This window comes from Paenarthrobacter sp. A20, from assembly GCF_024168825.1.
In the GTDB taxonomy this organism is placed as follows: domain Bacteria; phylum Actinomycetota; class Actinomycetes; order Actinomycetales; family Micrococcaceae; genus Arthrobacter.
The window spans coordinates 3,838,533-3,948,585 of sequence record NZ_JALJWH010000001.1; the positions used below are offsets into that span (position 1 = coordinate 3,838,533).

The 110,053-nt window shown below is 62.0% G+C and carries 128 protein-coding genes, 4 tRNA genes, 1 pseudogene and 1 riboswitch (2 of these 134 only partly in view); of the genes and pseudogenes, 75 read left to right on the plus strand and 58 right to left on the minus strand.

Translation table 11 applies throughout. The features are described from left to right. Nucleotides 1–922 carry the 3' portion of a hypothetical protein gene (locus J3D46_RS17645; RefSeq protein ID WP_253468312.1) on the plus strand. Its footprint begins 56 nt before the window's first position, so 922 of the gene's 978 nt are visible here — the last part of the coding sequence; its start codon lies off the left edge, out of view; the stop codon is at nt 920–922. Here J3D46_RS17645 and J3D46_RS17650 read toward each other — a convergent pair. Both J3D46_RS17650 and J3D46_RS17655 read right to left on the minus strand, forming a co-directional pair. Beyond that, nucleotides 919–2,436 (minus strand): FAD-dependent oxidoreductase, encoded by a 1,518-nt coding sequence (locus J3D46_RS17650; RefSeq protein WP_253468313.1) that lies wholly within the window; start codon nt 2,434–2,436, stop codon nt 919–921. The two genes, J3D46_RS17645 and J3D46_RS17650, sit on opposite strands and share 4 nt — an antisense overlap. A gap of 67 nt (nt 2,437–2,503) precedes the next feature. Continuing rightward, on the minus strand, nt 2,504–2,995 hold the full coding sequence (locus J3D46_RS17655) for a DNA alkylation repair protein (protein WP_253468314.1): 492 nt from the start codon (nt 2,993–2,995) through the stop codon (nt 2,504–2,506). 60 nt (nt 2,996–3,055) lie between these two features. On the opposite strand from J3D46_RS17655, the gene J3D46_RS17660 reads away from it, so the two are divergent. Next, nucleotides 3,056–4,144 (plus strand): YhcG family protein, encoded by a 1,089-nt coding sequence (locus tag J3D46_RS17660; protein WP_231338598.1) that lies wholly within the window; start codon nt 3,056–3,058, stop codon nt 4,142–4,144. A 12-nt stretch (nt 4,145–4,156) separates the two neighbouring features. Here J3D46_RS17660 and J3D46_RS17665 read toward each other — a convergent pair whose 3' ends face one another. Beyond that, complete coding sequence (locus J3D46_RS17665; RefSeq protein WP_253468315.1) at nt 4,157–5,131, minus strand: dienelactone hydrolase family protein; 975 nt, start codon at nt 5,129–5,131, stop codon at nt 4,157–4,159. A gap of 145 nt (nt 5,132–5,276) precedes the next feature. Between J3D46_RS17665 and J3D46_RS17670 the strand changes: the two genes are divergently transcribed. Further along, nucleotides 5,277–6,644 (plus strand): HNH endonuclease signature motif containing protein, encoded by a 1,368-nt coding sequence (locus J3D46_RS17670; RefSeq protein ID WP_253468316.1) that lies wholly within the window; start codon nt 5,277–5,279, stop codon nt 6,642–6,644. Nucleotides 6,645–6,809: 165 nt separating this feature from the next. Here the strand turns inward: J3D46_RS17670 and nrdF are convergent, their stop codons facing one another. The 4 genes from nrdF to nrdH form a co-directional block, all read right to left on the minus strand. After that, on the minus strand, nt 6,810–7,784 hold the full coding sequence (gene nrdF, locus J3D46_RS17675; RefSeq protein ID WP_011775019.1) for a class 1b ribonucleoside-diphosphate reductase subunit beta: 975 nt from the start codon (nt 7,782–7,784) through the stop codon (nt 6,810–6,812). Nucleotides 7,785–7,905: 121 nt separating this feature from the next. Beyond that, nucleotides 7,906–10,047, minus strand: a complete 2,142-nt coding sequence (gene nrdE / locus J3D46_RS17680; protein WP_308102689.1) for a class 1b ribonucleoside-diphosphate reductase subunit alpha — start codon at nt 10,045–10,047, stop codon at nt 7,906–7,908. Between the two features lie 11 nt (nt 10,048–10,058). Next, the gene (gene nrdI, locus J3D46_RS17685; RefSeq protein ID WP_231338647.1) at nt 10,059–10,529 is read right to left on the minus strand and encodes a class Ib ribonucleoside-diphosphate reductase assembly flavoprotein NrdI; all 471 of its coding nucleotides are present in this window, start codon (nt 10,527–10,529) and stop codon (nt 10,059–10,061) included. Between the two features lie 62 nt (nt 10,530–10,591). Further along, nucleotides 10,592–10,834 (minus strand): glutaredoxin-like protein NrdH, encoded by a 243-nt coding sequence (gene nrdH / locus J3D46_RS17690; protein WP_011775022.1) that lies wholly within the window; start codon nt 10,832–10,834, stop codon nt 10,592–10,594. A 396-nt stretch (nt 10,835–11,230) separates the two neighbouring features. On the opposite strand from nrdH, the gene J3D46_RS17695 reads away from it, so the two are divergent. Both J3D46_RS17695 and J3D46_RS17700 read left to right on the plus strand, forming a co-directional pair. After that, on the plus strand, nt 11,231–12,196 hold the full coding sequence (locus J3D46_RS17695; protein WP_253468317.1) for a LysR family transcriptional regulator: 966 nt from the start codon (nt 11,231–11,233) through the stop codon (nt 12,194–12,196). Between the two features lie 50 nt (nt 12,197–12,246). Beyond that, on the plus strand, nt 12,247–12,753 hold the full coding sequence (locus tag J3D46_RS17700) for a DUF2004 domain-containing protein (RefSeq protein ID WP_159702905.1): 507 nt from the start codon (nt 12,247–12,249) through the stop codon (nt 12,751–12,753). Nucleotides 12,754–12,785: 32 nt separating this feature from the next. Here the strand turns inward: J3D46_RS17700 and J3D46_RS17705 are convergent, their stop codons facing one another. The 6 genes from J3D46_RS17705 to J3D46_RS17730 are packed head-to-tail and all read right to left on the minus strand — an operon-like array spanning nt 12,786 to nt 17,868. After that, on the minus strand, nt 12,786–13,493 hold the full coding sequence (locus tag J3D46_RS17705; protein WP_253468318.1) for a tetratricopeptide repeat protein: 708 nt from the start codon (nt 13,491–13,493) through the stop codon (nt 12,786–12,788). Beyond that, complete coding sequence (locus J3D46_RS17710) at nt 13,490–14,506, minus strand: VWA domain-containing protein (protein ID WP_253468319.1); 1,017 nt, start codon at nt 14,504–14,506, stop codon at nt 13,490–13,492. Before J3D46_RS17710 ends, J3D46_RS17705 begins: the two co-directional genes overlap by 4 nt. Beyond that, nucleotides 14,503–15,477 (minus strand): VWA domain-containing protein, encoded by a 975-nt coding sequence (locus J3D46_RS17715; protein WP_253468320.1) that lies wholly within the window; start codon nt 15,475–15,477, stop codon nt 14,503–14,505. Before J3D46_RS17715 ends, J3D46_RS17710 begins: the two co-directional genes overlap by 4 nt. Continuing rightward, nucleotides 15,468–15,929, minus strand: a complete 462-nt coding sequence (locus tag J3D46_RS17720) for a hypothetical protein (protein WP_253468321.1) — start codon at nt 15,927–15,929, stop codon at nt 15,468–15,470. The genes J3D46_RS17715 and J3D46_RS17720 overlap by 10 nt, the downstream gene beginning before the upstream one ends. Next, a complete protein-coding gene (locus tag J3D46_RS17725) occupies nt 15,919–16,848 on the minus strand; it encodes a DUF58 domain-containing protein (protein WP_231338653.1) in 930 nt (309 codons plus the stop codon). The genes J3D46_RS17720 and J3D46_RS17725 overlap by 11 nt, the downstream gene beginning before the upstream one ends. 12 nt (nt 16,849–16,860) lie before the next feature. Then, nucleotides 16,861–17,868, minus strand: a complete 1,008-nt coding sequence (locus J3D46_RS17730; protein ID WP_253468322.1) for a MoxR family ATPase — start codon at nt 17,866–17,868, stop codon at nt 16,861–16,863. A gap of 134 nt (nt 17,869–18,002) precedes the next feature. On the opposite strand from J3D46_RS17730, the gene J3D46_RS17735 reads away from it, so the two are divergent. Next, on the plus strand, nt 18,003–18,236 hold the full coding sequence (locus J3D46_RS17735) for a hypothetical protein (protein WP_231338655.1): 234 nt from the start codon (nt 18,003–18,005) through the stop codon (nt 18,234–18,236). A 26-nt stretch (nt 18,237–18,262) separates the two neighbouring features. Here the strand turns inward: J3D46_RS17735 and J3D46_RS17740 are convergent, their stop codons facing one another. The 6 genes from J3D46_RS17740 to J3D46_RS17765 form a co-directional block, all read right to left on the minus strand. Then, nucleotides 18,263–19,108: a carbohydrate ABC transporter permease gene (locus tag J3D46_RS17740; RefSeq protein ID WP_253469248.1), complete on the minus strand. Its 846-nt coding sequence runs from the start codon at nt 19,106–19,108 to the stop codon at nt 18,263–18,265. A gap of 29 nt (nt 19,109–19,137) precedes the next feature. Next, a complete protein-coding gene (locus J3D46_RS17745) occupies nt 19,138–20,007 on the minus strand; it encodes a carbohydrate ABC transporter permease (RefSeq protein WP_253468323.1) in 870 nt (289 codons plus the stop codon). After that, nucleotides 20,004–21,404: an extracellular solute-binding protein gene (locus J3D46_RS17750; protein WP_374110804.1), complete on the minus strand. Its 1,401-nt coding sequence runs from the start codon at nt 21,402–21,404 to the stop codon at nt 20,004–20,006. Before J3D46_RS17750 ends, J3D46_RS17745 begins: the two co-directional genes overlap by 4 nt. Nucleotides 21,405–21,451: 47 nt before the next feature. After that, a complete protein-coding gene (locus tag J3D46_RS17755) occupies nt 21,452–22,651 on the minus strand; it encodes an ROK family protein (protein WP_231338657.1) in 1,200 nt (399 codons plus the stop codon). Between the two features lie 223 nt (nt 22,652–22,874). Further along, the gene (locus tag J3D46_RS17760) at nt 22,875–24,026 is read right to left on the minus strand and encodes a class I SAM-dependent methyltransferase (protein ID WP_253468324.1); all 1,152 of its coding nucleotides are present in this window, start codon (nt 24,024–24,026) and stop codon (nt 22,875–22,877) included. 429 nt (nt 24,027–24,455) lie between these two features. Continuing rightward, nucleotides 24,456–24,528, minus strand: a tRNA-Ala gene (locus J3D46_RS17765). A 339-nt stretch (nt 24,529–24,867) separates the two neighbouring features. On the opposite strand from J3D46_RS17765, the gene J3D46_RS17770 reads away from it, so the two are divergent. Continuing rightward, complete coding sequence (locus J3D46_RS17770) at nt 24,868–25,458, plus strand: ScbR family autoregulator-binding transcription factor (protein ID WP_253468325.1); 591 nt, start codon at nt 24,868–24,870, stop codon at nt 25,456–25,458. Nucleotides 25,459–25,529: 71 nt separating this feature from the next. On the opposite strand, the gene J3D46_RS17775 is transcribed toward J3D46_RS17770, so the two are convergent. The 12 genes from J3D46_RS17775 to J3D46_RS17830 all read right to left on the minus strand — a co-directional run bounded on the left by J3D46_RS17775 (nt 25,530) and on the right by J3D46_RS17830 (nt 38,601). Next, a tRNA-Ala gene (locus J3D46_RS17775) sits at nt 25,530–25,605 on the minus strand. Nucleotides 25,606–25,721: 116 nt separating this feature from the next. After that, nucleotides 25,722–26,126, minus strand: a complete 405-nt coding sequence (rsfS, locus tag J3D46_RS17780) for a ribosome silencing factor (RefSeq protein ID WP_091553904.1) — start codon at nt 26,124–26,126, stop codon at nt 25,722–25,724. Between the two features lie 59 nt (nt 26,127–26,185). Further along, the gene (locus J3D46_RS17785; RefSeq protein WP_253468326.1) at nt 26,186–27,412 is read right to left on the minus strand and encodes a hypothetical protein; all 1,227 of its coding nucleotides are present in this window, start codon (nt 27,410–27,412) and stop codon (nt 26,186–26,188) included. A gap of 7 nt (nt 27,413–27,419) precedes the next feature. Next, complete coding sequence (gene nadD / locus J3D46_RS17790) at nt 27,420–28,094, minus strand: nicotinate-nucleotide adenylyltransferase (RefSeq protein ID WP_268825368.1); 675 nt, start codon at nt 28,092–28,094, stop codon at nt 27,420–27,422. Nucleotides 28,095–28,098: 4 nt separating this feature from the next. Continuing rightward, nucleotides 28,099–28,338, minus strand: coding sequence for a hypothetical protein (locus J3D46_RS17795; RefSeq protein ID WP_144651516.1), 240 nt, complete (start codon nt 28,336–28,338; stop codon nt 28,099–28,101). A gap of 82 nt (nt 28,339–28,420) precedes the next feature. Continuing rightward, entirely contained in the window at nt 28,421–29,785 is a 1,365-nt protein-coding gene (locus J3D46_RS17800; RefSeq protein WP_231338662.1) for a glutamate-5-semialdehyde dehydrogenase, read from the minus strand. Next, nucleotides 29,782–30,963, minus strand: a complete 1,182-nt coding sequence (gene proB / locus J3D46_RS17805; RefSeq protein ID WP_231338663.1) for a glutamate 5-kinase — start codon at nt 30,961–30,963, stop codon at nt 29,782–29,784. Before proB ends, J3D46_RS17800 begins: the two co-directional genes overlap by 4 nt. Continuing rightward, nucleotides 30,953–32,539: a GTPase ObgE gene (gene obgE / locus J3D46_RS17810; RefSeq protein ID WP_159702855.1), complete on the minus strand. Its 1,587-nt coding sequence runs from the start codon at nt 32,537–32,539 to the stop codon at nt 30,953–30,955. Before obgE ends, proB begins: the two co-directional genes overlap by 11 nt. A 155-nt stretch (nt 32,540–32,694) precedes the next feature. Beyond that, nucleotides 32,695–32,958 carry a 50S ribosomal protein L27 gene (rpmA, locus tag J3D46_RS17815; RefSeq protein ID WP_003803426.1) on the minus strand — a complete coding sequence of 88 codons (264 nt, stop codon included), beginning with the start codon at nt 32,956–32,958 and terminating at the stop codon, nt 32,695–32,697. Between the two features lie 62 nt (nt 32,959–33,020). Beyond that, a complete protein-coding gene (rplU, locus tag J3D46_RS17820; RefSeq protein ID WP_018777818.1) occupies nt 33,021–33,329 on the minus strand; it encodes a 50S ribosomal protein L21 in 309 nt (102 codons plus the stop codon). A 376-nt stretch (nt 33,330–33,705) separates the two neighbouring features. After that, nucleotides 33,706–35,223 carry a bifunctional hydroxymethylpyrimidine kinase/phosphomethylpyrimidine kinase gene (gene thiD, locus J3D46_RS17825; protein ID WP_253468327.1) on the minus strand — a complete coding sequence of 506 codons (1,518 nt, stop codon included), beginning with the start codon at nt 35,221–35,223 and terminating at the stop codon, nt 33,706–33,708. Then, nucleotides 35,214–35,312, minus strand: a riboswitch (TPP riboswitch). It overlaps the preceding gene by 10 nt. 190 nt (nt 35,313–35,502) lie before the next feature. Next, nucleotides 35,503–38,601, minus strand: a complete 3,099-nt coding sequence (locus J3D46_RS17830) for an Rne/Rng family ribonuclease (protein ID WP_253468328.1) — start codon at nt 38,599–38,601, stop codon at nt 35,503–35,505. Nucleotides 38,602–39,089: 488 nt separating this feature from the next. Here J3D46_RS17830 and J3D46_RS17835 point away from each other — a divergent pair, with 488 nt between their 5' ends. Continuing rightward, nucleotides 39,090–39,770: a vitamin K epoxide reductase family protein gene (locus J3D46_RS17835; protein ID WP_253468329.1), complete on the plus strand. Its 681-nt coding sequence runs from the start codon at nt 39,090–39,092 to the stop codon at nt 39,768–39,770. Nucleotides 39,771–39,851: 81 nt separating this feature from the next. On the opposite strand, the gene ndk is transcribed toward J3D46_RS17835, so the two are convergent. From ndk to ileS, 4 genes are read right to left on the minus strand one after another with little or no spacing between them, the layout of a single operon-like run. Beyond that, nucleotides 39,852–40,271: a nucleoside-diphosphate kinase gene (gene ndk / locus J3D46_RS17840; protein ID WP_231343106.1), complete on the minus strand. Its 420-nt coding sequence runs from the start codon at nt 40,269–40,271 to the stop codon at nt 39,852–39,854. A gap of 41 nt (nt 40,272–40,312) precedes the next feature. Further along, nucleotides 40,313–40,765: a DUF4233 domain-containing protein gene (locus tag J3D46_RS17845; protein WP_231343108.1), complete on the minus strand. Its 453-nt coding sequence runs from the start codon at nt 40,763–40,765 to the stop codon at nt 40,313–40,315. A 1-nt stretch (nt 40,766) separates the two neighbouring features. After that, on the minus strand, nt 40,767–42,128 hold the full coding sequence (locus J3D46_RS17850; RefSeq protein ID WP_231343110.1) for a folylpolyglutamate synthase/dihydrofolate synthase family protein: 1,362 nt from the start codon (nt 42,126–42,128) through the stop codon (nt 40,767–40,769). A gap of 3 nt (nt 42,129–42,131) precedes the next feature. Continuing rightward, a complete protein-coding gene (gene ileS, locus J3D46_RS17855; RefSeq protein ID WP_253468330.1) occupies nt 42,132–45,431 on the minus strand; it encodes an isoleucine--tRNA ligase in 3,300 nt (1,099 codons plus the stop codon). Between the two features lie 328 nt (nt 45,432–45,759). Here ileS and J3D46_RS17860 point away from each other — a divergent pair, with 328 nt between their 5' ends. After that, nucleotides 45,760–46,809, plus strand: coding sequence for an endonuclease/exonuclease/phosphatase family protein (locus J3D46_RS17860; RefSeq protein ID WP_253468331.1), 1,050 nt, complete (start codon nt 45,760–45,762; stop codon nt 46,807–46,809). A gap of 9 nt (nt 46,810–46,818) precedes the next feature. Here J3D46_RS17860 and J3D46_RS17865 read toward each other — a convergent pair whose 3' ends face one another. Then, nucleotides 46,819–47,598 carry an SDR family oxidoreductase gene (locus tag J3D46_RS17865; protein WP_253468332.1) on the minus strand — a complete coding sequence of 260 codons (780 nt, stop codon included), beginning with the start codon at nt 47,596–47,598 and terminating at the stop codon, nt 46,819–46,821. Nucleotides 47,599–47,670: 72 nt separating this feature from the next. Here J3D46_RS17865 and valS point away from each other — a divergent pair, with 72 nt between their 5' ends. Further along, on the plus strand, nt 47,671–50,292 hold the full coding sequence (gene valS / locus J3D46_RS17870; RefSeq protein WP_253468333.1) for a valine--tRNA ligase: 2,622 nt from the start codon (nt 47,671–47,673) through the stop codon (nt 50,290–50,292). Nucleotides 50,293–50,647: 355 nt separating this feature from the next. Then, nucleotides 50,648–51,523: an Fpg/Nei family DNA glycosylase gene (locus J3D46_RS17875; RefSeq protein WP_231343318.1), complete on the plus strand. Its 876-nt coding sequence runs from the start codon at nt 50,648–50,650 to the stop codon at nt 51,521–51,523. Between the two features lie 8 nt (nt 51,524–51,531). Here the strand turns inward: J3D46_RS17875 and J3D46_RS17880 are convergent, their stop codons facing one another. The 6 genes from J3D46_RS17880 to J3D46_RS17905 all read right to left on the minus strand — a co-directional run bounded on the left by J3D46_RS17880 (nt 51,532) and on the right by J3D46_RS17905 (nt 56,784). Next, nucleotides 51,532–52,161: a DsbA family protein gene (locus J3D46_RS17880; protein ID WP_308102754.1), complete on the minus strand. Its 630-nt coding sequence runs from the start codon at nt 52,159–52,161 to the stop codon at nt 51,532–51,534. An 80-nt stretch (nt 52,162–52,241) separates the two neighbouring features. Then, on the minus strand, nt 52,242–53,531 hold the full coding sequence (clpX, locus tag J3D46_RS17885; protein ID WP_144651484.1) for an ATP-dependent Clp protease ATP-binding subunit ClpX: 1,290 nt from the start codon (nt 53,529–53,531) through the stop codon (nt 52,242–52,244). A gap of 182 nt (nt 53,532–53,713) precedes the next feature. Beyond that, complete coding sequence (locus tag J3D46_RS17890; protein WP_253468334.1) at nt 53,714–54,373, minus strand: ATP-dependent Clp protease proteolytic subunit; 660 nt, start codon at nt 54,371–54,373, stop codon at nt 53,714–53,716. A 39-nt stretch (nt 54,374–54,412) separates the two neighbouring features. Next, nucleotides 54,413–55,036: an ATP-dependent Clp protease proteolytic subunit gene (locus tag J3D46_RS17895; RefSeq protein ID WP_305884648.1), complete on the minus strand. Its 624-nt coding sequence runs from the start codon at nt 55,034–55,036 to the stop codon at nt 54,413–54,415. A 221-nt stretch (nt 55,037–55,257) separates the two neighbouring features. Next, nucleotides 55,258–56,640 (minus strand): trigger factor, encoded by a 1,383-nt coding sequence (tig, locus tag J3D46_RS17900; protein ID WP_231343276.1) that lies wholly within the window; start codon nt 56,638–56,640, stop codon nt 55,258–55,260. A gap of 69 nt (nt 56,641–56,709) precedes the next feature. Then, nucleotides 56,710–56,784, minus strand: a tRNA-Pro gene (locus J3D46_RS17905). A 128-nt stretch (nt 56,785–56,912) separates the two neighbouring features. On the opposite strand from J3D46_RS17905, the gene J3D46_RS17910 reads away from it, so the two are divergent. Beyond that, nucleotides 56,913–56,986, plus strand: a tRNA-Gly gene (locus tag J3D46_RS17910). A 66-nt stretch (nt 56,987–57,052) separates the two neighbouring features. On the opposite strand, the gene J3D46_RS17915 is transcribed toward J3D46_RS17910, so the two are convergent. The 3 genes from J3D46_RS17915 to J3D46_RS17925 all read right to left on the minus strand — a co-directional run bounded on the left by J3D46_RS17915 (nt 57,053) and on the right by J3D46_RS17925 (nt 59,506). Next, nucleotides 57,053–57,940 (minus strand): Fpg/Nei family DNA glycosylase, encoded by an 888-nt coding sequence (locus J3D46_RS17915; RefSeq protein ID WP_253468336.1) that lies wholly within the window; start codon nt 57,938–57,940, stop codon nt 57,053–57,055. Further along, entirely contained in the window at nt 57,940–58,422 is a 483-nt protein-coding gene (locus J3D46_RS17920; RefSeq protein WP_308102752.1) for a ribose-5-phosphate isomerase, read from the minus strand. Before J3D46_RS17920 ends, J3D46_RS17915 begins: the two co-directional genes overlap by 1 nt. An 88-nt stretch (nt 58,423–58,510) precedes the next feature. Further along, entirely contained in the window at nt 58,511–59,506 is a 996-nt protein-coding gene (locus J3D46_RS17925; protein WP_253468337.1) for a hypothetical protein, read from the minus strand. Between the two features lie 133 nt (nt 59,507–59,639). On the opposite strand from J3D46_RS17925, the gene pepN reads away from it, so the two are divergent. Both pepN and J3D46_RS17935 read left to right on the plus strand, forming a co-directional pair. Then, complete coding sequence (pepN, locus tag J3D46_RS17930; RefSeq protein ID WP_253468338.1) at nt 59,640–62,201, plus strand: aminopeptidase N; 2,562 nt, start codon at nt 59,640–59,642, stop codon at nt 62,199–62,201. Between the two features lie 58 nt (nt 62,202–62,259). After that, nucleotides 62,260–62,736, plus strand: a complete 477-nt coding sequence (locus J3D46_RS17935; protein ID WP_253468339.1) for an OsmC family protein — start codon at nt 62,260–62,262, stop codon at nt 62,734–62,736. Here J3D46_RS17935 and J3D46_RS17940 read toward each other — a convergent pair. After that, nucleotides 62,733–63,732, minus strand: a pseudogene (locus J3D46_RS17940) (NAD-dependent epimerase/dehydratase family protein). The gene J3D46_RS17935 and the pseudogene J3D46_RS17940 sit on opposite strands and share 4 nt — an antisense overlap. An 87-nt stretch (nt 63,733–63,819) precedes the next feature. Here J3D46_RS17940 and J3D46_RS17945 point away from each other — a divergent pair. Beyond that, entirely contained in the window at nt 63,820–64,515 is a 696-nt protein-coding gene (locus J3D46_RS17945) for a mechanosensitive ion channel family protein (protein WP_231343282.1), read from the plus strand. Beyond that, nucleotides 64,508–64,984: a globin gene (locus J3D46_RS17950; protein WP_305884639.1), complete on the plus strand. Its 477-nt coding sequence runs from the start codon at nt 64,508–64,510 to the stop codon at nt 64,982–64,984. Before J3D46_RS17945 ends, J3D46_RS17950 begins: the two co-directional genes overlap by 8 nt. Nucleotides 64,985–64,988: 4 nt before the next feature. On the opposite strand, the gene J3D46_RS17955 is transcribed toward J3D46_RS17950, so the two are convergent. After that, the gene (locus tag J3D46_RS17955) at nt 64,989–65,660 is read right to left on the minus strand and encodes a hypothetical protein (RefSeq protein ID WP_253468340.1); all 672 of its coding nucleotides are present in this window, start codon (nt 65,658–65,660) and stop codon (nt 64,989–64,991) included. 63 nt (nt 65,661–65,723) lie between these two features. Here J3D46_RS17955 and J3D46_RS17960 point away from each other — a divergent pair, with 63 nt between their 5' ends. Then, nucleotides 65,724–66,629, plus strand: coding sequence for an acyl-CoA thioesterase II (locus tag J3D46_RS17960; RefSeq protein WP_253468341.1), 906 nt, complete (start codon nt 65,724–65,726; stop codon nt 66,627–66,629). A gap of 78 nt (nt 66,630–66,707) precedes the next feature. Here J3D46_RS17960 and ettA read toward each other — a convergent pair whose 3' ends face one another. Together ettA and J3D46_RS17970 are read right to left on the minus strand one after the other, a co-directional pair. After that, the gene (ettA, locus tag J3D46_RS17965) at nt 66,708–68,390 is read right to left on the minus strand and encodes an energy-dependent translational throttle protein EttA (RefSeq protein ID WP_231343366.1); all 1,683 of its coding nucleotides are present in this window, start codon (nt 68,388–68,390) and stop codon (nt 66,708–66,710) included. Nucleotides 68,391–68,446: 56 nt separating this feature from the next. Further along, nucleotides 68,447–68,935 carry a hypothetical protein gene (locus J3D46_RS17970; RefSeq protein WP_231343367.1) on the minus strand — a complete coding sequence of 163 codons (489 nt, stop codon included), beginning with the start codon at nt 68,933–68,935 and terminating at the stop codon, nt 68,447–68,449. Nucleotides 68,936–69,031: 96 nt separating this feature from the next. Between J3D46_RS17970 and J3D46_RS17975 the strand changes: the two genes are divergently transcribed. Beyond that, nucleotides 69,032–69,469 (plus strand): SRPBCC domain-containing protein, encoded by a 438-nt coding sequence (locus J3D46_RS17975; protein WP_231343368.1) that lies wholly within the window; start codon nt 69,032–69,034, stop codon nt 69,467–69,469. A 198-nt stretch (nt 69,470–69,667) separates the two neighbouring features. Here the strand turns inward: J3D46_RS17975 and J3D46_RS25100 are convergent, their stop codons facing one another. Genes J3D46_RS25100 through J3D46_RS17995 form a run of 4 tightly spaced genes read right to left on the minus strand, consistent with a single transcriptional unit; the run spans nt 69,668 to nt 71,977 of the window. Beyond that, nucleotides 69,668–70,834 (minus strand): tyrosine-type recombinase/integrase, encoded by a 1,167-nt coding sequence (locus J3D46_RS25100; RefSeq protein ID WP_253468342.1) that lies wholly within the window; start codon nt 70,832–70,834, stop codon nt 69,668–69,670. Continuing rightward, nucleotides 70,827–71,036, minus strand: coding sequence for a DUF3263 domain-containing protein (locus J3D46_RS17985; protein WP_253468343.1), 210 nt, complete (start codon nt 71,034–71,036; stop codon nt 70,827–70,829). Before J3D46_RS17985 ends, J3D46_RS25100 begins: the two co-directional genes overlap by 8 nt. Then, nucleotides 71,030–71,422 (minus strand): ImmA/IrrE family metallo-endopeptidase, encoded by a 393-nt coding sequence (locus tag J3D46_RS17990; protein WP_253468344.1) that lies wholly within the window; start codon nt 71,420–71,422, stop codon nt 71,030–71,032. Before J3D46_RS17990 ends, J3D46_RS17985 begins: the two co-directional genes overlap by 7 nt. 42 nt (nt 71,423–71,464) lie before the next feature. Then, entirely contained in the window at nt 71,465–71,977 is a 513-nt protein-coding gene (locus J3D46_RS17995; RefSeq protein WP_253468345.1) for a hypothetical protein, read from the minus strand. A 283-nt stretch (nt 71,978–72,260) separates the two neighbouring features. On the opposite strand from J3D46_RS17995, the gene J3D46_RS18000 reads away from it, so the two are divergent. From J3D46_RS18000 to J3D46_RS18070, 15 genes are all read left to right on the plus strand, one after another. Next, complete coding sequence (locus tag J3D46_RS18000; RefSeq protein WP_253468346.1) at nt 72,261–72,578, plus strand: helix-turn-helix domain-containing protein; 318 nt, start codon at nt 72,261–72,263, stop codon at nt 72,576–72,578. A gap of 4 nt (nt 72,579–72,582) precedes the next feature. Then, the gene (locus J3D46_RS18005) at nt 72,583–72,789 is read left to right on the plus strand and encodes a helix-turn-helix domain-containing protein (protein WP_253468347.1); all 207 of its coding nucleotides are present in this window, start codon (nt 72,583–72,585) and stop codon (nt 72,787–72,789) included. Between the two features lie 20 nt (nt 72,790–72,809). Further along, nucleotides 72,810–73,178: a hypothetical protein gene (locus tag J3D46_RS18010; RefSeq protein WP_253468348.1), complete on the plus strand. Its 369-nt coding sequence runs from the start codon at nt 72,810–72,812 to the stop codon at nt 73,176–73,178. Next, nucleotides 73,175–73,318, plus strand: a complete 144-nt coding sequence (locus J3D46_RS18015; RefSeq protein ID WP_253468349.1) for a hypothetical protein — start codon at nt 73,175–73,177, stop codon at nt 73,316–73,318. The genes J3D46_RS18010 and J3D46_RS18015 overlap by 4 nt, the downstream gene beginning before the upstream one ends. After that, nucleotides 73,315–73,581, plus strand: a complete 267-nt coding sequence (locus J3D46_RS18020) for a hypothetical protein (protein WP_253468350.1) — start codon at nt 73,315–73,317, stop codon at nt 73,579–73,581. Before J3D46_RS18015 ends, J3D46_RS18020 begins: the two co-directional genes overlap by 4 nt. Beyond that, nucleotides 73,578–74,630, plus strand: coding sequence for a hypothetical protein (locus J3D46_RS18025; RefSeq protein ID WP_253468351.1), 1,053 nt, complete (start codon nt 73,578–73,580; stop codon nt 74,628–74,630). Before J3D46_RS18020 ends, J3D46_RS18025 begins: the two co-directional genes overlap by 4 nt. Before the next feature lie 10 nt (nt 74,631–74,640). Beyond that, nucleotides 74,641–75,204, plus strand: a complete 564-nt coding sequence (locus J3D46_RS18030; RefSeq protein ID WP_253468352.1) for a hypothetical protein — start codon at nt 74,641–74,643, stop codon at nt 75,202–75,204. Beyond that, nucleotides 75,201–75,704 carry a hypothetical protein gene (locus J3D46_RS18035; RefSeq protein ID WP_253468353.1) on the plus strand — a complete coding sequence of 168 codons (504 nt, stop codon included), beginning with the start codon at nt 75,201–75,203 and terminating at the stop codon, nt 75,702–75,704. Before J3D46_RS18030 ends, J3D46_RS18035 begins: the two co-directional genes overlap by 4 nt. Further along, a complete protein-coding gene (locus J3D46_RS18040; RefSeq protein ID WP_253468354.1) occupies nt 75,701–76,063 on the plus strand; it encodes a hypothetical protein in 363 nt (120 codons plus the stop codon). The genes J3D46_RS18035 and J3D46_RS18040 overlap by 4 nt, the downstream gene beginning before the upstream one ends. Then, on the plus strand, nt 76,060–76,404 hold the full coding sequence (locus J3D46_RS18045) for a hypothetical protein (RefSeq protein WP_253468355.1): 345 nt from the start codon (nt 76,060–76,062) through the stop codon (nt 76,402–76,404). The genes J3D46_RS18040 and J3D46_RS18045 overlap by 4 nt, the downstream gene beginning before the upstream one ends. After that, complete coding sequence (locus tag J3D46_RS18050; protein ID WP_253468356.1) at nt 76,401–76,622, plus strand: hypothetical protein; 222 nt, start codon at nt 76,401–76,403, stop codon at nt 76,620–76,622. Before J3D46_RS18045 ends, J3D46_RS18050 begins: the two co-directional genes overlap by 4 nt. 11 nt (nt 76,623–76,633) lie before the next feature. Further along, nucleotides 76,634–77,110: a single-stranded DNA-binding protein gene (locus J3D46_RS18055; protein WP_253468357.1), complete on the plus strand. Its 477-nt coding sequence runs from the start codon at nt 76,634–76,636 to the stop codon at nt 77,108–77,110. Nucleotides 77,111–77,126: 16 nt separating this feature from the next. Next, nucleotides 77,127–77,471 carry a glutaredoxin family protein gene (locus J3D46_RS18060; protein WP_308292030.1) on the plus strand — a complete coding sequence of 115 codons (345 nt, stop codon included), beginning with the start codon at nt 77,127–77,129 and terminating at the stop codon, nt 77,469–77,471. Between the two features lie 124 nt (nt 77,472–77,595). Then, entirely contained in the window at nt 77,596–77,844 is a 249-nt protein-coding gene (locus J3D46_RS18065) for a hypothetical protein (RefSeq protein WP_253468358.1), read from the plus strand. Between the two features lie 66 nt (nt 77,845–77,910). Continuing rightward, nucleotides 77,911–78,897 (plus strand): hypothetical protein, encoded by a 987-nt coding sequence (locus tag J3D46_RS18070; protein ID WP_253468359.1) that lies wholly within the window; start codon nt 77,911–77,913, stop codon nt 78,895–78,897. Between the two features lie 43 nt (nt 78,898–78,940). Here the strand turns inward: J3D46_RS18070 and J3D46_RS18075 are convergent, their stop codons facing one another. Then, nucleotides 78,941–79,723: a hypothetical protein gene (locus J3D46_RS18075; RefSeq protein WP_253468360.1), complete on the minus strand. Its 783-nt coding sequence runs from the start codon at nt 79,721–79,723 to the stop codon at nt 78,941–78,943. A 57-nt stretch (nt 79,724–79,780) separates the two neighbouring features. Between J3D46_RS18075 and J3D46_RS18080 the strand changes: the two genes are divergently transcribed. The 13 genes from J3D46_RS18080 (at nt 79,781) to J3D46_RS18140 (ending at nt 85,965) form a co-directional block, all read left to right on the plus strand. Continuing rightward, on the plus strand, nt 79,781–79,981 hold the full coding sequence (locus tag J3D46_RS18080) for a hypothetical protein (RefSeq protein ID WP_253468361.1): 201 nt from the start codon (nt 79,781–79,783) through the stop codon (nt 79,979–79,981). Nucleotides 79,982–80,099: 118 nt separating this feature from the next. Continuing rightward, nucleotides 80,100–80,333, plus strand: coding sequence for a sigma-70 region 4 domain-containing protein (locus tag J3D46_RS18085; protein WP_253468362.1), 234 nt, complete (start codon nt 80,100–80,102; stop codon nt 80,331–80,333). Further along, entirely contained in the window at nt 80,320–81,168 is an 849-nt protein-coding gene (locus tag J3D46_RS18090; RefSeq protein ID WP_253468363.1) for a hypothetical protein, read from the plus strand. The genes J3D46_RS18085 and J3D46_RS18090 overlap by 14 nt, the downstream gene beginning before the upstream one ends. Beyond that, entirely contained in the window at nt 81,165–82,475 is a 1,311-nt protein-coding gene (locus J3D46_RS18095; RefSeq protein WP_253468364.1) for a replicative DNA helicase, read from the plus strand. The genes J3D46_RS18090 and J3D46_RS18095 overlap by 4 nt, the downstream gene beginning before the upstream one ends. After that, nucleotides 82,472–82,942 (plus strand): hypothetical protein, encoded by a 471-nt coding sequence (locus tag J3D46_RS18100; protein WP_253468365.1) that lies wholly within the window; start codon nt 82,472–82,474, stop codon nt 82,940–82,942. Before J3D46_RS18095 ends, J3D46_RS18100 begins: the two co-directional genes overlap by 4 nt. A gap of 65 nt (nt 82,943–83,007) precedes the next feature. Then, nucleotides 83,008–83,307, plus strand: a complete 300-nt coding sequence (locus J3D46_RS18105) for a hypothetical protein (RefSeq protein WP_253468366.1) — start codon at nt 83,008–83,010, stop codon at nt 83,305–83,307. Further along, nucleotides 83,304–83,567 (plus strand): hypothetical protein, encoded by a 264-nt coding sequence (locus tag J3D46_RS18110; RefSeq protein ID WP_253468367.1) that lies wholly within the window; start codon nt 83,304–83,306, stop codon nt 83,565–83,567. The genes J3D46_RS18105 and J3D46_RS18110 overlap by 4 nt, the downstream gene beginning before the upstream one ends. Next, nucleotides 83,564–83,893 carry a hypothetical protein gene (locus J3D46_RS18115; protein WP_253468368.1) on the plus strand — a complete coding sequence of 110 codons (330 nt, stop codon included), beginning with the start codon at nt 83,564–83,566 and terminating at the stop codon, nt 83,891–83,893. The genes J3D46_RS18110 and J3D46_RS18115 overlap by 4 nt, the downstream gene beginning before the upstream one ends. A 288-nt stretch (nt 83,894–84,181) precedes the next feature. Further along, complete coding sequence (locus tag J3D46_RS18120) at nt 84,182–84,559, plus strand: hypothetical protein (protein ID WP_253468369.1); 378 nt, start codon at nt 84,182–84,184, stop codon at nt 84,557–84,559. Beyond that, nucleotides 84,559–85,098, plus strand: a complete 540-nt coding sequence (locus J3D46_RS18125) for a hypothetical protein (protein ID WP_253468370.1) — start codon at nt 84,559–84,561, stop codon at nt 85,096–85,098. The genes J3D46_RS18120 and J3D46_RS18125 overlap by 1 nt, the downstream gene beginning before the upstream one ends. After that, nucleotides 85,095–85,436, plus strand: a complete 342-nt coding sequence (locus J3D46_RS18130; protein ID WP_253468371.1) for a hypothetical protein — start codon at nt 85,095–85,097, stop codon at nt 85,434–85,436. The genes J3D46_RS18125 and J3D46_RS18130 overlap by 4 nt, the downstream gene beginning before the upstream one ends. Then, entirely contained in the window at nt 85,433–85,669 is a 237-nt protein-coding gene (locus J3D46_RS18135; protein ID WP_253468372.1) for a hypothetical protein, read from the plus strand. The genes J3D46_RS18130 and J3D46_RS18135 overlap by 4 nt, the downstream gene beginning before the upstream one ends. Then, a complete protein-coding gene (locus J3D46_RS18140) occupies nt 85,666–85,965 on the plus strand; it encodes a hypothetical protein (protein WP_253468373.1) in 300 nt (99 codons plus the stop codon). Before J3D46_RS18135 ends, J3D46_RS18140 begins: the two co-directional genes overlap by 4 nt. 100 nt (nt 85,966–86,065) lie before the next feature. Here J3D46_RS18140 and J3D46_RS18145 read toward each other — a convergent pair whose 3' ends face one another. Beyond that, complete coding sequence (locus J3D46_RS18145; protein WP_253468374.1) at nt 86,066–86,503, minus strand: hypothetical protein; 438 nt, start codon at nt 86,501–86,503, stop codon at nt 86,066–86,068. Further along, complete coding sequence (locus J3D46_RS18150; RefSeq protein WP_253468375.1) at nt 86,478–86,915, minus strand: hypothetical protein; 438 nt, start codon at nt 86,913–86,915, stop codon at nt 86,478–86,480. Before J3D46_RS18150 ends, J3D46_RS18145 begins: the two co-directional genes overlap by 26 nt. 201 nt (nt 86,916–87,116) lie before the next feature. Here J3D46_RS18150 and J3D46_RS18155 point away from each other — a divergent pair, with 201 nt between their 5' ends. From J3D46_RS18155 to J3D46_RS18255, 21 genes are all read left to right on the plus strand, one after another. After that, nucleotides 87,117–87,842, plus strand: a complete 726-nt coding sequence (locus J3D46_RS18155; protein ID WP_253468376.1) for a hypothetical protein — start codon at nt 87,117–87,119, stop codon at nt 87,840–87,842. A 476-nt stretch (nt 87,843–88,318) separates the two neighbouring features. Further along, complete coding sequence (locus tag J3D46_RS18160; RefSeq protein ID WP_253468377.1) at nt 88,319–88,819, plus strand: hypothetical protein; 501 nt, start codon at nt 88,319–88,321, stop codon at nt 88,817–88,819. Further along, the gene (locus J3D46_RS18165; RefSeq protein WP_253468378.1) at nt 88,794–90,074 is read left to right on the plus strand and encodes a PBSX family phage terminase large subunit; all 1,281 of its coding nucleotides are present in this window, start codon (nt 88,794–88,796) and stop codon (nt 90,072–90,074) included. The genes J3D46_RS18160 and J3D46_RS18165 overlap by 26 nt, the downstream gene beginning before the upstream one ends. Before the next feature lie 9 nt (nt 90,075–90,083). After that, a complete protein-coding gene (locus J3D46_RS18170) occupies nt 90,084–90,323 on the plus strand; it encodes a hypothetical protein (RefSeq protein WP_253468379.1) in 240 nt (79 codons plus the stop codon). Between the two features lie 114 nt (nt 90,324–90,437). Continuing rightward, nucleotides 90,438–90,863, plus strand: coding sequence for a hypothetical protein (locus J3D46_RS18175; RefSeq protein ID WP_253468380.1), 426 nt, complete (start codon nt 90,438–90,440; stop codon nt 90,861–90,863). Nucleotides 90,864–90,888: 25 nt separating this feature from the next. Next, complete coding sequence (locus J3D46_RS18180; protein WP_253468381.1) at nt 90,889–91,371, plus strand: 3'-5' exoribonuclease domain-containing protein; 483 nt, start codon at nt 90,889–90,891, stop codon at nt 91,369–91,371. A gap of 20 nt (nt 91,372–91,391) precedes the next feature. Then, nucleotides 91,392–92,981 (plus strand): phage portal protein, encoded by a 1,590-nt coding sequence (locus J3D46_RS18185; RefSeq protein WP_253468382.1) that lies wholly within the window; start codon nt 91,392–91,394, stop codon nt 92,979–92,981. Next, nucleotides 92,935–94,089: a phage minor capsid protein gene (locus tag J3D46_RS18190; protein ID WP_253468383.1), complete on the plus strand. Its 1,155-nt coding sequence runs from the start codon at nt 92,935–92,937 to the stop codon at nt 94,087–94,089. Before J3D46_RS18185 ends, J3D46_RS18190 begins: the two co-directional genes overlap by 47 nt. 27 nt (nt 94,090–94,116) lie before the next feature. After that, nucleotides 94,117–94,833 (plus strand): hypothetical protein, encoded by a 717-nt coding sequence (locus tag J3D46_RS18195; RefSeq protein ID WP_253468384.1) that lies wholly within the window; start codon nt 94,117–94,119, stop codon nt 94,831–94,833. Nucleotides 94,834–94,853: 20 nt separating this feature from the next. Next, complete coding sequence (locus tag J3D46_RS18200; protein ID WP_253468385.1) at nt 94,854–95,855, plus strand: major capsid protein; 1,002 nt, start codon at nt 94,854–94,856, stop codon at nt 95,853–95,855. A 60-nt stretch (nt 95,856–95,915) separates the two neighbouring features. After that, nucleotides 95,916–96,263, plus strand: a complete 348-nt coding sequence (locus J3D46_RS18205; protein ID WP_253468386.1) for a hypothetical protein — start codon at nt 95,916–95,918, stop codon at nt 96,261–96,263. Between the two features lie 15 nt (nt 96,264–96,278). Then, nucleotides 96,279–96,710 carry a hypothetical protein gene (locus J3D46_RS18210; protein ID WP_253468387.1) on the plus strand — a complete coding sequence of 144 codons (432 nt, stop codon included), beginning with the start codon at nt 96,279–96,281 and terminating at the stop codon, nt 96,708–96,710. Next, nucleotides 96,703–97,020, plus strand: coding sequence for a hypothetical protein (locus tag J3D46_RS18215; RefSeq protein WP_253468388.1), 318 nt, complete (start codon nt 96,703–96,705; stop codon nt 97,018–97,020). The genes J3D46_RS18210 and J3D46_RS18215 overlap by 8 nt, the downstream gene beginning before the upstream one ends. 8 nt (nt 97,021–97,028) lie before the next feature. Next, entirely contained in the window at nt 97,029–97,361 is a 333-nt protein-coding gene (locus tag J3D46_RS18220; protein ID WP_253468389.1) for a minor capsid protein, read from the plus strand. A 7-nt stretch (nt 97,362–97,368) separates the two neighbouring features. After that, nucleotides 97,369–97,809: a hypothetical protein gene (locus tag J3D46_RS18225; RefSeq protein ID WP_253468390.1), complete on the plus strand. Its 441-nt coding sequence runs from the start codon at nt 97,369–97,371 to the stop codon at nt 97,807–97,809. Nucleotides 97,810–97,884: 75 nt separating this feature from the next. After that, nucleotides 97,885–98,586: a phage tail tube protein gene (locus J3D46_RS18230; RefSeq protein WP_253468391.1), complete on the plus strand. Its 702-nt coding sequence runs from the start codon at nt 97,885–97,887 to the stop codon at nt 98,584–98,586. A gap of 88 nt (nt 98,587–98,674) precedes the next feature. Next, entirely contained in the window at nt 98,675–99,121 is a 447-nt protein-coding gene (locus tag J3D46_RS18235; protein WP_253468392.1) for a hypothetical protein, read from the plus strand. Nucleotides 99,122–99,294: 173 nt separating this feature from the next. Beyond that, a complete protein-coding gene (locus J3D46_RS18240; RefSeq protein WP_253468393.1) occupies nt 99,295–101,964 on the plus strand; it encodes a hypothetical protein in 2,670 nt (889 codons plus the stop codon). Nucleotides 101,965–102,022: 58 nt separating this feature from the next. Next, nucleotides 102,023–102,712 (plus strand): hypothetical protein, encoded by a 690-nt coding sequence (locus J3D46_RS18245; RefSeq protein WP_253468394.1) that lies wholly within the window; start codon nt 102,023–102,025, stop codon nt 102,710–102,712. 172 nt (nt 102,713–102,884) lie between these two features. After that, complete coding sequence (locus tag J3D46_RS18250) at nt 102,885–103,802, plus strand: hypothetical protein (protein ID WP_253468395.1); 918 nt, start codon at nt 102,885–102,887, stop codon at nt 103,800–103,802. Nucleotides 103,803–103,805: 3 nt separating this feature from the next. Further along, entirely contained in the window at nt 103,806–104,681 is an 876-nt protein-coding gene (locus J3D46_RS18255; RefSeq protein WP_253468396.1) for a hypothetical protein, read from the plus strand. Here J3D46_RS18255 and J3D46_RS18260 read toward each other — a convergent pair. Beyond that, nucleotides 104,678–104,974, minus strand: a complete 297-nt coding sequence (locus tag J3D46_RS18260; RefSeq protein WP_253468397.1) for a hypothetical protein — start codon at nt 104,972–104,974, stop codon at nt 104,678–104,680. The genes J3D46_RS18255 and J3D46_RS18260 overlap by 4 nt on opposite strands. 65 nt (nt 104,975–105,039) lie before the next feature. On the opposite strand from J3D46_RS18260, the gene J3D46_RS18265 reads away from it, so the two are divergent. The 7 genes from J3D46_RS18265 to J3D46_RS18295 all read left to right on the plus strand — a co-directional run bounded on the left by J3D46_RS18265 (nt 105,040) and on the right by J3D46_RS18295 (nt 109,136). After that, nucleotides 105,040–105,219 (plus strand): hypothetical protein, encoded by a 180-nt coding sequence (locus J3D46_RS18265; protein WP_253468398.1) that lies wholly within the window; start codon nt 105,040–105,042, stop codon nt 105,217–105,219. 63 nt (nt 105,220–105,282) lie between these two features. After that, complete coding sequence (locus J3D46_RS18270; protein WP_253468399.1) at nt 105,283–105,759, plus strand: hypothetical protein; 477 nt, start codon at nt 105,283–105,285, stop codon at nt 105,757–105,759. Further along, nucleotides 105,752–107,197, plus strand: coding sequence for a polysaccharide deacetylase family protein (locus tag J3D46_RS18275; RefSeq protein ID WP_253468400.1), 1,446 nt, complete (start codon nt 105,752–105,754; stop codon nt 107,195–107,197). Before J3D46_RS18270 ends, J3D46_RS18275 begins: the two co-directional genes overlap by 8 nt. A gap of 35 nt (nt 107,198–107,232) precedes the next feature. Further along, on the plus strand, nt 107,233–107,622 hold the full coding sequence (locus J3D46_RS18280) for a hypothetical protein (RefSeq protein WP_253468401.1): 390 nt from the start codon (nt 107,233–107,235) through the stop codon (nt 107,620–107,622). Between the two features lie 6 nt (nt 107,623–107,628). Then, the gene (locus tag J3D46_RS18285) at nt 107,629–107,982 is read left to right on the plus strand and encodes a hypothetical protein (RefSeq protein ID WP_253468402.1); all 354 of its coding nucleotides are present in this window, start codon (nt 107,629–107,631) and stop codon (nt 107,980–107,982) included. Further along, nucleotides 107,979–108,776 carry a hypothetical protein gene (locus tag J3D46_RS18290; protein WP_253468403.1) on the plus strand — a complete coding sequence of 266 codons (798 nt, stop codon included), beginning with the start codon at nt 107,979–107,981 and terminating at the stop codon, nt 108,774–108,776. The genes J3D46_RS18285 and J3D46_RS18290 overlap by 4 nt, the downstream gene beginning before the upstream one ends. A 3-nt stretch (nt 108,777–108,779) precedes the next feature. Further along, nucleotides 108,780–109,136, plus strand: a complete 357-nt coding sequence (locus tag J3D46_RS18295) for a hypothetical protein (protein WP_253468404.1) — start codon at nt 108,780–108,782, stop codon at nt 109,134–109,136. A gap of 47 nt (nt 109,137–109,183) precedes the next feature. Here J3D46_RS18295 and J3D46_RS18300 read toward each other — a convergent pair whose 3' ends face one another. After that, nucleotides 109,184–109,465 (minus strand): hypothetical protein, encoded by a 282-nt coding sequence (locus tag J3D46_RS18300; protein WP_253468405.1) that lies wholly within the window; start codon nt 109,463–109,465, stop codon nt 109,184–109,186. A 133-nt stretch (nt 109,466–109,598) separates the two neighbouring features. On the opposite strand from J3D46_RS18300, the gene J3D46_RS18305 reads away from it, so the two are divergent. Beyond that, nucleotides 109,599–110,053, plus strand: partial view of a DUF6270 domain-containing protein gene (locus tag J3D46_RS18305; RefSeq protein WP_253468406.1) — the 5' portion only. The gene runs 268 nt beyond the window's last position; 455 of the gene's 723 nt are visible here — the first part of the coding sequence; the start codon lies at nt 109,599–109,601; its stop codon lies off the right edge, out of view.

Consider the following 110,053-nt stretch of genomic DNA (forward strand, 5'->3'; position numbering starts at 1 on the left):
AGCTGAGCGAACTGCCTTGGTCCGCAAAGCCAAGGACGACGGCGCTAAGGAGCTTGCGAAAGAGATCGGCAGCCTCCCCAAGCCTGCCGCCGGCGCCTGGGCCATCAACATGCTGGCCGTTCACAAACCTGAGGTGATTGACGGCGTCGTACGTTTTGGCGTTTCCCTCCGAAACGCCCAAGAGGAGGGCGACGCGGAGTCCTTTCGCGAGCTGGGTCAGCAGCGGCAAGGACAGCTGGCCGCGGCAGTACATGCAGCAAAAGACCTCGCCGGCGAACTGGGTGCACCGTTGAGTGCCGCCGCAGTTACCGATATGGAGCAGACCCTGAGGGCGGCGATGGCTGATGCCGGCGCCGCCGCCGCCGTTGCGACGGGCCGGCTGGTACGCGGCCTGAGCGGCAGCGGCTTCGAGTCCGTGGACCTCACCGGTGCGGTTGCTGCGGTTGGCCCCGGGGACCAGGCTGCGCCCGGACAAGAGAACACGGCGAAGCCGGTGGCCAGGAGCGACGCCAGGGGTGCTGGTACTAAGGCCTCACAATCGCCGTCCAAAGAAACGCCTGGGGCAGAGAAGGCACCGCAAGAGCAGGCGACATCCCTGGCGGATCGCCGCGCAGCCAAACAACAGGCAGCGCTGAAGGAAGCACGGAGCGAATTCGAAGACGCCAACAAAGAGGCTCGGATTGCCGAAGAAGCTGCGTCCGAAGCCTGGGACCTTGTCAATGCGCTGTCAGCCCGCAGAACAAGCCTCAAATCCGACATCGAAGAGGCCAGGAAACGCCTGGCCTCCTTGGAAGCGGAACTGATTGGACTCACCAGGGACGCCGATGCCGCGGAATCGCAGAAGAAACTCACAGTCCGGGAAGCCACGCAAAAACGCCGGACCGCGGACCAGGCCCAGCGTCGCGTCGCTCGACTCAGCTAGTCCTTTTTCCTGCCGTCTGAATTTTTTCCGACGGAGGTCTGCAGGTGATGCGTTGCTGGCCCTTCGAGGTACTTGCCCTCGGGCGTGAAACGAGAGCCATGCAAGGGACAATCCCAGGACTTCTCCGCGTCGTTCCAGCTCAGCAGGCCACCCAAGTGTGCGCAACTGGCGGATACCAGGCAGACCTTGCCCTCCACAGTGGACACGGCCGCTGGTTCACCGTTGTAGAGGCCGACGACGCCAGTCCCCTCCGGCGGGCGGGTCTCGTCGGTGATTTCGGGGTTCTTCCGGGCACTGGCCCTGTCCTCGATCATCCGGCGGGCAATGTCTGCGTTGTGGCGGATGGCCTCCGCCGCGCCCTTGGGCGAGGTGACGCGATGATGAATGACGGTGGCCCAATCGGACTGGCCACCCAGGATGTCCGAGGTGATGGAAAGGGCGGCCGCCACCCCGTTGCTCATCCCCCACTTGTTGAAGCCGGTACCAAAGAAGATCCGGCCGTGTCCCCGCGGCAGCTTCCCGAAGAACGGCACAAGGTTGGTCGCTTGGTAGTCCTGCGCCGACCACGTGTGGGTGACCTCCGCGCCCGGGTAGTGCTTGTTGGCCCATCCCAGCAACTCGTCAAGATGTGACTGCGGCGACGCAGCCCGGCCGCCCGGATGTCCGTAACCGCCCACCAAGAGCAATTCGCCGTCAGCGGTGGGCTGTGTCCGCTGGGACCGGGTGGGCGCGTCGATGGACAGGTACATACTTTGTGGAATGTCGCCCGGCACTCGCAGGGCCGCTGCATAGGAACGGTGCGGTTCTAGCTTGGCGAAGTACAGGCCACGGTCCAGGATCGGCGTCCCGGTGGCGAGCACTACGGTGTCGGCACTGAAGCTGCCCTTGCGGGTGGTCACGTCCAAGGGCAGCCCTGAACCCACATCCTGGACCTGGACACCCTCAACAATGAGCCCGCCATGCGCCCGGATATCCTTCGCGAGGGTCGCCAGCACGTCCATGGGGTGAATTTGTGCCTGGCCTTCCAATTCCAACGCTTCCACTACGGGAAACGGCAACCCCGCGTCACGGCTGAAATGGACGTCAAGACCGGCGTCCCGCGAAACCGCAGCTTCCTTGCGAAGCCGCTGCCCGCCGTCGTCGGTGGTTGCAAAGGTGACCGCGGTCCGGCGCTGGAATGGGACGCCTTGCTGTTCCATGTACTGCGTAAGCCAGGCTTGTCCGGACTTGTTGGCCTCTACGTAGGCCCGGACCACTTTAAGGGAGTACTGGCTGCGTAGGGCGGAGAGCACACCACCTTGCAGGAGGCTTAGCTTGCCGGTGGTGTTTCCCGTTGTGACGGCGCCGAGTGTCCTGGCCTCGAAGACCATCACGCGCTGGCCGGACCGGGATAAGAGCAGCGCTGTGACCATTCCCGTGAGGCCTGCGCCCACCACGATCGTGTCGAAATGCTTTTCGTCAGGAATTTCGTCGGAGGTGAAAGGCGATTCGCGATCCAACCACAGCGATTTCATCAAACAACCTGCCTCTCAAGTCACTGGCATGTGTTGAGGGAAACGCTAGGCCGGTCATTGGTGCTTATCAAGGGGTGGGGCCGCCTGTGGCGAGGGCCGCGGCATGGCGCAATTCAGGGTCCGTGCCGGTCGCCCAACGATCCAGAACGCGCTCAGCGCGGTCCTTCGCCAGCCCTTCGAGTCGGGCCAGCAATGGCCTGACAACGTCTTTGGCCAGCGGATCCACCAGTTCCCGCGTCCCGGCGTCCCTGATGAAACCTTCGATGCGGGTGAGGTCCGTGTTGACGAGGAGCGACACTTTGCTTTGCAACAGAACCACCGCTGCGAGACGCCTTTCGAAGACCGGCTCCTCCCAAAGTTCCGAGCTCAAGGCGGTGATGTCGTCATGGTTGAGGTTCTTGTACCGCTTCAGCGCATCCCGGATTGTTCCGCGAACTGCGCCCACGGACGCGCCATATACCTTCAAGGCTTCGCCTAGGCGTTCACTGGCCTCATCGGCCTTTTCCCATGACGACTCACGCTGCAGCGTGTAGTCCACAAATTCGGCGGCTTCACTCACCCACCTATTTTGTCAGTGCCTCCCCATAGCGTGATGCCAACAGCAAACGACAGGAGCACCATGCCGTCCCAAGAGCTCGCTACCGAGGCATCCTTCCCGGGTGTCCCTGCTGCTTCGTCCATGCCCGATTGGTACCCCACCTTGCTCCATACCGTGGCCCAGGAAGTACGCGTTGGCAGGACCCGGGCGCTGGCAGCCGCCAATAGCGAGTTGTTGAACTCCTACTGGAGCATCGGCCGGAAATTGGCGGAGCGGGAATCCGAGCAGGGTTGGGGCGCCAAGGTTGTGACACGGTTGTCTGCCGACATCCGGACACGGTTCCCGGAGGCAAAGGGCTTCTCCCCCAGGAACCTGCGGTACATGAAGAGCTTCGCGCAGGCCTGGCCGGACTTCCCAATGTTGCAAGCGCCGCTTGCAACATTGCCCTGGTACCACCAGATCGCCCTTCTGGAGAAACTCGACGACGCCGCCACGCGGCTTTGGTACGCGGCGGCGGCGGCTCAGCACGGCTGGTCCCGCAACGTCCTGACACATCAGATCTCAACCCGGTTGCACGAGCGTTCCGGCCAAGCGATCACCAACTTCAAGTCCACCATGGTGCCCGCTGACTCCGACCTGGCGCAGCAGGCCACCAAGGATCCCTACGTTTTTGATTTCCTGGCCATGAGTGACCGGCACAATGAGCGGGACCTGGAGCTGCAGTTGGTGAAGCACGTGGAGAAATTCCTGTTGGAGCTGGGACAGGGCTTCGCCTTTGTTGGAGAACAAGTGCGGCTCGAAATAGCCGGCGACGAGTTCTTTGCGGATCTACTCTTCTACCATTTGAAGCTGCGCTGCTACATGGTGATCGAACTCAAGGCCGTGAAGTTCGAACCCGGATTCCTCGGACAGCTTGGAATGTACATGGCAGCCGTGGACGATCTCATGGCGCACCCTGACGACAAGCCGACCATCGGTTTGCTGCTCTGCAAGGAGAAGAACAGCGTGGTGGCCGAATACGCATTGCGCGGTTTCAACGCGCCCGTGGGCATCGCTGAGTGGCGCACGTCCGTTGCCGACTCGTTGCCTGATGAATTGGTAGCGAGCCTGCCGAGCATCGAGACGTTGGAAGCCGAGCTGGCAAGTGAGGCTGCTCGGCTGAACGGGTGACGCCTGGCTGGTTTAGACGTTGTCCTTGAACCATGTCAGGGTGTCGTTCCATGCCGCCGTCGCCTGGGCCTCGACGTAGCGTTCACCGGTGTCGTTGTGGAACGCGTGGTCCACGCCCGGGTAGACCTTGAGCTCATGCTTGACCGTTGATGCGTCCAAGGCTTCCTGGAATTGGGGCATCGCGCCAGTGATGCGTGCGTCATTCTCCGCATAGACACCCAACACAGCCGGCTTGATAGTGGGCACCTTGACCAGGTCCGGCGCTGGACCGTAGAAGGCAGATGTTGCTTTGAGCCCACTGATTTCCGTAGATGCCTGCCACGTGATGCCGCCGCCGAAGCAGAAGCCGATCATGGCGATGCGGCCCTGCTCCACGAAATCCTGGCCGTTAAGGTAGTCGAAGGCTGCTTTGAAGTCGGAGACGTGGCGTGCCGCACCAGCTTGGGTCAACGCCCCTGGAACGGCGTCCGGATCCATCGACGCCGTACCGCCTTCCCGGCTCAGCAGATCCAGCGCCAGTGCTGCATAGCCTTCTTTGGCGAAGCGGCGGGCAACATCCTGGATATGCGGCGTAAGGCCCCGATTCTCGTGACAGATCAGAACCCCGGGGCCTTTTTGGCCTCCGTCGGGCCGGGCCAGATACCCGCTGATTTCTGTCCTGCCGGAGTCGAATTTCACCGTGGCCGTCGTGAGTCCGGCTGCGCCCTCCGGAACCGACAACGGGCTCTTGGCGTTGGGAACCGCGGTGGTGGGGCCTGCCGCTGATGTGGCCGACGACGTGGGCGATGGCGTTGGCATTGGGTCCGTGGTCCGCGGAACCTCGTCCGGCGTGCAGCCCACAAGGGCCATGGCCGCCGCAGCCGCGGTCATGCTTCCCATGATGAATGCCACCCGCCTGGTGAATGTCTTGTGCGACATCTCGCCCGACCGGTAGTCGTCGTAGAACTCTTCAATCAAGTACTTTTCGAACTTCTCAAGCTGCACCATGCTGAACCTCCCGAAGATGGCATTTATCCTCCCCTGATGTCTAGACGCGGGCAAGGGCGGGACGGTTCACTGCCCTCGAAAGCCGCATGGCCGGGCCGGTTGACGAACAGCTAATAATGTCGGAGCCGTCTGGGAGAGTAAGGACATGGAGCAGGTTCGGGAAAGGCAGGCGGGCGCTGAAGTGTCGGCTGCGCTGGTTCGTGTTACTGCTCAAGGTCAGGCGCGGGACGTTGACGCTCTGCCTCAGACCCGCACGGTAAGCCGTGATCTGATCAATCAATTGCGCGCTCTAGAAGACATGAAATCGGCCATCACTGGCTTGCAGGCGAGGATTGCGGTGGCGTTGGATCTGACCCAGCGGCAGGAGCAGGCAGAGGCTGGTGTGCCCGTGTCCGAGCGGGGTAAGGGTGTTGGGGCGCAGGTTGCGTTGGCTCGGCGGGAGTCCCCGAACCGTGGGTCCCGGTTGTTGGGGATGGCGAAGGCGTTGGTGGTGGAGATGCCGAAGACTCTGGCGGCGCTGAACACAGGCCAGTTGACCGAGTGGCGGGCGACGCTGCTGGTCAGGGAAACGGCGTGCTTGTCTGTGGAGGACAGGTGCGCGGTGGATGAAGAACTCGCCCCCGACACCGGAACTTTCGACGGCGCCGGGGATCAAGCGATCATTGCCGCAGCGAAAGCGGCCGCGTACCGGCGTGATCCGCGGTCGGTGGTGAAGCGTGCCAGCCACGCCGTGTCCGAGCGGACCGTGAGTCTGCGTCCGGCGCCGGACACCATGACGTACCTGACCGCGCTGCTGCCGGTCGCGCAAGGGGTCGCGGTCTATGCCGCGCTCACGCGTCGGGCTGATTCTGCCCGTTCGGCCGGTGATCCCCGGAACCGGGGCCAGGTCATGGCCGACACCCTCGTCGAGCGCATCACCGGTACACCGGGCGGGATCTCAGGGATCAACCTGGACCTCGTCATGACCGACCGAACCCTCTTCCAAGGCGACAGCGAACCGGCACGCGTGAAGGGCTACGGAATCGTCCCAGCAGGGTGGGCCCGGAAACTGGTCGGTGCCGGCGGTGCAGGCAGGGAGATTCCAGTCGTCCAGGATCCCTCGGCTGGCAGCGACTCCGGTCCTCCGCGGGATCCTGAGTTCCAGGTCTGGCTTCGCCGGCTTTATACGGCACCGGCCACAGGAGATCTCCTGACAACGGATTCCAAAGCCAGACTCTTTCCACCGCGACTCAGACGCTTCATCGAAACCCGCGATGACACCTGCCGCACACCCTACTGCGACGCGCCCATCCGGCACATCGACCACATCGTGCCCTGGCACGCTGGCGGCACCACCACACTGAGCAACGGTGCCGGACTCTGCGAAGCCTGCAACCACACCAAAGAAAACCCCGGCTGGAGCGCAAGCACCATCAACGGGGACATCCACACCCTGGAACTACGCACGCCCACCGGACACAGCTACCGTTCCCAAGCGCCGCCCCTGCCCGGGCACCGGCCCTCCAGAACGTAATCACCGCCGTTCAAACCTGCCCACAGCGGCATCCGGTTCGTCGCAATGCAAGCTACCGGCACAGGACGATACTTTGTTCGTGGCTGTCCAGGCACAAGATGTTCAGACACAAGAAAGGCGGACAGCGATTACTCGCCGTCCGCCTTTCCAAAGAGGTAATGACTACTAGAACTCCCAGTCCTCATCTTCCGTGTTGACAGCCTTGCCAATTACGTAGGAGGAGCCCGAACCGGAGAAGAAGTCGTGGTTCTCGTCGGCGTTCGGGGACAGAGCCGACAGGATGGCCGGGTTTACGTCGGTGACGGACGCCGGGAACATGGCCTCGTAGCCGAGGTTCATGAGGGCCTTGTTGGCGTTGTAGTGCAGGAACTTCTTGACGTCCTCGGCCAGGCCTACTCCGTCGTAAAGGTCGTGCGTGTACTGGACTTCGTTTTCGTACAGCTCGAAGAGCAGCTCAAACGTGTAGTCCTTGATTTCCTGCTTGCGGGCCTCGGAAACCTTCTCCAAGCCCTTCTGGAACTTGTAGCCGATGTAGTAGCCGTGCACTGCCTCGTCGCGGATGATGAGGCGAATGAGGTCAGCCGTGTTCGTGAGCTTGGCGCGGGAAGACCAGTACATGGGCAGGTAGAAGCCCGAGTAGAACAGGAAGCTCTCCAGCAAGGTGGAGGCAACCTTGCGCTTCAGGGGATCATCGCCCTGGTAGTAATCCATGACGATCTGGGCTTTCTTCTGCAGGTTCTCGTTCTCGAGGGACCAGCGGAAGGCGTCGTCAATCTCCTTGGTGGAGCACAGGGTGGAGAAGATGGACGAGTAGGACTTGGCGTGCACCGACTCCATGAAGGCGATGTTGGTGTACACAGCTTCTTCGTGCGGGGTAATCGCGTCCGGGATCAATGAAACGGCGCCGACGGTGCCCTGGATGGTGTCCAGCAGGGTGAGGCCGGTGAAAACGCGCATGGTGAGCTGCTGCTCATCCGGCGTCAGCGTGTGCCACGACTGGACGTCGTTGGACAGCGGCACCTTCTCCGGGAGCCAGAAGTTGTTGACCAGCCGGTTCCAGACTTCCACGTCCTTGTCGTCCTGGATCTTGTTCCAGTTGATGGCCTCGACGTGTGTCAGCAGCTTGACCTTTTCGGTCATTTCATCCCCTTAAGCGATGGTTTTCTTGAGATAAGCCTACGACGGCGGGTGGAAACCCGCCGTCGTGCTCTTTAGTTTTGAGTACGGCCGGGGCCGCAATTAATCAACCAATAGAGGCTGATTACAACATGCAGCTGACGCAGCCTTCCACCTCCGTGCCCTCCAGCGCGAGCTGGCGGAGACGGATGTAGTAGAGAGTCTTGATGCCCTTGCGCCATGCGTAGATCTGCGCCTTGTTGATATCGCGCGTGGTGGCGGTGTCCTTGAAGAACAGCGTCAGGGACAGGCCCTGGTCCACGTGCTGCGTGGCAGCGGCGTAGGTGTCGATGATCTTCTCGTAGCCGATTTCGTAGGCATCCTGGTAGTACTCCAGGTTGTCGTTGGTCAGGTACGGAGCCGGGTAGTAGACGCGGCCGATCTTGCCTTCCTTGCGGATTTCGATCTTGGCGGCCACCGGGTGGATGGAAGACGTGGAGTTGTTGATGTAGCTGATGGAACCGGTGGGCGGTACGGCCTGCAGGTTCTGGTTGTAGATGCCGTGCTCCATGACCGAAGCCTTCAGCTCGCGCCAGTCATCCTGGGTGGGGATGTGGTGGCCGGCGAAGAGCTCCTGAACGCGCTCCGTTTCCGGAACCCATTCCTGCTCGGTGTACTTGTCGAAGAACTCGCCGGAAGCGTAGGTGGACTTCTCGAAGCCGCCGAACGTCTGGCCGGTCTCGATGGCGAGGCGGTTGGAGGCGCGCAGCGCGTGGAACAGCACCGTGTAGAAGTAGATGTTGGTGAAGTCCAGGCCCTCTTCGGAACCGTAGTGGACGTGCTCGCGGGCCAGGTAGCCGTGGAGGTTCATCTGGCCGAGGCCGATCGCGTGGCTCTGGGCGTTGCCCTGGGCGATGGACGGCACCGAGTTGATGTAGGACATGTCGGATACAGCGCTGAGGGCGCGGATGGACGTCTCAATGGAGCGACCAAAGTCCGGCGAATCCATGGTCTTGGCAATGTTCATGGAACCGAGGTTGCAGGAAATGTCCTTACCCACGGTCTCGTAGCTGAGGTCTTCCGCGTAGATGGACGGCGAGGAGACCTGCAGGATCTCAGAGCAAAGGTTGCTCATGGTGATCTTGCCGTCGATCGGGTTGGCCCGGTTCACGGTGTCCTCGAACATGATGTACGGGTAACCGGACTCGAACTGGATCTCCGCAAGGGTCTGGAAGAACTCGCGGGCACTGATCTTGGTCTTCTTGATCCGGGAATCGTCAACCATCTCGTAGTACTTCTCGGTCACCGAAATATCGGAGAACGGAACACCGTAGACCTTCTCGACGTCGTACGGGGAGAAGAGGTACATGTCCTCGTTCTTCTTGGCGAGTTCGAACGTGATGTCCGGGACCACAACGCCCAAGGAGAGGGTCTTGATACGGATCTTCTCGTCGGCGTTCTCGCGCTTGGTGTCCAGGAAGCGGTGGATGTCCGGGTGGTGGGCGTGCAGGTATACGGCGCCTGCACCCTGGCGGGCACCGAGCTGGTTGGCGTAGGAGAAGCTGTCTTCGAGGAGCTTCATGACGGGGATGACGCCGGAGGACTGGTTCTCAATCTGCTTGATCGGGGCGCCGTGCTCACGGATGTTGGTGAGCGAAAGGGCCACACCGCCGCCGCGCTTTGAGAGCTGCAGCGCGGAGTTGATGGCGCGGGCAATCGACTCCATGTTGTCCTCGATGCGGAGCAGGAAGCAGGAGACGAGTTCGCCACGCTGTGCCTTGCCGGCGTTGAGGAACGTAGGGGTTGCCGGCTGGAATCGGCCATCGATGATTTCGTCGACCAAACGGTTGGCAAGGTCTTCGTTGCCACGGGCAAGGTGGAGGGCAACCATGCAGACGCGGTCTTCGTAACGCTCCAGGAAGCGCTTGCCATCAAAAGTCTTCAGCGTGTAGGACGTGTAGAACTTGAAGGCGCCGAGGAAGGTCTCGAAACGGAACTTCTTCTTGTACGCGCGGTTGAAGAGGTCGCGGATGAAGTTCATCGTGTACTGGTCAAGGGTTTCGCGCTCGTAGTACTGGTTCTTCACCAGGTAGTCGAGCTTCTCTTCCAGGTCGTGGAAGAACACCGTGTTGTTGTTCACGTGCTGCAGGAAGTACTGGTGCGCAGCTTCACGGTCAGCTTCGAACTGGATCTCGCCGTTGGGTCCGTACAGGTTCAGCATGGCGTTGAGCTCGTGATAGCCCAGGCCCTTGAAAGCCTCAGGCAGCGGCTTCTTGACCGTGTCCACAGCGCCCCCGGTTACTTCTGTTTCTGCGACAGTTGTGTCCAAAACTTTTCCAGCCCTTCGTTGACCCGCTGAACGTCTTCCGGCGTCCCCATGAGTTCAAATTTGTAAAGATGCGGCACCTTGCACTTGACGGAGATGATGTCCCCCGCTGCGCAGTAGTTGTCCGCGAAATTGGTATTCCCCGCTCCAATAACACCGCGGATCAGTTCCCTGTTCCCGGGATCGTTGAGAAATCTGATGACTTGCTTCGGCACGGAACCTTCGCCGTTTGTTCCACCGTAGGTAGGCAGTACAAGGACGAAAGGTTCGAGGGCTTGAAGCGGAGCATCCTGGGCGTAGAGCGGGATGCGTGCTGCATCCGTACCCAGTTTCTGGACGAATCGTTTGGTGTTCTCGGAGGTCGAGGAAAAGTAGATGAGGTGGCTCCTCGTGGTCACAGCTTCCGCAGCATCGCGTACGGGTGCCGCTGCCAGCGGTGCCATGGGAGTCACCTCGACTACATAGGAATTCTTAGTGTGTTGTGGTGGCGAAGTTTGAATGAAACTTAGGCCACGGAGGAAACGGCCTGGGCCAGTTCCTCGATCTTGTCCGGGCGGAAACCAGACCAGTGGTCCTGCTCGGTGACGACAACCGGAGCCTGCATGTAACCCAGTGCCTTGAGGCGCTCAAGGGCCTCGGCATCCTGGGAGATGTCGACACTCTGGTAGGCAATGCCCTTCTTGTCGAGTGCCCGGTAGGTTGCGTTGCACTGAACACAGGCCGGCTTCGTGTAAACCGTTACGGTCATGATCCCTGTCCCCTTAGTTGAAGTCTGTCGCTCTTCGTATCTGGCGGGCTCAACCGGAACTAGCTACTGAATCCGATACCGGCCCGCGGGCTGCCGTGACAGCCAACACGCTCTGATTTTGTCTTGTGCTGGTTTCCCGCTCAATCCGTAAATCGATACTACATGTAGTGCAAGCGTCGAACTGGAACCCCAAGATGATGTATTACAAGTATGTCATTCAATCCACTGCTCGTCCACAGGCGAGGGCCCTCAAAATGTCCGTGATTCCGCCAAATTGAGAGATGTCATCCACACCCTGTGGACTACTTAGCCACATTTAATCTCCAGCGTGTCGCCGGGATACGGCGTGTCGTGGCACTTTGAAAATGTGGCGTGGCGAACAGCTAAAATCTGCTGATGGTCAATCTCCTCCACCTCCGGACGCTGATGGAAGTAACCCGCTTGGGTTCCTTTGCTGCTGCCGCCGCCCAGCTTGGCTACACAGCCTCGGCAGTCTCCCAACAGATGGCCGCGCTGGAGCGTGATACCGGCGTCGAGCTCTTCCAGCGGTCGGCCCGCAGTGTCGTCCCTACCGAAGCTGCCGTGACCATGACCCGACATGCGTCCAAAGTGCTGACGGATGTAGAGGCCCTCATGGCGGCGGCGTCGAGGACGAACGACTCCCCCGCCCAGGAACTCCGGCTGGGCATCTTTCCGAGCCTGGCCACCTACGTTCTGCCGGACATCCTGCGAAATGAGCGTTGGAACGGGCTGGGCATCGAACTTCGTGTCTCCGTTGCTGAACCCGCCCAAACCATCCAGGGCTTGCGCAGCGGCGGCGAACTGGACGCGGCATTGGTCTACCAGGTGGGGCAATCCGGTTTGGCGTGGCCGCATTCGTTGGAGCGGCAGTGGATCGGCGACGACGACTTCCGCGTGGTGCTGCCGGCCTCATGGAAGATCCGCGAGGATGCCGAGATTGAAGCGGCCCATCTTTCGGACATGCCCTGGATCGTCCACCACCCCGGCACCAGCGATGCGTTGGTGATTGAGCGCCTCTTTGCCAGCTGCAACCTCCACCCCCGCGTGGTGGCCTACAGCGACGACTTTCACGCGAGCCTGGAGATGACCGCCGCCGGCCTGGGTGCCTCGCTGGTTCCGGAACTGGCGCTGCGGAACCGGCCACCCGGCGTCGTGGTCCTTGACGTACCGGACATCCGGCTGGCTCGAAACGTGTTCGCGCTGCTCATCAACGAAAAGCGCACAGCCCAAGTGCAGTTGTTCACGCAACTGCTTGCCGACACCCTCAGGGACACGTCGGGAAAGAGCGGTCTCCACCCCCTGAAACCCGCGCCTGTCAAGGGTCCGCAGCGACGCAGGTGAATTATCCCCAAGTGCTGGAACCCGCCCGTTGATGGGGTTAGATTGATCACATGGGCAAGGTAGCGAGCAAACATTTTGGGGAGATCGAGCTCAACCACGGGCGTGAGCATTGCTTCGTCGCCAGACATGAGCTGGCCGGCAACCAGCTGGAATTGGACCTCAACGTCACCGCGCACGATCACTTTGACGAGGCCGCCATGCGCAAGGTGGACTACCGGCTGCGCTTCCTGCCGGAGCTCGTGGACCAAGTCCGGGAAATGATCGCCGATGAGCTTGACCAGGACGGCACCAACCCCCAACAGTTCCTGCATTTCCACAGTTCACAGCTCAAGGAAGAGCAGCTTGAATCGGTCTTCGGTGTCCGCGACAAGGGCCAGCTCACCAACGACGTCTTCCTGAAGGCCCTCAAACTCGGCCACGTCGCCATCTACCCCGGCCAACCCGAGCGGTACTTTGTGTTGGATTTCACCCTCGGATCGCATTTCACGGACGAGCTTCTGGTCGTCGCCGCAGACGAAGACGGCGTGGTGGACGACGAAATCCTGTGGGAGTCGTAAACAGGCTTTACGAACTTTGTTCGCCGAAAGTGTCACCATGGCCTGTCAACGCGTGGCCCATCGTCAGGGCTGCGCAGGTATTCTCCCCGTTCCTGCCCCTCGGAGCGCTCCCGCTGGGCCTGTTGGGCGCTTTCCTCCAGCTGCTTGAGTTGGTCCTCTTGCGGGGAGGCCGGAGTTTCCTGGCCGGGCTGCTCTTCATCACCACTTTGGGATGCGCCTTCGGAGATTTTCCCGCTGAGCCGTTCACCGGCAGCGTTCAGCGTGTCCCCTTCCCCGGCTGCGTTCGCCGGACCGGCTACATGGCATTGAGATGGCGCGGCCTCCGCCGTGCTAAGAGCCTCCCGGAACAGCAGGGCCGCAGCATCCCGGTCCCCTGTTGAGTCCCCCAGCTTCTCGATGCTCAGCACGAGGTTGACGCGGACTTTGCAGTCGTCGACGCCGGGCCCGGCTTGGAGCGCTGCTTCGAAGTACCTCCGGGCGTCGTCGAACTCCCCCGCCATCGCATGCGCATCTCCGGCGGCAAACAACGCTTTGTGGGGCTCCACAACGTTCGCGATCTGAAGCCACGTGGCAACTCCGGCCAGCTTGTCCCGCTCCTTGGCGGAAAATGTCTCAGCTGCTGCACCACCCAAGGCACCCACGCTCAGGAGTTTGGCCGCTACTGCGAGCGCCACAAGGGCCGGAGGTGCGGACCACAGCGCACGCCGGAGTCGCCGTCGTCGTGCGGTGTTGCTTGTCATGGGGAGGGCTCCTTTCGTGCTGGAGTGCGGAGATTGATGAGCGCGGCAAGGTGGCGAAGGGGCTCGTGCAATGCCAGCAGGAAGGCGACCATGGCGAGCAACCAGTACAGCTCAATACGTCCAGGGGTGTCGCCGTCGGTGATGGTGAGGGCACCGGGTTGGGCTTTGCCGAGCATGTCGGACGTTGCCCCGGTGCCGTTCCGAAGTGTGTACGGAACGTGGAGTTGGTCGGCGATAGTGCGAAGTTGCCCTTCGTCGATTCGTGAAACGGCGTCGCGCGCGCTGTCTGAGCTGCGGTCCTTGAGGTAACCGGCGTCAGTGTCCGAGGTTTCCTTCATGCGCCCGCCCTGTATGGTGCCGTATCCGAGGACTGCTCCCCCGGCCACGTTGGCGGCATCCATGGCCGAGGGCCGTTCCGCGCTGGTGTTTTCGCCATCGCCGGCGTAGAAGACCAGCGCGGGGCGTCCAGGGTGCTGCTCCGTGGCTGTCGCGAGCTTTTCCTTCAGGAGTTGGCTGGCGCCGGTCACGCTGCTGCCCGTGGCATAGCGCGCGTTTTGGGGCTGGAGCGTGGTCATGGCCGTCTGCAACGCTGTGGCGTCACGGGTGAGGGGCATCCGGAGGTTGGCTTTGTTGTCGAAAGTGATCAGGGCGAACTTGGCGCCGGCAAGCTCTTTGGCTATCGCCATGACGTCCTGTGTGGCACCGGCCAGCCGCGTCTGGGTGCCGTTGTAGTCTTCCGCAGCCATGCTGGTGCTGGTGTCCACTACAAAAAACACGTCCATGTCCGACGCCGCAGTTTGCGCTTGGCCACCGGCCCAGCCAGGTCGCATGGCGGCCAGAAGCAGAAGGACGACGGCGGCACATCGGAACGCTGCCGGCCTCATGGACCGTTGTGGTTGGCTTCGTCCCCTTCGCACGCGACCCCACGGCGTGAAGGCCAATACGGTGAGGGCCAGCACTGCGACGATGGCCAACACCAGCAGGGGCCACGGAATAATGGGGGCGAAGGTCATGGCTCCATCCGCCATCCGAGCACCAGCATTCCTGTACCGGCCATCAATGCGATCCCGAGAGGCCAGGCGGGAGCGTCCGTTATCACCGCTTGGGGTGCTGCATGGTAACCAGTGGCCTCTGATTCCTGGACGCTACCGACGATGCCAGGAACGGCCTCGGCGCTGTCCACGGTGAAGTAGGCGCCCCCGGTCCGCTCTGCGGCGGCCCTGAGACGGGCACCCGGCTCATCGGGGCGGTCTCCGTAGTCCATGTCGCCGGGGTTCAAGGCATAGACCTTGATGTTTTTGGCGGCCGCCAGTGTTCCGGCTTCATCCAGGGTGAAGATCGGCTCGCCGGAAAGGAAGTTGTCAGTGGCCAAGACCACGGACCGCGAGCGCTTGGGGTCCCGGTCGTCAGGGAAGCTCTGCACGCAGGACGCCAGGCCGTCGCCGATCAGTGAGGAGCCTTCACCGTTCCACGTGCCGTCGAAAAAGGATCCCGCGCCGCTGTCCAGGGCTTCCTTGGCTTCGGCGAGTTGTTCCACGACGTAGTGGTAGTCGTCCGTGAGGGGAAATAGCTGCACGCTGCTGCTGTCGAAGATGACCATGCCGATGCGTTCGCCGTCGAATTCCTTGGCGAGTTCCTGGAACACGGTGGCTATGGCGGCGTCGGTGCTGGTCATGGAGCCGGAGACGTCGAGGCAAAGCACGATGTCCCTGTTCCGGATTTCCGGTTCCTCCGTGGTGCGCAGGATGGGCCTGGCAGCGGCTGTCGCGGTGGCGGCGAGGAACACTGCCCCGAGCACGACGGCGAGCGCCAGTCTTCTGCGGTGCCGGCGCAGCGCCCCTTGATATTCAGGCAGGTCGGTGAGCCGGTCACCGTGCGCTACGGGTCGGGTTTGTTGCGGACGACGACGGCGGCGGTACAGCCAGGCGCTGAGCACCACCGCTGCTGCGGCGAAAGGAAGGACCCACCAGTAACTTAGTTCCATTCGAGCACCACCTGGCGCGCCGTCTCTGCCGAGTGCTGCACGGAGTGGACGGGCACGGGGGCGAATTCGTTGGGATAGATTCCGGCGATTCCTTTGGTAAGTCCCTCGAGTCCTTGGTGGCGGAGCTCCTCAAGCGTCATGGACGTCACCGGTAGCCCTGTCGCTGCCCCGGCGAATTCCCGCACCAGGAAGCTGAGTCTTTGGTGGGCATCGCGCACGGGGAGGCGTCCGGCGTCGGCCTCCTCTGCTGTGGCGTTGATGGCAGTGAGGCAAGCGGAGCGCAGCGCGTCCAGGTCCGGTGTGGGCGCTCCTTGGGCGGCAGGTTCCTTGCTGCGTGTGGGGCGGAAGATCCAGGCATACCAGCCGGCAATGGCCAGCAGGATCACCAGCCCCAGCCATAGCCAGTAGGGCTGGTAGGCAAGCGGCGCGTAGAAGCCGGCGTCATCCTGCACGTGTGCCGCCTTTGGTGGCGCTTCGGGCGGTCAGCGCGCCGGAACGGTGCTTCTCCAGAAGGGCGAAGACTGCGGACAGGACGTCCAGGCTCCCGACGGTGTGCTCCTCGGCTATGCCCAGGCGACGAAAAATGCCGCTGCGGTGTTCGCCTCGTTCGACCATGGCAGCCGCATACGCCGCCCGGACCTTGCTGTCGGAGCTCAGCGGCGCTGGAATTCCCTGCCCCGTTGCCACGTCGGTGCTGTCCGGGTAGGGGCCGCCTGCCCCTGGAGCGAGCTCCGCATCCTTGATGGTGAGCCACAGTACTTCATGCCGGGCCCGAAGCCTGCGCATCAGGTCCTCCGTGCGGGCGTCCGGCATGAATTCGTCGGCAACAGCAACGATGAGAAGCCGCCCTTTGATGTACTTCAGGACGTAGTCGAGTTGCTCTGCGAGGGAGCTGGGTGGCCCATCCGAGGCTACGCTCGAATCCACCACCCGCAGCAACCGTTCCAGGTGCTCTTCGCCGCCACGGGGTGGGACGTACTGTGATGCGTCCGCGTTCCCGTGCAGAAGGCCAACGTCGTCACCGTGACGGCACGCCAAATATCCCAGAACCCCGGCTGCGTGCACGGCAATGTCCTTCTTCGGCTCACCTGACAGGGTCTCGGCGGCCATGTTCCGTCCGGTATCCACCAGCAGCAGGACAGAGTGGCGGCGTACTGCCACATAGCGCTTGACCAAGGGCGATCCGTGCCGTGCTGTCGCCTTCCAGTCGATGTCCCTGACCTCATCGCCTGGGACATACGCACGGAGTTCGTCAAAGTCCAGGCTGCGGCCTGCGAAGACCGAACCGTATTCGCCGTCGAGCAGGGCGAGGGTCCTCCGGTGGGCGAAGATGAACATCTTCGACTTAACCCGGCGAAGCAAGCTTGGCACGCGGTGTCCCCGCTACGGTGTCTGGACAGATGCCACGACGGCATCGATGACGGATTCCACCGGAATGCCTTCAACCACAGCATCGAAACCCAGGATGATGCGGTGGCGAAGAATACGGTGCGCGAGGCTTTTGACGTCCTCGGGAATGACATGGTCCCGACCCTGGATCAAAGCCAGCGCCCTTGCTGCCTGGCTGAAGGCGATGCTGGCCCGCGGGCTGGCACCGAACTCCACGAGGTTGGCAAGCTTGGGCTCCAAGTACTGCGAAGCATTGCGGGTGACATAGGCCAGACCCACGATGTATCTGACGATGGCCGGATCGATATAGACCCGCCGCACGAGTTCCTGCACCTGCACCACTGCGTTGAGCGAAGCAGCGGCGGGTGGCTTCTGATCGGTGCTGAACACGCCGGCGTCGATCCTGCGGATGACCTCCGCTTCTTCAGCCGGACTGGGATAATCCAACACGTCCTTGAGCATGAAACGGTCCATTTGCGCTTCGGGAAGGCGATACGTTCCCTCCTGCTCGATGGGATTCTGCGTGGCCAGCACGAGGAACGGTTGCGGCAAGGGGAAGGTCTCTCCACCAATGGAGGTCTGACGTTCCTGCATGGCCTCGAGCATGGCGCTCTGTGTTTTGGCGCTTGACCTGTTGATCTCGTCCAGCAACACGATATTGGCGTGGACCGGACCCAACTGGGTGACAAACGTACCCTTGGCGGCGTCGAAAATCTGCGTGCCTGCAATGTCGCTGGGCAGCAGGTCCGGGGTGCACTGGATCCGGCGGAACTCCGCACTGACCGACTCCGCGATTGCCTGGGCGGCGGTGGTCTTAGCAAGGCCGGGAACACTTTCCAGCAGCACGTGGCCGCCTGTCAACAACCCGATCACCAAGGTCTCACGCAACCTGGCCTGGCCCACCACTTTGTTCTCGAAGCTGCGAATGATGCTGCCGACGAGTTGCTGGGCACGGGCCATATCCGGTGCATCGATTCCGGCCGTGGCTGTTCTCTGTTGCACTCGTGGTCCCCTCGCTGGCGTCTTGGTCTCCCGGCAGGCAGCCGGCACGGGTGCCTGGCACAAAGTGCTTCCGCCTGCAGAGGCCACTCTATCCAAGCCCTCCCTGCTCAAGACCGCAATGGGGACCCCTCCCCATGCAGCCGTCCGAGGTCTATCCTTTTGCCATGCATCAGCTACCAGCCGCCTACCAGAACTACCTCGCCGCCCAGGACCAGCACGTCATCGACGCTGTACGGCCCATTCTCCTGCAATCAGCCGCCGACCAACGCCACGGGGTCAGGATCACCTTCAACAGGGGACCAACCGGTCATCAAGCCCACCTCGACGAGTCCATCCCTTACGGCGAGATCATCGAAGACATCGACTAAGGTTCCACGGCCCCTCACGGCTCCAGCTATCCCTTCATGGCCCCGGACAGGGCAAACGAGTTCCCCATGCCGCGGGAGACCAGGGCGTAGAGCACCAGCACCGGCACGGAGTACAGGATGGAGAATGCAGCCAGCTGGCCGTAGGCAATGGCGCCATGCTGGCCGAAGAAACTGAAAATGGACACCGCAGCCGGTTGCTTGCCCGGTGACAGCAACAGGATGAAGGGAACAAAGAAGTTTCCCCATGCCTGGATGAAGACAAAGATGAACACCACACCGAGCCCCTGTCGCATCAAAGGCAGGACGATTCTCCGCAGCGCCGCCATTGCCGACGCCCCATCCATCCAAGCCGCCTCCTCCAGCTCCAGGGGGACCGAGTCCATGAAGTTCTTGGTCATCCATATCGCCATGGGCAAAGTAGTGGTTGCCATGAAGAAGATGGTGGCCGCCATGGAATCCAGCATCTGCAGTTGGACGAACAATCCGTAGACGGGCACCATGATTGCCGTCACCGGCAACGACGTACCGAACAGGACCGTGTACATGAATGGTTTGTTGAACCGGGACTGGTACCTGGACAGGGGGTAAGCGGCGAGCACCGCAGCAATCAGGTTCACCGCGGCCGTGCCGGCGGACAATAAGAAACTGTTGGCCAACGGCTGGAACAACAGCTCCGGTGTCAGCACGGCGCTGAAGTTCGCCAGCGACGGCGCCGACGGCACCTTGGTCTGGTAGCCGGCCTGGGGATCGACGGCGGCCAGCAGCAACCACAGCAAAGGCGCCAGGAAGCAGATTCCGATGACCGCAAGGGCGATATCCGCACCCAGCTTGGCCCTGAAGCGCGAGCGGCCACCCGCCGTCGCGCCTTCCATCCTGTCCTGCGCTCGCAGGCTGCTGGTGGTCATGGGCGCTGCTCCCGCAGGAGCCGTACATAGACAGCGCCGAAAACCATGCCCAACAGGATCAGCACGGAGGCCACCGCCGTACCGTAGCCGATGTCGCCGAACTTGAATGCCTCCTGGTACGCCAACACAGGCAGCGTAGTGCTGGCGCCCGCCGGTCCGCCTGCCGTCATCACCCAGATCAGGGTGAATACGGCCAGCGTCTGGAGCGTGATCAGCATCAGGTTCGTAGCGATGCTGCTGCGGATCAACGGCAAGGTAATGAACGCGAGCCTCTGCCAGCCCCGGGCTCCGTCCATGAGTGCGGCTTCCGCGATGTCCCGGGGGACTTCCGCCAGTGCAGCCCTGTACACCAACATGGAGAAAGCGGTCCCCCGCCAGGTATTGGCAAGGATGATGGCCACGAGGGGGAACGAATACAGCCAGTCCAGGCCCTGGCCTCCGAGGAGGCCCACCACCTGGTTCAGTGTGCCATCTCGGTTGAAATAGGCGTAGGCGGCGAACGCTGCCACGATTTCCGGAAGTACCCAAGCGGCAACCACGGCCGTGCCCACCAAGGCCGAGACCGCGTTCCGGGACCGCGTCATCAGAAGCGCGATCAGCAAGCCGAGGACGTTCTGGCCAATCACCGCCGAGGCCACCACGAACACCACCGTCAGCCAGGCAGCCAGCGGGAAGGAGTTTTCGCTGAACATCCGCACATAGTTGTCCGCGCCCACCCATTGCGGATCCCTGGCAGCCTTGCCGGATAGGGCTGCGTCGGTGAAGGACGCGTAAAAGGACCAGGCCACCGGGGCCAGCAGGAAGAGCAGGAGCAGCAGAATGGAGGGGACTACCGGCAGGAACCGCAGGAAGCGGCGGATGGTCATTTCTCCAGGACCCTGTCCTCCCCCACAATCTTCCGGACGGTGGCGTCGTATTCCGCAGCAGCATCTTCAGGACTTTGCTTGCCGGTGATCACTGATTCAGTGGCCACCTGGACAGCAGTGGAAATCCTCGGGTAGTCAGCGGTGGCGGGCCTGAAATGCGTCACTGCCACCAAGTCCGAAACATCCTTCACGAACGGGTTGGCTGCCAGGTATTCAGCTTCGGAGGCTACATCCGTACGGACGGCGATCTGCGAGTTATTAATGTCATAAGACAACGCGTTCTTCTTGTTCAGTGCTGTGCTGAGGAACTGGAAGGCAAGGTCCGGATTCTTGCTTTTGACCCCCACTGCCAGCGTCCAGCCGCCTGACATGCTGACGCCACCGGGATCCTGGCCATTCCGGGTCGGGAACATCGCGACCCCCATGTCCTGCTCATAGCCGGCCCATTCGTACGCGCCGCCTTTCTGCCAGAACGACGGCGTGTAGGAACCTTCCACTGTGGCCGCCAGCTTGCCTTGGGGGAACCACTCGCCAAAGACTTTCTTCCATACGTTCGCGTCCAGCGCCTCGGCAGGACTGACAGCGAGCTTCTCGTCGTAAAGGGTCTTAAGGAAGGCCAGCGAATCCGTGAAACCTTGGGAGCCGACCACCCATTTCTTGGCTGACTCGTCATACAAAGTGCTGTCTGTCCCATAGAGGAGCTCGTAGAACCCCTGCATGACGGTGCCTTCGCCGGTACCCTTTCCCGCGTACATGTTGAATGCGATCACGTTGGGATCCGATGCTTTCACGGCACGGGCCGTTGTCAGGATGTCCTCCCAGGTCCTGGGCTGCCACGGAACGGGAATGCCGGCCTTCTGAAGGACAGCCTTGTTGTACCAGATGGCCCGGGTATCGGTGCCCAACGGCACCGCATAGATACTGCCGTCATCTGCCCGGCCGGCGGCCTTGGCTGCGTCATTGAAGTGGGACCAGTCATCCCAGTTCGCAAGGTAACTGTCCAGTTTCAGGAGGTAGCCGGCGTCGACATCCGAGCGCACCTTGAACGTGTCCTCGTAGAAAACATCCGGCGCTGTGTCCGCTGAACGCTGCGCCAACGCGAGTTTGGTCCCGTAGTCATCATCATTGGCCTGAATGGGCTGAAGCTCCACGGTTACCCCGGAGTTGGCGGCTTCGACTTCTTTCTTGGCCTCCTGCATGACGGCATCAAGGGCCGTGGACGCATCCGTTTTCTGATAGACGATCTTGAGCGTCTTATTCTCCGCGGCCTCAGGAGTGGGCGAACAGGAAGTCGCTGCCACCAGGACGGCAGCGACGGAAACCATGGCAGCAAACTTCGCTGCGGCCGGCTTCACTGCGGCAGACGTCAGACCGGCTAGCTTCATTGGGCGGCCCATGGTGCTCCAATCCTTCAAAGGTGCTGCTTACTTAGCGCTCCAGTTAATTAGCCCTCCAGCAGGAGCCGCTGTGCCCGCGGAGCCAGCATGTGCTCCAGGACGAGGCATGCCGCTCCGATGGCGCCGACGTCTTCGCCTACTCCGGTCCCTACTACTTCGAGGTCGTGGATCATACGGGCGGCGTTGTTCCTGTCCAGGAGTTCCGGAACACGTTCCAGGAAGTACGGTGACATCCGCGCCCAGAACGGACCGCCGAAGACAACCCGCTCCACATCCAAAGTGTTGGTCACCACGGAGACTGCGCGAGCGACGAGCGTTGCCGACCTATCCAGGATGGCAATAGCCTTCCGGTCGCCGGCATCAGCTTTATCGCACAACTCCGCAAAACGTTCCTGGACTTCGGGACCGTCTGCCCCTCCCCGGTGACCGTCAAGGACACCGGCGGCTTCGGCCTCTGCCACCACTACCTGTGGGATGCAGGAGGACTTAACGCATCCGTGCAGTCCGCAATCACACAGTGGACCGCCGGGGTCAACCACGATGTGGCCGATTTCGCCCGCGTTCCCGGACGTTCCCCGCACCACTTCGTCATTGAGCACAATGCCGCAGCCGATGCCTGTACCCATATACATGAAGACAAAGCTGCCGGCACCGCTGGCGCCGCCTGCCCATGTCTCGGCCACCGCTGCGCTGGTTACATCCTTGTCCACAAGGGTTTCCAGCCCGGTGGCCTCGCTCAATGCCTCGCGGATACGCACCCGGTTCCACCGCGTCAGCAGTGGCGGTTCCACCACGGAGCCCTCGTCAAGGTCAATCGGGCCGGGAACAGCAACGCCGAGCCCGGCGATCTTGGACGCATCCACGCCCGACTCTTCGATGAGGACCTTGATTTGCGCAGCGATGCTGGTGATCACTCCGGCCGGGTCTCCCCCTGGAGTTGCCATCCGAGAATGCCGGACGACGTCGCCTAGAAGGTCAAGGACCACGAAAGTAATGACAGCAGGGTCCAGATGGACGCCTACCGCATACATACCTGCGGGATTGAGGCGCAGGATGGTTCTCGGTTTGCCTGGGCCGGAGCCTTCTTTACCGGCCTCGACGATCAGCTGCTGGTCCAGGAGCCGGCGGGAAATATTGGAAATCGTCTGTGGGGAAAGTCCAACGATCTGTGCCAGTTCGACGCGGCTCAGCCCGAGCGACGAGCGACGGATCGCCTCCAGAATGACGGTCAGATTGAAGTCCCCCATACGGGGTAGATTCGTTCCGCGCCTAGGTGTCGGCTGCCGGATCTCAGTCACTGATGCCCCTCGTCATTCGGAAAAACTTCGTCGAATTTAGTCTGTGTCTGCATCGTACGATACCCACGCCCCTACGGGTACGAGCACACGCTGGCGTCGGAGTCAGGGGTTGGTAACGATGACACTGAATTCTATGCGACGGCCATTCAGACCGTGCGTTGATGACGCCAGATCAGGATTTGATGCTGCGTGTCACCGTGAACTTCGGGTTGCGGCCTTCTTCCGACGTTGACCCGATGAGCCGTTCAAGCACAGCCCGATACTGCAGGTGACTGTTGTACACAGTCCAGAGCTCCCCTCCCGGAGCAAGGACCCGCGCGGCGGCCTTAAACATCTTCAGTGCCGCGCCGGCGTGGACAGTGGCGCCCAAGTGGAAGGGCGGGTTCAGGAGGATGAGGTCTGCGCTGCCTGGTTCCAGTGTTGACATGGCGTCGTCGTGAACCACCGCAACCCGCCCTCCCAAGCCATTTGCCTCCGCAGTACCACGGGCAGAGGCTACAGCAGCTATGGACTGGTCTGTCGCAATCACTGTTGCCCCATCATGGCGTCGCGCATACATCGTGGCCAGAATCCCAGTACCACATCCAAGGTCGACTACGCGGTGGGCGGCGGGCATGCGGTCCAGGAATGTCAGCAGGAAACGCGTACCGATATCGAGGCGCGTACCGGAGAAGACAGCGCCATGGGCACTTACCGCAATCCCCAGTTCCGGCACGGGTTCGACCACCGGGAACGGCGGCGTGCCGTGAACAGTTTTGGGGTCCCTGGCTATGAGAACCCTGGACTTCTGCCGGGCAAGCTGGGGTTGGACCGAGGAGAAATACCTGTCCAGGACCGTGTTCATGCCCATCGTCATGTGCTTGACGCGGCCGCCCGCCAGCATCACCGCATCCGGCGCCGCGAACCGGGCAACGGCGTCGGCAATTTCCTCCAGTTCAGCCAGCGACTTTGGCAACTGAACAAGTACCAGGGCCGCGCTGCCCAACAACTCCTGGCCGATTTCATGCTGGGTGAAGCGGCCCTCAAGACCAGCTGCCTTGGCGTTGCGCGCCAATGCGAGGCGACCAGTGAAGAGGTCCTGGTGGACGCGCACCTGCCCGACGCCAAGCCCGGACAACGCGCCCAGCGTCAAGGCGCCGTACCGGTCTCCGACGACAACCACCGAAGCGCCCGGGTCAACAAAACCCGCGGCTGTTTCCAGCAGAAGGCGATCAGTAGCGTCGTATGCCTGCAGGTTGTCTGCTTCGACGTCGGGAAGCCTGGACAATGAGCTGAACAGGGCCTCAAGCTCCAATGCCGTCACGGTTAATGGTCTCGCTTTCATTGCGTATTTGTCTCGACTTTGGCGGCGCCTTGGAGGAACCCTGAGGGTGCACCATACAAACACCTGTTTGTCTCGTTGGAGACTGCAACTATCCCGGCAGCGCAGGCACACGTCACGGCGAATCCTCGGAGCCAGGCACCGGGACTACCTATCATTCGGCTCCCCCTCCCCTGCGAGAAGCCATGAGTGTCAATGTTGTCACGAACCTCGAAGTAAAGTCCCACAACTCTCCCGATGAAACACGCCGACCGGACAAAACCGTGCTGGACCTCGTCACCGGGTCACAACGCCAGGGTGGTAGGCGATCAACCGTTCCAAGGCGTTGAGTTCGTCAGCGGCGCCGAATTTGCGCGACCTCCGGGTTAGCAGACTCCGGCTGAGGGGCAAACAAAAGGACCCCGCTCGAATGAGCGGGGTCCTTTTCCGAAGTGGAGCTGAGGGGACTCGAACCCCTGACCCCCTGCATGCCATGCAGGTGCGCTACCAGCTGCGCCACAGCCCCGGATTTGCTGACTTAGCGGGGAAGTATTTCCCTTCCCGGCGAAGCAACTCGTCAATAGTAACCACAATCCACCGAGAAGCGAAATCGCCCGAAGGTGAAGTGCATCACGCACTCGGCAGCCGAGGTGCGTTGGACGAATCCACCGCACCTCCCCCCAAGCCGGCTGCCGGGGAGTCAGTGCTCGAATACTGCTGCTCCAGTTGAAGTCTAGAATCCGTGGGCCAATAAACCAAACCGTTCAGCCGGTTTATTCATGTCCGCTGGATGATAGCGTTGTGGGGTCTCAGCGGCGGCCCGAGCGCCGCGCGTCCGGCACCACCCGAGAGGTTCCATCCACCCATGCAGCAACGTGCGAAAGAAACCCGGCTTGCCGTCATTGAAGGTGCTGCGCGGGTCTTCGCGGAGATTGGGTATGGGAACGCCAGTTTGGCCGACATTACCAAGCGCGCCGCCGTGACGAAGGGCGCCCTGTACTTCCACTTCACGTCCAAGCGCGAACTCGCCTTGGCCGTGATCGAAGAACAGCACGCAATAGTATTGGCGGCCGGGTCACAGATAGCCGCATCGGACATTCCCGCCCTGGAGAAAATCGTCCGGCTTTGCAGAATGTTCGGCCAGCAACTGCTGGACGAACCGATCGTCCAAGGCGGGATCCGCCTCACCTTTGAAGCATCCGCATTTCAAGCTGACGTATCCGGTCCATACCAAGACTGGATCAATACTGCGGAGCAACTGCTGATCCAAGCCCAAACGGATGGCGCCGTGAGGCCTGACCTCGATCCGGCAGCGTTCGCCCGCTTTCTGATTGCATCCTTCACCGGCGTCCAGATGGTTTCCGAGGTCTTGAGTTCACGTGAAGACGTCATGCTACGGATCGAACAAATGTGGGCATTCATGCTGCCGGCCCTGATATCCCGCCCGGTCAGCTAAGACCGCATCGGTTGCCACACCCCGGATACGGGAAAAGGTCCTGCTTTCCGTGAGGAAAGCAGGACCTTCTTTGGTGGAGCTGAGGGGACTCGAACCCCTGACCCCCTGCATGCCATGCAGGTGCGCTACCAGCTGCGCCACAGCCCCATATTTTCGCTGCTTCGCGTTCAGCATTTCCAGCTATCCGCGCCGAAGCAACTCAAATATCTTAGAACAGCATTTCCGAAAATTCCAAATCGGGCATATTCGGTCGCCGTCCGTTGCTAGTGCTCGGAATCCTCTGCTGAAACAGCCTTGGCAGAAGCGTCATCCCCCAACTCGAGGTCCACCACCGGGCAGTCCTTCCACAGTCGCTCCAGGGCGTAGAACACCCGATCCTCGGCGTGCTGGACGTGGATCACGATGTCGGCGTAGTCCAGCAGGACCCAGCGGCCTTCAGAGCGTCCCTCACGGCGAACGGGGCGGAGGTCCTGCTTCAGCAGTTCTTCCTCGATGCCATCGACGATTGCGTTGACCTGGCGCTCGGTGGGAGCCGAAGCAATCAGGAAGATGTCAGTAAGGGCCAAACGCTCGCTGACATCCAGGGCAACGATATCCTCGGCGAGTTTGTCCGCCGCTGCACGCGCGGCGTGACGGGCGAGGGTGATGGATTGTTCATGTGCAGACACGGGGACTCCTTGTTGTGGCCTGTGGCCGATGTGTGGCGTGAGCCGTAAATTGAGCGGAACTAGCCGCTGGTGATCATGATGATGCCGACAATGAGCGCAACCAAGCCCAATGCCAGAACGCCGAACTGCAGCAGCCTGTTGCGTTGCGCCCTGGCCAGTCCTGCCGTGTTGACGTCCAAAGGGTCCAGCCCATAGGCCGCACTGGCAGAGACCGGCGGCCTCTGCTCTTCCTCGCCCGGTTCAGCCAGTGCAACGGGCTTCTTCCTGGCGGACCTGGCAACCGCTTCCGCCCGGGCAAGAACCCCGGCCCGCCCTCGTGAGCCCGGCTTCTTTCCCTGAGGCTGCCCGCCGTCAAGCTTGGGGCCGGCGGAGGTGATCAACGGAACGAAGGTGGTACTGGGTCGCTTCATTACCGGCCGTTCAACACCCGGAACCTTGACGAACTCCAAAGGAGTCACCATCGCCAGGTTGTTGGCTGTGGAAGGACCTGCGGTGGCGGCTGGAGATTTACCGTTATCGGCCGGCTTGGCCTCCGTGGACGCCTTGCCCTGCTCAGCTTGGTGTTGCTCGGCAAGTTTTTGCTTGGCGGCTGCACGCTTGTTCAACACTGCCGCGCGTTCTGCCAGGGCGATCTGTTCCGCCAGCACCGCCGGATCAACGGCCAACGGATCCTGCTCGGCAATATGTTCCAGCTTGGCGGTCTGGTTTTGAACCTGGGCCGCTATCAACTCCCGGACCGCCAGCGCCTGCTCCACTGACATTTCGGACTCCGCAGGGCCGCCGGGAACTTTGTCCGTTGCGGCGATCTTGTCCTTGGAAGGGTCCTTGGCGGCCTCGGACTTTGAAGCGTCCTTGTTCTTGGAAGAGTCCTTGGCGGCCTCGGACTGTGAAGCGTCCGGGGTGGCACCGGCCGCTGGAACGATCGGGTTCATGGACGTGGCAACTTCAGCCTGGAGTTGCTGCAGACGAAGTTGTCGACGAGTGGGGGGCCCACCTCCGGAGAGTTGCTCTTCCTTGTCTGCAAGCTCCTTGATGGTCCGCAGGGCAGCACGATCGCGGGCCCTGACCTGCGAGGATCTCTCCTGCGCGGCGGTTCCTACGGCGTCTACCGGTCCATCCGCGACCCGACGGTTACGGCCTGTGGGACGGTCCGTTTCACCGGCAGTATCGGCATTTGCGGGCGCGTCCGGTTCCACTTTGGCGTCCGGCTGCGCCTCGGGGTGCTCTTCCCGGGCACGGCGAAGCTCGCGCCTGCTGCGGATGGGTCGCTGTTCCTGGCTGCTCATTCAAAACTCATTCAGTACGTGCTTGGTCGTCTGATCCGGACAGTGCGGGCGTCAGCTCTCCTGCCACAGGATGCGCCGCGTACAGTCCATATTTCGCGATGTATTGCACCACTCCATCAGGCACCAGGTACCAGACGGGGTTCCCTGCACCTACGCGGGTCCGGCAATCCGTGGAGGAAATCGCCATGGCAGGGACCTCCAGCAAACTGACGTCATCGGTCCGTCCAAGATCATTGAGTTCATGTCCAGGGCGGGTCACGCCGACGAAATGCGCCAAGGACCATAGCTCGTCCACGTCCTTCCAGGACAGGATCTGCGCCAAGGCGTCCGCGCCGGTGATGAAGAAGAGGTCTGCGTCGGGCCGCTGCGCCCGGAGATCGCGGAGCGTGTCGATGGTAAAGGTGGGCCCTGGCCGGTCAACGTCCACCCGGCTGACGGTGAACCTTGGATTCGAAGCCGTGGCAATCACCGTCATCAGGTACCGGTGCTCCGGCTCGCTGACCAGCTTGTGCGACTTCTGCCAAGGTTGGCCCGTGGGCACGAATACCACTTCATCGAGGCCGAACTTGGCTGCGACTTCGCTTGCAGCCACAAGGTGGCCATGATGGATTGGATCAAAGGTTCCACCCATCACGCCCAGCCGAAGCCTGCGCCCCGACTCCCCACGCGGTGTTGCGGCGATAATGTTAGTGGCCCTGCCCGTGGGTGTGCTTGTTGGGGTGCTGGCGGTGCGGATCGGAGTGCTCTTCAACGGCCTCGTGGCGGTTACCCAGGTTGGTGTAGGAGAGGGTGACGAACATGAGGACAAGCAGGAAAGCGAACATCACGATGCCGAAGACCCACGGCTCAGCCCACAGCGGCGCGAGTTCCTCGTGTCCGCCTTCCGTTTGGGCGGCAATGGACGTGGCGATCTGCTGAAACAGCATCTTCTCCCCTAGTTGGTTCTGAAATGTTTTGCACGGCAGGACTCCCCACCGTTCCGGACTTCTGTTCTATGTTACAGCGTTGCTAGCTGCGGACTTGGCCTTCACCCTGGACGATCCACTTGGTGGTGGTCAGCTCCGTCAGCCCCATGGGACCTCGTGCGTGCAGCTTCTGCGTCGAAATACCCACTTCGGCGCCGAGGCCCAGTTCACCGCCGTCGGTAAACCGTGTGGACGCGTTGACGATCACCGCGGCGGAATCAATCTCGGCAATGAACTTCTCGGCGTTGGCCAAGTTGTTCGTAAGGATCGCCTCCGTGTGCCCGGTGGTCCACGTCCGGATGTGCTTAACGGCATCATCCAGGGTGTCCACCATGGCCACCGCAAGGTCAAGGTCCATGTATTCGGTGGCCCAGTCCTCATCATCTGCCGGAACGGTGTCCACGTCATTGCCCAAGGCGGCAGCGATCCTTTCATCCACGTGGAGGGTGACCCCGGCCGCCCGCAAGGCGGCGGCAACGGCCGGCAGCACTGTGGAGCCGGAATGAACCAAAAGCGTCTCGACTGTGTTGCAGACGCTCGGACGCTGGGTCTTGGCGTTGAGGAGAATCTCCACTGCCATCTCTTCGCCCGCGGACTCGTCAATGAAGATATGGACGTTTCCTTCGCCAGTCTCGATGACAGGGACAGACGAGCTGGTCACCACAGTCTGGATGAGGTCGCGTCCGCCACGGGGAATGAGGACATCCACGCGTCCCCGGGCGCGCATCAGGACGTTTGCGCCTTCGCGGCCGTACTGATCCACTGTCTGAACAGCGTCGGCAGGCAGGCCGACGGAATCGAGCGCTTCGCGAAGGATCTGCACCAATGCCTCGTTGGTGTTGGCTGCGGCAGACCCACCGCGGAGGATCACGGCATTGCCACTCTTCAGGGCCAAGCCGGCGATGTCCACCGTGACGTTCGGGCGGGCTTCATAGATTGCCGCCACTACACCCATGGGCACATTGACCTGGCGCAGGCGAAGACCATTGGGGAGGGTTTGCCCCCGGACGACGTTTCCCACGGGGTCAGGCAGGCCCGCCAGGTTCTCCAACGCTGCAACAAGGCCGTCGATGCGGGCGGGAGTCAGTGTGAGGCGGTCAAGAAGCGCCGCAGAGGTGCCATTGGCGCGTCCTACGGCCACGTCCTTGGAGTTGGCCTCAAGTATGTGCTTCCGGTTCTCGACCAAGGCTGTTCCGATGGCGCGCAGTGCACGGTCCTTCCATGCACGGTTTGCCTGTCCCATGCGGCGGGCAGCTTTGCGGGAACGGTCGGCAATGGCATGAACCGCGGCTTCGACATCCTCAGCGGACAGTGGAACGCCGCCTGCCGCAGGGTTCTCCGGCGCCTGGCCGGGGGCACCGGACACGTCGGAGATCACAGGGGCGTCAGGAGTCAGCGCTTCAGTCATGCTCCAAGTTTAGATGAGCGGGACGACCGCAGGAGTACCAGATCGTCAACATGAACAACTTCGCGGTCATAGCCCCTGCCCAGTGCCTGGCCGAGCTCCTGGGTAGTGCGGCCCAGCATGCGCGGGAGTTCGTCAGAAGAGTAGTTCACCAACCCACGCGCCACAACGGTTCCGTCGTGGGCAATCATCTCAACGGGATCGCCGGCTTCGAAGTCACCGCTGACATCCGAAATACCTGCAGGAAGGAGTGACCTGTGCCGGTCGCGCACGGCTTTCACCGCGCCGTCGTCGAGCATCAACCGTCCGTGAACCGTTGCCAGGTGAGCCAGCCACAACAGACGGACAGGCTTGCGGTTGCCGTTCACGGCGAACCAGGTGCCCACGTCCTCCCCCGCCAGGGCAGCGGCAGCGTTGGCAGTTGACGTGACCAAGGCGTGAATACCCGAGCCGGCGGCGATGGATGCCGCTTCCACCTTGGTCATCATGCCACCGGTTCCGACGCCGGCCTTGCCTGCCTTGCCGATGGTCACGTCCTCAAGGTCCTGCGGACCGCGGACCAACGGTATGCGCTTGGCACCCTGGGACGGCGGGCCGTCATAGAGGGCGTCGACGTCGGAGAGCAGCACGAGCGCATCGGCGCGGACCAAGTGTGCCACCAAGGCAGCGAGCCGGTCGTTGTCGCCGAAGCGGATCTCGTGCGTTGCCACGGTGTCGTTCTCATTGACCACCGGCACCACACCGAGATTGAGCAGCCGGTCCAAGGCACGGAAGGCGTTGGTGTGCTGCGTGCGCCGCATGAGGTCATCGGCAGTCAGCAGGACCTGGCTGACCGTGACGCCGTGGGCACTGAACGCCTGGGTATAACGCGCCATGAGGAGTCCCTGGCCAACGCTTGCTGCGGCCTGCTGGGTTGCAAGGTCCTTGGGCCGTTTCGCCAGGCCCAGCGGAGCCAAGCCTGCAGCGATGGCACCGGAGGACACCAGAATGATTTCGGTGCCGGCATTCCGCTTGTCGGCGAGGGCATCCACCAGTCCGGCAAGGGACTTCTCGGAGATGCCACCTTTGATGCTGGTCAGCGAGGAAGACCCCACCTTGACCACAATCCGCTTTGCGGTGGCGAGGGCCTGGCGTTCCAGGCCCTCAGCCGTTGTCGGAGCGTTGATGGTCCTAGTCGTCATCACCGGAGTCCAGGGTGCTTTCCCTCACGGTCTGCGCACGGCGGCCGCTGACGGATTCAGTCCAGATGCCCGCCTTGCGTTCGGCTTCGAGCTCGGCGCGCGCGGCTGCCTTGGCTTCGCGGCGCTCGATCTGTTCGTCACGCTTTTGCGAACGCGTCGGACGGTCACCGATGTCCGCAACACGGATGTCGGTGCCTCGCGGTGTCGCCAGAAGTTCAGCACCAGCCATCATGGTGGGCTCCCAGTCGAAGACCACGCCGTCGTCTTCGCCGATGACAACGGTATCTCCGGGCTTGGCGCCAACCTTGAAGAGCTCGGTTTCGACACCCAGCTTGGCCAGGCGGTCGGCGAGGTAGCCAATGGCTTCCTCGTTGGTGAAGTCCGTCTGCTTGACCCATCGGACAGGCTTTTCGCCCAGAACGCGGAACAGCGGCTCAAGGTTCTTTTCCTCGCGGCGGATCTTGAAACCGGACTCGTTGACTGCCCTCGGACGCAGGACGGGCGCGGCAACCTTCGGAGGAGCAATCGCTACTGCGTCGCGCGCTGCCTTGACGATCTCCGCCATGGCAAAGCCCAGCTGACGCAGGCCCTCATGGCTGGTGGCTGACACTTCGAAGACCCGGTATCCGCGTGCTTCCAGGTCCGGACGAACGAATTCGGCCATGTCCTTGCCATCGGGGAGATCCACCTTGTTAAGGACAACGAGCTTGGGACGTTCGTTCAGCGGAACAACCTCACCGTCAACACCGGCGTAGCTCATGTCAACCGCGTATTTCTCCAGTTCGGCCTCAATGATGGCGAGGTCGGACAGGGGGTCGCGGTCAGATTCGAGCGTTCCGCAGTCCAGGACATGCACCAGCGCGGCGCAGCGCTCAACGTGGCGGAGGAAGTTGTGGCCAAGGCCCTTGCCTTCACTGGCGCCCTCGATCAGGCCCGGGACGTCGGCAATAGTGAAGCGGACTTCGCCGGCCTGAACCACACCAAGGTTGGGGATGAGGGTGGTGAAAGGGTAATCGGCGATCTTCGGCCGGGCGGCAGACATGGCAGCGATGAGGCTGGATTTACCGGCAGAGGGGAAACCAACCAACGCAATATCTGCGATGGACTTAAGTTCCAGGACAATGTCGCTGGATTCACCTTCGATGCCCAGCAGGGCAAAGCCCGGGGCGCGGCGCTTTTGCGATGAAAGGGAAGCATTGCCCAAGCCGCCCTGGCCACCGGCGGCTGCGATGAATTCGGTACCCTCGCCAACGAGGTCGGCCAGGACTTCGCCGTCCTTGGTCTTCACTACTGTGCCGTCAGGGACCGGAAGAATCAGTGTCTCGCCGTTCTTGCCACCACGCCAGTCGCCCATGCCCGGGCCACCGTTGGTGGCGTGGCGGTGGGGAGCGTGGTGGTAGTCCAGCAGCGTTGTGGTCTGGGCAGATACCCGCAGGATGACATCGCCACCGTTACCGCCGTTACCCCCATCGGGGCCGCCAAGCGGCTTGAACTTTTCCCGCTTTACGGAGACACAGCCGTGGCCGCCGGTTCCGCCGGATACGTGCAGGACTACCCGGTCTACAAAGCTCGCCACGTGGATCTCCTCAGTTGCTGTCTTACAGCGTTTGTTGCTGTTGCCAGCGCTGTTGCAAAACCAGCGCGCCTGTGGGCGCCCCAGTCGATTGTAATGCGGTTAAAAGAACGGTGGAGCGGGCCGATTGGCCCGCTCCACCGGTTCAGAACTTGTTGTTACTCTGCAGCTGCAGCAGCAACGATGTTCACTACGCGACGTCCGCGGCGAGTACCAAACTCAACCGCACCGGCCTGCAGGGCGAACAGGGTGTCGTCGCCACCGCGACCGACGCCTGCACCCGGGTGGAAGTGGGTTCCACGCTGGCGAACGATGATTTCGCCTGCGGAAACTACCTGACCACCGAAGCGCTTTACGCCCAGGTACTGAGCGTTGGAGTCACGACCGTTGCGAGTGGAACTCGCGCCTTTTTTGTGTGCCATGTGAAATGCCTGCCTCTAAATTTCTGGGGAAACTGAAAAACCTGAACAGCGGGTAACGAAAGTTACGCGATGCTGGTGATCTTGATCTTGGTCAGTTCCTGACGGTGACCCTGACGCTTCCGGTAGCCGGTCTTGTTCTTGAACTTCTGGATGACGATCTTCGGACCACGGAGGTCCTCGAGGATCTCAGCCGTGACCTTGACGTTGGCCAGTTCCGCAGCTGCGGAGGTGACCTTGTCGCCGTCAACCAGGAGCAAGGCGGGCAGCTCAAGCGTGCTGCCGGCTCCACCGGGGACGCGGTTAAGCGTTACGTAGTCTCCAACGGAAACTTTTTCTTGGCGGCCGCCTGCGCGGACAATCGCGTACACCACTTGGGTACTCACTTCTCTCGACGTTTATAACTAAATTTGCGTGCGGAACCTTGAACCGGAATCAGGCCTGGTTCGCGCTGTGCCTCAACGCCGTGGACCTCTGATCGAAGTCCGCGAGTCATCCCATGAACAATTCCAAGGGGCATAACCCAAGTGTTGGCGTAAGCACCGAAGATCAAGATTACGCTAGTTTGACCTTCAGCTGCAAATGAGGCCGGGTCCGGAGGCTACCGCGTGACTTGCGTCACCAGTTGTAACGGACTCTCCCGGCACCGTGCCCATACAGCCTACAGGGTTTGGGCACAATTAACGCGATTAAGCCCGCGACGCGCGGTAGTGCCGGCTTATCCGGACGCTGAAAGATCCAGGAATCGGGCTACGCGTGAAGCCGTGGAGCATCGAAAAACGCTGTTTCATAGCGGCAGGACTGGGCGAAGGCCTCCACCATGGCGGCCCTTTCCCTCTCGGAAGCTGCCATCGCAGCGCCATCAGTGAAGTTGATCGCATTCCTGGTAGCGGCAGCGAAATCCTCGTCCGCGTACGTCGTGAGCCACGCCGCATAAGGGTGCTCCGTTGGAGCCCCTGCTTCCACGTACGCTGAATGGAGCTGCTGGCCCACTTCTGCGTACAGCCAGTAGCAAGGCAAGATTGCCGCGAGCACCACCGCATAACTACCGGAAGCCGAAGACGCCAGCAGATGGTCCACGTACGACTTCGTGACGGGACCGGTGGCCGTTGACGCCTCCCGGGTGCTCAACCAGTTCCGGTGAAGCTCCGATTCGACCTCAAGGCACTGCTGTGACGCTTTGGCCCAGAACAGCTGTTCCTCCTCACTGGGAGCAAGGGCGCCAGCGCGGGCCAGGACCCTGGAGTACCCATTGAGGTAAATGGCGTCTTGGGCAAGGTAGTAGTTGAAGGCGGCTTCCGGAAGGCTGCCGGATTGCAAGCCGTCAATGAAGCTGAGCTTGTAGATTGCTTCAAGCTCCGGGGTCGCTTCCTTCCATAGCACCGACGCGAAATCTCCCGGCCTCGGGCCCGCATGGTGGTGGAAGTGGTGCACTGGTCCGCTTCCGTGGCCTACTTCGAGAATGTCGGAATGCGTCAACGCCTCGATCAACCATGGCTTCACCTCACGCAATGACGCCTCCCAGTCACCGGTACGGGCCTGCGCAGTGGCCAGGGCCGAGGACAGGGAACAGCCCGTGCCGTGACTGTTTGCCGTCTCCACCCGCGGACCAGGCACCTCGATGACGTCCTGCCGCAACAACCCGCTGGTGTTCACCAGCGCATCAGGGCATTCGGAACCGGCCAGATGACCACCCTTGACCAGCACGGTGTTGCCGCACTCAGCGGCCAGCCGCTTGCCCTGATCCAACGCCGAGGGCCAGTCAGCGGCCTCCGGCTCCCCCAGCAGCATGGCAAGTTCGGGCAGGTTAGGCGTGATCAGGTCTGCCAGCGGCAGGAGCTGGCGCAGGGCCTTCCCGGCGGACTCCCGCAGGAGGCGGTCACCGCTGGTGGCGACCATCACCGGGTCAAGGACCACGACGGCGGGACGCACCGCTTCGAGCCAGCCGCGGACTTCGTGGATCACGGCCGCGTCACCAAGCATCCCGATTTTGACTGCATCGATGGCAATATCATTGCTGATTGCCTCCAGTTGCTGGCGCAGGAACTCCACCGGAGGAACATGGACAGCACGGACTCCCACAGTGTTCTGCGCAGTCAGGGCGGTGATGGCTGCCATGCCGTAACCGCCATGGGCTGCGATGCTCTTCAGATCAGCCTGGATACCTGCGCCGCCGGATGGGTCCGAGCCTGCGATGCTCAGTACCCGCGGTATTTGCCGGCCGGAAACGGCCAACGGGTAGACGGGAGAATACGACGTTGAAGTCATGGGGACATCCCTTCGCCGGTGCTAACCGGACAGGTTCAACGGGTCTGGATCTCAGCCTGGCCCAACGCCCGGCACCCCGTGTCAGTCCCCAAGCGTAGCCGGGAAGGGCCCGGTCCCGGGAACCGTGCCACGCCAATGGCCGGATATGACTGTCAATGCCTTCATGCACCCGGCCAACGCATTCGCGAAGCCGGGCTTGCAGTGGACAGCAAAGGGCCCTGCACCACCCGCCTGTGGCGGATCGTGCAGGGCCCTCATGCTTGGGTTTCCTTGCCCGTGCTAGAGCTCGGAAGCCGGTACCCCAACCCCCAGGATAATGGGCTCCTCGGACGCTGCCTTCTTGGCCGGTTCCACGGGTGCTTTGGCCTCGTGTGCCGTTCCTTGACCAACCGAGGCAGTCACCTCATGGTGCTCGACGCTTGTTTCGTTAGCCGCACCTTGCGCCCTGCTCGCGCTGCGGTTGCGGCGGCCACGGCGGGCCCGCGAGGCGGGAACAGCTTCGGGATCCGCTTCGACGGCCTTCGGAGCAAACAGCGCTTCGGGCTTTTCCTCAGGAGCTGCGCCAAGGTGGGAGAACGCTTCAGCCAGGAGATCAAGGCTCATGGCAGGCTTTGCGGCCGGCGGTTCTTCGTGGTGTTCACCGAACGGCAAGGCAACTTCCTCCCCACCGAAACGCAGGACCGGCGTGGACCTGCCTTCGCGAACTGCGGCTTCCTCTGCCTCGGCGGGCGCCACGGACTGAGCGGCAGACTCCTGCTGTCCAGCTGCCCGTGCCTGTTCTTCTGCACGGTGGACTTCGTCGTCGTGCAGGTGCGCGGCATGGGCGGCAGCGGCAATCGTGGCCAACGCAGCCCTGGTCGCCTCGGCCTTGGCCTGCTTCGCCGGATCCTGGGGCTCAGCGGGAGCAGCCGGCGCAGCCGGCGTCGACGTGGTGGTGTGGACCTGCGCGGACGCTTCGGCAACGGGCTGTCCCCCGCCCTTGCCCCGGCGACGCTTGCGTTCCGTGCGGGCAGCAGGCTGCTGGGTCTCCGTGTGGGGGCGGTGGTGTTCGGCGGCCACGACGTTGGCGCGGCGGTGCTCCACAGGTTCATCGTGCGTCACGACGCCCCGGCCGGCACAATGCTCGCACTGCTCACCGAAGACCTCCAAGAGGCCGGTGCCCATGCGCTTACGGGTCATCTGGACGAGGCCCAGCGACGTCACTTCAGCCACTTGGTGCTTGGTGCGGTCGCGGCCAAGGCATTCCACCATGCGCCGGAGGACGAGGTCGCGGTTTGATTCAAGGACCATGTCGATGAAGTCGATGACGATGATGCCACCGATATCACGCAGCCGGAGCTGGCGAACTACTTCCTCGGCCGCTTCAAGGTTGTTCTTGGTGACCGTCTCCTCAAGGTTTCCGCCACTGCCGGTGAACTTGCCGGTGTTAACGTCCACTACGGTCATGGCTTCGGTGCGGTCGATGACCAACGAGCCACCTGACGGGAGGAAGACCTTCCGTTCCAGCGCCTTGTGGATCTGCTCGTCGATGCGCCACGCAGAGAAGATGTCCTGGTCCTTGGTCCACTTTTCAAGGCGGCCCACCAGATCTGGGGCGACGTAGGTCACGTAGGCTTCAATGGTGTCCCAGGCGTCGTCGCCGGAGACGATCAGCTTGGAGAAGTCCTCGTTGAAGACATCGCGGACAACCTTGATGGTCAGGTCCGGTTCGCCGTACAGCAGTTCCGGAGCCAGCACCTTGGTCGAGGAAGCCTGCCCCTCGATGCCTTCCCACTGCGCGCGGAGGCGGTTGATATCGTGCGTCAGCTCTTCCTCCGACGCTCCTTCTGCGGCCGTGCGGACAATAACACCGGCGTTTTCCGGCAAACGATCCTTCAGGATCCGCTTGAGGCGGTTACGTTCGACGTCCGGCAACTTGCGGGAGATGCCGGTCATGGAACCGCCCGGCACGTACACAAGGTAGCGGCCCGGCAGGGAAATCTGGCTGGTGAGGCGGGCACCCTTGTGACCCACGGGGTCCTTGGTGACCTGGACCAGGACGGAGTCGCCGGACTTCAGGGCGTTCTCGATCCGGCGCGGCTGGCCTTCGAGGTTGACCGCGTCCCAGTTGACTTCACCGGCGTACAACACTGCGTTTCGGCCGCGTCCGATGTCCACGAACGCCGCCTCCATGGACGGAAGGACGTTCTGGACTTTGCCCAGGTAAACGTTGCCGATCAAGGAGTCCTGCTGGGTCTTGGAAACGAAGTGCTCAGCCAGCACACCGTCTTCCAGGACACCAATCTGTATTCTGTCGTCGCGCTGGCGGACGATCATCTGGCGGTCCACCGACTCGCGGCGGGCCAGGAACTCGGCCTCGGTGATGACTTGGCGGCGGCGTCCGGTCTCGCGGGATTCCCGACGACGCTGCTTCTTGGCCTCAAGCCTGGTGGAGCCCTTGACGCTGGTTACGCGGTTGGACGGGGCTGTCTCCGTCACAGGGCGGGGAGCACGGACGCGGGTCACCGTGTTGGGCGGATCGTCGTCCGACCCTCCGGTCAATTCAAGATCCTGGTCGCCACGGCGGCGGCGACGGCGACGGCGTGACGTCACGCCTTCATCGAGGGCTTCGGTCGCTGGAGCTTCCTCGTCCTCGGATTCGCTGCCATCTTCGGCTTCGTTCTCTTCGCGCTCGGTTCCGCGACGTCCCCGGCGGCCACGGCTCCGACGACGACGCCGGCTGCCGGCATCGTCCAACTCACCTTCAGCGCCGGATTCGGTTTCCGCTTCCGGTTCCTCGTCTTTTTCTTCGACGGCCGCAACGCGCGGGACCGTGGTGAGGTCCGGGGCCTGGAAAATCATGGATGTGATGGAAACAGGCTCCATGAACAGGGACGTGGACGCAGCGGGAGCAGCGTCGTCCTCCGCCCCTTCGGCCTCCGCTTCTTCGGACGCGGGCTCTTCAGCGGCTACCGCAGCAACAGGGGACACGGGCCGGGTGGGTGCATCCGGCGTCGTGGTTTCTGCGGCGGCAGGCTCTTCTACCGGCTCGGCCTTGGGCTTGGCAGCACGACGACGGCGGACCGGCTTTTCAGGGGCAGGCTCGGCTGCAGCTTCGGGCTGGCTCTCCACGGCAGCTTCAGGCGCCGCAGTGGCGTCGTCACCCAAACCGGGCAGCGGCTCAGCAGGCTCTGCCTTCTTGCGGGACCGGGTACGGCGCACTGGTGCTGCTGGGGCTTCGGTTGTTTCAACAGCGGACGCTTCTGCGGCTGGCGACTCTACCTCTGCGGCAACCTTGGGCGCAGCCTTGCGCCGGGTCCGGGTGGCTTTTTTTGGCGCTTCCGCGGCTTCCGCGGGAGCTGCCTCGTCATTAACGGCTACAACTTGGTCATTATCCATATGTGGCAACACTCCTGCCCCAGCGACACCGCCACATCCGGCGCCCAGTGGGGCAAATATTGTCAAAACCCGCAGGCGTTGACAGAAGTCGGTAGTATGCCTTCCGGTTCGCACCATCATTGGGGTGCGGCAGCCCTGGAAGGCCGGCGGCTTTATTCTGAAACCCGTTGTTCTGCTGCCACAACCAGGTGCCGTCCATTGTCATGGCGGGCCTACCGGGGATCACGTGATCCAGGCATGCCCAGCTCATACTGGCGGTCTTGGGAACAAAGTCACCGGACCGGATTCCGAATGTGGATCGGCTTCCAGCCATGTTCATTCTCTCACACCCCTGAACATTCCCGAGGTAAGCCGCTGTGTCGTGCAGTGCCCGGGAGGACCGGAGCTAACGAGAAGCTGGGGGCAGCGCCCAGCCTCCGGCGTTACAATCCTCCCAAGAGCCGTTACCGGCAAGGCCGGGCCACTTGTTGAAAAGGACTACATCCGCGATGCCGAGCACAGCCAAGGGAAACCTGGCCAACCAAGCCACAAACCGCGTGGAGGATCTGCCCACCCAACCAGGTACCCGGCAGGATTCCCTTCCAATGACGGTCCGGGACAAACCTTTCGCCTGGATCCTGCTGATCACCGGTGTCATCGGGTGGCTGGCGTCCGGCGCACTGGTCCTTGAGAAACTTGAGGTCCTCAAGGATCCCAACCACGTGACCGTGTGTGATGTGAACCCCTGGGTTTCCTGTGGTGCCGTGATGCAGACACCGCAAAGTTCCGTGTTCGGGTTCCCCAATATGTTCATTGGCATCGTTGCCTTTGCCGTCATCATCACAACGGCCATGGGCATTCTTGCGGGCGCCAAGTTCTCAAGGGGCTACTGGTTGGGCCTCCAGGGAGGCGTAACCCTCGGCTTCGCCTTCGTTGTCTGGCTGTGGTCACAAGCCCTCTACGCCATCCACGTACTGTGCCCGTTCTGCATGGTGGTGTGGGCAGCCATGATCCCGTTGTTCGTATGGGTGACCATCCGTAACATCACCCAGGGAGTCATCAAGGCACCACCGGCCCTGGCCAAGCTGCTGGGCGAGTCCGGCTGGATCATCGTGGCTCTGCTGTACGTTGCCGTCATCGCCACCATCTTCTTCTCGTTCATGCACATCTTCGTGGGTTCCTCCGCTTAGGAACAACCCCTCCCGGGATAACAGGAAAGGCCAATGTTCGTGATGAACATTGGCCTTTCCTGTAGTTTCGGTGCAGCGTTATCAGCCAGCGAACCAGATGTTGATCTCACGTTCAGCGGATTCAACGGAATCCGAGCCGTGAACCAGGTTCTGCTGGACTGCCAGGCCCCAGTCCCGGCCGAAGTCGCCGCGGATGGTGCCCGGTGCCGCCGTCGTGGGATCGGTGGTTCCGGCCAGTGAACGGAAGCCCTCGATCACGCGGTGGCCCTCGAAGACTGCCGCGATGACCGGTCCGCTCAGCATGAACTCAACCAAGGGCTCGTAGAACGGCTTGCCCACGTGTTCCTCGTAGTGCTGCTCCAGCAGTTCGCGGGTGGCGTTGACCTTCTTCAGCTCCGCCAGGGTGTATCCCTTGGCCTCGATCCGGGCGAGGATGCTGCCGCTCAGGTTGCGGGCGACGCCGTCGGGCTTGACCAGGACAAGGGTCCGTTCAATGCTCACAGTTGCTCCAATGTGGTTGGTCGGTGGTTTTCCCAGCCAGTTTACGGGGTTTGCGGCTCTGCTTCGTCACCGTGTGCTGCATCCCATTCCGCCTGTTCACGGTCGCGCTGGGCAACTTCGCGGTCGATCCTCATACCCGCCCTGATCCCGTACCACCAGCAGATGGCAAACAGGATGCCCACGATGAACATCGTCGGCTCGGCGAAGCCAGTCAGGATCAGCACCAACTGCAAACCCCAGCCGACCGCGATGCCCCACGGCTTGGACAAGACAGCACAGGCCAAAACAAGCACCACGGTCAGGGCGATACCGACCCCCAGGATGATGGCCGGGTCCACCTGGCCACGCTTCAAACCGAAGACCGCGAGGGTGCCGAAGAACGCGACGAAGGCTTCGAGCAGGAGCACTGTGGAAGCAAACATCACCTTCGTCGACCGACGCTTCTTGGGCATTCCCGGCCGCCATTCGCGCTGCGCCTTAGTCATTTTCGCCATACTAGGCACTCGCCTTTCCGAGCAGGATCCGAGCCTCGGCCACTACCGTAATGGAGCCTGTCACCAGGACGCCGCCCGCGAGGTCGTCGTTGGATTCCGCGCGCTCCACGGCCCACTCAAGGGCGTCATCAAGCTTCTCCGCGATGTGCACGTTGTCCTCGCCAAAGCCGAGATCCACAGCCAGCTCTGCGAGTTCTCCTGCGGGAACGGCACGGGCAGAGTTGGATTGCGTAAAGCAGAATTCGCCGGCAAGGCCGCCAAGGGACTCCTTGAGCGTCTTCAGGATTTCCTCAGCGTCCTTCTCCCGCAGGACGCCCACCACCACGACGAGTTTGCTGAAGCTGAAGGCCTCCTGGATCGCCTCGGACGAAACTCTGATGCCGTCGGGATTGTGCGCAGCGTCCACCACGACCGTGGGGGCCGTGCGGACCACTTCCAACCGTCCCGGCGACGTCACAGAACCGAACGCTTCCTTGAGTACCTCGGCGTCGAGCTCCTTCTCTCCCCCGCCAAAGAAGGCTTCCAAGGCAGCAACGGCGACCGCGGCATTCTCAGCCTGGTGGGCGCCATGCAGCGGCAACAGCAGGTCCTCATACCGGCCGGCGAGACCCTGGATGGTGATCATCTGTCCCCCCACAGCGACAGCGCGGGACTCAACACCGAACTCAACGCCCTCAAAACGGAAGGGTACATCTACTTCGCGGGCCTTCTCCAACAGAACCTGGGCCGCATCCACCGGCTGGGCGGCGCTCACCAGGAAACCTCCGGGCTTGATGATGCCCGCCTTCTCGTAGGCGATGTCCTCGGTGGTGTCGCCCAGAAGATCCGTGTGGTCCAAGGAGATAGGCGTGATGACGGAGACCTGGCCGTCGCCAACGTTGGTCGCATCGGTGATGCCACCCAGGCCAACCTCCATCACGGCAACGTCGACAGGCTGGTCGGCAAACACCGCAAAGCCCAGGATGGTCAGGCATTCGAAGTACGTCAGGCGTGGCTGGTCATCGGCAACAAGTTCGCTGTCCACGATTTCCAGGTAGGGACGGATTTCGTCCCAGATCCGCACGAAGGTAGCGTCCGGCACCGGTTCGCCATCAATGCTGATGCGCTCAGTCACCTTGGACAGGTGCGGGCTGGTGTAACGGCCGGTGCTGAGGCCATGGGCACGCAGCCCGGACTCAATCATGCGGGCTGTCGAAGTCTTTCCATTGGTACCTGTGATGTGGATGATCGGGAAGGCCTTGTTCGGCTCCCCCAGGACGTCCATGGCACGGAACAGCGGAGCCAGGCGCGGCTCCATCTTGTTTTCCGGGGCACGGCCCAGGAGTTCGGCATAGACGCTCTCAACTGAAAATTCGTCAGTCATGGTTCAGGCTCCTGCCTTTGCAACGGTGACCTGGGGTTCCTCGACGCTGGCCAACAGAACCTCAAGTTCCAGGGTCAGCGTCTCGGTCCGGACCAGTTCCGAGTTGGCTTCCAAGGCGTCGACGACGTCCTGCGCTGCCTCCACCGTCGTACGGATCCGGTCGCTGACGTTCAGTCCTGCGTCCTTGCGTGCCTGCTGGATGGCGCGGACCATGTCCCGGGCCAGGCCCTCGGCGGCAAGCTCCGGAGTAACTTCGGTGTTCAGGACCACGAATCCGCCTCCCGGCAGAACGGCAACTGCCGAGCTTCCGCCGTCGGCCGCTTCTGCCACCACTGTCTCCAGTGTGTATTCGTGCGGCTCGAGCTCCAAGCCACCGGCAACCACCACACCAGCATCATTGACGGACCAGTCGCCGGACTTGGAGCCCTTGATGGCCTGCTGGACGTTCTTGCCGAGGCGCGGGCCCGCGGCACGGGCGTTGACCACGAGCTTCTGCTCGATGCCGAACTCCTCCGGCGAAGCAGTAGCGGCATCGAGCAAACGGACCGACCGCAGGTTCAGCTCATCAGCGACGACGGCGGCAAAGCCTTCCAGCGCATCGGCACCGGGTGCCACCACAGTCAGTTCCTGCAGCGGCAGGCGAACGCGCAGGTTCGCGGCCTTGCGCAGGCTGGAACCGGTGGAGCAGATCTGCTGGACACGGTCCATGGCTTCCACCAATGCCGGGTTGGACGGGAACAGCGAAGCGTCAGGCCAGTCAGCCAGATGGACCGAACGGCCACCGGTCAGTCCGCGCCAGATCTCTTCCGAAACAAGGGGCAGCAAGGACGCCGACACCCGGCACACTGCCTCGAGGGCCGTGTACAGCGCGTCGAAGGCGTCAACGTTCTCATCAAAGAAGCGCTGGCGGCTGCGGCGGACGTACCAGTTGGTGAGCATGTCCAGGTAGCTGCGCAGTTCATCGCAAGCTCCGGAGATGTCATAGCTGTCCAGGCTGGCGGTGACGTTACGGACCAAATCGCCGGTGTTCGCCAGGAGGTACTGGTCCAGCGTGTCAGCGTAGCCGTCATAGCGGAGCTGTGCATCGTAGCCGGACGCTGTCCCATCCACTGCGTTGGCAGCGTTGGTGTACAGCGTGAAGAAGCTGTACACGTTCCACAGCGGCAGGATGACCTGGCGGACACCATCACGGATGCCCTGTTCGGTCACCACCAAGTTGCCACCGCGCAGGATGGGGCTGGACATGAGGAACCAGCGCATGGCGTCGGAACCGTCGCGATCCAGGACTTCGGACACATCCGGGTAGTTCCGCAGGCTCTTGGACATCTTCTGGCCGTCCGAGCCCAGCACGATGCCATGGCTGATGACATTACGGAACGCGGGGCGGTCGAACAGCGCCGTCGACAGGATGTGGAGCATGTAGAACCAACCACGTGTCTGGCCGATGTACTCCACGATGAAGTCCGCGGGGTTGTGGGTGTCGAACCATTCCTCGTTCTGGAACGGGTAGTGCACCTGTCCGTAAGGCATGGATCCGGAGTCGAACCAGACGTCCAGGACGTCCTCGACGCGGCGCATGGTCGACTTACCCGTGGGGTCGTCCGGGTTCGGCCGGGTCAGGTCGTCAATGAACGGGCGGTGCAGGTCCACTTGCCCGTCGTTGTTGACCGGGAGGCGGCCAAAGTCGGCTTCCATCTCGGCCAACGATCCGTAGACGTCAGTACGCGGGTACTCGGGGTCGTCCGACTGCCACACCGGGATGGGCGAACCCCAGTAGCGGTTACGGCTGATGGACCAGTCGCGGGCGTTTTCAAGCCACTTGCCGAACTGGCCGTCCTTAACGTTCCCGGGGATCCAGTTGATCTCTTGGTTCAGCTCGGACATGCGGTCCTTGAACTTGGTGACCTCCACGTACCAGGAGGACACGGCACGGTAGATCAGCGGGTTCCGGCAGCGCCAGCAGTGCGGGTAGCTGTGTTCGTAGCTGGCCTGGCGGACAAGACGGCCATCGGCCCGGAGCACCTGGGTGATGGGCTTGTTCGCATCGAAGACCTGCAGGCCAACGATGGAGGCCAGCTCACCGTGCGCGAACAGAGGCAGGAACTTGGCGCCCTCGTCCACGGAGAGGACCACGGGGATACCGGCGTCCTCACAGACCTTCTGGTCATCCTCACCGTAGGCCGGAGCCTGGTGGACGATGCCCGTACCGTCGGTGGTGGTGACGTAGTCGGCCACCAGGAAGCGCCAGGCATTCCGCGTCCCGTACTTCTCAGCATCGGCAAAGTCGTTCCACAACGGCGCGTACTCTAGGCCGGCCAGCTCGGCGCCTGTGTGAGTGGAGACAACGGCGGCCGTTGCGGCAGCTGCGTCGTCGTACCCCAGGTCCTTGGCGTAGGACCCCAGCAGGTCAGCCGCGAGCAGGAAGCTGCCCGTGACCGGCGCTTCGGCGGAAGCGGCCTTGACTCCGTTGGGTCCCGCAGGCAGGACAGCGTAGGAGATCTCAGGCCCGACGGCGAGCGCTAGGTTGGTGGGCAGCGTCCAGGGCGTGGTGGTCCAGGCGAGCGCCTGCACACCGTCGAGGGCCTGGGAGAGCTCGGACGCACCCGCCTTGATGGGGAACGTCACCGTCACCGTCTGGTCCTGGCGGTTCTTGTAGACGTCGTCGTCCATCCGGAGTTCGTGGTTGGACAGGGGCGTCTCGTCCTTCCAGCAATACGGAAGGACGCGGTAGCCGTTGTAGGTGAGGCCCTTCTCGTGAAGCTGCTTGAAGGCCCAGAGGACCGACTCCATGTACTCGACGTTGAGCGTCTTGTAGTCGTTCTCGAAGTCCACCCAACGGGCCTGGCGGGTGACGTAGGCCTTCCACTCGTTGGCGTACTTCATCACGGAGGCGCGGCAGGCGTCGTTGAACTTGTCGATGCCCATGGCTTCGATCTGGGTCTTGTCCGTCATGCCGAGCTGCTTCATGGCCTCGAGCTCTGCCGGCAGGCCGTGGGTGTCCCACCCAAAGCGGCGCTCCACGCGCTTACCGCGCTGGGTCTGGTAGCGGCCTACGAGGTCTTTGGCGTAGCCCGTGAGCAGGTGGCCGTAGTGTGGCAGGCCGTTGGCGAAGGGAGGGCCATCGTAGAAGACGAATTCGTTGCTTCCGTCTGTGCCGGCATCACGCTGGTCGATGCTGGCTTGGAAGGTACCGTCTTCATCCCAGTATTTGAGGATGCGCTCTTCGATTTCCGGGAACTTCACGGAGGCGGACACGCCGTGCGTGCCGGACGAAGACGCTGAGGCCTTGGGGTAGTGGGTCATCTCATATCCTGTGATAGCTGGTTGACTGTCAGGATGCGAGGACGGCTACGGTATTGACCTGCGTCAACACCGGTACCGCGGTACCACCTCACTTACCGGAACACGTGGTTCCGGCCTCTCATTACTGCTGTGACGGGCTTACCCGTCCGGTTCTAGTGGGCCATGGCCGCCGAATAGGCGATCAGTGCTGTTCTTCCGGAAGCTCACCGGTGATGGCCGGTTCAAAGCTGGTCCTCCAAGTCTAGCGCCAGCGCGCCGTCCGGCTCTACCCGGGAGTTCATCCTCCGGATGGGGTCCGGACCGGCGCGGGATGCATAGACTCGACCCCATGACGCACCCCGCTCCGGCCATCCCTGACGCCCGCCCTCCGAAGCGACGGGCATCCTTGGCGTGGTCTGTGCTCGCCTTGTTGGTTGTGTTGCCAGTTGCGGGGGTATCGATGTTCCGGGCAATCCCAGCGGAGTGGCCCCTGATCGTGGTGCAACTTTTGTCCTTCACGCCCTGGATGGTGGTGCCTGCGGCCTTGGCAGTGATTCTGGCGGCCCTGGGTCGTCGCCTGTGGGTGATCATCACGACGGCGGCCCTGCTGGCTGTGCAGCTGTACTGGCTGTTTCCGCTGGACACCGGACGCGTGCAGCCATTGCCTCCAGGGACTGCCTCCGTCTCCGTGAAGGTCATGAGCCTCAACACCGAGTATGGCGAGGCAGACGCTGCCACCATAGTGGGGCTTGTCCGTGACAACGGCGTTCAACTGCTGACCCTTCAGGAACACACTGAGGGGCTGGAGGACCGCCTTCGTTCGGAGGGCTTGGAAAAAATTCTGCCCAATCTGGTGAGCGAACCCCATGATGACGCGTCCGGGGGTGCGGTCTATTCCGTATTTCCGCTGGAAGCGGCGGGGCTCTTGCCTGATACGCCGTTCCGAATGGATGTCACGCGCGTACTGTTGGCGGACTCCGGGACTGGTTCCAAGGCCACGCTGAGTCTTACCAATGTCCACACGCTTCCGCCGGTTGACGAGCGGATCGCCCAGTGGCGCGGCGATCTCATGAAGGTGGCCCGCCAGGCTTCACGTCCCGGGAACCAACTCCTGGTGGGCGACTACAACTCGACGTTTGATCACTCCGAGTTCAGGGAATTGTTGGACTCCGGACTGGCGGGCGCACCACAGGGTGGATCGAAACTCGTGGATGTCGGGACGGCCTCCAACGGACGGTTCTCCGCCACGTGGCCCATGGAGGGGCCGCCGCTGCCGGGAATCGTCATCGACCATATGGTCACGACGCCCCGGATCAGCAGCAGCAACTACTCCGTTCACGAGGTGCCCGGCAGCGATCACGCAGCCATCATGGCGACACTGGGCATCCCCGCCAACTAACTGCCGTCCTTAGCCCTCCTTGCGAACCAACTTGTGGTTGGCTGCCTGGGCGACCGGTCGGACCACGATTTCATCAAGGTTGATGTGATGCGGCAGGGAGACGGCGTACTTCACGACGTCCGCGACGTCTGCGGCAGTCAACGGCTTCTCAACGCCTGCATAGACCTTCGCGGCAGCGTCCTTGTCACCCAGCCTGTTGAGGGCGAATTCCTCGGTGTGCACGAGCCCGGGAGCCACCTCAATGACCCGGATGTTGTTGCCCACCTCTTCCAGGCGCAGGGCATTGGTCATGGCGTGCTGGGCGAATTTGGCCGCGTTGTAGCCGGCACCTCCCTCGTAGGCCGAGAGCCCGGCCGTTGATGTGAGGTTCAGGACCGTACCTTCACCGTGCTGCCGGAGCATGGGCAGGAAAGCGCGGGTAATCTTCATGGTGCCCAGGACATTGACCTGGTACATCCACTCCCAGTCGTCTGTGTCTGCGTTCGCGATGGTGTCCGCGCCCCGTGCGCCGCCGGCGATGTTGATCAGCGTGTCAGCACCCCCGGCTTTGGTGACGGCCGCGAGCAACGCTGCAACGTCGTCGTCGTCCCTGATGTCTGCCGGGAACGGAACCGCACCGGTTTCGGCACCCAAGGCACCGAGCCTTTCAGCCCTTCGGGCAACGGCAAAGACCGTCCATCCGGTTGAAACCAAAGCCCTCACGGTCGCTTCGCCTATCCCGGTGCTGGCACCGGTAACGACGGCCGTCTTGTTCTGTCCTGCGGGGGTGTTCTGCGCTGCCAAAGTCATGGCACCACCTTATCGGGGGCGTGGAGTCCTCCCGCGGCGGGCTGTAACGCCAGGCCATGAAACAATTGGTCCATGGCTGAATCAACGCAGGGTACAGACACGCCCGCCACCGCCCCCATCAACGTTCCCGACAAGCCGGCCCTTGAAGGCCTTGAGGCTGCCCTGACGCAGCGCTGGCTGGAAGAAGGAACCTACAAGTTCAACCCGGACACCACCCGGGAGCAGGTCTACTCGATCGACACTCCCCCGCCTACGGCATCCGGCTCGCTCCACGTGGGCCACATGTTCTCCTTCACCCAGACCGACGTCCAGGCCCGCTACATGCGCATGACGGGCAAGAATGTCTTCTACCCGATGGGCTGGGACGACAACGGCTTGCCCACCGAGCGCCGGGTCCAGAACTACTACGGTGTCCGCTGCGATCCCGCCATCCCCTACAAGGCCGATTACGCTCCGCCTGCACAGCCCGCCAAGAACCAGCGCGATTTCGACGTCGTTTCGCGCCAGAACTTCATCGAACTGTGCGAGGAACTCGCCGTTGAGGACGAGAAAGTCTTCGAGAACCTGTTCCAGACCCTTGGCTTGTCCGTGGACTGGGACCTGACGTACCGCACCATCGACGACACCTCCCGCGCAGTGTCCCAGCGGGCCTTCCTGGCCAACCTGTCTGCCGGCGATGCATACATGGCTGAAGCACCCACCCTGTGGGATGTCACGTTCCGCACTGCTGTAGCGCAGGCTGAGCTTGAGGACCGCGAAGTTGCCGGCGCCTACTACCGCTACCCGTTCTTCACCGAAGACGGGGAAAAGATCTTCATCGAGACCACTCGTCCGGAACTGCTCGCCGCTTGTGCAGCCCTGGTAGCCAACCCCGACGACGAGCGGTACCAGCCGCTGTTCGGCAAGACTGTGAAGTCCCCGCTGTTCGATGTGGAGCTCGAGGTCAAGGCCCACCCGCTCGCCAAGGCTGACAAGGGCTCCGGCATCGCCATGGTGTGTACGTTCGGTGACCTGACCGACGTCACCTGGTGGCGTGAACTGCAGCTGCCCACGCGCGCCATCATGGGCCGCGACGGCCGCATCATCGCTGAGACCCCTGACTGGATCACCACCGACGCCGGCAAGGAAGCCTACGCCGCGATCGCCGGCAAGACCGCTTTCTCCGCAAAGGAAGCCGTGGTTGAACTGCTCAAGGCAGCGGAGCTGTTGGATGGCGAACCGAAGAAGATCATGCACCCGGTGAACTTCTTCGAGAAGGGCGACAAGCCCCTCGAAGTAGTTACCTCCCGTCAGTGGTACATCCGCAACGGTGGCCGCGACGAAGAACGCCGTGAACGCCTGATCGGCCGTGGCCAGGAAATCACCTTCCACCCGGCATTCATGCGCTCCCGCTACGAGAACTGGATTGCCGGCCTGAACGGCGACTGGCTTGTATCCCGCCAGCGCTTCTTCGGCGTGCCCATCCCCGTCTGGTATCCCTTGGATGCCCAAGGCAATCCGGACTACGACAACCCCATCCTGCCGTCGGACGAAATGCTGCCTGTGGACCCTGCCGCGGATGCCGCACCAGGGTTCGAGGAATCCCAGCGTGACCAGGCCAACGGCTTCACGGGCGATGCCGACGTCCTTGATACCTGGGCCACGTCCTCGCTGACTCCCCAGATTGTCGGTGGCTGGAGCCGTGACGAGGACCTGTTCTCCAAGGTCTACCCCTTCGACCTCCGTCCCCAGGGCCACGACATCATCCGCACCTGGCTGTTCTCCTCGGCCGTCCGGGCCGACGCCTTGCAGAAGAATGCTCCCTGGAAGCACGCTGCCATCTCCGGCTGGATCCTGGATCCTGACCGCAAGAAGATGTCCAAATCCAAGGGCAACGTTGTGGTGCCGACCGATGTGCTCAACGAGTACGGTTCAGACGCTGTCCGCTATTGGGCAGCATCGGCCAAGCTCGGCGCTGACACTGCGTACGAGATCGCCCAGATGAAGATTGGCCGCCGTCTGGCCATCAAACTGTTGAACGCCTCCAAGTTCGTGCTGAACCTTGGCGCCACCGAGGACTCCGTGGTGTCCGGCGACCTCTCGGTGCTGACCAATCCGCTGGACCGTGCGTTGCTCGCGCAACTGTCCGACGTCGTCGCCCAGTCCACCAAGGCGTTCGAAAACTACGACTACGCCCGCGCGCTCCAGATCACCGAGTCGTTCTTCTGGCAGTTCACAGACGACTATGTTGAGCTGATCAAGGACCGTGCCTACGGTGCCGCAGGCGAGACCGAGCAGGCTTCCGTTCTGGCAGCGCTGGCAACAACCCTCGACTCGCTCCTGCGCCTGTTCGCCCCGTTCCTGCCCTTCGCCACTGAAGAGGTCTGGGGCTGGTGGCGCACAGGCTCCGTCCACCGTGCAGAGTGGCCCGCCGCCCTGGAAATCACCGACGGCGACACCACCATGCTGGGCACTGTGGGCATTGCGCTCAGCGGTATCCGCAAGGCAAAGTCAGAGGCCAAGGTCAAGCAGCGCACAGAGGTCCTGTCTGCATCCATCACCGCCTCGGAGGTCCTGGTCGCCCAGTTGAAGGCCGGCCTCGGTGACTTGAAGGCTGCCGCCAACGCGCAGGAGATCACGCTCCAGTCCGGCGAAGGCGAGCTGACAGTCAGCGATGTTGTCCTGGCACCGGCCGAGGAAACGCCCGCGTCCTAGCCTTCCGGCGGCCGGAGTTCAAGAGCCCAACAGTTTTTGGGCAAAGGGGAAGCCCCATCAGCGTTTTGCCGTTGGTGGGGCTTCGACTTTTCGGCTGTCTGGTGACGTCTTGACAGTCTGGCGGAATCCTTGGAATTTCAGGTCTTCCTACCTCGTCACTGGTAGCTTGCTTCCAACTTTGCCAAAGGCTGCGTTGGTTGCATATCACTGAATCTTTGGTTTCCGTGTCCCTCTTCTTTCGAAGTGGGTAAGAACCATTGTTGTCCTGCCGACGGAGATGCACAAGGCTTCCGGACGAACTACAGTCCTGTAGTTCTCCTGCGGCCCAGGTCCTACCTGTGGCAAAGTATTGTCCATGCCGGAACTCCCAGAAGTGCACGGCCTGTGCATGTATTTGGACACCCAACTCCATGGAGCTGTGCTGACCGAGGTCCGTATCAATTCCTTCTCAGCACTCAAGACTGCGGATCCTCCCTATTCCGCACTGGAAGGCCGGACTGTTCAAGGTGTCCGACGCATCGGGAAGTTCGTCTGCGTTGACGTCGACGGCCTGTTTTTCGTGTTCCACCTGGCGAAGGCAGGGTGGGTCCGCTACACGGAACATCCCTCCTCGGCCGGCTTGCGAATGGGGAAAAGCAACATCTCAGCACGGCTCCTACTCCACCGACCCGCGGATGATGCCCACATCGGTGTCGACCTGACGGAGGCCGGAACCAAGAAGAGTTTGGCAATCTACGTGGTGCGTGATCCCCAGGACGTCCCGGGGATAGCAACCTTGGGCCCGGAGCCACTCAGTCCCGACTTCGACCTTGATGCCCTGGCGACGATCCTTGGATCCAGTTCACAGCAGATCAAGGGATTGCTTCGGAGCCAGGGCGTCATTGCCGGCATAGGCAACGCCTACAGTGACGAAATCCTGCACGCCGCAAAAATCTCTCCCTTCGCCAGCGCCAAGTCGCTGGACCAACAGACAGTCGCACGGCTCTACGCGGCCATGCAGGAGGTTCTGGTAGGAGCCGTCAACGCAGCCGCGGGCAAGCCGTCCAGCGAACTGAAGGACACCAAGCGCAGCAACTTCCGGGTGCATGCCCGGACCGGGCTTCCATGCCCGGTGTGTGGTGACACAGTAAGGGAGGTGTCCTTTGCGGACACCTCCCTGCAATACTGCGCCACTTGCCAGACCAACGGGAAGATACTGGCCGACCGCCGGACTTCGCGTTTCCTGAAGTAGCGTTTGGGTTAGTTGAATTCCGGGCCTTCGCTGCGGCTGCGCTTCAACTCAAAGAAATGCGGGTATCCGGCCAGAGTGACGGTGGCGTCCCAGATGTTTCCTGCTTCTTCGCCGCGCGGAATACGCGTCAGGACGGGACCGAAGAACGCCGTTCCATTGAAGGCCACAACGGGGGTGCCTACGTCCTGCCCCACCAAAGAGATCCCCGCCTCGTGGCTTGTGCGCAAGTGAGCGTCGTACTCATCCGAGTCCGCAAAGCGTGCCAGGTCGGCGGGCAGGCCGACCTCGGCAAGGGCCTTCTGGATCACCGAAGCACGGTCCTTGTTGCCCTCATGGTGGATCTGCTCCCCCATGGCGTCATACAGCGGCTTGACGTACGTGCTGCCATGTAATTCCTGGGCGGCAATAATCACGCGGACCGGACCCCAGCTGTCATCCATCATCGCCCTGTAATCGGCCGGAAGGTCGCGGCCCTCGTTCAGGACGGAAAGGCTCATGACATGCCACTCGGTCTGGATCCCCCGGACCTGCTCCACTTCGCCGATCCAGCGCGAGGTGATCCAAGCAAACGGGCAGACAGGATCAAACCAGAAATCGGCTTTGTTGACGGTTTCTTCGGACACGATCTGATCGGGCACAGGGAACTCCTCGGAAGGGTGGGAAACGTGGCAAGCAGGCGGTCCCAGCGGAACCGCTCCTTGCTTAGGCCAACAGAAGGCTAGGCCGACTTATTCCGGCGCTTGGCTACGACGTCATGGGCGATCATGGTCGGCTGCGCCTTCTTCGCTACGACGTCGGCCGTAATGACCACGGTGGCGATGTCATCCCTGCTGGGGAGATCGAACATGACCGGCAGCAGCACTTCTTCCATGATGGCCCGGAGGCCACGGGCGCCGGTACCGCGCTCAAGCGCCTGATCCGCGATGGAGTCCAAGGCGTCGTCGTCGAACTGCAGGTCAACGCCATCCAACTGGAACATCTTCTGGTATTGCTTCACCAATGCGTTCTTGGGAGTGGACAGAATCTGGATCAGGGCAGGCCGGTCCAGGTTGGACACCGTAGTGATAACAGGGAGGCGGCCGATGAACTCTGGGATGAGGCCGAACTTCAGCAAGTCCTCAGGCATTACTTCGCCGTAGGTGTCCACATTGTCACGGGCTTCGTTGAGCGGCGCGCCGAATCCAATACCCTTGCGCCCGGACCGTGAACCAATGATGTCCTCAAGGCCTGCAAAGGCGCCGGCAACGATGAAGAGGACATTGGTGGTATCGATCTGGATGAACTCCTGATGCGGGTGCTTACGGCCCCCCTGAGGGGGCACTGACGCAACGGTTCCCTCAAGAATCTTCAGGAGTGCCTGCTGGACACCTTCGCCGGACACATCACGGGTAATCGACGGGTTTTCGCTCTTCCGGGAGATCTTGTCGATCTCATCAATGTAGATGATGCCCTGCTCGGCCTTCTTGACGTCGTAGTCAGCGGCCTGGATGAGCTTAAGCAGGATGTTCTCGACGTCTTCACCGACATAACCGGCCTCTGTCAGGGCGGTCGCATCGGCTACGGCGAAGGGGACGTTAAGGCGCCGGGCCAGCGTCTGGGCCAAATAGGTCTTACCGCAACCCGTGGGGCCAATCAGGAGGATGTTGGACTTTGCGATCTCCACGTCCTCGTGGTGTGATCCCTCACCGAGGCTCCCGGTCTTGGGTGCGTGGCCTGCCTGGATGCGCTTGTAATGGTTATAGACTGCCACCGCCAACGACCGCTTGGCCGGTTCTTGACCGATGACGTATTCCTGCAGGAAGTCGAAGATTTCACGGGGCTTGGGCAGTTCGAAACTGCCGAGATCGGAAACTTCAGCGAGTTCCTCTTCGATGATCTCGTTGCACAGCTCGATGCATTCATCGCAGATGTAGACACCGGGCCCGGCAATCAGCTTCCGTACCTGCTTTTGGCTCTTTCCGCAGAAAGAACACTTCAGCAGATCCGTGCTCTCGCCAATCCGAGCCATGTGGGAATCCCTTCGTTGCATGCGGGTGATGCGGCTCCGCGCCGTCATCAAGTGTGCGGCCAAGCCGCGGCTGGCACCACCGTGACAACATCCACTCTAGGTCACAATGGGCTGCTTGGGTGGAAACAGAACGCCGGTGCGGTCCATATTTCGCGAACCGCACCGGCGTCGAATTCCGTGTGCTACCGGGAGATTGTCTGGGGCTTGATCTTGCGGGAGTCCAGAACCTGGTCAATGAGACCGTAGCTCAGGGCGTCCGCCGCCGTGAGGATCTTGTCGCGCTCGATGTCATTGTTGACCTGCTCGGAAGTACGGCCCGAGTGGTGCGCCAGAGTGTCCTCAAGCCAGGTGCGCATGCGCATGACTTCAGCCGCCTGGATTTCAAGGTCGGAGGCCTGCCCACCTTGGCCACCGGACAGAGCCGGCTGGTGGATCAGGACACGTGCGTTCGGAAGCGCCAGTCGCTTACCCGGGGTACCCGCAGCGAGCAGAACTGCAGCTGCACTGGCGGCCTGGCCCAGGCATACCGTCTGGATCTCCGGACGGATGTACTGCATGGTGTCGTAGATGGCCGTCATGGCCGTGAATGAGCCGCCTGGCGAGTTGATGTACAAGGTGATGTCGCGGTCCGGGTCCGTTGACTCAAGGACCAGCAACTGGGCCATGATGTCGTCGGCGGAGGCGTCGTCAACCTGGACACCGAGGAAGATGATGCGGTCCTCGAACAGCTTGGTGTACGGGTCCTGGCGCTTGAAGCCGTAAGGTGTGCGTTCCTCGAACTGGGGCAGGACGTAACGGCTGGACGGGAGATTACCGGCAGACCATCCGAAGTTGTAGTTCATGTTCTTTACTCCTGGGGTTTCAGTGGTTCTTGGTGCCGGTTAGTTTTCGGAGTTCGACTCTGCGCCCGACTGGTTGGCCGTACCGCCACCACCGGCAACAGAACCGGCGTGCGCCGAGATCTTGTCGAAGAAGCCGTATTCCAACGCCTCGGGGGCCGTGAACCACTTGTCGCGGTCGTTGTCCTTGAGGATGGTCTCTACGGACTGACCGGTCTGCTCAGCCGTAAGTTCCGCCATGACCTTCTTCATGTGCAGGATCAATTCAGCCTGGATCTTGATGTCCGAGGCCGTGCCGCCGATGCCGCCGGAGGGCTGGTGCATCAGTATGCGGGCGTTGGGCGTGGCGTAGCGCTTGCCCTTGGTGCCGGACGACAGGAGGAACTGGCCCATGGAGGCAGCCAAGCCCGTTGCGACTGTGACGACGTCGTTCGGAATGAACTGCATGGTGTCGTAGATGGCCATGCCGGCCGTCACGGACCCACCCGGGGAGTTGATGTACAGGTAGATGTCCTTCTCCGGGTCTTCGGCCGAGAGGAGGAGGAGCTGGGAGCAAATGGCGTTGGCATTCTCGTCACGGACTTCAGAGCCGAGCCAAATAATGCGCTCTTTCAGCAGGCGGTTGTAGATGTAGTTGTCCTGGGCTGCGGGATCGACAGTTGCCATCCGGGGAGCCTCTGATTGCTGTGACATAAGTACTTACCTCTCGCTGGTGCCAGTGACCTCACTGAACTTCACTACTTGGACACTAACCGTTTTCCGGGGTGATTTGTTCGCCGGAATCGCGCTGTTCGCTGACGGCGCACGTCTACGCTCGGCAGCAATGTTCAGCCTTAAAAGCAAACCGGCCCCGGATCAGTAGATCCGGGGCCGGTCGAAGTCGTTGACTAGAACTTCACTGCTGCGGGGTCGTCGCTTGCTGCAGCGTCGGCTTCCTCAGATGCCTCGACAGCTGCGGCCTCTTCGGCTGCTGCTTCACCGGCAGGACGAACGAAGTCGGTGAGGTCAACCTTGTTGCCCTCGGAGTCGACAACCTCTGCCTGGCCCAGCACAACTGCCAGCGCCTTGCGGCGGCGGACCTCGGAAACCATCATGGGAACCTGGCCGCTCTGGTCAATGATCTGAGCGAACTGGTTGGGGTCCATGCCGTACTGGCTCGCGGTGGTGACGATGTAGTCGATCAGCTCGTTCTGGCTGACATCTACTTCTTCCTTGTCCGCGATGGCGTCAAGGATGATCTCGTTCTGGAACGCACGCTCGGTGTTGGCCTTGACCTCGGCACGGTGCTCCTCGGTGTCGTGGTCACCTTCGCCGTGGGCGTTCTCCGGGTTGAAGTGCGCTTCGATCTGCTCTTCGACCACGGAATCCGGAACCGGAACCTCAACGAGCTCAACGAGCTTGTCCAGGACCTTGTCGCGTGCTTCTACGCCTTGCTCAACAACCTTGGAGTCGGCAGCCTGCTTGGCGAGGTCCTCACGGAGCTCGGCAAGGGTGTCGAATTCGGAGGCAAGCTGGGCGAAGTCGTCGTTTGCTTCAGGAAGTTCGCGCTCCTTGACAGCCTTGACAACAACCTTCACCTGAGCGGACTCGCCGGCGTGGTCACCGCCTACCAGCGTGGTGTCGAAGATGGCTTCTTCGTCCGCAGAGAGGCCGGTCACGGCTTCATCGAGGCCTTCAAGCATGGTGCCGGCGCCAACCTGGTAGGACAGGCCCGACGCCGAATCGATCTCTTCGCCGTCAATGGTGGCGGTGATGTCGATGGTCAGGAAGTCGTCGTTCTTCGCGGGGCGCTCCACGGACTTGAGCGTGCCGAAACGGCCGCGCAGTTCGTCGAGGGACTTATCGATGTCAGCGTCGGAGGACTCAGCTGCAGCGACCTCGACCTTGATACCGGCGTAGTCCGGCAGTTCGATCTCGGGGCGGACATCGATCTCAACCTGGAACTTGAGCTCGCCATCGGTGGACGTGGGGTCCGGAACCTCGGTGATCTCAACCTCGGGGCGGCTCAGGGGGCGTACGCCCGTTTCCTGAACTGCGGCCTGGTACCAACCGTTGAGGCCATCGTTGATGGCCGTCTCCAGGACGTAGCCACGGCCAACACGCTGGTCGATCAGCTTGGTGGGAACTTTGCCCTTGCGGAATCCGGGAACCTGGATCTGCGAAGCAACGGTCTTGTACGCGGCATCGATACTCGGCTTCAGTTCCTCAAAGGGAACCTCAACGTTGAGCTTGACCCGCGTTGCGGTGAGGTTCTCGACAGCGCTCTTCACAGTCTAAGTACTCCTGATTTTGTGGGTATGGGGTTCTGTCGCGTCCCAAAGGCGGACACAAACACAGAGTCGGGGTGACAGGATTTGAACCTGCGACTTCCTGCTCCCAAAGCAGGCGCTCTAGCCAAGCTGAGCTACACCCCGAACGCACAGGACAGTCTACGGGCAAGCGAGCCAGGAATGCACATTTGACACTGCCGCCGGAATTAGGTTTAGTTGTACCCGGCTTCAACAGCCACCGGGAAGATGTCCAGAACGAGGATATCCGTCCTGGGGACGTAGCTTAATGGTAAAGCCTCAGTCTTCCAAACTGATTACGCGGGTTCGATTCCCGTCGTCCCCTCCAGCAAAAGCGCCCCGATCCACGGATCGGGGCGCTTTTTTGTTGCTGCCAAACCTGTTTCCGCTGCTGCTACACCTGGCAGCCGGGACACCAATAAAGCTTGCGGGCGCCAATTTCCGCCATGCCCACGATCGTCCCGCAGGCCCGGCAGGGCATTCCGTCCCGCTTGTAGACGAAGTGGGCATCGGCGTCGGGCGCTATCGCAGCGTCACCGGTCCACAGTGTGGGAGGCGTCGTAACAATCCGTCCGTCACGGACTCCGTCGGACATGGTGTCGACAGTGTCGTCCCACAGATGACCGGCGGACTCCGCGTCGATACTGCTTCCCGGGGTCCAAGGATCCATGGCCTGCCGGAACAGCACTTCGGCGCGATAAATGTTGCCTACGCCGGCCAAAACCGATTGGTCCATCAGCAAGAGGGCAACCGCTGTCTTGCGGCGGCGGAGGCGGCGGATGAATTCCTCGCGGTCCCCTCCCCTGTTGTGCAACGGATCAGGGCCCAAGCGATCCAGCACGGCTTGGGCCTCAGCCGAGGTGACGGCAGCACAGATCGTGGCACCGCGGAGGTCGGCCCAACCGTGGTCGGACACCAAACGGACGCGGACGGCACCCACGGGAGGAGGCGGTCCGGCGTATCCAGTGTCATCGGCCGCGGGCCCGGTCTCCTTTTCTCCGATGCGACGGGGAGCACCAATACTGGAGGCTCCCGTAAAGGTGCTGTCACCACCAAAGTTCCACGCACCGTACAGTCCAAGGTGGACGTGGAGGAACACTTCGTGGTCGAACCTGAGGAACAGCTGCTTCCCATGGGCCATGGCCTCCACCATGGTGTGCCCGGTCAGCAGCTGGGCTCCGGCGGCAAACCGTCCTTGCGGACTGGAGACGTCCAGGCGCCGGCCGCCAAAAACATCTTGGAATTGGCGGGCCAGGCGGTGGACCGAGTGCCCTTCAGGCACTACTCGACGATTTCGCCGGTGGTTTCGTACACGGCAATTTTTCCGATGCGGCGCACATGGCGTTCGTCGTTGCTGAATGGTTCCTGCAGGAACGCTTCGATGAGCTCGGTGGCTTCTTCAACGGAGTGCTGGCGGCCGCCGACGGCAATAACGTTGGCATCGTTGTGCTCGCGGGCAAGCTTTGCGGTGGAGAGGTTCCATGCCAGCGCAGCGCGAACACCCTTGACCTTGTTGGCGGCGATTTGTTCGCCGTTGCCGGAGCCGCCCAGCACGATGCCCAGAGCGTGGACACCGGCTTCCTGGTCCGCAACGACAGCAACACCGGCATTGATGCAGAACGAGGGATAGTCGTCCAGTGCGTCGTACTCCTTGGGACCGTGGTCCACCACGTCATAGCCCTTGGCGGTGAGGTGGCTGACCAGGTGGGCACTGAGCTCCATGCCGGCGTGGTCGGTGGCGATGTGGACGCGGGGTGTAGTCACAGGAAGTCCATTCTTTCTGGCGCGCGGCTACGGCCTATGGCCGGGCGCGGCGATGAGGGATGCGCTACCTAGGGTACCGCTACCCGCGTTATGGGGCCTGCCCGTCCTCATGTGCCCGGTGGGCGGCCCTGTTCAGAACTCCCGCAAGGTTGTCGGCTGAGGCCTTTGTGCCGGCGCTGAGCGCCACCCGGCCTCCATTGAGTTTCCGGACTACGACGGCGGGGCCACTGCTGACGAGCATCGCCGTGGCGTCGTCGTGGTGCCGCCAGCCCCAGCCGCCGTAATCGGCAGCCTTCACCTCGGTGGGTGCTGCCGCTGCGATATCGACGGCGGGAACCGTCAGGACACGCACGATGCCACCAGCAAATACCTGTAATCCCCCACGGTCGGCACGTACTCGCGCGAACAGGAACCCGGCGCCACCCAGAGCAGCCACCGCCACCAACGCCCCCAGCCATGGGACTGCGATCGCTATTAAGGCAGCCGGGAACAGTGCGGAGACAATGATCATGACGAATACCGAACTCCGGGCATGCACCCACAGCCTGAGCGAGTCACGCGCCAGGTCCGGATCTTCGAGAAGGCTCAGTTCCTCCTGCAGCGCAACGTCGTCCTCCCGCGTCCACCGCGGGTCGGGCTTGAACGCGAACATCATGACGACGCCCAGGGCAACCGCCGCCCCACTGCCCATGGCCAGGATGATCGGGTCCACGTGGGACTGTCGGGCATCAGCCAACCCTGACTGGCCGACCAGTCCGGCGGCCAGCACCGTGGTGATGAAGAGGCTGACCATGAGGCCCACGCCCATCATGACGCGCCGCATAACTACCGGCCGGGTAATGGATACCGCTTGGAGGAACACCGCCCACCCGCAGACGGTGATGAGCGCTGCGCCGCCCGCGACGTAAGCTCCGAACGGCGCGAAAGAACTGCCGCCGTCGGAGTTCCACATGACGGCAACGGGGTTCGGGAGGTCGTTGCGCAGCATTTGGGCGCACACTGCGAAGCCCACGGCGAGGAGCAACGGAAAGGCGACCGCAAACCTCAGTGCGCGGAAATCGAGAGTGTCCCGGAACGATCCCATGATCCAACGCTACTCCGTGGGGCGACACTGTGGTGTTCGCTCCTTGCCTTCCCGGCCCGGAGTGAAAGAATGGCTTCACACCAGGGTCCGGCCGCGATCGGCCGGCCATCCCAAAAACTTCCGGAGGCACCACTTGCCAGGCCTGAACCTTACGCGCGATGAAGCCGCGATCCGCGCCCAACTGCTCAACGTCGAGTCGTACCACGTCACCTTGGACCTGACCCAGGGCAACGAGACCTTCGGCTCCACCACCGTGGTCACGTTTTCTGCGACGCCGGGATCCTCGACGTTCATCGATGCCATCACCGATGCAGTACACAGCGTGACGCTGAACGGCACGGAACTCGATCCCGCCGAGGTCTCGGACGGCGTCCGCATCCAACTCCCCGGCCTCGCCGCCCGGAACGAACTTGTAGTCGTGGCAGACGCCCCGTACATGAACACCGGCGAGGGCCTCCACCGCTTCGTTGACCCTGTTGATGGCGAGGTGTACCTGTACACGCAGTTCGAAGTTCCGGACTCGCGGCGAATGTTCGCTGTCTTCGAGCAGCCCGACTTGAAAGCAAGCTTCACGTTTGCCGTCACCGCGCCCTCGCACTGGGACGTCATTTCCAACTCCCCCACCCCGGTTCCCGTTGAAGCGCCGGCTGCCGGCGATGGCGGCGCCCGCTCAGTGTGGGAGTTCGCACCCACCCCGCGCCTGTCCTCCTACGTCACCGCGTTGATAGCCGGCCCGTACCAGTCGGTCCGTTCCGAGGTCACCAGCTCCGACGGCCGCGTCATCCCGCTGGGAGTCTTTGCCCGGAAGTCGCTCATGCAGTACCTCGACGCGGACAACATCTTTGAACTGACACGACAGGGTTTTGAGTTTTTCGAGGCACAGTTCGACTGCCCCTATCCGTTCGAAAAGTACGATCAGTTGTTCGTCCCGGAATTCAACGCCGGGGCAATGGAAAACGCCGGGGCCGTCACCATTCTTGAAGGCTATGTCTTCCGCGGCAAAGTAACCGGCGCGCAAATTGAGCGCCGCGCCATCACCGTCCTGCACGAACTCGCGCACATGTGGTTCGGGGACCTGGTGACCATGCGCTGGTGGAACGACCTGTGGCTCAACGAGTCCTTCGCCGAGTACATGTCCCACCTGGCCGCCGTGGAGAACACCGAGTTCGACCGGGCCTGGACCACGTTCGCGTCCGTGGAGAAGTCCTGGGCCTATAAGCAGGACCAGCTCCCCACCACGCACCCGATTTTTGCCGAGATCAACAACCTCGAAGACGTGGAGGTGAACTTCGATGGCATCACCTACGCCAAGGGCGCTTCGGTTCTGCGCCAGTTGGTGGCCTGGGTGGGCCCGGAACAGTTCATGGCCGGGGTCCGCACGTACTTCGCCAAGCACGCCTGGAAGAACACCGAACTCGCCGACCTGATGGTGGAACTCGAAGCCGCGTCCGGCCGCGACCTGGACGTGTGGGGCAAACTGTGGCTGGAAACGGCCGGCGTCAACACGCTGGCGCCCGAGCTGACCGTCGACGCCGGTGGCACCATCACCGGCTTCGCGATCCTGCAGACCGCCATCGCCGAACAGCCCACCCTCCGCCCGCACCGCCTCGCCGTCGGCTTCTACACGCTCTCCGGTGACGGCAGGCTGGAGCGCACCCACCGCGAGGAGCTGGACGTCGACGGGCCCCGCACCGAGGTACCCGCCTTGGTGGGGCTCACCCGCCCGGACCTGATCCTGCTCAACGACGATGACCTCGCCTACGCCAAGGTCCGCCTCGACGAGCATTCCCTCGCCACAGCCAAGGCCCACCTCAAGGACTTCGCAGCCAGCCTGCCCCGCACCCTGGCCTGGGGATCGGCATGGGATGCAGCCCGCGACGGCGAAACCCCTGCCCGCGGCTATGTGGACCTGATCCTGGCCAACATCGCCCACGAAACGGATTCCTCGGTGATCCTGGTCCAGCTGCGCCAGCTCGCCACCACCCTGACCTACTACGTAGCGGCAGAACACAAGCTGGAGACCACCATCGCGGCCGCCGATAGACTCCGGGAGCTCGCAACATCGGTTGAAGCCGGCTCAGATGCCCAGTTGCAGTTCGCCAAGTCTTTTGCGCAGCTCGCGCGCAGCGGCGGCCAACTGGACCACGTACAGGCACTCCTGGACGGGACGGAAACCCTGGAAGGCCTCACCATCGACCAGGACATGCGCTGGGAGCTCCTGACCGCCCTCGTGGCCGGCGGACGGCAAGGCCAGGAACGCATCGACGCCGAACTTTCCCGCGACAACACGTCCAACGGCCAAAATGCCGCCGCCCAAGCAAAGGCAGCCATCCCTACCGCTGAGGCCAAGGCAGCAGCCTGGGAGTCGATCGTGGTCAAGGGAGAGCTCTCCAACGCCTTGCAGGCATCCGCTGTGGCCGGCTTCATGCGCGTCCAGGATGCTGCCTTGTTGGAGCCTTTCGCTGCTAAATACTTCGACGCCGTGCCCGGGATCGTCAAGGACCGCACACACGCTCTCGCCCAGCAGATCGTGGTGGGTCTCTACCCGGCGCAGCTCACCACCCAGGCCACAGTGGACCGCACGGACGAGTTCCTGGCCGGACTTCCCGAAGAAAGTGCGGCCTTGCGCCGCATGATGCTCGAAAACCGCGACGGCGTGGCCCGCGCCCTCCGCGCACGGGCAGCAGACGTCTAGCCCCGGCACCACATGAGGCTCGTGCGGACAGTTGGTGCCCCATAGCTAAACTGTCCGCATGGGCCTCAATGAACACCACTACGCGCTGACCGTCCGCTGGACCGGAAACCTGGGCGAGGGCACGGTCAGCTACAGGGGATATTCCCGGGACCATGATGTCGACATCCCAGACCTTCCCACCTTGCAGGGTTCTGCGGATCCGACCTTCCACGGAGACCGGACACGCTATAACCCGGAGCAACTGCTGCTCGCGGCCTTGTCTCAGTGCCACATGTTGTCTTTCCTGCACGTTGCCGTCAAGCACGGCGTGGTGGTCACCGGCTACGAGGACAACGCAGAAGGCCTCATGAAACTCAACCGGGACGGCAGCGGGCAATTCGAGAGCGTGACGCTCAAACCACACGTCACCATTGCCGATCCCGGCCACGCCGGCTTGATGCCACAGTTACACCACGAAGCCAACCAGGTCTGCTTCATCGCCCGCAGCGTCAATTTCCCGGTACGGCACGAGCCAAGCACGACGGCGGCGGCCTAACGCTGTTCAGCCCGCCATTGCGCCACGAGCCGTTGTTCGGTTTCCCGGCTCAGCCCCGCTTTGCGGTCCCTGTTCAGGCCCTTGTGCCTCTCATCCTCAAGTGTCGCTGCCAGCGTCTCCTGCCACGGCCGCAGGAGCATCCCCCGCTCCCGTGCAGCACGGTTGGTCCGCGCCTGGAATCCGTCATGATCCGCCGGCAACCATAACGGCAGTGAGTCCGGCCCCGCCCAGAAGTCCACCCCTTGCTCCACCAGCCACGCTTCGTCAGCCCGGACAATGTTTCCAGCCGGAGCCCCGGCTGCATGTTGGGACTCGGCGATGAAGTCATCAAACCCCACAACGTCCCCCAGCGCGTTGTAGACGCCAGTCAGTCCTTGTTCGGCCGCACGCAGGATCCACGAGGCCAGGTCCCGCACATCGATGATCTGGGTGGCGGCGTCCGGGACATCGGGCACCAGCACCGGATCATGGTTGGCCGCGAAACGGGCAGGCCAGTAACCGTAGCGATCCGTACCGTCACCTGGGCCTCCGATGAGCCCCGCCCGGACGATGTGGGCCTTGTCCCCCACCGTGGTCAGCGTCATCTGCTCAATTGCCGACTTGGACTCGCCGTAGGTTTCCGGAGTGCCCGCTTGGCCAGCCGGCAAGGGTTCCAGAAGTTCCGCGCTTTCATCGGCGCCGGGGACCGAGTGGTCCGCGTAGACCGAACAGCTTGAGACAAAGGTCCAATGGCCTGCTGCCGGGCCCAGCACCTCCAAGGCCTGGCCGGCCTGGACGGGATCGCGGGACACCTCAATAACCGAGTCCCAGCCGCCGTCGAGGTCTGCCAAGGCCGCAGCACCCAAGGAACGGTCCCCCCCGTACCCAGGTGGCGCCGTCGGGCGGATTCGCTGAAGTACCGCGGGCAAAACAGGTGACGTCGTGCCCGGCGGCAACTGCCTGCCGTGCGATTTCTGCTGACAGGAAGGCTGTGCCACCGAGGACCAGGATGCGCATACCGTCACGCTACGGCGATAGGGTTGTAGGTGGACAGAGTGTTCCGCGCCCGGCGAACACGGGCCGACGACAAGGAGCTATTCCACCTTGACCTCCATCCCCCTGGCAGAAATTGTCACTTTGGAACCCGAAAAGATCGATCTCGTATCCATCCTCATCACCGTTGGCGTGGGCCTGGGTGTGTGGATCGTGGCGAGATTCGTTATTTTGCGCATCACCCGAAGAGTGTCCGCGGGAAGTTCCTTCTTCAAGAAAGCCCACTTCAAGTGGGTGCAACCAGCCATCCGCGCGCTGGACCACGAACGCCGCTCGCAGCGCGCCGAAACCATCGGCACGCTGCTGACGAGCCTTGTAAGCGTCGTGGTGGTGGTGATTGTGATCATCTACGTCCTCAAGTACATGAACGTGGACGTCGCGCCGCTGTTGACCAGCGTCGGCATCCTGGGTGTCGCCATCGGTTTCGGTGCCCAACAGTTGATCCGTGACTTCCTCGCGGGAATCTTCATCACCATCGAAGACCAATACGGAATCGGCGACGTCATCGTCACCAGCGAAGTGGTTGGTACCGTTGAATCCGTGGGCCTGCGCATTACACGGGTCCGCGCTGAGGACGGGGCGATCTGGTACCTGCGGAACGGTGAAATCCTGCGGGTGGGCAACCGCTCCCAAGGTGATTACGTTCCGCTCGAGACACCTGAAACGAACGAACCCGGCGCTGCGGCTGCACCCGTAACTGCAGGCGCACCCCGCGTGACCAAGGCCGAGGAGAAGTCCAATGAGTAACAACGCCGGCGCACAACCGCCAGCACCACAGGTGGGCCCCCGACGCCAACTGATGCAGAACGATCCCTTCAACCAGCCCGCCTACACGGACAGCTTCTACGCCGCAGTTGGCGGCCACGAAACGTTCGTCAAGCTCATCGACGTCTTCTATGACGGCGTGGCCACGGACCCGTTGCTGCGTCCGATGTACCCCGAAGAGGACCTGGGCCCGGCAAAGCGCCGCTTCCTCATGTTCCTGGAGCAGTATTGGGGTGGTCCCACGACCTACGGTGAAGAGCGCGGCCATCCCCGGCTACGCATGCGCCACATGCCGTTCAGGGTGACCCCGGAAGCCAAAGACCGATGGTTGTTCCACATGCGGACGGCCGTGGATTCCTTGGAGCTCTCGCCGTTGCATGAAGGCACACTGTGGGACTACATGGAGCGGGCCGCGCTGACAATGATCAACAGCCCGTCGGCTGGCGCCTGACCCCCTAGAACCCGAGTCCCAGGCCTGCGCCGGTGCGAACCAGCACATGGCCGCGGGGGCCGCTCAGGCGGAACCAGCGGCCGTTACGGAACACGTGCTGCTCGGCGTCGCCCAGGAAGCCCAGGGCGAAAGCGGCGAACGCCGCCCCGGCGGGAAGGCCGGTATCGCCGGGAAGTTCACGGCCCCAAACAGCTGCCCGGGCGCTGTTTAACACTGCGGCTCCCGCCAAGGCAGGAATCACGCCGGCCACCTCCGCGATGCCGGCCTCCGCTGCCGACTTGAGGTCGGCGTCGTGCATTGTGCCCCGGGCCTCCCAGCCGCTTCGGGGGGCGCCAACGCCCGCCCAGGACTCAGAAACGGTCGACGGCGGGATGGGCAGTTCCACATCCTCGGCGGCCGAGCGGGCCAACCGGTCCATGACGGAGGCAAGGGTGACGGTGACATCTGCTTGCGCCGGCTCGGCGAGGGCCATGGTCCGCAGGCCAAGGATGGTGGGGGTGGACTCCCCCAGGATTCGCGGCCTCAGGACACACACATAGGCAGCCAGGACGCTGCCCGCGGCCTGGAGGCGGATGGCTCCGTCGTCGATGCTTTTTGCCCGGGTAACGAAGGTCCGCAGGTCTGCGAGGTCACGGGGATCGGCGAAGCGGAAGGACTGGGTCAGGACGTCTGTCACATCATCGACTCTACCGGCATGTCCCCGGTTGAGAGGGGTCGGGGCGGCGTCTAAAGTCGAACCATGACTGAGACGAACGCTGGCCTCGAGGTGGAAGCACCCGTAGAAGACCCCATGGAAGTGCTGATAGGCCTGCTGGATCTTGGCGACTTCGACGGTGCCAGGACCAACGAGGACATCTTCCTGGGCCCGTCGCAAAAGCAGCCACGGCATCGTGTCTTTGGCGGTCAGGTTTTGGCGCAGTCAATGATGGCCGGGATGCGGACAGTCGAGCCGGACCGGGCCGCGCACTCCATGCACGGCTATTTCCTGCGGCCAGGTGACGCCAACAAGCCCATCACGTTCGGTGTCGAGAGGCTGCGGGACGGGCGTTCGTTCTCGGCCCGCCGCGTCCACGCGTACCAGGACGGTGTGCCGATTCTTTCGATGATCGCCTCGTTCCAGGTGGAAGACAGTGGCCTGGACCATCAAGCAACCATGCCCGAAGGCATCCCCGATCCCGAATCACTACCCAGTACCGCAGAACTTCTCTCCCACTACGACCACCCCATGGCGCGGCACATGTCCTCGGAGCGTCCTTTCGACGTCCGACATATCGACCCCGCGCTGTATGTTTCCCCGCCAAAGGAGCACGTAGCCACCAACGCGGTGTGGATGAAAACAATGGGTCCCCTGCCGGATGATCCCAATCTGCACCGGGCGGCCTTGGCTTACGCAAGCGATTACACACTGCTGGAGTCCATTCTCCGCAAGCACGGCCTTGCCTGGATGACGCCTGGCATGAGTGTCGCCAGCCTCGACCACGCCATGTGGTGGCACCGGCCCGTGCGCGTCGACGAGTGGATGCTGTACGTCCAGGAATCCCCCAGCGCCCAAGGCGCCCGGGGGCTTGCCACGGGCCGGATCTTCAACCGCGAGGGGCAGCACGTTGCCACCGTAGCGCAGGAAGGCATGGTCCGGATTCCGTAGCACGGATCCGTTCCTACGGATGTACACGCAGAAAGGCCGGTCCCAAGGGACCGGCCTTTCGATGTTTCTGGCCTGCTGTTAGTCGCGGGTCAGGCGGCGGTGCGTGACGCGGTGCGGCTTGGCAGCATCGGGGCCCAGGCGCTCCACCTTGTTCTCTTCGTAGGAGTCGAAGTTGCCCTCGAACCAGTACCACTTGGAGGGGTTCTCGTCGTCACCTTCGTAGGCGAGGATGTGGGTCGCTACCCGGTCGAGGAACCAGCGATCGTGCGAGACCACCACGGCACAACCCGGGAATTCGAGAAGGGCGTTTTCAAGGCTGCCCAGGGTTTCGACGTCGAGGTCGTTGGTAGGTTCGTCGAGCAGCAACAAGTTGCCACCCTGCTTGAGCGTTAAGGCAAGGTTGAGGCGGTTGCGCTCACCACCGGAGAGGACACCGGCCTTCTTCTGCTGGTCCGGTCCTTTGAAGCCGAACGCCGAAACGTAGGCACGCGAAGGCATTTCGACATGACCGACCTGGAGGAAGTCATGGCCTTCCGAAACAACTTCCCAGAGGGATTTGTTGGGATCGATGCCGCCACGGGACTGGTCCACGTAAGAGATCTTCACGGACTCGCCGATCTTGAGCTCACCATCGTCCAGGGGCTCCATGCCGACGATCGTCTTGAACAGCGTGGACTTACCCACACCGTTGGGTCCGATGACGCCAACGATGCCGTTGCGGGGCAGCGAGAAGGAGAGGCCATCGATCAGGACGCGGTCGTCGAAGCCCTTCTTCAGGTTCTTGGCCTCGATGACCAGGGAACCCAGGCGCGGTCCCGGCGGGATCTGAATCTCTTCGAAGTCCAGCTTGCGGGTGCGATCGGCCTCCGCAGCCATTTCCTCGTAGCGGGCCAGACGGGCCTTGGACTTGGTCTGGCGGCCCTTGGCGTTGGAGCGCACCCACTCAAGTTCCTCGGTCAGGCGCTTGGAAAGCTTTGCGTCTTTCTTGCCCTGGACCTCAAGGCGGGCCTTCTTCTTCTCCAGGTAGGTGGAGTAGTTACCCTCGTACGGGTAGAGGTGACCACGGTCAACTTCAGCGATCCACTCAGCCACGTGGTCAAGGAAGTAACGATCGTGGGTCACGGCAAGGACAGCGCCGGGGTACTGGGAGAGGTGCTGTTCCAGCCACAGCACGCTTTCGGCGTCCAAGTGGTTGGTGGGCTCATCGAGCAGCAACAGGTCAGGCTTCTGGAGAAGAAGCTTGCAGAGGGCTACGCGGCGGCGCTCACCACCGGAAAGGACGGTGACGTCGGCATCGGCCGGCGGGCAGCGCAGTGCGTCCATCGCCTGTTCGAGCTGGGAGTCGATATCCCAGGCATCGGCAGCGTCGATGGCTTCCTGCAGCTTGCCCATCTCGTCCAGGAGCGTGTCATAGTCCGCATCCGGGTTGGCCATTTCCTCGGAGATCTCGTTGAATCGCTGGATCTTGCCGTAGATCTCGCCAACGCCTTCCTGGACGTTGCCCAGGACGGTCTTTCCCTCGTTCAGTGGCGGTTCCTGCAGGAGGATGCCCACGGTGTAACCGGGGCTGAGGCGGGCCTCGCCGTTTGAAGGGGTGTCCAGTCCGGCCATGATCTTCAGGATGGTGGACTTACCAGCACCGTTCGGTCCCACGACGCCGATCTTCGCGCCAGGGTAGAACGACATGCTGACATCGTCCAGAATAAGTTTGTCGCCAACGGCCTTGCGAGCCTTGGTCATCGTGTAAATGAATTCCGCCATACCCTTAAATCTAATGGCTAGGCGTACATAACTCACATTCGAGGAGCCCGGCGCAGCTAGCGGGCGTCTCCGATGAAGCATTTTCCAGTGGCCAGCACCGGCAGCACTGTTACAACGACTCCACCGTCGCGGATCTGCCCCATGACGCAACTCCCGCCAGTCAAGGCCGCGGCTTGCATGGCGTCGACGTCAAGACCTGTGGGCGTGCGGCTGACAGAGACCTCGACGTTGGCTTTCGGAATGCCGGCCGAGACCAAGGCCGTCCGTAAGGCCTCCCGGTCTGGTTTTGGGTTGCCGGCAACAAGGTTTTTCAGCGTCTTTTCGACTGCGGTGGTCGTCGCGGCAACGGCGGGATCCACGGTGGCCGTGACCTCGGAGTCGGTGGAAGGTGCCGGCGTAGCGACCTTCTGGCCTTCGGTCGAACCGGTGGAAGCCGTGCAGCCCGCGATCGTCAATGCCGCAGCAATGGCTAAAGTCAGTCCGGCGACACGGACGTTCGCTGCATCTGCTGCCCTGCCGAAAATCCGGGCGGTTCTCGTGCTCATCACCTAGCCATTGTGCCATTCACACGGAGTCCCCAAGGGCGTAGCGTTTCTCCCGGATGGCTTCGCCGTCCGGGTTGAGGAATGGAGAGCAGCATTATGAGCGGACAGGCACCTGATGCCGTCGCATCGACAACCGTCCCTGCCCGGCCCGAAAGAGTATGGGAGGCCCTGACTGATCCCGAACTCATCAAGCAGTACTTCCTCGGAACCAACGTCGCGACCACCTGGCAGGTAGGCGATCCGATTACTTACTCCGGGGAGTACAACGGCAAGCCCTACGAGGACAAAGGGACGATCCTCGCCTTCGATCCCCCGGAGCTGTTGAAGACCACTCACTACAGCCCAACCTCGGGGCTTCCCGACGCTCCGGAAAATTACCACACTGTGGAGTACAGGGTGGCCGAAGCAGCTGACGGAACAACTGTGACGATTAGCCAGGGCAACAATTCCAGTGTTGAAGAGGTGGAGCAGTCGACTGCCACGTGGCAATTGGTGCTGCAGAATCTCAAGGAATTTCTTGAGTCGAGGCCCTAAGGGTCATCCCCCTTGGACGCTTGTTCCAAGGGGGATGCATTTTGTGCCCCAGGAGGGAATCGAACCCCCGACCGGCGGATTCGCGGGCGTCTAGCGATGCTTACCCGAATTTAGCCCGGATAATGACCGAATCGCATTGCTTGAAACAGCAGCGTCTAGCAGTGGGCGAACAATACCCGGACAACCATCGTCTGACGGTCAAGGTTTTTGTTGAGTATCTGTTGAGTCCATCCCTATGAAGAAGGACTGCAGCGGCGCGGAGTAGTCCACGGTTGGCCGCTCCCGCTGGATGTAGTGGGCCAGCGTCACGGCGTCCGAGGTGTGCCCGAGCTGCGTGGCGGCGGCCTGTGAGCCCAGCAGGTTGGCAAGCATTGTGGCGACGGTCTTCCGGAGCGTCTTCGGTGTCACCCACTCATAGTCGGTGCCAGCGACGACCTGCCGCCAGGTCTTCCCGAAGCTGTTCGGATCGTAGATGGTCCCAGCCTCGGATGGGAACACCATCACTGCCTCGTGCTGGGAGAGGCGCCGATCGAGCATGTCCAGGCAGAAGGGTGGGAGCTTGAACTTACGGTCGTCGCCTTCCTTGGTTTCCGGCTGCAGCACCATCCCCACACCCTTTGCCCTATATACGGTGTTGTTGATCTCCACCGTCCCGGCACTGAGATCGACGTCCTGTCGGCACACACCGAGGGCTTCACCCGGGCGGACTCCGGTGCCGATGAGGAAGTCCAGCACATCAACCGGGGTGGATGGGCGCTGTCGGCCCACATCCTTTTTGGTGGTGATGGTCTTGACGAAGTGGTCCCGGAACCCGGCGAACTCTTCCGCTGACATGGCCCGGACTTCGGCCACCTTCTCCGTGATGGGTGAGAGGTTCGCCGCCGGGTTGGCTGTGATCGCGTCATGACGGACGGCGTAGGCGAACATGCCTTTCAGGACAGACTTGGCCGTGAGCGCGTTGGCGGTGTGGACCTTGGCCATGGCGACAATGGATCTGTCGAGGCGTCCGGTGGTGGCTTCGCTGATGCGGAGCTGGCCTACTGCTTTGTCCAGGGCTTTGATGACGTCGCGGTAGCGTTCGACGGTTCGGGGCTTCCACTCCCCCAGCGCTATGCCGTGCTCGAGCCACATGGCGGCGAGGTCCGCGAGTTTCGTGTCCCTTGAAACTTCGCCGTTGTCGGGGTTGCGGGTGCGGAGCGCTTCGAGGAGGATGCGGCGGGCGGCAGGTTCGGTGTCGCCCCAGCGGAACACGAGGCGGGACACGCCGTCGTAGTCACGGTATCGGGCGTAGGCGTAGAAGCGGCGGCCGTCCGGCTTAGTGCTGATCTTCCCCCACGTTCCGACCGGGGTTGCTGGCCTAGCCACGGCGGGCCCTGCGGTTCCGGAGCTGATTCACGAGCGCGGGCGCGTACTCGAGTGCGGGGTGGCTGTCGATGAGCTTGTTGAGCTGCTGGTAGTAGTGGGTGACGTTTCCGAACTCGGTCCGGATGTCCTGCTCCCTGGCGCCCTCGTACTTATAGGTACGTCCGGCCAGGTTGAGCATGTTCTTTTCGGTGGTGGTCAGCATGCGTATTCCTTCCCTATGAGTTGCTGCATCAGCACGATCTCTGAGGGGGACAGTGTGGAGATGTAGGTGTCGACGTCTTCCGGCATGACGGAGAGGTAGTGGGCTACTTCCTGCGTCGAGTGGTAGAGCCGGTTGGCGTCGATGAAGTCACTGGCTTTGATGAGGCGTCGGGCAGCCCAGACACTGGCCTGCCGTTCCTGCTTTACGCAGTTGCCCTCGTGCCGGTAGTACGCGTGGCCGAGCTCGTGATAGAGCGTCGAGTTCCATTGGATGTACGCCAGCTTCGGCAACAACGTGATGGTGTGGGTGTCCGCGTCGTACGCGCCCCACCAGCCATCCGGTAACTCGCCCTCAACGACGGACACGCCAAGTTGTGCAATGAGCATGTCTGTCCCCATAAGAATCGAACCTATGGGAGTGCCCTGACATTATTCGTGCGGGAGATCTCCAGGACCGATCTTGCCCTTCGGCTGGCGGGCGGCGCGGCGCTCCTCGGTGGGTTCTTTGGCTTTGCGTCGGTCCGCGATGTTGATCGGCTGGGCTGCTTCTTCGGCGGCCGAGGCGGCGTCAAGGTTGGCGCGGGACTCGGTGTTCAGCTTTATCAGTTCGGCGCTGATGGTGCGGAGCGCGTTCTGGCTGGAGAGGGGTAGCTCGCCGGCCCGGTCGATGATGAGGTCCCTGCCGGTGTCCTCGTTGACTTCGAGGTTGAGTGACCTGGCAGAGGCCCGGATGATGGCCGCCTCGGAGGTGTGGAGTCCTTTGGCGAGTCCGCGGATGGTTTCCGGGTCGGGGAAGTTGTTGATGGGCTTGTTGATGATTTGGTGGATGCGCTTGTCGGAGGGGGTGCCTCCGCAGTCACGGGACAGTTCGACGTTTGACCGGCCGCCTTTGTACTCAAGGACGAGTTCGGCAAGGGTCGGTTTGGTGTTCCTGGGGTTCATGACTACGACTTTCCACGGAGGCATCACAGCAGCGCATTCGAACTTAATTTCGATCGCCTAGCACTAGGCAGACTACCAATCCTTACTTACTTGCCTAGTAAATTAGGCCAACTTTCCCAAACTTTCCCGCCAACACTGGTGGAAATTGGGTATCGCCTAGTTGACAAGCCGCCTAGTCGTAAGCGATATTGAGTAAGCACTCCTTGACGGATAGTCGCCTACTAGTAGAATTGAGGACGTAATGTTTTACCCGCAACGTAAGAAACGGAAGAGGGGCACCTACATGAAACTCGCCAGCGTAGAACGACTCCGGTCGTTCGTCCTGACCCGCGATGACATGGACCTCATCAACTCCGGCCGCGGCCATCTCGTCAACAAGCGCAAGATCAGCCAGCGTCACCTGGCCGAGCGCGTTGGTGTGAACCCCAGCTTCATCAACCACCTGACCGCCGGCCGATCCACCACATGCACCCCGCAGGTAGCGGACCGCATCGCGGAGGTGCTCGGAGTGGACACCTCGGTCCTTTTTGATGAGCAGGAATCTAGTACTGCTAGAGCAGCCGTAAAGCCTCGCTCGAAAAGCCGCCCGGCGATGGCCTAAGCGAATGATCAAAACCGACACGCCGACAGTCGAAATCCCAAACCCGCCCCTCCTCCTCGAAGAAGCCGCAGCAGCCCTCCGGATGTCAGTGACAACCCTTCGAGAACTACGGAACAAGGGCAAAGGACCCAAGGCCCGGATGATCGCCGGGAAACTCCTCTTCCGGGTCAACGACCTGGACCAATGGCTGGAACAACAGCCCGAAAGCTAAATCCTCTGAAAGGGAACACCATGAGAGACAAAGAAATCATGTTCACGCACGAGATGGCCGAGAATCTCGTCCGCTGCGTGACAGGCACCTTCACCTGCGAGATCCCGGCGGCCGGGTACACGGAGATGGAACTCTGCACCTTGGCCCGCAAGCTGTCGTTCATGGTGGACGCAGATGTCCGATGGCGTTCCCTCGATGAGCTTGTAGTGAAGCTGATGGAACTGACCGAGGTGGAGCAAGGCATCCACGACGACCTTGAGTTGACCCCAGACGGAACTGTAGACAACAGGCACGTCCTCATCCAGCGCATCGAAACCCAAGCCCTGGAGCTTATCGAGTTCGTCCTCATGCAGGCCGGGTTCTACCCTCACTGGGAGCTGGCAGCATGAACGGCCTCGTTCTCCTCGTCATGGTCATGGCCATTGGCTTCCTCGTCGCCATCCCGTGGGCCATCCGAGCCGACCACGCAGACGTGCACCTCATGCACCGCGCCGGATCCGGCTGCCGCGACTGCGAGCCCCAGCCATGAGCCACTACGAAGACTGGGCCGACTGGGCAGGCGACAACTCTGCACAAGCCGAGCGCGACCTCGGACGAGCCATCGAATACGAGCCCGAAGAGGAATGCCAGCACGAAGACATCTACCGGGGTGTCTGCGAAGACTGCGACTCGATCATTGAGCCTGACTGGGAACCCTCTGACGCGGATCTCCCCACGCCCGACTACGGAGCAATCAACCCATCAATCACCCGCCTCGAAGCATGGGCGGAAAAGCAGGAGCTGACACGATGACCACCCAATTCCGCGAACCAACAGGCAAGCCATCCTGGCCCATCCTCCTGATCGCTGGCGGCGAGAAGGCCGGCAAGTCCTATGCCTCCGCCAAGGCATCCGCTTCCGAGCTCATCGGCCAGACCTACTGGGTTGGTGTGGGTGAGGATGACCCGGACGAATACGGCGCCATCGAGGGTGCACGGTTCCTTATCGCCAAGCATGACGGCACACACAAGTCCATCCTCGCCGCGCTGCGGGACGCCTCAAATCAGCCCCGCGTGGACGGCAAGCCAAACCTGCTGGTCCTCGACTCCGGAACCCGGGTCTGGGAGATGCTGTCCGACGAAGCCCAGGAGCGGGCGAACATGCGGGCCAAGAGGGCTGCAGAGAAGTGGAACAAGAAGTACGACCCAGACGCTGAGGCAACCATCGGCCCGGACCTCTGGAACAAGGCCACCGCCCGCTGGCAGGACGTCATGGACGTGATGCGCGAGCACGATGGACCCTCCATCATCACGGCACGCCTGGACATCGTGGCAGTCATGGACGACAAGGGCCAGCCCACGAAGGACAAGACACAGAAGATCAAGGGGCAGAAGTCCCTCCCGTTCGACGTCGGAGCCATTGTTGAAATGCCGGAGCGCGGCAGCTCCTACTTGACCGGGGTTCGTTCTCTCAAGCTGGACCTGCCCGTGGGTAACAAGGTGCCGGTAAAGGACTTCTCGGTGGATTGGCTGTGGCGGAAGCTTGGCCTTGACGCTGAGGGAGCCACGGCCCCGCGCCAGTACTCCAGCGCTGACGGCCAGGCATCGGCCGCCACAGCCGACGAGACACCTCAGCAGGCGCAGCAGAACCGGCCACCGGCAGATCCAGCCGACGCTGGGGCAACCTCGCTCAGCCAGTACCGGCACGAACAGCCCGACTGGACCGCCCTGTTGGAGAAGTCCAAGAACAGCCGCGACATGCTCCTGGACCTCCACGCAAAAGCCAAGGGCATGAACGCTCCACAGACAGTAATCGACAACATCCTGGCCGCCGGCACCGCGCTGGCAGCCCGAGCAGCATAGGGGAACTGACATGAGCATCAAGACCGACAACCTCCGCATCGCACTGATCAAGACGTTCGCTGACGCACTGGCGGACTTCATGAAGGACGCCCGCGGGGAACACCTCGAGCAGCTGCTGGAGAAGTACAACGAGGAAGGCACTAAGTCCTTCGCGATCGTCCTGCCGGACGGAACCCGGGTAGGAAACATCACCCTCCCCGAGGGGAAGCCGTCCGATGTGACCTTTGATGAGGCGGCACTGTTCGAGTGGGCGGAGCAGCAGGACGGTATCGACTCTGAGGTCATCCCGGCCACGCGGAAGCGAGTGGTGAAGCGTGTCCGGCCGTCGTGGTTGGCGGAGAAGGTCAAAAACGCCATCGAGGGCGACGACGGACAGCTTATGGATGTCGGCACCGGCGAGATCATCCCTGGCATCAAGCGGGTACCCGGGAAGGCCCCAGCATCTTTCACCATCACTTACGCCAAGGACGGTCGGGAGAAGATCGCTATGGCCTACCGTCGCGGGCTTCTCAACGACCTCACCGTGGGATCAGTACTCCCCCAGATCGAGGCACACCAGGCAGAGGCAGCGTGAGCGCCGTGAAGATCTCCGTGGAGATCGACGGAGAGCAACATGACATCAGTGAGTGCGCGTGGTTCTTCATCTCACCTTGCGGATGCACCCACGGAGTCACCACCGTAAAGGACTACGACAACGGCGGCTGGATCACAACACCCGAAGCTGCCCACGTCCACATGACGCCAAGCAAGGCTGTCCGGGAACAGGACATCGCCCGCGGGGAGAAGATCGAAATCGGCCTGCGGTCTGGGGTCACTCATCGACTCAGTGGCGACTGCCCTCACACTCCACAGTGGGGCAGGGCAGAACTTCCGCAAGGAACGGAATGGGGCCGAGCTCAAAACGCCCGCAACATCCACATCGTGGATGAGGCGGAGGACGCTGACCGTATCGACTGGGACTACCGGACGCCTCGCTGCGGAGGAAGAGAATCCCTTTTCGAGATTCATCGATCAGTGGTTGGCGATGCCCCAATGTGCAAGAAATGCCTGGCGTTGGTGGAGCCGGTCTTGTGAGCGTCGACGTCCTGAACCCGGTCAACATCGAGCAGCGTATCCGGGACATCAGCAACCGGATCGCGAATTCCGCCAGTGTCTGCAATGAGCGCTACATCGCGTTCCTGACGGCAGACCGAGAGTATGACCAGGCGTTCGCCGGGGCTTACATGGCTCACGAGGGCGCAGCTCACGAGAAGAAGTACGCGGCGGAACTGGCAACCCTCCCCCAGCGGGAGGCCAGGGACGTCACGGACGCGGCCTACAAATACGCGGACAGGCTCGCCAAAGCGCTGGAATCCGAACTGCGGGCGTATCAGTCCATCGGAGCCAGCGTGCGGGCCATGTTCGGGGTGGCCGGGCGCGGCGAGGGATCATGAACAGCCGCCAATTCGCCCTCTACCTCGCCCGAGACCTGCACTGTGTGTGCGGGTGCGTGGGCAGGGAGGACACTCTGGTCCCGCAGCACCGGGCAGGGCGCGGAATGGGCGGCTCTAAACTCCTCGACCGGCCATCCAACGTCGTCGTCATTTGCTCCTACCTGAACGGGATGATCGAGTCCGACCCTGTCACAGCGGATATAGCCCGCGAGTACGGGTGGAAGCTCTACCGGTGGCAGAACCCGGAGGAGGTCCCGTTCTATGACCTGGCGGATCGCCAGTGGTACTCGATCGACAACGACTACAACCGAACCGAAACGACGAAGGCGGAAGCAGCATGAACAGCATCACCACCAGCAGCGGAACCACCGTGAGCGTGCATCAGAGCGGGCCGGACGCCCTGCTGTTCCTTGACCATCCCGAGGCGCCGGACGACATGCGGCACCTCGAAGCTGGCCGGGTGACTCAAGAGGGGTTCCAGCCGGCACCGTTCGCGGCGTTCGGCCTGGGCCCGGAGACCCTCCGTGCCATCGCTGATCTGATCGAAAACACCAAGTAAGGAACGTAACCATGGCAGGCGAAACAACCATCACCGTAATCGGCAACCTCACCAGTGATCCGGAACTCCGGTTCACCCCGTCAGGGTCCGCCGTCGCTAACTTCACCATCGCATCGACTCCCCGCACCTTTGACCGTCAGGCGAATGAGTGGAAGGACGGGGAAACTTTGTTCCTCCGGGCCAGTGTGTGGCGTGAGGCGGCGGAGAACGTGGCCGAGTCCCTCACGAAGGGCGTGCGCGTCATCGTGTCCGGGCGCCTCAAGTCCCGCTCCTACGAGACCAAGGAAGGCGAGAAGCGCACCGTCATCGAGCTTGAGGTGGACGAGATCGGCCCCAGCCTCCGCTACGCCAACGCCAAGGTCAACCGCACCCAGCGTTCCGGTAACGGCGGCGGCCAGCAGCCCGCGCAGGATGACCCGTGGGCGGCTCCGGCGGCCAGCAACTCTGGCAACTGGGGCAACGGCCCGGACTCCGAACCGCCTTTCTAGGCCCAACTATCTAGTGGTGGGCGAACAGAATCGCCCACCACTTCCCATCTCCTCAAAGGACGACATGACAGTCACCGAGCTTTATCCCGAACCACAGCCGCAACCCACGGCAGTCACCATCTACACCAAGCCTAAGTGCAGCCAGTGCGACATGACCAAGATGCTTTTCAAGCGTGATGGCGTGGAGTACACCGAGGTGGACATCACCGTGGATCCCGCAGCTTACGCGTACGTGACCCAGAATCTGGGCTACCTGCAGGCACCCGTGACAGTTGCTTGGCCGGAGCACTACGAGGATCCGGTCCACTGGTCTGGCTTCCGCCCCGACCTCCACAGTGAACACCTGGCGGCCGCAGCATGAAGATTATTGCCCTCACCCCGCCGAAGCAGCTCCGGCAGATCCCTGAACGATCGATCGACATCGACAAGTGCGGGTCCTGTGACAAGCCGCTCCGGGCCACTGGTGAATGTGCTGGGTGTTCTGATTGAGCACCTTCCGAGCAGTGTGGCCCATCGTCAACAACGAAGCCTCCGGACCGACCAATGAGGAACTGGTCCAGGCGGCCATCAAGGACCTGCCCACCGTTGCCCAGCGTCACCGCGTGGTCATTACGGGACCGTGCCGGGGATTCGTCACCACAGCCTCGAAAGTCCCGGGATCGGGCGGGAGCGGCCACGTCGTCGTTGTCGAGGCACCGGCCCACGCCACTCCCCCACGTCCCTACCACCACTAACTCTCCCTGAAAGGAACCCATGAGAACCACACACATTGCTCGTCGCGCCGCGCTGGAGGTGGCACGATGAGCCCAGATATTGAGCCCACGAAGCGGATTCTTTCCCTTGGCGCCGGCGTGCAATCATCGGCGTTGCTGATCCTGGCCGCCCGGGGGGACCTGCCGAAATTAGATGCTGCAATTTTCTCTGACACGGGATGGGAGCCGGCATCCGTTTATGCACACCTGGAGCGGCTCGAGCGGGAAGTGGCTGAGCCAGCGGGAATTCCGATCTTCAGGGTCTCATCCGGAAACATCCGGGCTGACGCCCTCGACCCCACGCACCGTTTCGCCTCTATGCCGCTGTTCATCAAGAACCGAGACGGTGGCGATGGCATGACACGCCGCCAGTGCACGAGCGAATACAAGCTCAAGCCCATCAAGGCCAAAACGCGGGAGCTACTTGGCGCACCATCGATGAAAGATGGGAGGCCTGGGCGCGTTCCCAGCGGCCAGTTTGCTGAACAGTGGATTGGGATCAGCACGGACGAGCGCAGCCGGGCGCTGGACCAGGACGGGCATCTCAAGACTGGTGACGTTAAGTACTCACGTAACCGCTACCCGCTGCTGGAGCTGGGCATGGACCGCGAGACGTGCCGGTCTCTGCTGACTGCTCACGGATTCGGTCAAACACCAAAGTCTGCCTGCATTGGCTGTCCCTTCCACTCGAACATGCAGTGGCGTCAACTCCGCGATGAATCTCCTGACGAGTGGGCGGACGCCGTTGACTTTGACCAGTCCATCCGTGCGGGCGCTGCGCGCGCCAACGCCCAGGGCCAACCGCTGCTTGGCCAGGCGTTTCTGCATCGCTCGCGCCTCCCCCTGGATGCAGCTCCTATCGATAAGGTTTCCTTCCACGAGTGGGCAGGCCGCCAATCAGATGTCCTGAGTTTGCTCGCCGTGTCTGAGTTTGAGGAGCGCCTGTCTCAAGATGACAACTCAAGCCTCACTGGATGCTCGCCCTTCTCCTGCATCAGCGGCGAAGAAGTTGAACATGACGAGGACGCGGCATGACGGTCGTGCCCCGTGCGGTGGTCGATTCCCAGGCAGGCTCCAGCTACTTGACAGGCACGTCATCAAGGTCCAGATTTGGGTCCGGGACCTCTGCACGGGCGGAAGCCACACGTTTCATGATCCCCTTCTTGTCTTTGGGATCCGCGTGCGGCCAGTCACGGGCAAAGGACATCATGGAGCCGGTGATCCTGACGTACATTCCCATCGCATCGTTGCGGGAGAGGTTGAAATTGTCAGGATCCTGCACGACGCGCACAAGGTTTCCCCAAGTTTCCAGCCACGCAGTCAATTCTTCGATAAGCGCTTTATCCTTTGACTCGAGCTGCCAGCGCGCAACTGCCCCCATGAGCCGGCCAAAACTCTTGTGTTCGGGAAGCGAAAACGAGAACGCCCCTTCCATCTCGGCAGCGAAGAATGCCATTAGCTCTGAAATGGCCGTGTGCTCTCGGTTAAGGGCCGCTTCGAGACGCTGCTCTTGTAACTGCAGGTTCAATGCATCTCGTTGCTCTTTTAGTTGCCTTTCCAGTGCAAGGCGCTGCTCAGTGAGTTGCTTCGCTGCAAGTTCTGCTTGGGCAGCTGAGGCGGTCGCGGCCAGTTCACGTTGGACACGCTCGTTCTCACCTGCAATTCGAGTTTGCTCGCGCAGAGTTCTCCGCAACACGTGCATGGCAACCCCGGCTCCAGCCACGGCACCTATGACGCCGCTCCATAGTTGCGCCCAGGTTGCGCCATTCATCCACAGAATCTCATCTGTCGTACGGGCTTCCGCAAAGCCTTCCACGAGGGCGTGCCAAACCAGGAACCATACGATCAGATCATTCTCCACCTCCGAATCCTACGAAGCTGGCGACGCCCACGCGAGTTGGCTACTGGAGTTGACGCCATGAAGTCGGCCGAAAGCGCAGGCAAGCCTCTGATGGTTGTTATCCCCGGCAAGGCCCCCGCGGCCAGGTGTGGTGCCCAGCAGCGCACCCAGAACCGTCACGGCTGGCACTACCCGTGCAACCGGCCGCACCACCACACTGGACGGCACGCGTTCATTCACTGGGGCTTGGGAGGGCTCCTGCGCGCAGTCTGGGAATAGCTTCACCCTGTCATTCTTTTTGGTCTCTTATCTAGTGGCGCTTACCGGAGGGGTAAGCGTCACGGGATAGTATCGAATGAAAGTACGCACACCCATGAGAAAGCCAAGTGGATCACCCTTGCCCACCAGCAACACCAACCTCAACCCAGCAGTTCACCGCATGATGGTCCAGCAGCTCAAGCTCCAGGACTCCAACTACAAGGAAGCCCGCCAGAACCGACTCAACACAGCATCACAGGCCCGGGAAGTCGGGTTCACGCACCGGGAGATCGGGGACGTCCTGGGCGTCACCGAAGCAGCGGCCCGGGCCATGATCAAGCGCGCCAAGGGAGACACCGATGGCACGCGATAGGGCGAACATCAAGACCGCGATCTGGACCAGCCAGGACTACCGGGATCTCACGTTCGCGGAGCAGTGGCTGTACGAACTGCTGATGACGCACCCTGACACAAACTATGTCGGCGTCGTGGACTGGCGCACCAACCGACTGGCGGCCATGGCAGCCGACGCCGACCCGGCCTTCATTCGCGCCACGGCGGAGTCTCTGCAGGCGAAGCGATTCGTGTTCATTGACGAGGAAACCGAGGAGATCCTTGTCCGCTCGTTCCTGCGCCATGACGGGCTGTTGAAGCAGCCGAAACTGTCCGTGTCCATGGTCAACGCCTATGGGGCTGTGGCGTCCAAGCGCATCCGCGAGGTGGTGACTTTCGAGCTGCAGCGACTGTTCCAGGAGTACCCGGAATGGGCAGCGTTTAGGCAAGAGAAAGTCATGGCTTTGGTCAAGGGTAAGGGTACGGATATGGGTGAATTTACCCTTGGGTTTACCACTGCCGTTACCCCTCTGTTTAGGGTAAACGCTGGGCAGCCTGACCCCTTGCCTACAACTACAGCTACTACTACATCTACCTCACCTAGCGGTGAGGGGGTGCAGGGGGAACGTAAGAAGCCGGAGCGGAAGCTCCCTGCCACCTGGGTCCCGAACGGCGCGCACATCGAATACGCAAAGAGCCGTCTTTTGAACCTTGAGCAGGAGACCGAAAGGTTCAAGCTCCATGCTGAGGCGAATGATCGTCGTCTCCGGGATTGGGATGCCGGGTTCCGGATGTGGCTGTCGAAGGCAACACCTACGTTGCCGAAGTCGGCCACCCCTTGGTCGCCGGAGTTCCATAGGCGGGGGCAGGCATGAGCGAGACAAGGACCCCGCCGCAGGACGTCGCAGCTGAGCAGTCAGCACTGGGGGCGATGATGTTGTCCCGGGACGCTATCCAGGATGTTTCGGAGATCGTGACTGGTCCGGACTTTTACCGGCCGGCGCACGAGACGATCTTCCGGACGATCATGGAGCTGCATGGGCGGGGCGAACCGGTGGATGTCATCACCGTGGGTGCCTCGTTGGTGGTGGCTGGGGAGGCTGACCGGATCGGCGGTTCGCAGTACCTGCACGAAGTGACACAGGCTTGCCCGACACCATCCGTTGGTTCGCACTACGCGCAGATCGTGGCCCGGAACGCTACCCGCCGGCGGCTGTCCACGGCTGGGCAGAAGATCCGGGACATGGCACACCAGCCTGGGGACGAGGCGGAGCTGGTGGAGCTGGCCCGGAAGGAGGTTGATGGGACGTCGAAGGCGACCACGACAACGGTCCAGTCGTTCGGGGAAACCATTGATGTGATGTTGTCCCAGCTCGATGACGAACCGAACCAGATCCCCACACCATGGGCTGCGGTGAATGACATCATCGGCGGCCTCCGTCCGGGTGGCTTGTACGTGGTGGGTGCTCGCCCGTCCGTGGGGAAGTCTGTGGTTGCCCTCCAGTTGGCGAAAGCACTCACGGCCCATGGTGCGGTGGCGTTCTCCTCGCTGGAGATGTCCGAGGCTGATGTGCAGATCCGGGCGGTGGCTGCGGATCTCCGGATCGACCTGGCGCGGTTGATGAAGCGGGACCTGCTGGTGTCGGACTGGGAGAAGATCCGGGCCCGGCGCGCGGCGTGGCAGAACGTGCCGCTGTTCATCGATGACAACTCCGGCGTGACGTTGACGGACATCAAACGGTTCGCCCGTTCGGTGAACCGCCGGCAGCCCCTCGCCGGGCTGGTGGTGGATTACCTGCAACTCATGGCCCAACCCGCCGGGGACAAGCGGCCCCGTCATGAGTTCGTGGCGGACATGTCCCGGCAGTTGAAGATCCTGGCCATGGAGATGCAAATTCCCGTGATCGCCCTGTCTCAGCTCAACCGTGGATCGACGCAGCGGGCGGATAACATGCCGCAGATCAGTGACCTTCGTGAGTCGGGCGCCGTGGAGCAGGACGCCGACGTCGTGATCCTCCTCCACCGGGAAATCATGGGCGAAACGTCCGGGGATTTGTCGATGCTGATCGCGAAGCAACGCAACGGCCCGACTGGTTTCGCTGAACTGGACTTTTGGGGGCATTACTCGATGGCGCTGGACAAGGGCGTCACACCGCACGCACACGTTAGGAACGCATCATGACCACACAGCCCACGCAGGCCCGAGAATCTAGTAATGCTTACCCGGATGGGCAGGAAGACCAGAGTGAGGGTTCTAGGCTCGCAGAACGGCGCACAGAGGTTCTCGAATTGTGGATCCCGCAACTGGCGGGGTGGATCAACTCGAACCACCGGCCGCACTGGGCGCAGCGGGCGAAGCTCACCAAGGCGTGGCGCCAGGCCGGGCTCATGTACGCGCGCCAAGCCAAGCTCCCGAAAGGGTTGCAGCGGGTCCGCGTCGAGGCGCACGTGGTGAAGTCGACCGCCCGGGAGTACGACGCCCACAACCTGATGCCGACCGGCAAGGCGATTATGGATGGCCTCGTTGACTACGGGCTGGTTCCGGATGACAAGAACAGGCATGTGGTGGGGCCGGACATGCGCGAGGGTGGCAAAGGCTTGCCCGGAATTCTAGTAAAGATTACCCAACTAGTAATTGACCCTTACTAGTTTCCCGCCTAGCATTTACTTATCGGGTGTTTATGAAAGGACCCCGAGACCATGAGAGGAACACCATGAACAAGACTCAAACCCTGACTGACCGGGGGATCGCCGGCTGCGGAACCTACCTTGGTTCCGTGAACGGTTGCACCTGCGAGGAGTGCAAGGCCGCCGTCATCATCCAGAGCGCACCACCTGCCCGTGCCGAGAAACCCTCAACTTTCGTGCCGCTCCCGCCGGAGAAAAAGGCTGCCATGCGCGCTTTCGCCAACAAGATCGTGCAGGACCGGATAGATGCTGGCCTCTACCCTGACGGCCGGATCAACGACATGGCTAAGTATTCCGAGCACATCCGCAACGGAGGCAAGCTATGAGCGCCACGGACGAACTGGAGCAGGATGTCCGCAAGGCCCTGCCACTGAACACGGACCCCGAGGCCATCGCACATCACGTGGCCACATGGCTCCACAATGACGGCTACACCAAGCCCACCAACGAGCAGACAGCCGCCGTGCAGGCGATGGCGCGGATCCGTGAAGCCATGGATGCGCTCTTCAAAGGCCAGTCCACACAGATCGAAGCACTCGGCCAAATCGCTGAGCACCTCGGCGCGTACGAAATCGAACGCATATGAGCCCCCAGCGTGTGCAGCGGAATCCAAAGTACCCGGCACTGATGTGGACCGACGACGGCGAAGCAGCGCTCTTCCAAGGCCACAACCTGGACCCCGAAGAGATTGAGCGGGTGTGCAGTGTGGAGATCCTTGGTGACTACCCCGGCCATGAACTGCACGTGACAGAGGAGTACTTCACCTACGTGCCGCGCATCAAGAATTGCTCCACATGGGACGGGTGGGGATGCGATCAAGAGGGTGAGTGGCACGGGCACTGGTTCGGCATCAAGCCCACCGACGACCCGAAGAACCAGTTCACCCAAGCGCTCAGGGTGCGAGTCCGGTGAATGGCGACTGCCTGCACATGGGTGAGCATTGCTCGCCGCTGCACTGCCCGGACTGTGGACGGTTCAGCCGCCACTCATGGACAACCGAGTACCACTACACCGAGAACGGCGGGAATCAGTACTGGGGCGGTGAATGCGTCCGGCATGGCGAGTGGTCAGACGCGGCCGCATGACCACGGCGGAGCGTCTCGCCCAGTTGGCGGTCACGTGCCCGCACCTCGCCGCCAACCTGAGCTTGCTCCCCCCGGAACAACTCACCCAACTACTCACAACCAAGGAACCCACCAAATGAGCATCCGTGAACTTCAGGCACTGGCCTACAAACAGTCCGCCGACAAGGGCTTCCACGACAACGAACCCACCGAAGGCCCAGAGCTGCTGATGCTGAACTCCCAGCGAATTGCGCTCATGCACTCGGAGCTGTCCGAAGCGCTGGAAGAACTGCGCAGCGGCAAGGCGCCCAACGAAACCTACTACCCGGAAGCCGGATCATTCGGAGCACACCGCCTCTACAAGCCTGAGGGCGTGCCGTCCGAAATGGCGGACGTGGTTATCCGAGTCATGGACTTCTGTGGAGCCAATGACATTGACCTTGAGTCCATCATCACGGAGAAGTTGGCCTACAACGCCACTCGCGGTCACAAGCACGGCGGGAAGCAGTTCTGATGACTGATTTGCGGGCACTCCTGGCGCCCATCAGGGCGAGACTAGCAGCAGCAACACCCGGACCATGGCATATGCGCGAATGCTCACCATACACAGAGCGCGGCCGGTTGGAAGTCAACATCTGGGACGAGACCCGGAACATCATGATCACTAACTGGTGCGATGACGACGAGATCCATAGGCCTAACGCCGCTTTGATCGCGAACGCTCCCACGGACATCGCCCGCCTACTCACAGCCATCGAAGCCGTGACCGAGTTGGCAGAAGCGTGGCAGGCACGGGGTGAACACCTTCGAAAGTCCGCAGAGTCAGCACCGGAAGACGTACAAGAAGCGCTTGATGACCAAGGCGGTGACATGATCTGGCACGCCGGACTCATCCGCACCGCTCTTGCCGCCGCTTTGGGGTCTGACACCACAAACCAGGAAGGACCCACCATGACTGACTTCACCACCCGCACCGAGCACTCCGACACGCACTGCAACGAGAACAGCCTCTGCCACGACTGCATCAACACCGCAGCCCAGGACAACGCATGAGCATCGATTGGGACCATGATGCCGCCCAGGCTGACCTGGTCCGAATGCTGACCGAAACCCGCGATCTTCCGGGTGAGGTGAGGCTGCCACGCCTCGCCGTGAACATGCTGCTGGACAAGATCGTAGAGCTGAAGCCGCGCACCATCACCACCGTGGAAGAACTCGACGCACTGGCACCGGGCAGCAGCGTCCTGTGTCTGGACGCGGCCGGCGAAGGCCACCCGGCACAGACGAGCGGAGATGGGTGGGGGCTACCATTCAGCAGCAACTTGTGGAGTGCCCAACACCTCCTGGACGGCTGCGAAAGCATCACTGTCATTCAGGAGTGGGCGGCATGAAGTTCCAGAACACGGGTAACTGGAACCCGCCACGGAAAGCTGACCACACCGAAGCACTCGCGGAGGCCCTCACGAAGCTCAGCAACCAGACGCCCACGCCCGTGGTGTTCTCCGAAGCCGCCGTCGAACGGGGCGCACGAGAACTCAGGCGCCGCATCCCGGAACTCATTCCACCCGACGCCATGGACCACGCCCGTGCCGTGCTGGCTGCCGCCGTCAAGGAGGAGCAATGAGCGTCAAGGATGACAAGGCCCGGATCGACAGCATTATTCAGGAGCAGGCCCACGAGTTCGGGACGGTCCTTTGGCCGGAGGACCGCGCCGTTATTGCTGCGATCATGGCACCACTCCTGAATCAGGTCCGCGCCGAAGTGCTGCAAGAAGCAGCAGATGAGTTGGCGCGCCTCCCGTACGTTAGGCCGGGAGCTGAAGGTCGATCAGAGTACGAGCGTATGTTGGCAATCCGGCGCGGCAACACCGATCAGTGGCTCAAGGAATGGGCCGCTGAGATCAGAAGCAGCCACAGGTGAACCGCCGGCCGCACTGCGCCGCATGCGGCCACCACCACAGCGAACAGTGCCAGGCAATTACCTATCATCCAGTCACTGAAGGTGCGCAGAAGTGTGGTTGCTACCAGTGCCGATGACTCGGGCTGGAGGTCTCTACTACTGGTCCTTCCTTTGCCACGTCAGGTCGAGTTAGAGCAGTATCGATTGCCCCGTTGCCAACACGGGCAATGACGCTGCCGCTGGCGAAACTGCCATCGTTCAGATGGACTCCATGCTCCGCCCCCTCTTCGAATCCCTCAGCGAAGGACCGCAAACTAGTGGCAAGTTCATGTGCGTTGCCTGCGGTTACCCTGACCACAAAGGTTTCATCACCGTCATCACCGACAATTATTGTTTTCGGATCATCGGTTGTTGGGGTTGCCTTTGGGGTGATCGGCTTCAGCTTCGCAATGCGCGCCGTCTTTGGGTCGACCGTTTTACCCAGTTCCTTGAGGATGCGGGACCGTTCACGCGCAGCTTTCACGACAAGGGGATTATTCGCCTTGAGTCGTAGTTTCATCGCCGTCCTCCTCTGCATCGTTGGATTCTGCAGATTCCTCAATAATGTACTCGTTTAGGACTTCCGCTACTAGTAGTTTATCGCTCTCGTTTGCCCAACTGGATCGAGCAAGGTCCATGAGGACAACAAAAGCGACACCAACGCGGTCAATGTCACCTGAAGCGATCTCCCCCATTGCCCACTGGAATCTCTCCCACCAGTGCTCCCTGCCTTTGAACTCCCTGTCACGGTCAGCTTGTCGCTGATCCACGGTGTCCAAGTGTGTTCGCGTTTTGGTGCCTTGTTTCCATGAGACGAATGACGATATGCCGATCGCAACCAAGGCAATGCTTGACGAGATGATGGCTGAGACTCCCTGCGCGGTCCAGTTCGGACCGAACAATTCGCCAAAGAAGTCCGCTGTTGGTTGCATGCCGAAATACTAGCCAAAACTGGCGGCAGTATTTCCCCGCAACAAGACATGCTTGCAGTCATTGGCAACTAATAATTGATACAATATCTAGTAGAAAGAGATTCACTGAAAGGAATTTCCATGGGGATGAAGTGCACTGCTGGGGAGCATGAAACGGCGGACGGGATAACCCTCTGCCACAAATGCACGACACAACTTGAGATGGGACTGAAGCAGGTCCCGGACGTTTGGGTAGACGTCCAGGTGTCCGGCACCCGCATGGACGTCGGCGCACCCTCGGTTGGCAGCTCAGGCGGTCACGCCAGCTCGACCCCGCCCGCGAACCTCGACGCCCTAGACAAAGCCCAGACACTTCGGGTGAAGCTCAGCGGGTGGGCGTCACTCCTCCCCCAGCTCCACCCATTCGGAGAACCGCCCGTCATCGCCGCTTGGCTCCTCACGCAGATCCCGGACATCCGGAAGCAGCCTTGGGCCGGCGATCTGCTGCAGGAATTGCAGGAGTCCTTGCAAGAGTGCCGCCTTGCAACCGATCGGGCGGCCGAACGCATCACGCTGGGGCAGTGCTGGAACGACATCGACGGCGGACGCTGCGAAGCCACAGTCACGGCGGTCAACGGTGCGCGGGTCGCCAGGTGCAAGGAGTGCGGGGCCACCTCCGATGTCCGGACCCGGCAGCAGTGGCTCCTCAGCGAAGCATGGGAAGCAGCAGCACCCCTACCGGTCATCCTGCGCGCGCTCCGCATCGTCGGCACCGAAGTGAAGCCCAAGGACGCCGAGAACTGGGTGTCCCGGGGGAAGGTCATCGCCTGCATCCACGAGGACGGCGGGAAGACCTACCAACTCAACGCAATGCGCCGAGTACATGAGCAGATGCAAGCCAAACGCGAACGTCGAGTAACACGGGAGAAACTATCTAGTATTGCTTGATTCCGGCACGTTTTGAGGGTAACGTCAGTTCAGGATGAGATTTCTGGCTTCAAATGCAAGGTCTCAAAGCGGAGCGAAAGCTCCCGCAACACGGGGTGGGCCGGTGAAAGCCGGTTCTCATGGCGGCAAGGCAACCTAGGGTCCCTTTCAGCCCGCTCAATGGAAGCCGCCGGCCCACCCTCCCAAACACTTTCCCAGTCAACGTCACCCGAACCTCACCGCAGGGCCGAAGGTAGGGGCCGGGACGTACTTCGCGTCCTGTCATGGAACCACCTGCTGGGAAACACTCTTGAGCCCCGGACCGCTCCCCCATAGGTCCGGGGCTCAACTCATGTCCCGGCCAACGCCGAACCGCAATGGGCGGTAGTCACGACGGCGCCTTATGGCTGGCACCAAAACCGGGCACGCCCACACCAGCGGCTGATACTGGCGGGGCGACACTTCGAACCAACACTCAGTGAGGCGGTGAGCGCGTTGTGCCTGCGAGTAAGTACACCGAAGAGCAACGCGCCGAAGCCATCGAGCTCTTCCGAACGGACGGACCGTCAGCCGTCCAAGAGCAACTGGGAATCCCCAAAGCCACAGTAGCTGGATGGGCCAAAGCGGCTGGCGTCCGAACGGTTCGAACGTCTGCCACGCGCGCGGCGACTGAAGCCAGGGCTGTTGACCTGAAGGCTTCCCGGCAGGAGCTGACTGCTTTGCTGCTGGAGGATGCTCACAAGCTCCGCAAGCAGTTGTGGCAGCCTGCCCGCCTGGTGAACTTCGGGGGCAAGGACAACACCCTTGCTGAGACGACGTTGGATGAGCCTTTGTTCGTGGACAAGAAGAACATCCTGTCCGCTGTGGGTATCGCTGTGGATCGTGTGATCAAGCTTGAGGCTGTGGATAAGACCGGCGAAGAGTCGGGTGCCGCGGTTGATAAGTGGCTGGAGCACATGATGGGCGGTGACCATGGAGGCGAAACCGCTGCAGGGTAAAGCGCTCCTGTGTTTGCAGCATCCTTCCGCTTCCATTGAGGCTTATGAGGGTGCTGTCCGGTCCGGGAAGACGTTCACGTCGTTGCTGGACTGGGTGCGGTTCGTCCGTCAAGGCCCTGAGGGGCAGTTGGCTATGTGTGGCCGTACTGAGCGGACCATCATCAACAACCTTTTGCTGCCTCTGCAGGAGATGCTCGGCAAGAACCGGGTAAAGATCAACTACGGTACCGGCACGGCGACCATTGTTGGCCGTGAGGTCCACATCTATGGCGCCAACAATGAGCAGGCCAGGACGAAGATCCAAGGCCTGACACTGGCCGGCGCTTACCTCGATGAAGCCGAGACCATCCCGGAATCGTTCTTCAAGATGCTCTACACCCGCCTTTCGGTCCCGGGCGCGAAGCTGTGGCTGACGTCGAACCCTGGCGGCCCGGCCCATTGGCTGAAGATTGATTGGTTGGACAAGGCCCGTCTCTGGATTGACGGGGCGGGGAAGATCCACCGGAACCCTTCCTCGGATGCTCTGGAGCTGCACCGCTTCACTTTCCTCATGGACGACAACCAGTCCCTGACTCCGGAGTACATTGCCCGGCAGAAGAAGTCCTACACGGGCTTGTTCTACCGCCGGTACATTCTTGCTGAGTGGGTGGCCGCTGACGGCGCTGTGTTCGACTCGTGGGACCCTGAACGGCACGTTGTCAAGCATGAGGACCTGCCTGAGATGCGGTCCGTCCTGGCTTTGGGTGTGGACTACGGAACAACGAATGCCACCTCAGCAGTCATGCTGGGCCTCGGAATAGACGGTGTTCTGTACGCCATGGATGAGTGGCGGCACGACTCCCGCAAAGCAATTGTGAGGCTCACTGACGGGCAGCTATCAGCGGCGCTGAAGGACTGGGTGGCCGGCCAAAGCAGGCATGGTGCTGTACCGGAATGGGTGATCGTTGACCCTGCCGCTGCGTCATTCAAGGTGCAGTTGTCGGCGGATGGCATGGACAACGTCATCAACGGTGACAATAACGTCCTCTACGGCATCCGGACTCTCTCATCGCTCCTGAATGCCGGGAAGCTGCGCATCAGCGACCGCTGTACCGGTTTGATCAGTGAGATGCCTGGCTACTCGTGGGATACCAAAGCCACTGAGAAGGGCGAAGACAAGCCCATGAAGGTCGCTGACCACTCCATTGACGCTTTCCGTTATGCGGTGGCGACTACGGAGACGAACTGGCGGGACTGGGTAGACCTCGCCGCCTAAGGAGACACCATGGAGATCCTGGTAGGCGCCCTCGTGGTGCTCACGGTGGCAAGCCTCGCCCTTGCTGCGTACACGGGGCATCGAGCGTCAGTGGCGCAGGGTATCGCAATGCGGGCACTCGACCGGGTCAGTGACATGTCCTTAGAGGACCGCGTGGACATTCTGCCGAACGGTCAAGTCCGCGTGTGCGGTATCCGGCGTGGAGGTTATATCCGCGTCGTGTTCCTTGGAGAGCCTGACAAGAACTAGGTTTACCCGGCGCAACGGCCGGGCGAGACCGTTGCAACGCTGGACCCCGCCAAGGTGCACCAAGGCGGGGCCTGGCAAAACCACCGATAACACCACCACCACAAGGAGAACACCATGGCAGTTGAAGTCCAGCACGGCAAAGACCACGCCACCACCTTCCACAATGCTGAGAAGTGGTTCACGGATGACCACGGCCGCCTCCACATCGTCGGGGCTGACGGGAACATCGCGTCCTACAACCAAGGCTATTGGGCCAATGCTCGGAAAGTTGAGATGCCCGTAGGCGCGGCAGCGAATGAGCGGCCTACCGCTGAACCACGGGTCATCCCGGAAGGCTATGAGCCCCAGGAGAACAGCCACGCCAAGAACCACGCCATGGACGCTCTCGAAGCAGCACTGGAGAAGCAAGGCGTTGAGGTCTACACCGACGATTACGAAGGCGGGATTGACCTGATCAACCTCGCAGACGCCGTGGTGGAAGCACTCATCAAGGCAGGTATCACCATCCCGGAGAACATAAGCAACCCGCACGGGCACTGACCCTCACCACCACTTAGGAGGCCACGTGCGCTATTTCTACGACACCGAGTTCCACGAAGACGGAACCACCATCGACCTGATCAGCATCGGCATTGTGGCTGAGGACGGCCGCGAGTACTACGCCGTCAACCTTGACGCCGACTGGGAACGCATCAAGAAGCACAGTTGGCTCATGGAGAACGTAGCGTCCCAGCTTCCGGACCTCTCCCGGCCGGAGTGGAAGACGAAGAGCCGCATAGCGGACGACGTGGCCGCATTCCTTCTGCATGACGGCAAGCCTGAACTCTGGGCCGACTACTGCGCGTACGACCATGTGGTCCTGGCTCAACTGTTCGGCACCATGATGAACCTTCCCAGCGGCATCCCAATGTTCACCCACGACTTGCGATCATTCCTTGACTGGTTCCCACCCCGGGCTCCGCTTCCCGCTCAGGAGAGCGGGCAGCATGACGCCTTAGCGGATGCTCGGCACGTCAAACTCACGTTCGAGGCGCTCACCCGCGCCTGACGCACACTTAGGAGGCCATCTTGGCACTGCCAGCAAACGGCACAGCATGGCCGCCCAAGGAGATCTCCCACATCTTCACCGACTTCAACAAGTGGTCCGCCTGGTACTCGAATGACCCATCCAACCTTGGACAGGCGTACGAGAAGGGCCAAGCCAGCCCGTCCCGCCGCGGGATCGTGAACCGGTTCATTGACTGGTTCTGGACACCCCGCTCCGGCGACGGCGACGCGGGCATGACAAAGCTGCACGTGCCGATCGCTTCGGACCTCTGCCAAGTGTCCGCCGACCTGCTCTTCAGCGAACCTCCCACATTCACCGTGGAGGACGGCAAGGGCAAGAACAAGGCCGCGCAGGACCGCATGGACCTGATCGCCGGGGATGAGCTGTACCTGACGCTCGTTGCCGGTGCTGAAGTCGCAGCCGCCCTGTCCGGTGTGTACCTGAGGGCCACATGGGACCAGTCCCTGTTCCAGCACGTGTTCATCACGAAAGTGGACGCTGACGGGGCTGTCCCTACGTTCCGATATGGGAAGCTTGTGGAGGTCACGTTTTGGCGGGTTGTGGCCAGTGACGGGGCGAAGGTCACCCGCCATCTGGAACACCACAGTGTGAACTCCTTCGGCATTGGCGTCATTGAGCATGCCTTGTACGAGGGTAGGGCGGATGAGATCGGCTGGCGCGTGCCTTTGTCTGATCATGAGTCAACGAAGCACCTTGACCCGCTGGTTGATGCGAACTCGCAGATCAGCACCCTCACCGCTGGCTTGGCTGTGGCGTACTGGGCGAACATCACCCCGAACCGTCGCTGGCGCCTCGACCCTCACGGCGTGAACCTCGGCCGGTCTGACCTTGACGGTATCGAATCGCTCATGGACGCACTCGACCGTGCCTACTCATCGTTGATGCGTGACCTTGAGCTTGGCAAGGGCCGGCTCATGGTGCCGCAGAACATGCTCACCGACCTCGGCCCCGGCCAGGGTGCAGCGTTCAACCCGGACACGGCCATCTTCACCGGCCTCAAAGCAGCACCGGGCACGGCCGCTGATCAGAAGATGAGCATCGAACAGGTGCAGTTCAAGATCCGGGTGGAAGAGCACCTCTCCACCGTCGCTGCCCTGTTCGCTGAGATCATCCGTGCCGCCGGGTACTCGTCCCAAACCTTCGGGGAGAAGGACGAATCCGGTGGGGACAAGACCGCCACTGAGGTCACCGCCAAGGAACGCCGCTCGTACCTGACCAGGGACCGGAAGATCCGTTCCGCCCGGCCAGCGCTGGAGGCGATCCTGTCCAAGGCGTTGGCCATGGACGCGGTGATCTTCAACACCGGTGCTGCGCCTGTACCTGTGACGGTGCAGTTCGCTGACGCCGTGCAGGAGTCCCTGGAGTCACTGGCCCGCACGGCACAGATGCTCAAGGCCGCTGAGGCAGCCTCCCGCCGCACACTGGTCCAGCTCGTTCACCCTGACTGGGATGAAGAGCAGGTAGACGCGGAAGTGGCACGGATCGTCGCTGAGCAACCTGTCATCGCTGACCCATTCGCACACCCGGAGGATGAGGACGACGATGGCACAGACCCAGCAGCAGCAGGAGAGCCTGCCCTCAACGGTTAGCGCCACAGCCGCCGCTGTGACTGTGGTGTTTGTGGCCGGTGAGCAGGAAGTACTTACCGGCTCCGCCGCCATCATCCGGGCAGCCATCAACGACCCGGCGCAGGTCCCCGGCCTGTACGCGAGGCTGTGGGAGCTGTCGCAGGGCGTGTCCCGGCGCATCCTCTCCCGCGTCCGCACCCTCTCCACTGGTGCGGTGCAGGTCGCTTCCCGCAACGGGGACGTGACAGCGGTGCGGGAGATCCAAGCGTTGCAGCGGTCCACGGAACGGTTCATCGCCTCTCCAGTGTCGCGGATCCCGTCTCATCATGTGCAGTCGTCGGCGGCCATCGCCAATGACCTCACGGCCAGCCTGGCGGGTGCTGCGCAGCGGATCACCCGGTTCGCGAATGACGCCTACCGTGCTGCCACCGTGAACGGCGCTCTAGTGGGCATCAACCCTGCCCGGGACATCATCCGGGACGCCACAGCCCGCGCCACCCTCGTGGACGCACAAGCCCAGGCGTGGAGGGAGCTCACCTCCCGCGGCATCACCGGCTTCACCGACTCCGCGGGACGCCAGTGGAACCTGTCCTCCTATGTGGAGATGGCAGTCCGCACTGCAACACAGCGGGCGTACAACGCCTCCCACAAAGCGAGGATGGAAGCCGCTGGCATCACGCTCTTCACCCCATCCACCACGGGCCGGCCGTGCAAGCTGTGCGCCCCATGGGAAGGGAAGGTCCTTTCCGATCAGGGCGAGGCTGACGTGGTGCAGGACGGTCACAGGTTCCGGATCTCCGCCACAGTGGAGCAAGCCATGGCCGCTGGCCTGTTCCACCCGAACTGTGAGCACACGCTCACGGCGTTCTTCCCCGGCGTCACGGTCCTCCGCACCACGGAATGGACTGACAGGGATGAGCAGGCATTCAAGGACACCCAGAGGCAGCGAACCCTTGAGCGGGCCATACGCGGCGCCAAACAAGCCCAAGCAGCCGCGCTGACCGACCTTGACCGTGCCCGCGCTGCCCGTCGTGTCCGTGAACTCCAAGCCCGGATGCGTAACCACCTCGCAGCGACCGGCCTCAACCGCAGATCACGCCGCGAACAACTCGACCTCGGCAACAAATAACACTCACAACCTGTCCAGGAGGACACCATGCCCCGACGCAAGACCATCTACGGCATCGACCCGTACGCCCCGGGCGGTATCGATCAGCTCATGGCGCACCACCGGGCCACGTTCGGTGATGCTGTCATGGAAGACGGCGGCGAAGGTTCCGGCGAAGGCGAAGGCCAGCAGGAACAGCAGCAGGCCGAAGGCGCCCAAGACGGCGAACAGCAGCAGGCGCAGGCCCAGGAGGGCGCGAACCCGTGGGATGACCCTGAGGCCGCGAAAGCCGAAATTGAACGTCTCCGCAAGGAGAACGGGCGAACCCGCACCAACGCCAAGACAGAGGCAGCGGATGAAGCCCGCAACGAACTTGTACAGAGCCTTGGCAAGGCGCTGGGACTGGTCAAGGACGGCGGGCAGGCCCCGACCGTTGAAGACCTCACTCAGAAGCTCACCACGGCAACCGAGAGCGGCACACAAGCGCAAGCACAGCTTGCCGTGTACAAGACAGCATCGAAGCACGGAGCAGATCCGGACGCGCTGCTGGACTCAGCAAAGTTTCTTTCCGCGTTGAAGGGGCTGGACCCCAACGACAGCGCAAAGATCGAGGCAGCCATCAAGAAGGCTGTCACTGAAAACCCCAAGCTCAAGACGGTCCAGGCGGCCGGCGCGGGCGGCGCAGACTTCAACGGCGGGACCGGCGAAAAGCGCACAGCACCCACTACCCTCACTGGCGCACTCGACAAGCACTACGGCGCCTAAACCCCCGTTAGGAGAACACCATGGCAGTCTCTCTGGCTGAATCCAAGAACAACGCCCAAGAGGATTACGATCCCGCGGTAATCGATGAGTTCCGCAAGGAATCCGCGATCCTCGACTCCCTCGTCTTTGACGATGTGGTCAACCCCGCAGGTGGCGGCGCCACCCTCGACTACGGCTACCGCCGGCAGATCACGCAGGGCACGGCCGCTACTCGTGCGATCAACTCCGAGTACACGCCCGGCAACGTCACCACCGAGAAGAAGTCTGTGACCCTGGCGGTCATGGGTGGTTCTTTCGAGGTTGACCGCGTCACGGCGAAGGTCGGCCCGGCCGCGTCCGCGAACGTTGCCTTGAACATGACCAACAAGATCAAGGCCGCCCGGACCAAGTTCCAGGACCTTGTGATCAACGGTGACACCGCCGTTGACGCGAACGGCTTCGATGGTCTGGACAAGGCCCTGACCGGCTCCGCCACGGAGTTCCGCGCCACCTCGGTAACGGACTGGACGGACTTCGACACGAACGCCCGCGCCGAGTACAAGGCCCTGGACGCCCTGGACGAGTTCCTGTCCTTGCTGGACGGCAACCCCACCGTCGTTGTCGGCAACAACAAGGCACTGGCCCGCGTCCGTGCCGCTGTCCGACGTGCAGGCATGTACGTGAAGAACCCCGTTGAGGGTCTGATCGGCCCCGGCGGCCGCCCCGTGGTGCGAGAGCAGTACGGTGACATCCTGCTGGTGGACGCTGGCGAGGTTGCAGGTTCCTCGAACCTGATCATCCCCGTGGAGACCCGCACCGTGGGTGTCTCCACCACGGGCCTGACCGATCTCTACGCCTACCGTGTTGGCCTTGACGGCTTCCACGGCGTCTCCACCGTGGGCGGCCAGCTCGTGCAGTCCTGGCTGCCTGACTTCACCACCGCTGGTGCTGTGAAGAAGGGCGAAGTGGAGCTCGGCCCGGTCGCCGTGGCTCTCAAGGCCACCAAGGCCGCTGCGGTGTTCCGCAACATCAAGGTCCAGTAGTTGCCAGCGCGCACCCTCACCCGGGGGTGCGCGCTGCACACCACACACTTAGGAGCCAGCATGGCAACCATCACCACCCCTGTGAAGGGATTCACGGGCGTCGTTGTCGGCGTCCACTTCAAGGACGGCGAAGGCGAGACTGACAACGCCGCCGCCATCCAGTACTTCGAACGGCACGGTTACACGGTCGCTGCTGGCGAAGACCCGGCCCCGCTGACGCAGCCGGCCAAGTCAGCGTCCAAGGCCGAATGGGAATCGTACGCAACCCAAGAGGGCAAGGACATCGACGGGCTGACCGCCGATCAGATCAAGGCCCTGTTCATCGCTCCGGAGGCACCGCAGACACCGGCCAACCCGGAAACCGGTAAGCCGGGCGAAGGCACGGACCCGGACAAGACCGAAGAGTAGGCAGGAGGGGACGCAGTGATCATCTACGCAACCAGCGCCGAACTACAAGAGTGGATCGGTGAGGCCACGTTGCCGCCGAAAGCTGCGTCCTTCCTCCGCTCGGCCTCCCTCATGGTCCGTACCGAGACCATGACCGCCGTGTACGCCACGGACCCTGAAGGCATGCCAACAGATCCGAAGGTCTCTGCAGCGTTCCGGGACGCCACGTGCGCCCAGGTGGCTGCATGGGACGGGATGGGCATTGACCCTTCCTCCGCCGGTGTTCCGTCCGCGGCGCCTGTCCGGTCCAAGAAGCTCGGCTCCGGTGGTGTCGAGTATGACACTTCGGTGAACTCGTCCGTGACGGCTTTCCAAGCCAAGAAGGAAGCGGCGAACAACCTGTGCGCTGAGTCTTGGATGATCCTTCAGCAGGCCGGGCTTATGCCAGGTGGTGTGCAGCGTGGGTGACCTTGATGACTTCTACATCCACACGGTGGCCGTGGAGACGTTCGAGGGCACCGGCGCTTACGGGGACGTGTACAGCGAACCCGTGGACGTGCCTGGCTGGTTGGAGGACAAACGCCGGCTGGTGCGGGACAAGAACGGGCAGGAGGTCATCTCCATGTCCCAGTTCATGTGCGACAACACCCACCTGGACAAGTTCACCCCCGACTCCCGGGTGACGCTCCCCCGCCGGCAAGCGTTCGTCATCGGCGTGGCGGACCTCAACAGCGGCGCCCTTGACCTTCCGGACCATCTGGAGATCGACCTCACTTAGGAGATGCCGTGGGCGAGACTTTCAGCGTGCACCTGGACGCCATAGACGAAGCCGTGGTGGCAGCCATCCCCGGCGCCGCGTTCAAAGCCATGGAGCACCTCCGGCAAGTTGCGGTCAACCGCACACCACTGGATGACTCCCCGCTCCGGTCCTCCGCCTATGTGGAGGCCACCCCGGACGGCGCCGACGTCGTGTACGACTCGGTCTACGCCCGGTACCAGCATTACGAACACCTCCACCACGAGGTGGGTGAACGGCTCTACCTGTCCACCTCGGTGGTCAGTGAGACGCCCAAGGTGATCGGCATCCTTACGACAGAACTGAGTAAGGAGATAGGATGACGGCAGGATGAGCTATGAGAAAGACTTCCTCACCGGCATCGCTCAGATGATCGCTGACAACGGGATCGCCACATATAAACCGAGTGGCGCCTATAGTGCTGGGCAAACGGGGATTGTCTTCGGTGGCTGGCCGCAGGTCCCTGACCGGTGCCTCACCCTGAACTACACCCCGGTGACCGATCAGACGATGTCCGCTTTCGGGCGTGGCATCTTGGACATCGGATTCCGGGGCGCCCCGGGTGACCCGTTCGGCCCCTCTGACATCGCCGTCCCCGTGTTTGAACTCATCCACGGCATGCGACAGCACACCCTCGGCACAGCGGAAGTGATTCAGATCCTCCGCGACCACGTCGCCCCCATGGAAACAGACGGGAACCGGCGCAACAAACGGTTCGACCTGTACTACGTGGACCTGGCATCTCCGACCACGAAGTACCGGACCGACTAACCAAATAACCCTTCATGGCCCCGTAACTCCTACGGGGCTTTTTCTTTGCCCGAAAACAGCCCATAGGAGGCACCCATGTCCGCATCTCTCGCCCGCCGGTTCAAGCTGGACGTATCCGGCGACGGCACCAACTGGCTCCCCTTCAAGGGGATGACCGACTTCGCCCCCACGGAGAATCCCACCACCCAGTCAACCGCTGACTACGACAGTGACGGGTTTGACTCGTTTGAGAAGACTCTCACCGGCTGGCAGCTTGTTGCCAAGGCCAACCGCAAGGTCAACGCTGGCGTGTTCGACCCGGGCCAGGAACTCGTGCGTGCCCGTCAGTTCAAGTTCGGTGACGAAGCCCGCATCTGGGTCCGTTGGTATGACCGCAATGGCGCCCCTGAGGCCCGCTCCGGCCGCGCACTCGTGGAGTGGAACCAGTCCAAGACCGGGGTTGCCGACATCGAGGAAGTGACCGCCACGTTCAAGGGTGACGGTGCCCTGGAGGACATCGACAACCCGCACGAGGATGCTGACACCCCTGTCATTGCCTCCGCCACACCGTCCGGCGCGGCTGCTGGCACCACGGTCACCATCCAGGGCGCAAACTTCACCGGCACCGTCCCCACCACCGGTGTGAAGTTCGGCGCCACGAACGCCTCTAACTGGCAGGTCATCTCCGATTCGCTGATCTCTGCTGTGGTCCCTGCAGGGTCCGCGGGCGCGGCGAACATCGTCGTGACCAACGCCGAAGGCGCTTCCACCGCGTTCCCGTACACCCGCGGAGCGTAACCCCAATACCGGGAGGCGGGCTTAGTGAGTGGGCCCGCCTCCCGCTCCACCCATCACACTCACACCACACTCACAAAGGATTCACGCCATGGCATTGCGCCCCTACGAAGACGTCATTGGCCCGCTGGTCATCCCGTACCGCGGCAAGGAGTACGCCCTCCCCCAGATCTCATTGGAGGACGGCCTCCGGATGCGGGCAGCCGCCGCGAACAACACTTCCCTGCCACTGAGTGACCTCCTGCATATCATCATGGGCGACGTCGCCCAGCAGATGCTGGACGAGAACGTACCCCCCGCCGTCGTGGACCGGGCACTCTGGACCGGCGTCACCGACTTCCAGCAGGGACGCGAAGCCGCAGAAATGGTATGGGAGAACGGCCTCCCAAAAGCAGTAATGGAGGAAATCCTCCGACCTCTCTTACAGGCCCCGACGACCCCCGCGGCCGCGGCACCTACGACGAAGCCACCGGCCTCTGGGACTGGTACACGGAACCAGAAGAAGAAGGCACGGCGGTCACGTGGGAAGCGATCCTAACCCACTTCAAACTCATCGTCGCTGACTTCGCCTCAGAGTACGGGATCCGCCTGCACCTCCGTGAACCGATGACCTGGGCTGAGTTCCGGGACCTCGTACACGGCCTCCTGCAAACCGAGACCCGGCTGTGGCGTGCACTCCGCCCGGACGACGAACCATCTAAGGAGTAGCCCATGGCCGGCCCCACAACTACCGGATCGATTGATGCGAAACTCCGGATCGACAAGTCCGAGTGGGACCGGAGCAAGGACGAAGCGAAGGTAGAGGCTGCTGAGCTTGGGGCGTTGAACCCTGAGATCAAGGTTGACGCGAACGTTGGGCCCGCCCTGGCGAAGCTCGAAGCGGTTGCGAAGGCTGAGCGGGATCTCGAATCTGCGTACATGCGTTCGGCTATCGCCCAGCAGAAGCTGGATGTGGCCACACAGAAGCATGGTGAGGACTCGTTGCAGGCCGCCCAGGCGCGGCTGACGCTCAAGCGTGCCACGGATGCAGAGACTGATTCTGAGGCCCGCCTCGCTGACGCCAAGGGCAAGACCCGTGTAGCTCATGAGATGGAGACGGAGTCAGCGGAACGTGCCCTCCGTACCCGCAGGGCTCACATCTCCGGTATCCAGGTGCTGCTGGCCCTGGCTCCGGCTATCGTGGCCGCTGCCGCCCCTGTGGCTGGTGCTGCTGTCGGTTTGGGTGCCGCGTTCGGCATCATGGCCGTCTCCGGTGTCATCGCCATCAAGGGCATCAAGGATGAGATGGAGAAGGGCACCGACGCCGGCAACAAGTACGCTGCCGGGCTGGGCTCCCTGAAAGGCAACCTCGACTCCCTTGGTGGGACGGCCGCTGACCGGATGTTGGGGTCCTTCAACCGCACCGTTGGGGACATCAACACCCGCATGCCAGTCTTCACGGTGGCTGTGGGTGACGGGTCCGCTGCCCTCGGCAACATGGGCGGAACCGCGCTCCGGAACGTCCTTGACGGCCTGGGTGCCATGAGTCCGCTTCTGAAGTCCGGCGCTGTGGAGCTGTCGTCCTTTGTGGGATGGCTAACGAACTTCTCCCAGGCGCAGGGCTTCCAACAGTTCGTGTCCTACGCAGTGACCAACTTGCCCGGCGTGATGGACATGATCCGGAAGCTGGTCAACCTCGGCGGGGACATCCTGGCGGCATTCGCGCCGCTGGGCCCTGTGGTGATCGGCTTCATCAGCGGCCTCTCTGACGGGCTAAGCAGCCTCCCTCTGCCTGTACTGGCCGGGATCGTCACCAGCGCTGTCCTGATCGGGCCTGCCCTGTCCATGGCCTTCTCCCCCGGCGTTGCTGCCCTGATCGTGTCCGTGGCCCAAGCCATCGGCCTGACCGGCGTGATGGCGAACCTGGCCGTTCCCATCGTGGGTATCCTCACTGCTGTCATCGCTGGTATCGGCGTGGCAGCGGCGACGTCCGCACTGGGAACAGCACAAGGCACAGCAGCGCTCAATGATTACGGTGACGCGGTGGAGCGCGACAATGGCCTGATCGGTGAGAACGTCCGCCTCCAGGCAGCCCATGCTGCGACGTCCAAGGAAATGCGTGACGCGGCCGAATCACTCGGCGTCTCCACTGAGACCGTGCTGCAGGCGATGCTGGGCAACACTGACGCGCAGAAGCAACTCAACGATGTCATGGCTACGGCCATTGACCGTCGTGTGGAGCTCCGGCGCGGGGATGAGAACCTCACAGAGACCTCGTCACGACTCAAGAACGCGAAGGACACCCTCACTGAGGGGATCGCTTCGAACTCTGCAGCGATCCACAACAACGTGGACGCCTACCACGCCTACAAGGACGTGGTGGACTCCACCAATGGCGCCCTGACAGAGGAAGCCCGGGCATTGCAGGCCAACGCCAGCCAGTACGGCGTCTCTGTTGGCGTGTACAGCGAGGCGATGGCCGCGCAGGACAAGGCGAAGATCTCCACGGACGGCCAAACCGTCGCGTTGCAGCTCCAGAATGACGCTGCAGGCCTGTTGAAGCAGTCTTGGGACCTCTTGAACGGTTCGGTCCTATCCCTCGATCAGACCAACACCCGCTCAGCAGCCGCCACGAACTCCCTCACGGCCTCTTTCCAGCAAAACGGGTTGGCGATCACGGGAACCTCGGAAGCGGTTGTAGCGAACCAGCAGGCGCTCCAGAACAAGGTAGCTGCGGATCAGGCCATGGCTGAGGCTGTCGCCAAGTCCACGGGCAAGACAGCGGACGGCACAGCAGCATTCGCAGCGGCCAAGGAACAGCTGGAAAAGAACCTCTCCGCACAGGGACGCCTGACTGGCGAGGTCCAGACGTACATCGACAAGCTGTACGCCATCCCAGCGTCCGTTCCCCCGACAAAGGTGGAACTCGACGCTGTTGCCCTGGCTGCTGCCGAGGCCCAGATTGCGAGACTCACGCAGGCGCGGACCCTCAATATCCAGGCACAGGTAACCGGCGGTGGCTACACCGAAGATCCAGCCATGACAGGCTTCGCGCCTGGCACTTTCGCCCCCATCAACAAGGCGGACGGCGGCCCGGTGAACTACCTCGCCGGCGGCGGGCAACCATTCTGGAAGCCACGAGGCACGGACACGGTTCCGGCGATGCTCACCCCGGACGAGTTCGTCATGAAGCGGGCGTCCTCGAAGTCCATCGGCCTCCCGGCTCTGAACTACATGAACCAGACCGGAGAGCTACCACCCACCCAGCAAGCCGCTGGAGCGTCCTACACGATCCAAGTCGATGTGAGCGGGGCCGAATCTCCCCGCGCCGCAGCGATGGAAGTCGTTGATGAGCTCAAGTGGCTAATGAAACAGGCAGGACTGGACATTGGCGGCGAATAGCAGGATCTTGTGGGCCGGGCGCACCCTCCACGGCATCGATGGTTTCGGGCTTTGGAGGGTGACTCGCGGGCAGTTTGACGGGTGGGAGGACTCCCCCGGCATCAAGGGTGACAACATCGCCCGCCCGGACGCTGATGGTGACTATGACCTGCCCATTGAGAATGAGGCTCGCTGGGTGAACATCGGCGGGATACTCACCTCTACCAGCAGGCAGTTACTGATGTCCGGTGGAGATGCGCTCAAGGGCCGTATGGCCGGCCGGTTCCAAGTGGAGAACGTCTTGGGCGTCCGTTGGGCCGAGAGTAAACGTGCATCGCCGGTGAAGTTCGTGGCCATCAATAACTTCATGGCCACGTGGCAGGTGCGGCTCAAATTCGATGAGTCGACCAAGTACGGGGACACCCGAACCTGGGTGGCCTCGGTAGGGGCCAACGCCGGCGGCATCTTCCATAAGGGAAACTACAACGCCTTCCCGAAATTCACCGTGGCAGGGGCCATGCCCGGAGGGTACAGGCTCACGATCATGGGCCAGGTGTTCAACGTGACACAGCCGCTGATATCCGGGCAACCGCACAGCATCGAATACTCATCCGGGCGGCTCCGTATCGGCGGGAACGTCGTCCATGGCGGCGTTGGCTACGGCTTCACACCGTACGTGCCGCCTGGCGCCATCACGGCACTCTCTATTGTGCCCGGGACCACTGGAACAGCCACGGCGACCCTTTCACTGACTGACACCTACATCTAGGAGCTGCCCTGTGTGGAAGTGGTTTTCTGTAAGCACTGAAACATGGGGCAGCAAGGTCGAGATACCGGCCGCCAAGTTTACCGGCGGTCGGCGGCTGAATGGGCCGTCCGGAGGGTCAACGACATTCAACGTCGGTGACCCTTCGGTGGGCGAGGTGGTCACAGTTGACACAGTGGCACCAATTAAACGGCTCCTTGTCGCTGAGTGGGACGGGAACGCCGTCTACGCCGGGTTCATTACCGGCGTCGTAGAGGACGTGGACAAGAAAACGGTCACAGTAACCCACAAGGACATCTGGTGGATCTGGGCCCGCAGACACATCCTCGCTTCACGCACCAACGGCGCGGCTGCCGCCCCACCCATCACGTGGAACGCGAGGACACTAGCGACCCTTGCGAACCTCATCGTGGCCAAGGGCATGGACGGCGACCCAGCCGACCGGTACGAGATGCCAGTCATTATGTCTGCCGATGTTGTGGGCACTGAATCGCGCACCTACTACGGCTACAAATTCGTCAAGGTTGATAAGGGCCTGGATGATTTGATCAAGACTGACGGCGGCCCCAATATCGACTTCGACACCCAATGGGTGGGCAACGAGTACTTCCGCTGGGTCATGCGCTCCGGCGCCCTCACCCAAGGCATGTGGGAATGGGACGCCACAGCAGAGAAGAAGGAAGTCTACGGGCTCACGTTCTCGACAGACGCGGAAGGTGTGACAGACAAAGTATTCGGCGCAGGAGAAGGGTCCGAAGCAAGTGTGCTTCTGCGGGATGCCGACTCATACACCGGGTCCGCCGCACCAGCACTGGAGCGAGCCGAGAGTTACAGCGGCATAAGTAATCTGGGCGAACTCCAATCGCGTGTAAATGCAGACCTGAACCTACACAATGACCCAACCCAGCAAATGAGCTTCAGAATCCCCGCTTATGGCGTGGTCCGGGTGAGCCAATTGATTCTTGGCGGCACGGCCCGGGTGAAGACAGACGGGATCCGCTTCCTCGCCGCGGGGTGGCATGACTGGCAACTGATTGGGTACACCTTCGATCGCGAGTGGATCACTCTCCAACTTCAGCAGACCGGAGGCTAGTCGGTGACCAATATCAACGACCTCTCGCGGGGCAACGTGTCCGCTATCTGGGACGCAATCCGGGATCTGCAATTCTCGTCCAACCAGAACCACATGGCTATCGGCCGTAGCGGGCTGCGGGTCTATGACGGCGGTGTCATCACCATCGAAAACGGTGGCCTGAACATCACCGGCACAGCCACCGGGTCCGGCGTCCTGGACTGGACTGGCACTATCAACATGTCTGGGGTGTTCACCGCCACCGGAGACGTGAATTTGAATGGGCCAGTGGACATAGCCGGTGCCACCACAATCACAGGTGATGTCACCTCGGCCGGCCACTTCACCCAAACCGGGCCTATCAACCTCAACGGCCCGACAACGATAGCCGGCGATGTGACCTCTACTGGTGACTTCACGGTCAATGGCCCAACGGATTTGAACGGCCCGACAACAGTTGCTGGGGACACCACTGTGACGGGTGACTTCAATGTGAACGGTCCGATGAAGACAACGAGCACGCTATCTGTTGAGGGTGTGACAACCCTAAAAAATGACCTGAACGTGGTCACAGGCGGAAAAATCAAGGTTGGTACGGTGCTGACGCTCGATCCGGGCGTTGACGGCGGAGCGATCCGATTCACTTCTGGGCGAGTGCTCAGGGATACCGGTTCGTCCATGGTGATGGACAACGGCTCTGGGTCCGCAACAGTAAGCGTCACTGGGAGCCATGTGCTCTTGGAAGCCGGCACCGCGCAGGTCGATGTAGTCGGGAACACTGTTGGGATCGTTGGTGACCTAAAGGCGACAGGCAACACCTACCTCAGCCTGACTACCACTGGTAGCGCCGCGAACGTTTACTACGATCCAAGCTCGGGCAGGCTGTACTACAAGCCCTAAGGGCAGTAAACGGCCTTGGCGTAGGCAGTTACACGCTGGGCGTTCTCCCCGGCGGCGGAAAGGCTACCTTGGCACGCCTGCTGGCCCATCTGCACGAGCTCGGTGTTGCTGGGCTTTTCGCCAACCCATCCCAGTTTCACCCCGGCGATGAAGAACTCATCAGCGGAGTAGCTCACATCATAGGACGACGGAACTGCGGGGTCTGGAACGGTCGGTTCGACGCTGGCCGCTGGCGAGGTGCAGGCGCTCAAAACCAGAACGGCAAGCACAGCAAGTCCCCCAACACTTCTCATGCCCTGCATCTTAGCGCTGGGGCGCAGGAATTAATACATCCGGAGGCATCCCCTTGGACGAAGCAATGCAGATCATGCACAACAGTATCCATGAAGAGTACCGGCAGCGGCTGGCTAACGCGGATTGGGCGCTGGCGAACGCGAACGCCCAATGCAAGGTCAAGGACGCTGTGATCGCGGCCCGGGACGTGAAGATCCAAGAACTGACTGACCTTCTGGACGCGGCCACGGACCCCGCAGCCTGAACCCAATTTCATACTCACTCAAGCACCCCTTGCCGGGTGCTTTTTTCATGCCCAGGAGGCAGTATGCCGAACGTCCCCGTGCCCGGCAACGTCACAGAGATCAGCGGAAATCACCTGTCCGGGCGGAACCTTGAGGTTCATTTCACGCTGAACGCTCCACAGGCCAAGTCGGGGAAGATCTTCCCCACTCAGCCGCTCACTGTGGCGCCGGCATCTGACGGATCATTCACGGCCAACCTTGAGTCCACCACAGACATGATGGACGACGCCTGGTACACGGTATCGATCCAGTGGCTGGACTCGGGCGGCAACTACGTGAAGGCCGACTTCCCCGACTGGCAGTTGAACGTACCCACGGGCGGCGGGTCCTTCTCTGACCTGTTCGGCAGGCCCCCGAAGAACACCCTCATGTTTTACGTCTCCCTGACTGCGCCCGTGAACCCGCCCAAGAACTCCGCCTGGCTCAAGGACGACCCCACAAACCCCGAAAACCCCCTGAACACCGGGGAACTCTATCTTAGGAGGCCCCCAATTGGCTGATAACTGGGCATGGGTATACGTCGCCAATCTCCGTGGCGCTACAGGTCCTGCTGGGCCGCAGGGCCCGGGTAGTGGGTACAAGACAACGCTGGCGACGGGAACTGACCTCAACACGCTGACGGCCCAATCGGACACCGGGTTCTACCACCTGTCCGGGGCCAACGCCTACACCAACGTCCCCGCCGAATGGGCGGCTGGCAACATCGGCCAGCTTGTCGAGCAAATCACGGGTGCCTCATCGGGAGAGCAGCGCATCGTCCGATACGCCGATGGCATCTCGTGGCGCCGGGCGATCAAGAATTACTTCTCTACTCCTAAGACCTGGACGCCTTGGGAGTTGGAGAAAGACCGTGTCATGGATGTCACCACGGCGGTGTCCTTGGACGACATGCGGACTGAGGGGAAGTTCCGTTGGGACAACACCACTGTGGCGAATCTGGTTTCGGCCGGGTGGCCACCACAGATCCCGCGGGGACCTATCCGCATGCAGGTCGAAGTCACTACCGGCGGCATCGTCTGGCAGACGATCAAGAGTTATGGCGCCACTGCCACCACTCTCTTCAGGGCCACGAGCGCACTCACGCCGTCGCCGTTCCCCTTCGGCGCATGGAAGGACCTGGGCGAAGTTACCCCGGCCACGAACCCATCCAACGCGGGCCTGGCCAACGCCGTGCGTTTGGATGATTTCAGCTTCCGGCGTGGCGGCAAAAAGAAGACCAACGGCAAGGGTGCTGTCGCACTCCGGTTTGACCATGGCCTGAACAACTTCAACACCGAAGCCCGGCCATTGCTGGAAGCCCGCAGCATGAAGTACCTTCTCGCTCTGAACTCCCGCGGCTGGTCCACCACGGAGAACAACACCGTCACCGCGGCCATGGTCGATGCGTGGGTCGCGGCCGGGTTGTGCAAGATCGGCAACCACGGCGCACACCACAACGACGCCACCACGTATGCAGCTTTGCAGGACGTCATCGTGACAGGCCTCGCGGAACTCAAAGCCCAACTACCATCTGCACAGATTGATGGGTGGTTCGTCCCCGGCGTGGGCGGCACGAACTACATGGGGTTCAACGGCGGCGCCATTCCAGAGGCGTTCTACAACACCGATGCTGGTCGGCTCATCCTTGAGAACCATCCGGTTTCTTCTGGGGCCTTCCCCAACACCGCACAGAGGATCCTTGACGGCCGCATCCGGCAAGGGCAGGGCCACTTCACGATGGACACCGCCACCGTTTCCGCGATTACCGCCCAGATCGATCTCGCGATTACCAACAAGACAGGTCTGCAGCTCATGGCCCACTCCTCGTTGCTGAACACCGCTGGAAACATCACCACGGCGAATCTCACGACGGTCCTGGACTACATCCAGACGAAGGTAACCGCCGGCGATCTTGTATTGCTGGACCCGTACGAGCTCCTGCTTGCGGACTCCCGATGAGGCGCCCGATCAAGTGTCGGCTCCTGAGTCTTTGGTTGAAGATTCAGGAGCCGCGGGCGCTCTCCGTGATCTACTTCTTCGCCTACGTGGCCATCGGGCTGTTGGGAATGTTTGTTGCCACGGACCCGCCCCGTACGGTGCAGTCCAGTCTGGGCAACCCACTGATGGTGTGGTGGGGGGTCTTGCTTCTTGTTGGCGGGGTGCTCGGTTCGGTCTCCGTCCTCCCGGGGATCTGGTGGCTGGAGCGGGCAGCAACGTTCTGCTGCATGACTGCCATCGCCGTCTACGGAAGCGTTCTTGCTTCCCTGCCGGTGACGCAGATGAGCGTCCGTGCCGCCTCTCTCTGCTTCATTGTGTTCTCGATACTCGCCTTCGCTGCCCGTCTAGTGAAAATCCGGCATCACGCCTACGACCCCGAAAAGTAGGCCGCTATGGATTCCACTCAACTGCTAATCACGGTTGTCACCACGATTGGCACATCCGGTGCGTTGCTCGCTCTCGTCAACGGTCTGATCAAGTTCTTCAACGGATCAGCCGGGCGGGAGCGGATCCGCAACACCACTCTCAAGGACCAGCGGAACGAGGCATGGGCCGACGCCGAGAAGGAACGGTCCCGCGCTGACCGTGAACAAGCGAGAGCTGACCGTGAAGCCCGAAATCGGCGCCTTACCGAGGAATACGCATCACAGCTCCGACGTGACTGCACAGAGCACGGCATGACCCAACAAGAACTACGACCGTGGCCGCACCTTGAAAACGACCCGCCCAAAGGAGGCTCGGCATGACAAAGCAGTTGATCACCCCGAACCCAAACATCAAGTGCTATCCGGGCTGGTGCTTGATGTACGTCCGTCAGGCATTCGGGCTCAATGGCCTTTATCCCAGCGCCACCGCGGGGTGGAACGCGGCCAAGTACAAGCACCAGGACCGCAGCTTCCCGGCCGGGGGCTGGGTCCCGGTCTGGTTCCACCTCGCGAAGGAGCCACTGGGCCACGTCGCACTTATGGCCCCAGACGGCTCCGTATTCTCCACCAGCGACCCCAGCAACACCGCGCACCACCACCCGAACCTTGACCACCTCCTGTCCTACTACCGGGCGCTCGGGCCCACGTACTTGGGCTGGTCCGAAGACATCGAAGGCGTGGCCGTCGTCGGCGGATCCAATATCAATCTCTCAAGCTCCACCACAACATCAGAAGGAGACCTGGACATGTCAGGTGCAGAAGTAGTGAAGGGATACGTCCAGGATCTGGCCTACAACGGCTGGAAGGACGATCAGGGCAATTGGCATCCCGGGTTCATGTTGGTCATCGAAGAGAGCCAGCGCCGCCTGGATGGGGTTACAAAGCTTCTACTCCCCGGCGAGGAAGGGGAACGCCTTGCTGGACCCATCCCGCAGATGATCGCAGAACTTCAGGGCGGCCAGAAGGCAATCCTCTACGCGTTGGGCAACCTCGGCCGGGGCGAGCCTGTGGACGTGGAAGCCATGAAGGCGGCCGCGAAGGAAGGTGCAGCAGAAGCGCTGGCCGGCCTCGAAGCCATCGCCACCACGACCGTCACCCTGAGCCAGGAAGGCTAACCCATGACCGAAACTCACGCCTTGATTACCGCCTTGGCCGCGGCGCTCTCGATCATCAGCCCGGTCGCCATCGCGTTCTACAAGAACGACAGCTGGCGCAAGATCACCAAGATAAGCGTTCCCATCGTGGTGGCCGTCGCCATCGCAGCCGCATATCTGTGGGCCAAGGGCCAGACGCAGCTTGTCACCCCGGAGGATTGGCTGAATGCCTTCCTAGCCTTCTACGCAATCCAGCAACTCGCTTACACCACCGTGCTCCGCTGGATCGCCGAGCAAGTTGAGAAGGCAGGCGTCCAGGCTAAACAGAACGCCATCCCCAGCGAAGTGGTTGAGGAAGGCGGGCCAGCCCACCGCGCCTGACGTAAGAGAAGACCCCCAACCTTCACCGGGTGGGGGTCTTTTGGCGTCTAACGCTGCATGATTCCCGGTTCACGCTCGTTGACCTCGTCGCTGTTCGGGTCGATGCAGTAGTGGTCCGGTTCTCCGGTCGCGCTGACGTAAACGGCTGCCAGGCAGTCGGGGCATGCCATAGCTCCGATGTCTCGGGCGAATGCGTTGGCTTCAGCGATCTCGGCAGGGGTGAACCGTGGCATATTTGCGCGTTCCGTTACTTCAGTGGGAGGGTGGAATGCGAGGTCCTGGTCATCGAAAGCTAGATGTCCGATGATGCCGTCACTACTTGCCGCCACTTTTCCCCCAATATTGTGTTGATGGTTCACGTATTATCACCCACGCGTGCCGCAACTTCATAATGCGGCCAAGACACCGTCAGAGCGTTGCTAAACTTTGGGCAGTCTATGTCCGAAAACATTGGGGTTTGTTGTGCCTGCAGTCTTCATCTACGGAAGTTGCGTATCCCGCGATACGCGTCCCTACCTTGGCGAAGGGTGGGAAATCACCAAGTACGTGGCCAGGCAGAGCATGATTAGCGCAGCCTCCCCCAGGGGCGTTCTCCGCGGCGAGAGCGCCCTGACTTCCAAGTTCCAAAACGAGTGCCTACGGAATGACATCCGGTCCTCTCTGTTCTCCGCCGTAGATGAAGCCAAGGATGAAACCGACGTCTTCGTAATTGACCTCGTGGACGAGCGTCTGGGCGTCTACGAAATCGAAGATGGCACGTATGTCAGCCACTCCTGGGAGTTAGAGGAAAGCAAGCTCCTCCAACAACAGGACAGGGAACTGAAGCACATCCCCTTCGGTACAGATGAGCATTTCAATCTCTGGGCGAAGTCAGCCAAGACCGTAATCGCAAAACTCAAGAGCACGGGGAAACCTGT

What these genes read in the sequence shown, in the direction of transcription:
- J3D46_RS17650 (WP_253468313.1), bottom strand. Translation starts at nt 2,436, where the DNA reads ATGAAATCGCTGTGGTTGGATCGCGAATCGCCTTTCACCTCCGACGAA.
- J3D46_RS17660 (WP_231338598.1), top strand. Translation starts at nt 3,056, where the DNA reads ATGCCGTCCCAAGAGCTCGCTACCGAGGCATCCTTCCCGGGTGTCCCT.
- J3D46_RS17665 (WP_253468315.1), bottom strand. Translation starts at nt 5,131, where the DNA reads ATGGTGCAGCTTGAGAAGTTCGAAAAGTACTTGATTGAAGAGTTCTAC.
- J3D46_RS17670 (WP_253468316.1), top strand. Translation starts at nt 5,277, where the DNA reads ATGGAGCAGGTTCGGGAAAGGCAGGCGGGCGCTGAAGTGTCGGCTGCG.
- nrdF (WP_011775019.1), bottom strand. Translation starts at nt 7,784, where the DNA reads ATGACCGAAAAGGTCAAGCTGCTGACACACGTCGAGGCCATCAACTGG.
- nrdI (WP_231338647.1), bottom strand. Translation starts at nt 10,529, where the DNA reads ATGGCACCGCTGGCAGCGGCACCCGTACGCGATGCTGCGGAAGCTGTG.
- nrdH (WP_011775022.1), bottom strand. Translation starts at nt 10,834, where the DNA reads ATGACCGTAACGGTTTACACGAAGCCGGCCTGTGTTCAGTGCAACGCA.
- J3D46_RS17695 (WP_253468317.1), top strand. Translation starts at nt 11,231, where the DNA reads ATGGTCAATCTCCTCCACCTCCGGACGCTGATGGAAGTAACCCGCTTG.
- J3D46_RS17700 (WP_159702905.1), top strand. Translation starts at nt 12,247, where the DNA reads ATGGGCAAGGTAGCGAGCAAACATTTTGGGGAGATCGAGCTCAACCAC.
- J3D46_RS17705 (WP_253468318.1), bottom strand. Translation starts at nt 13,493, where the DNA reads ATGACAAGCAACACCGCACGACGACGGCGACTCCGGCGTGCGCTGTGG.
- J3D46_RS17710 (WP_253468319.1), bottom strand. Translation starts at nt 14,506, where the DNA reads ATGACCTTCGCCCCCATTATTCCGTGGCCCCTGCTGGTGTTGGCCATC.
- J3D46_RS17715 (WP_253468320.1), bottom strand. Translation starts at nt 15,477, where the DNA reads ATGGAACTAAGTTACTGGTGGGTCCTTCCTTTCGCCGCAGCAGCGGTG.
- J3D46_RS17735 (WP_231338655.1), top strand. Translation starts at nt 18,003, where the DNA reads ATGCAGCCGTCCGAGGTCTATCCTTTTGCCATGCATCAGCTACCAGCC.
- J3D46_RS17740 (WP_253469248.1), bottom strand. Translation starts at nt 19,108, where the DNA reads ATGGAAGGCGCGACGGCGGGTGGCCGCTCGCGCTTCAGGGCCAAGCTG.
- J3D46_RS17745 (WP_253468323.1), bottom strand. Translation starts at nt 20,007, where the DNA reads ATGACCATCCGCCGCTTCCTGCGGTTCCTGCCGGTAGTCCCCTCCATT.
- J3D46_RS17750 (WP_374110804.1), bottom strand. Translation starts at nt 21,404, where the DNA reads ATGGGCCGCCCAATGAAGCTAGCCGGTCTGACGTCTGCCGCAGTGAAG.
- J3D46_RS17755 (WP_231338657.1), bottom strand. Translation starts at nt 22,651, where the DNA reads ATGGGGGACTTCAATCTGACCGTCATTCTGGAGGCGATCCGTCGCTCG.
- J3D46_RS17760 (WP_253468324.1), bottom strand. Translation starts at nt 24,026, where the DNA reads ATGAAAGCGAGACCATTAACCGTGACGGCATTGGAGCTTGAGGCCCTG.
- J3D46_RS17770 (WP_253468325.1), top strand. Translation starts at nt 24,868, where the DNA reads ATGCAGCAACGTGCGAAAGAAACCCGGCTTGCCGTCATTGAAGGTGCT.
- J3D46_RS17785 (WP_253468326.1), bottom strand. Translation starts at nt 27,412, where the DNA reads ATGAGCAGCCAGGAACAGCGACCCATCCGCAGCAGGCGCGAGCTTCGC.
- J3D46_RS17795 (WP_144651516.1), bottom strand. Translation starts at nt 28,338, where the DNA reads ATGCTGTTTCAGCAGATCGCCACGTCCATTGCCGCCCAAACGGAAGGC.
- J3D46_RS17800 (WP_231338662.1), bottom strand. Translation starts at nt 29,785, where the DNA reads ATGACTGAAGCGCTGACTCCTGACGCCCCTGTGATCTCCGACGTGTCC.
- proB (WP_231338663.1), bottom strand. Translation starts at nt 30,963, where the DNA reads ATGACGACTAGGACCATCAACGCTCCGACAACGGCTGAGGGCCTGGAA.
- rpmA (WP_003803426.1), bottom strand. Translation starts at nt 32,958, where the DNA reads ATGGCACACAAAAAAGGCGCGAGTTCCACTCGCAACGGTCGTGACTCC.
- thiD (WP_253468327.1), bottom strand. Translation starts at nt 35,223, where the DNA reads ATGACTTCAACGTCGTATTCTCCCGTCTACCCGTTGGCCGTTTCCGGC.
- J3D46_RS17830 (WP_253468328.1), bottom strand. Translation starts at nt 38,601, where the DNA reads ATGGATAATGACCAAGTTGTAGCCGTTAATGACGAGGCAGCTCCCGCG.
- J3D46_RS17835 (WP_253468329.1), top strand. Translation starts at nt 39,090, where the DNA reads ATGCCGAGCACAGCCAAGGGAAACCTGGCCAACCAAGCCACAAACCGC.
- J3D46_RS17845 (WP_231343108.1), bottom strand. Translation starts at nt 40,765, where the DNA reads ATGGCGAAAATGACTAAGGCGCAGCGCGAATGGCGGCCGGGAATGCCC.
- J3D46_RS17850 (WP_231343110.1), bottom strand. Translation starts at nt 42,128, where the DNA reads ATGACTGACGAATTTTCAGTTGAGAGCGTCTATGCCGAACTCCTGGGC.
- ileS (WP_253468330.1), bottom strand. Translation starts at nt 45,431, where the DNA reads ATGACCCACTACCCCAAGGCCTCAGCGTCTTCGTCCGGCACGCACGGC.
- J3D46_RS17860 (WP_253468331.1), top strand. Translation starts at nt 45,760, where the DNA reads ATGACGCACCCCGCTCCGGCCATCCCTGACGCCCGCCCTCCGAAGCGA.
- J3D46_RS17865 (WP_253468332.1), bottom strand. Translation starts at nt 47,598, where the DNA reads ATGACTTTGGCAGCGCAGAACACCCCCGCAGGACAGAACAAGACGGCC.
- valS (WP_253468333.1), top strand. Translation starts at nt 47,671, where the DNA reads ATGGCTGAATCAACGCAGGGTACAGACACGCCCGCCACCGCCCCCATC.
- J3D46_RS17875 (WP_231343318.1), top strand. Translation starts at nt 50,648, where the DNA reads ATGCCGGAACTCCCAGAAGTGCACGGCCTGTGCATGTATTTGGACACC.
- clpX (WP_144651484.1), bottom strand. Translation starts at nt 53,531, where the DNA reads ATGGCTCGGATTGGCGAGAGCACGGATCTGCTGAAGTGTTCTTTCTGC.
- J3D46_RS17890 (WP_253468334.1), bottom strand. Translation starts at nt 54,373, where the DNA reads ATGAACTACAACTTCGGATGGTCTGCCGGTAATCTCCCGTCCAGCCGT.
- J3D46_RS17895 (WP_305884648.1), bottom strand. Translation starts at nt 55,036, where the DNA reads ATGGCAACTGTCGATCCCGCAGCCCAGGACAACTACATCTACAACCGC.
- J3D46_RS17925 (WP_253468337.1), bottom strand. Translation starts at nt 59,506, where the DNA reads ATGGGATCGTTCCGGGACACTCTCGATTTCCGCGCACTGAGGTTTGCG.
- J3D46_RS17935 (WP_253468339.1), top strand. Translation starts at nt 62,260, where the DNA reads ATGGGCCTCAATGAACACCACTACGCGCTGACCGTCCGCTGGACCGGA.
- J3D46_RS17950 (WP_305884639.1), top strand. Translation starts at nt 64,508, where the DNA reads ATGAGTAACAACGCCGGCGCACAACCGCCAGCACCACAGGTGGGCCCC.
- J3D46_RS17960 (WP_253468341.1), top strand. Translation starts at nt 65,724, where the DNA reads ATGACTGAGACGAACGCTGGCCTCGAGGTGGAAGCACCCGTAGAAGAC.
- ettA (WP_231343366.1), bottom strand. Translation starts at nt 68,390, where the DNA reads ATGGCGGAATTCATTTACACGATGACCAAGGCTCGCAAGGCCGTTGGC.
- J3D46_RS17970 (WP_231343367.1), bottom strand. Translation starts at nt 68,935, where the DNA reads ATGAGCACGAGAACCGCCCGGATTTTCGGCAGGGCAGCAGATGCAGCG.
- J3D46_RS17975 (WP_231343368.1), top strand. Translation starts at nt 69,032, where the DNA reads ATGAGCGGACAGGCACCTGATGCCGTCGCATCGACAACCGTCCCTGCC.
- J3D46_RS17985 (WP_253468343.1), bottom strand. Translation starts at nt 71,036, where the DNA reads ATGCTGACCACCACCGAAAAGAACATGCTCAACCTGGCCGGACGTACC.
- J3D46_RS17990 (WP_253468344.1), bottom strand. Translation starts at nt 71,422, where the DNA reads ATGCTCATTGCACAACTTGGCGTGTCCGTCGTTGAGGGCGAGTTACCG.
- J3D46_RS17995 (WP_253468345.1), bottom strand. Translation starts at nt 71,977, where the DNA reads ATGAACCCCAGGAACACCAAACCGACCCTTGCCGAACTCGTCCTTGAG.
- J3D46_RS18000 (WP_253468346.1), top strand. Translation starts at nt 72,261, where the DNA reads ATGAAACTCGCCAGCGTAGAACGACTCCGGTCGTTCGTCCTGACCCGC.
- J3D46_RS18005 (WP_253468347.1), top strand. Translation starts at nt 72,583, where the DNA reads ATGATCAAAACCGACACGCCGACAGTCGAAATCCCAAACCCGCCCCTC.
- J3D46_RS18010 (WP_253468348.1), top strand. Translation starts at nt 72,810, where the DNA reads ATGAGAGACAAAGAAATCATGTTCACGCACGAGATGGCCGAGAATCTC.
- J3D46_RS18015 (WP_253468349.1), top strand. Translation starts at nt 73,175, where the DNA reads ATGAACGGCCTCGTTCTCCTCGTCATGGTCATGGCCATTGGCTTCCTC.
- J3D46_RS18020 (WP_253468350.1), top strand. Translation starts at nt 73,315, where the DNA reads ATGAGCCACTACGAAGACTGGGCCGACTGGGCAGGCGACAACTCTGCA.
- J3D46_RS18025 (WP_253468351.1), top strand. Translation starts at nt 73,578, where the DNA reads ATGACCACCCAATTCCGCGAACCAACAGGCAAGCCATCCTGGCCCATC.
- J3D46_RS18030 (WP_253468352.1), top strand. Translation starts at nt 74,641, where the DNA reads ATGAGCATCAAGACCGACAACCTCCGCATCGCACTGATCAAGACGTTC.
- J3D46_RS18045 (WP_253468355.1), top strand. Translation starts at nt 76,060, where the DNA reads ATGAACAGCCGCCAATTCGCCCTCTACCTCGCCCGAGACCTGCACTGT.
- J3D46_RS18050 (WP_253468356.1), top strand. Translation starts at nt 76,401, where the DNA reads ATGAACAGCATCACCACCAGCAGCGGAACCACCGTGAGCGTGCATCAG.
- J3D46_RS18055 (WP_253468357.1), top strand. Translation starts at nt 76,634, where the DNA reads ATGGCAGGCGAAACAACCATCACCGTAATCGGCAACCTCACCAGTGAT.
- J3D46_RS18070 (WP_253468359.1), top strand. Translation starts at nt 77,911, where the DNA reads ATGAGCCCAGATATTGAGCCCACGAAGCGGATTCTTTCCCTTGGCGCC.
- J3D46_RS18080 (WP_253468361.1), top strand. Translation starts at nt 79,781, where the DNA reads ATGAAGTCGGCCGAAAGCGCAGGCAAGCCTCTGATGGTTGTTATCCCC.
- J3D46_RS18090 (WP_253468363.1), top strand. Translation starts at nt 80,320, where the DNA reads ATGGCACGCGATAGGGCGAACATCAAGACCGCGATCTGGACCAGCCAG.
- J3D46_RS18095 (WP_253468364.1), top strand. Translation starts at nt 81,165, where the DNA reads ATGAGCGAGACAAGGACCCCGCCGCAGGACGTCGCAGCTGAGCAGTCA.
- J3D46_RS18100 (WP_253468365.1), top strand. Translation starts at nt 82,472, where the DNA reads ATGACCACACAGCCCACGCAGGCCCGAGAATCTAGTAATGCTTACCCG.
- J3D46_RS18105 (WP_253468366.1), top strand. Translation starts at nt 83,008, where the DNA reads ATGAACAAGACTCAAACCCTGACTGACCGGGGGATCGCCGGCTGCGGA.
- J3D46_RS18110 (WP_253468367.1), top strand. Translation starts at nt 83,304, where the DNA reads ATGAGCGCCACGGACGAACTGGAGCAGGATGTCCGCAAGGCCCTGCCA.
- J3D46_RS18115 (WP_253468368.1), top strand. Translation starts at nt 83,564, where the DNA reads ATGAGCCCCCAGCGTGTGCAGCGGAATCCAAAGTACCCGGCACTGATG.
- J3D46_RS18120 (WP_253468369.1), top strand. Translation starts at nt 84,182, where the DNA reads ATGAGCATCCGTGAACTTCAGGCACTGGCCTACAAACAGTCCGCCGAC.
- J3D46_RS18125 (WP_253468370.1), top strand. Translation starts at nt 84,559, where the DNA reads ATGACTGATTTGCGGGCACTCCTGGCGCCCATCAGGGCGAGACTAGCA.
- J3D46_RS18130 (WP_253468371.1), top strand. Translation starts at nt 85,095, where the DNA reads ATGAGCATCGATTGGGACCATGATGCCGCCCAGGCTGACCTGGTCCGA.
- J3D46_RS18135 (WP_253468372.1), top strand. Translation starts at nt 85,433, where the DNA reads ATGAAGTTCCAGAACACGGGTAACTGGAACCCGCCACGGAAAGCTGAC.
- J3D46_RS18140 (WP_253468373.1), top strand. Translation starts at nt 85,666, where the DNA reads ATGAGCGTCAAGGATGACAAGGCCCGGATCGACAGCATTATTCAGGAG.
- J3D46_RS18145 (WP_253468374.1), bottom strand. Translation starts at nt 86,503, where the DNA reads ATGAAACTACGACTCAAGGCGAATAATCCCCTTGTCGTGAAAGCTGCG.
- J3D46_RS18150 (WP_253468375.1), bottom strand. Translation starts at nt 86,915, where the DNA reads ATGCAACCAACAGCGGACTTCTTTGGCGAATTGTTCGGTCCGAACTGG.
- J3D46_RS18155 (WP_253468376.1), top strand. Translation starts at nt 87,117, where the DNA reads ATGGGACTGAAGCAGGTCCCGGACGTTTGGGTAGACGTCCAGGTGTCC.
- J3D46_RS18165 (WP_253468378.1), top strand. Translation starts at nt 88,794, where the DNA reads ATGGAGGCGAAACCGCTGCAGGGTAAAGCGCTCCTGTGTTTGCAGCAT.
- J3D46_RS18170 (WP_253468379.1), top strand. Translation starts at nt 90,084, where the DNA reads ATGGAGATCCTGGTAGGCGCCCTCGTGGTGCTCACGGTGGCAAGCCTC.
- J3D46_RS18175 (WP_253468380.1), top strand. Translation starts at nt 90,438, where the DNA reads ATGGCAGTTGAAGTCCAGCACGGCAAAGACCACGCCACCACCTTCCAC.
- J3D46_RS18190 (WP_253468383.1), top strand. Translation starts at nt 92,935, where the DNA reads ATGGCACAGACCCAGCAGCAGCAGGAGAGCCTGCCCTCAACGGTTAGC.
- J3D46_RS18195 (WP_253468384.1), top strand. Translation starts at nt 94,117, where the DNA reads ATGCCCCGACGCAAGACCATCTACGGCATCGACCCGTACGCCCCGGGC.
- J3D46_RS18200 (WP_253468385.1), top strand. Translation starts at nt 94,854, where the DNA reads ATGGCAGTCTCTCTGGCTGAATCCAAGAACAACGCCCAAGAGGATTAC.
- J3D46_RS18205 (WP_253468386.1), top strand. Translation starts at nt 95,916, where the DNA reads ATGGCAACCATCACCACCCCTGTGAAGGGATTCACGGGCGTCGTTGTC.
- J3D46_RS18225 (WP_253468390.1), top strand. Translation starts at nt 97,369, where the DNA reads ATGAGCTATGAGAAAGACTTCCTCACCGGCATCGCTCAGATGATCGCT.
- J3D46_RS18230 (WP_253468391.1), top strand. Translation starts at nt 97,885, where the DNA reads ATGTCCGCATCTCTCGCCCGCCGGTTCAAGCTGGACGTATCCGGCGAC.
- J3D46_RS18235 (WP_253468392.1), top strand. Translation starts at nt 98,675, where the DNA reads ATGGCATTGCGCCCCTACGAAGACGTCATTGGCCCGCTGGTCATCCCG.
- J3D46_RS18240 (WP_253468393.1), top strand. Translation starts at nt 99,295, where the DNA reads ATGGCCGGCCCCACAACTACCGGATCGATTGATGCGAAACTCCGGATC.
- J3D46_RS18260 (WP_253468397.1), bottom strand. Translation starts at nt 104,974, where the DNA reads ATGAGAAGTGTTGGGGGACTTGCTGTGCTTGCCGTTCTGGTTTTGAGC.
- J3D46_RS18265 (WP_253468398.1), top strand. Translation starts at nt 105,040, where the DNA reads ATGCAGATCATGCACAACAGTATCCATGAAGAGTACCGGCAGCGGCTG.
- J3D46_RS18270 (WP_253468399.1), top strand. Translation starts at nt 105,283, where the DNA reads ATGCCGAACGTCCCCGTGCCCGGCAACGTCACAGAGATCAGCGGAAAT.
- J3D46_RS18285 (WP_253468402.1), top strand. Translation starts at nt 107,629, where the DNA reads ATGGATTCCACTCAACTGCTAATCACGGTTGTCACCACGATTGGCACA.
- J3D46_RS18290 (WP_253468403.1), top strand. Translation starts at nt 107,979, where the DNA reads ATGACAAAGCAGTTGATCACCCCGAACCCAAACATCAAGTGCTATCCG.
- J3D46_RS18295 (WP_253468404.1), top strand. Translation starts at nt 108,780, where the DNA reads ATGACCGAAACTCACGCCTTGATTACCGCCTTGGCCGCGGCGCTCTCG.